This is a genomic window from Pseudomonas sp. BJP69 (assembly GCF_007633355.1).
Classification (GTDB): Bacteria; Pseudomonadota; Gammaproteobacteria; order Pseudomonadales; family Pseudomonadaceae; genus Aquipseudomonas; species Aquipseudomonas juntendi.
Genome location: NZ_CP041933.1, coordinates 171,371 through 283,438, shown reverse-complemented (window position 1 = coordinate 283,438; position 112,068 = coordinate 171,371). Strand labels below are relative to the sequence as shown.

At 62.3% G+C, this 112,068-nt stretch carries 111 protein-coding genes, 2 tRNA genes and 1 pseudogene (1 of these 114 running past the window's edge); 46 read left to right on the top strand and 68 right to left on the bottom strand.

What is annotated here, in order from left to right; genetic code table 11:
- Positions 1-92: 92 nt before the first annotated feature.
- Positions 93-368, bottom strand: a complete 276-nt coding sequence (locus FPB55_RS01300) for a DUF3077 domain-containing protein (RefSeq protein WP_029885296.1) — start codon at positions 366-368, stop codon at positions 93-95.
- Between the two features lie 500 nt (positions 369-868).
- On the opposite strand from FPB55_RS01300, the gene FPB55_RS01295 reads away from it, so the two are divergent.
- Both FPB55_RS01295 and FPB55_RS01290 read left to right on the top strand, forming a co-directional pair.
- Positions 869-1,117, top strand: coding sequence for a hypothetical protein (locus FPB55_RS01295; RefSeq protein ID WP_009682865.1), 249 nt, complete (start codon positions 869-871; stop codon positions 1,115-1,117).
- 98 nt (positions 1,118-1,215) lie between these two features.
- A tRNA-Thr gene (locus FPB55_RS01290) sits at positions 1,216-1,291 on the top strand.
- Positions 1,292-1,687: 396 nt separating this feature from the next.
- On the opposite strand, the gene FPB55_RS01285 is transcribed toward FPB55_RS01290, so the two are convergent.
- Positions 1,688-1,891, bottom strand: coding sequence for a hypothetical protein (locus FPB55_RS01285; protein ID WP_144187394.1), 204 nt, complete (start codon positions 1,889-1,891; stop codon positions 1,688-1,690).
- 1,983 nt (positions 1,892-3,874) lie between these two features.
- On the opposite strand from FPB55_RS01285, the gene FPB55_RS26155 reads away from it, so the two are divergent.
- On the top strand, positions 3,875-4,267 hold the full coding sequence (locus FPB55_RS26155; protein ID WP_178097495.1) for a hypothetical protein: 393 nt from the start codon (positions 3,875-3,877) through the stop codon (positions 4,265-4,267).
- A 143-nt stretch (positions 4,268-4,410) separates the two neighbouring features.
- Here the strand turns inward: FPB55_RS26155 and FPB55_RS01275 are convergent, their stop codons facing one another.
- From FPB55_RS01275 to FPB55_RS01190, 20 genes are all read right to left on the bottom strand, one after another.
- The gene (locus FPB55_RS01275; protein WP_144187390.1) at positions 4,411-4,839 is read right to left on the bottom strand and encodes a hypothetical protein; all 429 of its coding nucleotides are present in this window, start codon (positions 4,837-4,839) and stop codon (positions 4,411-4,413) included.
- Positions 4,840-4,978: 139 nt separating this feature from the next.
- A complete protein-coding gene (locus FPB55_RS26150; protein ID WP_178097494.1) occupies positions 4,979-5,155 on the bottom strand; it encodes a hypothetical protein in 177 nt (58 codons plus the stop codon).
- A gap of 237 nt (positions 5,156-5,392) precedes the next feature.
- Positions 5,393-5,848 carry a hypothetical protein gene (locus tag FPB55_RS01270; protein ID WP_144187388.1) on the bottom strand — a complete coding sequence of 152 codons (456 nt, stop codon included), beginning with the start codon at positions 5,846-5,848 and terminating at the stop codon, positions 5,393-5,395.
- Complete coding sequence (locus FPB55_RS01265) at positions 5,845-6,444, bottom strand: tail assembly protein (RefSeq protein ID WP_144187386.1); 600 nt, start codon at positions 6,442-6,444, stop codon at positions 5,845-5,847. The genes FPB55_RS01270 and FPB55_RS01265 overlap by 4 nt, the downstream gene beginning before the upstream one ends.
- Before the next feature lie 71 nt (positions 6,445-6,515).
- Positions 6,516-7,460 (bottom strand): hypothetical protein, encoded by a 945-nt coding sequence (locus FPB55_RS01260; RefSeq protein ID WP_238706613.1) that lies wholly within the window; start codon positions 7,458-7,460, stop codon positions 6,516-6,518.
- 3 nt (positions 7,461-7,463) lie between these two features.
- Positions 7,464-8,063 (bottom strand): hypothetical protein, encoded by a 600-nt coding sequence (locus FPB55_RS01255; RefSeq protein WP_144187384.1) that lies wholly within the window; start codon positions 8,061-8,063, stop codon positions 7,464-7,466.
- A complete protein-coding gene (locus FPB55_RS01250) occupies positions 8,060-8,362 on the bottom strand; it encodes a hypothetical protein (RefSeq protein ID WP_144187382.1) in 303 nt (100 codons plus the stop codon). Before FPB55_RS01250 ends, FPB55_RS01255 begins: the two co-directional genes overlap by 4 nt.
- 336 nt (positions 8,363-8,698) lie before the next feature.
- Positions 8,699-10,498, bottom strand: coding sequence for a DUF927 domain-containing protein (locus tag FPB55_RS01245; protein ID WP_144187380.1), 1,800 nt, complete (start codon positions 10,496-10,498; stop codon positions 8,699-8,701).
- A complete protein-coding gene (locus FPB55_RS01240) occupies positions 10,485-11,375 on the bottom strand; it encodes a toprim domain-containing protein (protein ID WP_144187378.1) in 891 nt (296 codons plus the stop codon). Before FPB55_RS01240 ends, FPB55_RS01245 begins: the two co-directional genes overlap by 14 nt.
- On the bottom strand, positions 11,372-11,599 hold the full coding sequence (locus tag FPB55_RS01235; RefSeq protein WP_144187376.1) for a hypothetical protein: 228 nt from the start codon (positions 11,597-11,599) through the stop codon (positions 11,372-11,374). The genes FPB55_RS01240 and FPB55_RS01235 overlap by 4 nt, the downstream gene beginning before the upstream one ends.
- Entirely contained in the window at positions 11,592-11,876 is a 285-nt protein-coding gene (locus tag FPB55_RS01230; RefSeq protein WP_144187374.1) for a hypothetical protein, read from the bottom strand. Before FPB55_RS01230 ends, FPB55_RS01235 begins: the two co-directional genes overlap by 8 nt.
- A gap of 2 nt (positions 11,877-11,878) precedes the next feature.
- Complete coding sequence (locus tag FPB55_RS01225; protein ID WP_144187372.1) at positions 11,879-12,595, bottom strand: hypothetical protein; 717 nt, start codon at positions 12,593-12,595, stop codon at positions 11,879-11,881.
- On the bottom strand, positions 12,592-12,807 hold the full coding sequence (locus FPB55_RS01220) for a hypothetical protein (RefSeq protein ID WP_144187370.1): 216 nt from the start codon (positions 12,805-12,807) through the stop codon (positions 12,592-12,594). Before FPB55_RS01220 ends, FPB55_RS01225 begins: the two co-directional genes overlap by 4 nt.
- Positions 12,804-13,103 (bottom strand): hypothetical protein, encoded by a 300-nt coding sequence (locus FPB55_RS01215; protein WP_144187368.1) that lies wholly within the window; start codon positions 13,101-13,103, stop codon positions 12,804-12,806. The genes FPB55_RS01220 and FPB55_RS01215 overlap by 4 nt, the downstream gene beginning before the upstream one ends.
- The gene (locus FPB55_RS26145; protein WP_178097493.1) at positions 13,100-13,432 is read right to left on the bottom strand and encodes a hypothetical protein; all 333 of its coding nucleotides are present in this window, start codon (positions 13,430-13,432) and stop codon (positions 13,100-13,102) included. The genes FPB55_RS01215 and FPB55_RS26145 overlap by 4 nt, the downstream gene beginning before the upstream one ends.
- The gene (locus tag FPB55_RS26140) at positions 13,429-13,587 is read right to left on the bottom strand and encodes a hypothetical protein (RefSeq protein ID WP_178097492.1); all 159 of its coding nucleotides are present in this window, start codon (positions 13,585-13,587) and stop codon (positions 13,429-13,431) included. Before FPB55_RS26140 ends, FPB55_RS26145 begins: the two co-directional genes overlap by 4 nt.
- 317 nt (positions 13,588-13,904) lie before the next feature.
- Positions 13,905-14,420, bottom strand: coding sequence for a Rha family transcriptional regulator (locus tag FPB55_RS01205; protein WP_238706612.1), 516 nt, complete (start codon positions 14,418-14,420; stop codon positions 13,905-13,907).
- The gene (locus FPB55_RS01200) at positions 14,417-14,770 is read right to left on the bottom strand and encodes a hypothetical protein (RefSeq protein WP_144187366.1); all 354 of its coding nucleotides are present in this window, start codon (positions 14,768-14,770) and stop codon (positions 14,417-14,419) included. Before FPB55_RS01200 ends, FPB55_RS01205 begins: the two co-directional genes overlap by 4 nt.
- Positions 14,771-14,938, bottom strand: coding sequence for a hypothetical protein (locus FPB55_RS26135; RefSeq protein WP_178097491.1), 168 nt, complete (start codon positions 14,936-14,938; stop codon positions 14,771-14,773).
- A gap of 1,309 nt (positions 14,939-16,247) precedes the next feature.
- Entirely contained in the window at positions 16,248-17,696 is a 1,449-nt protein-coding gene (locus tag FPB55_RS01190) for a tyrosine-type recombinase/integrase (RefSeq protein ID WP_178097490.1), read from the bottom strand.
- Between the two features lie 648 nt (positions 17,697-18,344).
- Here FPB55_RS01190 and FPB55_RS01185 point away from each other — a divergent pair.
- Positions 18,345-18,668 (top strand): helix-turn-helix transcriptional regulator, encoded by a 324-nt coding sequence (locus tag FPB55_RS01185; protein ID WP_009682074.1) that lies wholly within the window; start codon positions 18,345-18,347, stop codon positions 18,666-18,668.
- On the opposite strand, the gene FPB55_RS01180 is transcribed toward FPB55_RS01185, so the two are convergent.
- A complete protein-coding gene (locus FPB55_RS01180) occupies positions 18,665-19,015 on the bottom strand; it encodes a type II toxin-antitoxin system RelE/ParE family toxin (RefSeq protein ID WP_115293252.1) in 351 nt (116 codons plus the stop codon). The genes FPB55_RS01185 and FPB55_RS01180 overlap by 4 nt on opposite strands.
- A gap of 203 nt (positions 19,016-19,218) precedes the next feature.
- Here FPB55_RS01180 and FPB55_RS01175 point away from each other — a divergent pair.
- Positions 19,219-19,547: pseudogene (locus tag FPB55_RS01175) on the top strand (integrase); the annotation flags it as partial.
- Positions 19,548-20,380: 833 nt separating this feature from the next.
- Here FPB55_RS01175 and FPB55_RS01160 read toward each other — a convergent pair.
- Positions 20,381-22,678, bottom strand: coding sequence for a TonB-dependent siderophore receptor (locus FPB55_RS01160; protein WP_009684777.1), 2,298 nt, complete (start codon positions 22,676-22,678; stop codon positions 20,381-20,383).
- 139 nt (positions 22,679-22,817) lie between these two features.
- Between FPB55_RS01160 and FPB55_RS01155 the strand changes: the two genes are divergently transcribed.
- Positions 22,818-23,540: a response regulator transcription factor gene (locus FPB55_RS01155; RefSeq protein WP_054905024.1), complete on the top strand. Its 723-nt coding sequence runs from the start codon at positions 22,818-22,820 to the stop codon at positions 23,538-23,540.
- Entirely contained in the window at positions 23,533-24,909 is a 1,377-nt protein-coding gene (locus FPB55_RS01150) for an ATP-binding protein (RefSeq protein WP_125854938.1), read from the top strand. Before FPB55_RS01155 ends, FPB55_RS01150 begins: the two co-directional genes overlap by 8 nt.
- Positions 24,910-25,094: 185 nt before the next feature.
- On the opposite strand, the gene FPB55_RS01145 is transcribed toward FPB55_RS01150, so the two are convergent.
- From FPB55_RS01145 to aguA, 3 genes are all read right to left on the bottom strand, one after another.
- Positions 25,095-26,414, bottom strand: a complete 1,320-nt coding sequence (locus FPB55_RS01145) for an OprD family porin (RefSeq protein WP_029885603.1) — start codon at positions 26,412-26,414, stop codon at positions 25,095-25,097.
- Positions 26,415-26,834: 420 nt separating this feature from the next.
- Positions 26,835-27,032 carry a hypothetical protein gene (locus tag FPB55_RS26450; RefSeq protein ID WP_080709188.1) on the bottom strand — a complete coding sequence of 66 codons (198 nt, stop codon included), beginning with the start codon at positions 27,030-27,032 and terminating at the stop codon, positions 26,835-26,837.
- A 185-nt stretch (positions 27,033-27,217) separates the two neighbouring features.
- On the bottom strand, positions 27,218-28,324 hold the full coding sequence (gene aguA / locus FPB55_RS01135) for an agmatine deiminase (protein WP_009684781.1): 1,107 nt from the start codon (positions 28,322-28,324) through the stop codon (positions 27,218-27,220).
- A gap of 277 nt (positions 28,325-28,601) precedes the next feature.
- Here aguA and rfbC point away from each other — a divergent pair, with 277 nt between their 5' ends.
- The 4 genes from rfbC to FPB55_RS01115 are packed head-to-tail and all read left to right on the top strand — an operon-like array spanning position 28,602 to position 32,862.
- Positions 28,602-29,147, top strand: coding sequence for a dTDP-4-dehydrorhamnose 3,5-epimerase (rfbC, locus tag FPB55_RS01130; protein WP_009684782.1), 546 nt, complete (start codon positions 28,602-28,604; stop codon positions 29,145-29,147).
- A gap of 42 nt (positions 29,148-29,189) precedes the next feature.
- Complete coding sequence (locus FPB55_RS01125; protein ID WP_125854939.1) at positions 29,190-31,004, top strand: ATP-binding protein; 1,815 nt, start codon at positions 29,190-29,192, stop codon at positions 31,002-31,004.
- The gene (locus FPB55_RS01120) at positions 31,001-32,407 is read left to right on the top strand and encodes a sigma-54 dependent transcriptional regulator (protein WP_115293248.1); all 1,407 of its coding nucleotides are present in this window, start codon (positions 31,001-31,003) and stop codon (positions 32,405-32,407) included. Before FPB55_RS01125 ends, FPB55_RS01120 begins: the two co-directional genes overlap by 4 nt.
- Positions 32,407-32,862, top strand: coding sequence for a YiiD C-terminal domain-containing protein (locus FPB55_RS01115; protein ID WP_029885606.1), 456 nt, complete (start codon positions 32,407-32,409; stop codon positions 32,860-32,862). Before FPB55_RS01120 ends, FPB55_RS01115 begins: the two co-directional genes overlap by 1 nt.
- Positions 32,863-33,010: 148 nt before the next feature.
- Here FPB55_RS01115 and cysQ read toward each other — a convergent pair whose 3' ends face one another.
- Both cysQ and nudE read right to left on the bottom strand, forming a co-directional pair.
- The gene (cysQ, locus tag FPB55_RS01110) at positions 33,011-33,829 is read right to left on the bottom strand and encodes a 3'(2'),5'-bisphosphate nucleotidase CysQ (protein WP_125854940.1); all 819 of its coding nucleotides are present in this window, start codon (positions 33,827-33,829) and stop codon (positions 33,011-33,013) included.
- On the bottom strand, positions 33,826-34,392 hold the full coding sequence (gene nudE / locus FPB55_RS01105) for an ADP compounds hydrolase NudE (RefSeq protein WP_009683783.1): 567 nt from the start codon (positions 34,390-34,392) through the stop codon (positions 33,826-33,828). Before nudE ends, cysQ begins: the two co-directional genes overlap by 4 nt.
- 64 nt (positions 34,393-34,456) lie before the next feature.
- On the opposite strand from nudE, the gene yrfG reads away from it, so the two are divergent.
- Positions 34,457-35,119: a GMP/IMP nucleotidase gene (gene yrfG, locus FPB55_RS01100; protein ID WP_009683782.1), complete on the top strand. Its 663-nt coding sequence runs from the start codon at positions 34,457-34,459 to the stop codon at positions 35,117-35,119.
- A gap of 129 nt (positions 35,120-35,248) precedes the next feature.
- On the opposite strand, the gene lysM is transcribed toward yrfG, so the two are convergent.
- Positions 35,249-35,689 carry a peptidoglycan-binding protein LysM gene (lysM, locus tag FPB55_RS01095; protein WP_009683781.1) on the bottom strand — a complete coding sequence of 147 codons (441 nt, stop codon included), beginning with the start codon at positions 35,687-35,689 and terminating at the stop codon, positions 35,249-35,251.
- A gap of 178 nt (positions 35,690-35,867) precedes the next feature.
- Between lysM and fdhD the strand changes: the two genes are divergently transcribed.
- The 3 genes from fdhD to FPB55_RS01080 all read left to right on the top strand — a co-directional run bounded on the left by fdhD (position 35,868) and on the right by FPB55_RS01080 (position 39,762).
- Positions 35,868-36,698, top strand: coding sequence for a formate dehydrogenase accessory sulfurtransferase FdhD (fdhD, locus tag FPB55_RS01090; RefSeq protein ID WP_047150096.1), 831 nt, complete (start codon positions 35,868-35,870; stop codon positions 36,696-36,698).
- A 5-nt stretch (positions 36,699-36,703) separates the two neighbouring features.
- Complete coding sequence (locus FPB55_RS01085; RefSeq protein WP_125854942.1) at positions 36,704-39,049, top strand: FdhF/YdeP family oxidoreductase; 2,346 nt, start codon at positions 36,704-36,706, stop codon at positions 39,047-39,049.
- A gap of 233 nt (positions 39,050-39,282) precedes the next feature.
- Positions 39,283-39,762, top strand: coding sequence for a glycine zipper domain-containing protein (locus FPB55_RS01080; RefSeq protein WP_054890280.1), 480 nt, complete (start codon positions 39,283-39,285; stop codon positions 39,760-39,762).
- 54 nt (positions 39,763-39,816) lie between these two features.
- Here the strand turns inward: FPB55_RS01080 and FPB55_RS01075 are convergent, their stop codons facing one another.
- From FPB55_RS01075 to hslO, 3 genes are all read right to left on the bottom strand, one after another.
- A complete protein-coding gene (locus FPB55_RS01075; RefSeq protein WP_054890281.1) occupies positions 39,817-40,257 on the bottom strand; it encodes a thioesterase family protein in 441 nt (146 codons plus the stop codon).
- Between the two features lie 263 nt (positions 40,258-40,520).
- Positions 40,521-42,062 carry a phosphoenolpyruvate carboxykinase gene (locus tag FPB55_RS01070; RefSeq protein WP_009681239.1) on the bottom strand — a complete coding sequence of 514 codons (1,542 nt, stop codon included), beginning with the start codon at positions 42,060-42,062 and terminating at the stop codon, positions 40,521-40,523.
- A 179-nt stretch (positions 42,063-42,241) separates the two neighbouring features.
- Entirely contained in the window at positions 42,242-43,141 is a 900-nt protein-coding gene (gene hslO, locus FPB55_RS01065) for an Hsp33 family molecular chaperone HslO (RefSeq protein ID WP_054905720.1), read from the bottom strand.
- Positions 43,142-43,250: 109 nt separating this feature from the next.
- On the opposite strand from hslO, the gene FPB55_RS01060 reads away from it, so the two are divergent.
- A complete protein-coding gene (locus FPB55_RS01060) occupies positions 43,251-44,045 on the top strand; it encodes a phosphatase PAP2 family protein (RefSeq protein WP_009681237.1) in 795 nt (264 codons plus the stop codon).
- A gap of 83 nt (positions 44,046-44,128) precedes the next feature.
- Here the strand turns inward: FPB55_RS01060 and FPB55_RS01055 are convergent, their stop codons facing one another.
- On the bottom strand, positions 44,129-44,530 hold the full coding sequence (locus FPB55_RS01055) for a S4 domain-containing protein (RefSeq protein WP_144187360.1): 402 nt from the start codon (positions 44,528-44,530) through the stop codon (positions 44,129-44,131).
- Between the two features lie 109 nt (positions 44,531-44,639).
- Between FPB55_RS01055 and FPB55_RS01050 the strand changes: the two genes are divergently transcribed.
- Both FPB55_RS01050 and rimK read left to right on the top strand, forming a co-directional pair.
- Positions 44,640-45,122 (top strand): ATP-dependent zinc protease, encoded by a 483-nt coding sequence (locus FPB55_RS01050; RefSeq protein WP_009681235.1) that lies wholly within the window; start codon positions 44,640-44,642, stop codon positions 45,120-45,122.
- Entirely contained in the window at positions 45,119-46,024 is a 906-nt protein-coding gene (gene rimK, locus FPB55_RS01045; RefSeq protein WP_009681234.1) for a 30S ribosomal protein S6--L-glutamate ligase, read from the top strand. Before FPB55_RS01050 ends, rimK begins: the two co-directional genes overlap by 4 nt.
- A gap of 112 nt (positions 46,025-46,136) precedes the next feature.
- Here rimK and FPB55_RS01040 read toward each other — a convergent pair whose 3' ends face one another.
- Both FPB55_RS01040 and ompR read right to left on the bottom strand, forming a co-directional pair.
- The gene (locus FPB55_RS01040; protein WP_115293245.1) at positions 46,137-47,450 is read right to left on the bottom strand and encodes an ATP-binding protein; all 1,314 of its coding nucleotides are present in this window, start codon (positions 47,448-47,450) and stop codon (positions 46,137-46,139) included.
- 13 nt (positions 47,451-47,463) lie between these two features.
- On the bottom strand, positions 47,464-48,204 hold the full coding sequence (gene ompR, locus FPB55_RS01035; RefSeq protein ID WP_009682249.1) for a two-component system response regulator OmpR: 741 nt from the start codon (positions 48,202-48,204) through the stop codon (positions 47,464-47,466).
- A 216-nt stretch (positions 48,205-48,420) separates the two neighbouring features.
- Between ompR and FPB55_RS01030 the strand changes: the two genes are divergently transcribed.
- From FPB55_RS01030 to FPB55_RS01015, 4 genes are all read left to right on the top strand, one after another.
- Entirely contained in the window at positions 48,421-50,745 is a 2,325-nt protein-coding gene (locus FPB55_RS01030) for a Tex family protein (RefSeq protein ID WP_009682248.1), read from the top strand.
- A complete protein-coding gene (locus FPB55_RS01025; protein WP_009682247.1) occupies positions 50,745-51,128 on the top strand; it encodes a PaaI family thioesterase in 384 nt (127 codons plus the stop codon). The genes FPB55_RS01030 and FPB55_RS01025 overlap by 1 nt, the downstream gene beginning before the upstream one ends.
- Before the next feature lie 153 nt (positions 51,129-51,281).
- Positions 51,282-52,859, top strand: coding sequence for a glutamate--cysteine ligase (gene gshA / locus FPB55_RS01020; protein ID WP_009682246.1), 1,578 nt, complete (start codon positions 51,282-51,284; stop codon positions 52,857-52,859).
- Positions 52,859-53,485: a TetR/AcrR family transcriptional regulator gene (locus FPB55_RS01015; protein ID WP_009682245.1), complete on the top strand. Its 627-nt coding sequence runs from the start codon at positions 52,859-52,861 to the stop codon at positions 53,483-53,485. Before gshA ends, FPB55_RS01015 begins: the two co-directional genes overlap by 1 nt.
- A gap of 251 nt (positions 53,486-53,736) precedes the next feature.
- On the opposite strand, the gene FPB55_RS01010 is transcribed toward FPB55_RS01015, so the two are convergent.
- The 8 genes from FPB55_RS01010 to FPB55_RS00975 form a co-directional block, all read right to left on the bottom strand.
- Positions 53,737-53,952 carry a molybdopterin-binding protein gene (locus tag FPB55_RS01010; protein ID WP_003255829.1) on the bottom strand — a complete coding sequence of 72 codons (216 nt, stop codon included), beginning with the start codon at positions 53,950-53,952 and terminating at the stop codon, positions 53,737-53,739.
- Between the two features lie 28 nt (positions 53,953-53,980).
- Entirely contained in the window at positions 53,981-54,793 is an 813-nt protein-coding gene (ssuB, locus tag FPB55_RS01005) for an aliphatic sulfonates ABC transporter ATP-binding protein (protein ID WP_125855711.1), read from the bottom strand.
- Complete coding sequence (gene ssuC, locus FPB55_RS01000) at positions 54,790-55,587, bottom strand: aliphatic sulfonate ABC transporter permease SsuC (protein ID WP_115293243.1); 798 nt, start codon at positions 55,585-55,587, stop codon at positions 54,790-54,792. Before ssuC ends, ssuB begins: the two co-directional genes overlap by 4 nt.
- 10 nt (positions 55,588-55,597) lie before the next feature.
- Positions 55,598-56,746 carry an FMNH2-dependent alkanesulfonate monooxygenase gene (gene ssuD / locus FPB55_RS00995; protein WP_029884765.1) on the bottom strand — a complete coding sequence of 383 codons (1,149 nt, stop codon included), beginning with the start codon at positions 56,744-56,746 and terminating at the stop codon, positions 55,598-55,600.
- Between the two features lie 60 nt (positions 56,747-56,806).
- Complete coding sequence (locus tag FPB55_RS00990) at positions 56,807-57,772, bottom strand: sulfonate ABC transporter substrate-binding protein (RefSeq protein ID WP_047150041.1); 966 nt, start codon at positions 57,770-57,772, stop codon at positions 56,807-56,809.
- Between the two features lie 84 nt (positions 57,773-57,856).
- Entirely contained in the window at positions 57,857-58,450 is a 594-nt protein-coding gene (gene ssuE / locus FPB55_RS00985) for an NADPH-dependent FMN reductase (RefSeq protein ID WP_029884767.1), read from the bottom strand.
- Positions 58,451-58,700: 250 nt separating this feature from the next.
- Positions 58,701-59,339, bottom strand: a complete 639-nt coding sequence (locus tag FPB55_RS00980) for a peroxiredoxin (protein ID WP_115293242.1) — start codon at positions 59,337-59,339, stop codon at positions 58,701-58,703.
- Positions 59,340-59,507: 168 nt separating this feature from the next.
- On the bottom strand, positions 59,508-60,860 hold the full coding sequence (locus FPB55_RS00975) for an OprD family porin (protein ID WP_125855710.1): 1,353 nt from the start codon (positions 60,858-60,860) through the stop codon (positions 59,508-59,510).
- A gap of 608 nt (positions 60,861-61,468) precedes the next feature.
- Between FPB55_RS00975 and tauA the strand changes: the two genes are divergently transcribed.
- The 4 genes from tauA to tauD are packed head-to-tail and all read left to right on the top strand — an operon-like array spanning position 61,469 to position 64,960.
- Positions 61,469-62,440, top strand: a complete 972-nt coding sequence (gene tauA / locus FPB55_RS00970) for a taurine ABC transporter substrate-binding protein (protein WP_144187358.1) — start codon at positions 61,469-61,471, stop codon at positions 62,438-62,440.
- A gap of 13 nt (positions 62,441-62,453) precedes the next feature.
- Positions 62,454-63,242: a taurine ABC transporter ATP-binding subunit gene (tauB, locus tag FPB55_RS00965; protein ID WP_029884770.1), complete on the top strand. Its 789-nt coding sequence runs from the start codon at positions 62,454-62,456 to the stop codon at positions 63,240-63,242.
- On the top strand, positions 63,239-64,078 hold the full coding sequence (gene tauC, locus FPB55_RS00960) for a taurine ABC transporter permease TauC (protein WP_029884771.1): 840 nt from the start codon (positions 63,239-63,241) through the stop codon (positions 64,076-64,078). Before tauB ends, tauC begins: the two co-directional genes overlap by 4 nt.
- Positions 64,079-64,126: 48 nt before the next feature.
- Complete coding sequence (gene tauD, locus FPB55_RS00955) at positions 64,127-64,960, top strand: taurine dioxygenase (RefSeq protein ID WP_125855083.1); 834 nt, start codon at positions 64,127-64,129, stop codon at positions 64,958-64,960.
- A 75-nt stretch (positions 64,961-65,035) separates the two neighbouring features.
- On the opposite strand, the gene FPB55_RS00950 is transcribed toward tauD, so the two are convergent.
- The 3 genes from FPB55_RS00950 to epsC all read right to left on the bottom strand — a co-directional run bounded on the left by FPB55_RS00950 (position 65,036) and on the right by epsC (position 69,752).
- Positions 65,036-66,396, bottom strand: a protein-coding gene (locus tag FPB55_RS00950; RefSeq protein WP_238706607.1) for an IS3 family transposase whose coding sequence is annotated in 2 segments (ribosomal slippage) — positions 65,036-65,928 and positions 65,928-66,396 — 1,362 coding nt in all. Because the reading frame shifts where the segments join, the coding sequence is not laid out codon by codon here.
- A 132-nt stretch (positions 66,397-66,528) separates the two neighbouring features.
- Positions 66,529-68,532, bottom strand: a complete 2,004-nt coding sequence (gene betT, locus FPB55_RS00945) for a choline transporter BetT (RefSeq protein ID WP_009682232.1) — start codon at positions 68,530-68,532, stop codon at positions 66,529-66,531.
- 287 nt (positions 68,533-68,819) lie between these two features.
- A complete protein-coding gene (gene epsC, locus FPB55_RS00935; protein WP_009682231.1) occupies positions 68,820-69,752 on the bottom strand; it encodes a serine O-acetyltransferase EpsC in 933 nt (310 codons plus the stop codon).
- Positions 69,753-70,059: 307 nt separating this feature from the next.
- Here epsC and tcyJ point away from each other — a divergent pair, with 307 nt between their 5' ends.
- The 9 genes from tcyJ (at position 70,060) to FPB55_RS00890 (ending at position 79,051) form a co-directional block, all read left to right on the top strand.
- Positions 70,060-70,854: a cystine ABC transporter substrate-binding protein gene (gene tcyJ / locus FPB55_RS00930; RefSeq protein WP_115293239.1), complete on the top strand. Its 795-nt coding sequence runs from the start codon at positions 70,060-70,062 to the stop codon at positions 70,852-70,854.
- Positions 70,851-71,519, top strand: a complete 669-nt coding sequence (gene tcyL, locus FPB55_RS00925; protein WP_009682229.1) for a cystine ABC transporter permease — start codon at positions 70,851-70,853, stop codon at positions 71,517-71,519. The genes tcyJ and tcyL overlap by 4 nt, the downstream gene beginning before the upstream one ends.
- Positions 71,520-71,521: 2 nt before the next feature.
- Positions 71,522-72,280 carry an L-cystine ABC transporter ATP-binding protein TcyN gene (gene tcyN / locus FPB55_RS00920; protein ID WP_009682228.1) on the top strand — a complete coding sequence of 253 codons (759 nt, stop codon included), beginning with the start codon at positions 71,522-71,524 and terminating at the stop codon, positions 72,278-72,280.
- A 262-nt stretch (positions 72,281-72,542) separates the two neighbouring features.
- Positions 72,543-73,784 carry an SfnB family sulfur acquisition oxidoreductase gene (locus FPB55_RS00915; RefSeq protein ID WP_115293238.1) on the top strand — a complete coding sequence of 414 codons (1,242 nt, stop codon included), beginning with the start codon at positions 72,543-72,545 and terminating at the stop codon, positions 73,782-73,784.
- Between the two features lie 150 nt (positions 73,785-73,934).
- On the top strand, positions 73,935-75,116 hold the full coding sequence (locus tag FPB55_RS00910; protein WP_009682226.1) for an SfnB family sulfur acquisition oxidoreductase: 1,182 nt from the start codon (positions 73,935-73,937) through the stop codon (positions 75,114-75,116).
- Positions 75,116-76,513: an LLM class flavin-dependent oxidoreductase gene (locus FPB55_RS00905; RefSeq protein ID WP_115293236.1), complete on the top strand. Its 1,398-nt coding sequence runs from the start codon at positions 75,116-75,118 to the stop codon at positions 76,511-76,513. The genes FPB55_RS00910 and FPB55_RS00905 overlap by 1 nt, the downstream gene beginning before the upstream one ends.
- A complete protein-coding gene (locus FPB55_RS00900; RefSeq protein WP_009682224.1) occupies positions 76,506-77,306 on the top strand; it encodes a MetQ/NlpA family ABC transporter substrate-binding protein in 801 nt (266 codons plus the stop codon). Before FPB55_RS00905 ends, FPB55_RS00900 begins: the two co-directional genes overlap by 8 nt.
- Position 77,307: 1 nt before the next feature.
- Positions 77,308-78,417 (top strand): ATP-binding cassette domain-containing protein, encoded by a 1,110-nt coding sequence (locus FPB55_RS00895; protein ID WP_009682223.1) that lies wholly within the window; start codon positions 77,308-77,310, stop codon positions 78,415-78,417.
- Entirely contained in the window at positions 78,407-79,051 is a 645-nt protein-coding gene (locus FPB55_RS00890; protein WP_144187356.1) for a methionine ABC transporter permease, read from the top strand. The genes FPB55_RS00895 and FPB55_RS00890 overlap by 11 nt, the downstream gene beginning before the upstream one ends.
- A 31-nt stretch (positions 79,052-79,082) precedes the next feature.
- On the opposite strand, the gene dibA is transcribed toward FPB55_RS00890, so the two are convergent.
- The gene (gene dibA / locus FPB55_RS00885; protein ID WP_033690290.1) at positions 79,083-80,978 is read right to left on the bottom strand and encodes a phosphodiesterase DibA; all 1,896 of its coding nucleotides are present in this window, start codon (positions 80,976-80,978) and stop codon (positions 79,083-79,085) included.
- Positions 80,979-81,124: 146 nt separating this feature from the next.
- On the opposite strand from dibA, the gene desA reads away from it, so the two are divergent.
- Together desA and FPB55_RS00875 are read left to right on the top strand one after the other, a co-directional pair.
- Complete coding sequence (gene desA / locus FPB55_RS00880) at positions 81,125-82,309, top strand: delta-9 fatty acid desaturase DesA (RefSeq protein WP_125855087.1); 1,185 nt, start codon at positions 81,125-81,127, stop codon at positions 82,307-82,309.
- 99 nt (positions 82,310-82,408) lie between these two features.
- The gene (locus tag FPB55_RS00875; RefSeq protein ID WP_029884782.1) at positions 82,409-83,437 is read left to right on the top strand and encodes a sensor domain-containing diguanylate cyclase; all 1,029 of its coding nucleotides are present in this window, start codon (positions 82,409-82,411) and stop codon (positions 83,435-83,437) included.
- 21 nt (positions 83,438-83,458) lie between these two features.
- Here FPB55_RS00875 and FPB55_RS00870 read toward each other — a convergent pair whose 3' ends face one another.
- The 3 genes from FPB55_RS00870 to gabD all read right to left on the bottom strand — a co-directional run bounded on the left by FPB55_RS00870 (position 83,459) and on the right by gabD (position 87,759).
- Positions 83,459-84,721, bottom strand: a complete 1,263-nt coding sequence (locus FPB55_RS00870) for a response regulator (RefSeq protein ID WP_009682218.1) — start codon at positions 84,719-84,721, stop codon at positions 83,459-83,461.
- Between the two features lie 135 nt (positions 84,722-84,856).
- Positions 84,857-86,134, bottom strand: a complete 1,278-nt coding sequence (gene gabT / locus FPB55_RS00865; protein ID WP_029884784.1) for a 4-aminobutyrate--2-oxoglutarate transaminase — start codon at positions 86,132-86,134, stop codon at positions 84,857-84,859.
- Between the two features lie 182 nt (positions 86,135-86,316).
- On the bottom strand, positions 86,317-87,759 hold the full coding sequence (gabD, locus tag FPB55_RS00860; protein WP_144187354.1) for an NADP-dependent succinate-semialdehyde dehydrogenase: 1,443 nt from the start codon (positions 87,757-87,759) through the stop codon (positions 86,317-86,319).
- 315 nt (positions 87,760-88,074) lie between these two features.
- On the opposite strand from gabD, the gene FPB55_RS00855 reads away from it, so the two are divergent.
- From FPB55_RS00855 to FPB55_RS00845, 3 genes are all read left to right on the top strand, one after another.
- Positions 88,075-88,151 (top strand) — tRNA-Arg (locus tag FPB55_RS00855).
- Between the two features lie 161 nt (positions 88,152-88,312).
- Positions 88,313-90,043 carry a dipeptidase gene (locus FPB55_RS00850; protein ID WP_009682214.1) on the top strand — a complete coding sequence of 577 codons (1,731 nt, stop codon included), beginning with the start codon at positions 88,313-88,315 and terminating at the stop codon, positions 90,041-90,043.
- Positions 90,044-90,263: 220 nt separating this feature from the next.
- A complete protein-coding gene (locus tag FPB55_RS00845; RefSeq protein WP_009682213.1) occupies positions 90,264-90,701 on the top strand; it encodes a CBS domain-containing protein in 438 nt (145 codons plus the stop codon).
- A gap of 6 nt (positions 90,702-90,707) precedes the next feature.
- Here the strand turns inward: FPB55_RS00845 and FPB55_RS00840 are convergent, their stop codons facing one another.
- The 5 genes from FPB55_RS00840 to FPB55_RS00820 all read right to left on the bottom strand — a co-directional run bounded on the left by FPB55_RS00840 (position 90,708) and on the right by FPB55_RS00820 (position 95,071).
- The gene (locus tag FPB55_RS00840; protein ID WP_009682212.1) at positions 90,708-91,346 is read right to left on the bottom strand and encodes a hypothetical protein; all 639 of its coding nucleotides are present in this window, start codon (positions 91,344-91,346) and stop codon (positions 90,708-90,710) included.
- A gap of 68 nt (positions 91,347-91,414) precedes the next feature.
- Positions 91,415-91,657 (bottom strand): DUF2789 domain-containing protein, encoded by a 243-nt coding sequence (locus FPB55_RS00835; protein ID WP_009682211.1) that lies wholly within the window; start codon positions 91,655-91,657, stop codon positions 91,415-91,417.
- Positions 91,658-91,837: 180 nt separating this feature from the next.
- The gene (locus FPB55_RS00830; protein ID WP_009682210.1) at positions 91,838-92,470 is read right to left on the bottom strand and encodes a LysE family transporter; all 633 of its coding nucleotides are present in this window, start codon (positions 92,468-92,470) and stop codon (positions 91,838-91,840) included.
- A gap of 103 nt (positions 92,471-92,573) precedes the next feature.
- Positions 92,574-93,161: a mechanosensitive ion channel family protein gene (locus tag FPB55_RS00825; protein WP_009682209.1), complete on the bottom strand. Its 588-nt coding sequence runs from the start codon at positions 93,159-93,161 to the stop codon at positions 92,574-92,576.
- The gene (locus FPB55_RS00820) at positions 93,161-95,071 is read right to left on the bottom strand and encodes an ATP-binding cassette domain-containing protein (protein ID WP_009682208.1); all 1,911 of its coding nucleotides are present in this window, start codon (positions 95,069-95,071) and stop codon (positions 93,161-93,163) included. Before FPB55_RS00820 ends, FPB55_RS00825 begins: the two co-directional genes overlap by 1 nt.
- Before the next feature lie 50 nt (positions 95,072-95,121).
- Here FPB55_RS00820 and FPB55_RS00815 point away from each other — a divergent pair, with 50 nt between their 5' ends.
- A complete protein-coding gene (locus FPB55_RS00815) occupies positions 95,122-95,604 on the top strand; it encodes a TIGR02444 family protein (protein ID WP_009682207.1) in 483 nt (160 codons plus the stop codon).
- Here the strand turns inward: FPB55_RS00815 and FPB55_RS00810 are convergent.
- Complete coding sequence (locus FPB55_RS00810) at positions 95,580-96,581, bottom strand: AlgP family protein (protein ID WP_125855089.1); 1,002 nt, start codon at positions 96,579-96,581, stop codon at positions 95,580-95,582. The genes FPB55_RS00815 and FPB55_RS00810 overlap by 25 nt on opposite strands.
- A 270-nt stretch (positions 96,582-96,851) precedes the next feature.
- Here FPB55_RS00810 and FPB55_RS00805 point away from each other — a divergent pair, with 270 nt between their 5' ends.
- Entirely contained in the window at positions 96,852-97,490 is a 639-nt protein-coding gene (locus FPB55_RS00805; RefSeq protein ID WP_054881269.1) for an FKBP-type peptidyl-prolyl cis-trans isomerase, read from the top strand.
- 9 nt (positions 97,491-97,499) lie between these two features.
- Here FPB55_RS00805 and FPB55_RS00800 read toward each other — a convergent pair whose 3' ends face one another.
- The 7 genes from FPB55_RS00800 to FPB55_RS00770 form a co-directional block, all read right to left on the bottom strand.
- Positions 97,500-97,970, bottom strand: coding sequence for an Rsd/AlgQ family anti-sigma factor (locus FPB55_RS00800; protein ID WP_009682203.1), 471 nt, complete (start codon positions 97,968-97,970; stop codon positions 97,500-97,502).
- Positions 97,971-98,200: 230 nt separating this feature from the next.
- Positions 98,201-98,707 carry a disulfide bond formation protein B gene (locus FPB55_RS00795; RefSeq protein ID WP_009682202.1) on the bottom strand — a complete coding sequence of 169 codons (507 nt, stop codon included), beginning with the start codon at positions 98,705-98,707 and terminating at the stop codon, positions 98,201-98,203.
- Between the two features lie 221 nt (positions 98,708-98,928).
- Entirely contained in the window at positions 98,929-100,167 is a 1,239-nt protein-coding gene (locus FPB55_RS00790) for a heme biosynthesis HemY N-terminal domain-containing protein (RefSeq protein WP_125855090.1), read from the bottom strand.
- Positions 100,164-101,264, bottom strand: coding sequence for a uroporphyrinogen-III C-methyltransferase (locus FPB55_RS00785; RefSeq protein WP_047150044.1), 1,101 nt, complete (start codon positions 101,262-101,264; stop codon positions 100,164-100,166). Before FPB55_RS00785 ends, FPB55_RS00790 begins: the two co-directional genes overlap by 4 nt.
- Before the next feature lie 45 nt (positions 101,265-101,309).
- Positions 101,310-102,077 carry a uroporphyrinogen-III synthase gene (locus FPB55_RS00780; RefSeq protein WP_009682197.1) on the bottom strand — a complete coding sequence of 256 codons (768 nt, stop codon included), beginning with the start codon at positions 102,075-102,077 and terminating at the stop codon, positions 101,310-101,312.
- The gene (gene hemC / locus FPB55_RS00775) at positions 102,074-103,015 is read right to left on the bottom strand and encodes a hydroxymethylbilane synthase (protein WP_009682196.1); all 942 of its coding nucleotides are present in this window, start codon (positions 103,013-103,015) and stop codon (positions 102,074-102,076) included. The genes FPB55_RS00780 and hemC overlap by 4 nt, the downstream gene beginning before the upstream one ends.
- Before the next feature lie 163 nt (positions 103,016-103,178).
- Positions 103,179-103,922: a LytTR family DNA-binding domain-containing protein gene (locus FPB55_RS00770; protein ID WP_115293226.1), complete on the bottom strand. Its 744-nt coding sequence runs from the start codon at positions 103,920-103,922 to the stop codon at positions 103,179-103,181.
- A gap of 296 nt (positions 103,923-104,218) precedes the next feature.
- Between FPB55_RS00770 and argH the strand changes: the two genes are divergently transcribed.
- Complete coding sequence (gene argH / locus FPB55_RS00765; RefSeq protein ID WP_029887272.1) at positions 104,219-105,613, top strand: argininosuccinate lyase; 1,395 nt, start codon at positions 104,219-104,221, stop codon at positions 105,611-105,613.
- A gap of 89 nt (positions 105,614-105,702) precedes the next feature.
- Here the strand turns inward: argH and FPB55_RS00760 are convergent, their stop codons facing one another.
- A complete protein-coding gene (locus FPB55_RS00760; protein WP_144187352.1) occupies positions 105,703-106,365 on the bottom strand; it encodes a glutathione S-transferase in 663 nt (220 codons plus the stop codon).
- 149 nt (positions 106,366-106,514) lie between these two features.
- Between FPB55_RS00760 and FPB55_RS00755 the strand changes: the two genes are divergently transcribed.
- On the top strand, positions 106,515-106,814 hold the full coding sequence (locus tag FPB55_RS00755) for a hypothetical protein (protein ID WP_029887274.1): 300 nt from the start codon (positions 106,515-106,517) through the stop codon (positions 106,812-106,814).
- 69 nt (positions 106,815-106,883) lie between these two features.
- Complete coding sequence (locus FPB55_RS00750) at positions 106,884-107,129, top strand: TIGR02647 family protein (RefSeq protein WP_009682190.1); 246 nt, start codon at positions 106,884-106,886, stop codon at positions 107,127-107,129.
- 155 nt (positions 107,130-107,284) lie between these two features.
- On the opposite strand, the gene FPB55_RS00745 is transcribed toward FPB55_RS00750, so the two are convergent.
- Entirely contained in the window at positions 107,285-109,228 is a 1,944-nt protein-coding gene (locus FPB55_RS00745; RefSeq protein ID WP_144187350.1) for a cytochrome c/FTR1 family iron permease, read from the bottom strand.
- 218 nt (positions 109,229-109,446) lie between these two features.
- Here FPB55_RS00745 and FPB55_RS00740 point away from each other — a divergent pair, with 218 nt between their 5' ends.
- Positions 109,447-109,902, top strand: coding sequence for a transposase (locus FPB55_RS00740; protein ID WP_144187348.1), 456 nt, complete (start codon positions 109,447-109,449; stop codon positions 109,900-109,902).
- A gap of 443 nt (positions 109,903-110,345) precedes the next feature.
- Here the strand turns inward: FPB55_RS00740 and FPB55_RS00730 are convergent, their stop codons facing one another.
- Together FPB55_RS00730 and FPB55_RS00725 are read right to left on the bottom strand one after the other, a co-directional pair.
- Positions 110,346-111,764, bottom strand: coding sequence for a TolC family protein (locus FPB55_RS00730; RefSeq protein ID WP_047149957.1), 1,419 nt, complete (start codon positions 111,762-111,764; stop codon positions 110,346-110,348).
- On the bottom strand, positions 111,761-112,068 hold the 3' portion of the coding sequence (locus FPB55_RS00725; protein WP_009682395.1) for an HlyD family secretion protein. 568 nt of this gene lie beyond the right edge of the window; the window shows 308 of its 876 coding nt (coding positions 569-876); its start codon lies beyond the right edge, outside the window — the gene reads right to left on this strand; its stop codon occupies positions 111,761-111,763. The genes FPB55_RS00730 and FPB55_RS00725 overlap by 4 nt, the downstream gene beginning before the upstream one ends.

Below are 112,068 nucleotides of genomic sequence, written 5' to 3'. Positions count from 1 at the left end.
TGTAGCGATGCGGCATGGCTTTCGCTAAAGCTGCGAATGCCACTTGTGCATAAACATTTCTTGTGGTTAGCGCAGGGAGCGTTTGCGGGGCCCTAGTGCGCCTTGTTCTTGGCGATCTCGATATCGTTCATCAGCGCCTTGGCCATGTCGCACAGGTAATCGGCAGCACCCAGGAATTTATGGTCGTCTTCCATATCGCCCTCACGGACCAAGTGCTTGATGTAGCCCATCAGGATGGAGACATGCTCGTAGGCGGCATCGACCGGGATACCGGGCTCGACGCGGAGCAGATTGAGGGAGGGGTTGCCGGCGGGGAGGAAGGTTTCTACGCCTGCGGTGGTGATGGGGTCAGTAATTTCTTTCTTCATGGCAAAACCTTATTCGGGGAAAAGGGACTGCCAAAAATCTTTCTCACGGATTTCAGGTGGCAGCCGTACGCGGGGTGAGAAACCGGTCGAATAAGGAAGCCCGGCCAGACCGAAGTCTGCCCACGTACGGCCGCCATAAAGGGGTAGCGCATTATTCGAAGCAGGGTTCTCACACCCGGTCGCCTGAGCGACCCGGAAACGTTATCCGTGAGCCATTTCCCCGACAACAGCGATACTTCGGCGGCGCGCGTAGGATACGTCTGAAGCCTACAGATCCTGAAGCCTTCAGGTCCCAGGTTCAGAATTTTCGTACCTGCAGGCTAATCGATAAGTGTAGGAGCGGGTTCACCCGCGAAGAGGCCCTCCCAGGCAATCCCATGCTAAATCCACCTACATCGGTGTATCATCCGCGCCCCAAATCATTAAAAAGTGAATCGCGCGCTGCCCAGCGGCCCTGCGATCTTCTGGCATTGCGCCAGATTCGACATTGGACCCACCCCATGCCACTAACCAAGCCCCTCGCCCTGCTCAGCTTCGCCCTGGCCCTGACGGCCTGCTCCCAACACCCAGCGTCGCACCCCAGCGACAACCTGGGCTGGAACCACCCCGGCATGCAGCTGGGCGGTGACAACGGTCTGCCCATGCGCACCGAAAGCCCCTGCCGCAAGCGCGGCTGCGACAACGACAAGCTGTTTTTCAACCCAGGTAAAAGCGAGCCAAGCGTCACCACCCTGCACCGCGGCTGGTAAGAAATTTCTTCTTTTAGGTCGGTGACTTAGCTCTTTTACGAACAATCGCAACGAAGTGGTTTACAGGCGCCAACCGATCGCTATAATGACGCCCCATTGCCGGTATAGCTCAGATGGTAGAGCAACTGACTTGTAATCAGTAGGTCCCGGGTTCGATTCCTGGTGCCGGCACCATATAAATCAACGACTTAGGCTCACCGTGCGGTGGGCCTTTTTCGTTTTTGGGCCATTGCCTTCTGAATTTTCCCCGTTCGTTCCCCGTTTCCTCCCCTACCCCCTCCAGGAGCTACCCTCCCGAATGAGACTGCTCAGTGCTCAGTGCTCAGTGCTCAGTGCTCAGTGCTCAGTGCTCAGTGAAAGATGGTGGGCGCAGCTCAGCAGAAATATGGCGATGCGAGGGGGGTTGTGTATAGCCATTGTTTAAGCGATGCCCAGGGGGTTGTGTATAGCCGGCACCACCCCGCCGAAACAGTGGGGTGGCGCTTCACCGCCCAATGACCGTGAGTGCTCGCCGGCGGGTGTTGCGACGACAGCAACACCTTGTCCAGGCCATTACGGGGAATCCCGTAATTACAGCCCCATCTGCCTGATGATCCTGCGCGGCTCCACGCCGTCGCGTAGCGCCCTGCTGGCGTCCGTGGTCATCTGGTCGAGCGCCTTGCTCTCGAATGCCTCGGCCATGGCAGCGGCCTTCCTGACGATCAGTAGCGCCAGCTCTGGCGGAAATTGGATCGGCTCAGGCTCGGGAAGGTAGTCGCAGTCAATAACGGACATGGTGCGGCCCTCGATGTGATGGCGCTCAACGTGGCGAGCTGGGCACCGGATTATCTGATAACTACCCAGCATCCGGGTAGTTTGCACCAGGGCGGCCGGCCACCTGTTCCGGCCTGCTGTCAGGGTGATTCCCCACCACCAAACCGGCCAACTCTGGCCAGCAGCAGAGTTAAAGGGGGTCGCAGTTTGAATACCTCCATGTTCTCCGATCTGAAATCGGGAAACCTGCGAGCCTGGGTTCACGCCAGCCGTATGCCAGGTAACGATGCTGGCGTTACCGCCATCGCGGCGCGAGGCTGCCAATATCAGTCGAGACTGCTGGAATTGGTAGTTTCGCCAAGGCTGGCCAGCCCCAGGCGATGTCCCGAGCTTTCGGGGCATCTCCGTCTCGGAGATACCTTTGCCGCAAGGGCGTGGTGATCTCCACCATCCCTTAGCAGTGGTGGTGACCATGGCCCGCTGCGCAGGGGGTGGATTACTTTGGCCACCCCCTTTGCAGGCCCGGCATGTCAGGTTTTGTCAGGTTCTGAACCGCCCGATTTCTCTTGACGAGCACACTTGGAAATTCTTGACGGTCTCCGCTCCCACAGGTCAATCGGATACGGCGCCAGCCCTTGCACAGCAAGGCTTACAGCCAATTCTGCTCAAGCGCCAGCGGCTGAATCCGTAAAGGCCCTGTCAAGAATTCCGTCAAGGCCTGTCAAGAATTTCGCCGCCTCTGGCCATTCTGGACGAGTAGACGCCGGTCGATGGTGGCCAGCCTCCCGCGCATCAGGAAATTCACCGCTCCTACGGCATTACACCTGCTGGTGCTGGCGCTGATCCGTCCAGAGCCTGTCCAGAATTCGGGCTTCGGCATTAGACGGGACTGTCCGCGGCAGCCCATCACGCATTGGCCCAGGCCAGGCCCGGCAGGTGAGCCAGCGAATGGGGCCACAGACCACCGTCTATCGCCGTCTAGTGCCGGTCTAGTTCCCTCCAGCGATTCTGGACGAGCTTACGGCCGGAGCAGCCCGCCACCAGACTGGCAGTCCAGCCATCACGCGCCATAGCGCCAGCACTACCACGCAAAGCCTGCGCCGATCCGTCCAAAGCGGTCCAAAATCCGTCAGGGGTCTGTCAGGGGTACGACCCTCTACTTTGACGGCCTCCAGCACCGGGAAGACCTCAGACGCCCGGCCACAGGGGCCACTGCCATCTGCCCGGTCCGTGCTCCGTCAAAGCGTGGTCAAAGAGGCGCCCAGCACCACCGACAATGTGAGACGGCGCCGGCCACCAGCTTTACCTGCACGGCCTGGCGCAGGGCGTTAAACGCCCATGCCATGCTGGTTCCGTCTCATGCCTGTCTCATATGCGATTAAGGCTAGGCACAGAGCTCAGGCGGCGCATACACGCAAAAACAATATTCTTTGCACGAAATGCATGTTTTATGCGAAAAACTACAATATCATGAGAGCTCATCCATTTTCTTGCAGGTAGCTACATGGCTTTCAGAGCAGACGAAGCGGCACGCCTCCGGTATGAAGAGGCGTCGAGGTATCTGGTATCCAGGGAGATTTGCGTCAATCCGTATGAGGCGGCGCGTAGCCGGGAGAGGCTGGCGGAAATCGTTGATGAGTTAGGGCCTGTCATTGACGAATACCCCTCGTGGCACCCATTGGTATCCAACCACGAGTCATCCGATCGCCTATGGGCCAGGCGGCCAAGCGATCGGTGCGGTTATGCAGGGCTTGATCATAATGTCTATTTGGCTAATGGCTTCATCACTTGCCCGTACCGGGAGCCTCAGAAAGTCATTGATGCCGTGAACAAGCTGCCGCGACACCAAGCGGCTCTCATAAGAGCTGAACACCTTGACGTTCAGTTCTACCAGCCTAACGCCCACCCAGTATTGGTTAGGTGTGACTGGGGCATAGACCTTGAGAACGGCATGATTCCCCTGTCGGTTGCCATGCCACTGTTTCTGGAGAAAGAAGTCCCTACGTGGAGATCTTCGCAGGTGGCAGAAAACTGGGAGACCATGCGCCCGTACATCTTAGGCTCACCATATGGGCGCAGATCATCGCTTTTCGTAGGTCAGGAAACCGGCCAAGCGATGAAAAAGGTGTGGGAAGCTCTCGTCAGCTCAGGGATGTTCGGGCCAATCTACCAATGACCCACAATCAGGTTCGCTCCATGGGGCGAACCCGGTATGCGAACCATCCGCCCACGCTGGCCACACCTGCACACGGGAACCTGAGAAACCTGAGAAACCTGAGATCGGATCGGATGGTGCTGGACAGCGAGCATTGTGGTTTTCATGTGGCCATTCACTGCGGCATGGTGGTCACCGGAAACCGCAATACCCTGGAAACCAGAGTGGAAACCACCGCCTGACAACCTCAACATTTCTCAACAGGCAGGCCGCCAAGGTTCGCACGGAAGGTTCGCGCATAGGGGTTGCGAACTTGTAGTGCGAACCACCGGTGCGAACTGGTCCGCTAAACATTGTGGAATGCTTACGTGGCCGCAGACCAAACTCAAGCGGGATAGCTCGCATACACCTTCGTACCGACATAGCAGAAAAACGAAATCAGCATCGTGATGTTACGCATCCGGTACATCGTTTTCGTGCGAGCGGCCCAACGATCAGCAGGTTCTCTCGCAAGCATCCTTGAGGTGAGATCGTTTAGCATCCCCATCTCGATCCGGTGCAAATAGGTCGAGTTTGCATTTGTTGTGGTGATCGTAGCCTCGATGCGGAGAAACCCGAAAACGGCGCTCAGTGCCATTACGAGTAGCGTGACCAGGTACATCGTGGACACGTTGAGACCTAGAGGCCCAAAAGGCATCGTCTGAGCGAGGTACGCGCAAGCCGCCATCGAAGCGCCCAGAACAAACCGATCGAAGTTTGCAGTTTCGGTGCTCGCGCTTTGGTGAAGCTGAACACTCCTTTCATCCGAACTCATTTTTCAGCGTCCTTGACTGGTTACTGACGGTGATTACTTACGTGGCGATCATGCAGATCGTCGATCTAGTCTCGCTGAGACGGTTTGGTCTGTCTCGCGCCACGATTTCATGAGGTCGCATTTCGTGGCGCGGAATCAGTCACAGGCAGCTCTTCGTCGACTCCAGCGCCGTTGCTCTACCAGCACCAAAATCCATGTACCAGCGCTGGTAGAACTTCACATCGCTGCCGCTGGCGGACTTGGTGATCTGCAAAATCTCGTTGGTGCCCATATCGTCACCACTGAGCAGGCGGTAACCGCTTTCGGTTTCAGCCAACGTAGCCCCTGGGCGACTCTCCTGCCACTGAGGGAAGACGCACAGAGCGTATGCCTTGGGCTGCTTGGCTGTCTGAGCAGAATAGGTCGGGCCCTTCTGAACCAGTTCGCCGGGGGAATAACAGCCCGCGACACTGAGGGCAAGAGTTGCGATTATGGATAGGCCGGTAGAGCGCATGGTTCAGTCATCCGTTACTCAAGAAACGGAAAAGCTAACATGCGCCCGACCAAAGCCCAATCAGTGACGACGCTCTCCGAGCATCTCAGCGCCAGCGGCAACAGCGAACGAATGCCGCCAGCTCTCCACAACGTCGCCCTTGGCACTTGGAGACAGCCCCGTCAGGTAGACGACCGCAGGATGATGACCACCAACGGTGCTAATCAGATCTCGCGTACTCACGCCATGGTCGCTGCAGAAATCTGCAAAAGCTTGGTTCGCTGCGGCGATCTGATCAAGACATTCCAGCTTAGCGGGGCCATCCATAGCTGAGCTCGCGAAGTTCAATGCCAGGCCGCGCATCTCGCACTCGAAAAGCTGGGCCACACGACATAGCATTCTCGTCGTGTTGAGAAACTCCAGGCTTGCGACTTCCACATGCTCTGTGGGGCAGTTATCTATCAACTGGCGGACCTGGGCGTGATCTTTTTGAGCGATGGCCTTAATCGTGTGGGCGATCCTTTCACGTACGTTCATACCTTGTCCTCCGCAACAATTGAGGCCGAAATGATCGCTCCTCCCCAGCGACGTTCGCCGATGCAGATTGGTACGGGGTTACCGCTGGCGGTGGTGTTTTTAGCTGAGCCGAATGCATATGACGGCAGGTTTTCGGGGGCCCCACTCTGGGACAGCCCACCGGCTTGAGGACTTAGCATCTGGATTACGCCGCCGGCCGTAGACCCAATGCCCGCAGCAAGAAATGCCGCCTGAGATCCTGGTGCGACAAAAAAAGATGCGATGATGAGCACTACCCCAATGACGGTTTGCAGAACCCCTGCCCGTTTGCTGCCTTGAATCACGGGTAAGAACCACAGCTCCCGAGCGCCGCCCAGGTCTAGTTCATCCTGTCCGATATTTTTGCCGTTCTTGAATAACGCGAACCTAAGTCCTCGACTTTCAGCATCGGCCACGTCCTGTGCAAAGCCCGGATAGTTCACGTCAATAGCCTTGACCGCCTCCTTGGGGTCGCCCCGGTCCAGCAGGAAACTCTGTTCCTTGAAGTATTTTTTCCGGAGAAAGCCCCCGAGACGCACTTTCGTCCGGGGTGTGTAATGAGCTGCTGTAGCTGCCATGAGTAAACTCCTGGGTGCGCCGCTGGCGCTTGTTGTGGGCAGATGCCCGGTGGTGTGATCGATCGAGCTGGTCACCCGATCAAGTTGCAAAGAATTGCCTCTGACTCGGCCATGTCATCGCGCTGGCTGGCGACCAGGTAGCGGAACACAGCCAGACCCTCTGCCTTGTCTCGGGGCCGGATCTGCGCCAGCAGGCCGAACACAAACCAGTCCCGCGCCGTCGCCTCTGGAGGCCCGTCGCTGGCGTCCCGGTCCACGGCGTTGCGCAGCCGGTAGAGCTGGTCCCAGTAGCCCAGCTCGTACAGGCAATCCGCCAAGGTGTGGGGTAGCAGCTCAGGGTGGGCGTTGAACCGGGCGGCTACCTGGCCCTTGTCGAAGTCACCGAGGTGGCCGGTAGCCTCCAGCCCGCGTAACGCTGCGATACAGAACGATTCCGCCTCGGTGTCGGCCAGCAGGGCATCACCGAAGCGGGCGGCGCCTTCCAGACGTAGCCGGTGCTGCTCGATGGCCCGCGTGGCCAGCGCATCCAGGTCAGCGAATCCGAACGACGACATGGCGGCGAATGGGTGGCCAGGGTTTGTGGCCACCAGGTAATCCCGGTACCGCTTCTCCAGCACATCAAGCGACGTCATGATCTTCTTGGCGCCCTCCATGGCACGGTCGATCAGCGCAGCCTGGCCGGTGCCGATGATCGAGCGCAGCCAGAGCACCGCATCCACTTCCTTGTCGCCGGTGACGATCTCCTGCGGCGGCAGCTCGGGCACGCTCGGCAGGGTCTCGGTGCTGGCGCTGATCGGTGGCAGAGTGAACAGGGCGTGATGTTGCTCGTTGTCGCGGAAAGCCCCGGAGCGTGAAACCAAGGTCTTCACCGTTCCCAGCGGCAGGCCGGTGATCTCGGCCACCTCACGCAGCGAGTGACGGCGGCGCAGGTCCAGCACCTGCCGACGCTGCTCGTTTGAAACCCGCTGTTTCGTCTTCGCGGCTGAATCCGCCTGTTTCATTGCTGGCGCGGTCATGGCTCACACCACCCTCAGTTTCGGCGGCAGCTTCGGCCCGAACGGCGCCCCAGGTGCGAATGGGTCAGGCAGCACGCCATCGGGGCAGTCCCTGATGAAGTCCGCCATAGCCGCGTGGCAGGCGTTGAACAGCGGCGCGTCATTCCACTTCTGCGCCCGGCGTTCTGCGCTGTCCTCCAGCGCATGGGTGAACACCAGGCATTCCAAGCTGGTGGAGCCATCCCGCCTGGCTTGCTCGCGCTCCACGGTGTTCACGCTCAGCAGGTCGCACAGGCGCTCGAACCCCAGGGCCTGGGCCAGCCCGTCATGGTCGAACAAGAGCGATTGGCCGAAGCCCGCAAGCGCCACCAGCGCTTTGGCGCGCTCAACCGATCGGTGCGTCTGCGCCTGCTCCTCCAGATCGGCAATGGCCTGGCGGGTGAACGGCAGGAACGCTTTCAGCTTGCCCGCCTGGCGGCGCATGGCACGTCGCTCAGCGTGGATCGCATCGAGGTTGCGGCTGATGTTGCGGCAGATGCGCCGGGTGGTGATGAGTTGCGTGCTGGCGCTAATACCCGGCTTCGAGGCGATATCGCACAGGCGCATGGTCGGTGTGAGCGTCATGGGTGAGCCTCCATGGGCGTGGTGTCGTAGGCGGTGCGCAGCTCGGCGCCGACCAGGCAATGGCGACCACCAGGCGCATAGCAGCCCCGGCAGGTCATCACATGGCTGATGTACCGGTCGCGGGCCTGGCGCCATTCAGGCGTGGCATTGGCGGCGTTGGCGTATGGGCTGGGTGGCAATTGGGCAGGCTCGACCAGCACCAGGCGCGGACGATCCGGGGGGCGTTTCGCCATGGGTGGTTTGCCAGCACCAGCAACGTTCGGCGGCGTGTGATTGAGCAGGTCGGAAAGGAGGCTCATGGCGACACCTCACACGGATTCCCGTAACGCCCAAATGTGTCTGTGAAAAAAAATCGGGGGAACGGGGGAACGCGGGGAACACCCAGTGTTTCCGGGGCCTCCAGCGGGGGTACGTGTTCCCCACCCGAAAAACGGGGGAACAGTGATAACCAAACAGAAGGGTCAGAAATGGCGCTTATATTCAAAAACATGTTTGTGTTCCCCCTGTTCCCCAACACTTCAATAAGGGGGAACGGCTACAGGCCGCGTATTTGCTGGCTGTTCCCCCGTTCCCCCTGTTCCCCACGTTTTTAGGTTCCTGTGAATTCGGGCAATGGCGTTGGGTGGTAATGACGGTCATAGGCCACCGCCTTCGCTATCCATGGCGTCGGGGTCGATCACATACAGCCGGGCAGACCCACCAGCAGGCAGGCGGTACTTCTTGGTCCTACGGCTGTCCCGGTCGGTATCGTGCTTGGCGAGAGCGCCAGCGCCCTCCAGCGCCTTCACGACACGCGCCAGCCCGTGCCCATGGGCGGCCTCTGTCAGTGCGGACTTGTTGAACAGGTACAGGCGCTTGGTGCCCACCACCTCCCAGTACCCGGCGCGGTTGAACACCTTGGTGTCCGGCGTCTGGTCTTCCACGTCCGAGAACCGGCTGCTGCCGTGCTTGTCGATGAAGTCGAGGATGCCGGCCAGGATCTGGCGGTCTTCGGCATTGCCACCGCCCACCCGACTCAGCCACTCGCCGTACAGCAGTTGGCAGTCGGCAAGAGCGGTGCCCGGCGTCCAGGGCAACAGGTCGTAGGCAATGGCCATTTCGCCCGCCAGCGCGATCACCGCGAAGCGATCGGCGACCCGCCCGGCCTGGGCGTTGTCCTCGACGAATTGGGCGCGGGTACCGGCGAAGTCCTCAAGCAGACCGGGGCGGTCATCGCTGGCCAGCAGCTTCTCCACGAATGCCGGCCCGATGTGCCCGTGGTTCGCTCCCACGGCCACAGTGAGCTGGCGGTGGAAGTCGGCGCCTTCCAGGCCGTGCAATTCATCGAAGGCGCGGTGCGTGCGGGTACCGGCGTTCACGTCGACCATGCGCAGCTCAGCGCCAGCATGGGCGGCGTTACCGCTGATGGCCGCGTGCTCGGATAGGGAGCGCTCGCCGCTGGAAAGCGCCAGCAGGCGCCAGCTTAGTTTGCCGCGGGCCTCCCGGTCACGGGTCATGGTGCCCTTGCCCTGGCCGTTGGCGAGCGAGTAGGCCATCTCCTGTACGCGCTTGGGGTCGGCCCGCTTGATCTCGTCCAGGGGCAGCATGGTGTCGTTACGGCTGGACGCCTCGATCTCCAAACCGCCCTTGGTCATGTCCCACGATGCGGCGAAGATGCCGGGATCGCCCCATACGGACGAGCCGATCAGTTGCGCCAACGACTTGCCGCTGGAGCTGTCGCCCACCAGGTGAACACCGCCACCCAGCACACCCACCAGGCTCAGCAGCGGGCCAGCGAGGGCGCAGCCGATGGCCAAGGTCAGTACCGGGTTACCCTCGCACTTGGCCGCCACCTCGGCCTTCCAGCCGTCGAGGCTGCCGCGCACGCTGAATAGGTTCTGCCCCTTGGCGCTGGCCTGATAGCGCACCTTGTCGCTGCCGATGGTGCGCCCAGGCAGCACGAACGCGCCCGACTCATGCCAGCCGGGGCGGCAGGTGGTGGCGAACACTTCTGCAGGGCGCTGGTCCAGCAGGTACTCCATGAACTGGCCGCGCTTCTTCAAGGCGATGATGACGCCCATGCCGAACAGCGTCCGCCTGGCGTCCTCGCCGCTCCCGCCGAACACCTCCATGGGAATGATCCATTCCTTGGGGCCGCTGTCGGTGAGCAGGCGCAGAAACCGGCCTTCGCTGCCGTCATCGCTGTTGGTGGTGCGAGCGGCGACGGTCACGGGCGTGGCGATCCACTCGTCAGTGATCGGGCGGTCGGCCTTATCGTCGTCGCTGTCATCGTCGCCGGCGCTGCGCTTGAACCCGTGCCAGTACACGCCGGGCTTGAGCCTGCGGCCCTTCTCATTGGTTACCCAGTGCTCGTATACGCCCCAGCACGGACGATCAGGCTCGACCTTGGGCGCTTCGGGGCGCAGGTTGATGACGTTGGTATCAGGCGGGCGCATGGCGGCACCTCCAGGCGGCGAGGTCGTTGAAGTCGGAAAGGGTCAGCGGTGCGTCGGCTGGCCACTCGGGGAAGGTCACCAGGCCGCCACATGCGGCTGCGGCGTCATGAGCGGCTGTGCGCCCCGGGTTGCCCTTGCCTTCGGCCTCGGTTTCGCGGTCGTCGTCGCCGGCGATGATGATTTCGGTGCCAAGGTGGTCGGCCCGTAGCGCCAGCGCCACCGCTTTCAGGTTCCCGGCGTTCATCGCGCAGGCGACCGTGTAGCCGCTCTGGTGGAGCGTGGCACCCGTCGCCCAGCCTTCGCAGATGCATAGAGGCTTGCCCGGCGTGATGCGCCCCAGCGGTGAATAGGCGCCCTTGATCCGCCCGCCATACAGAAAGCGCTTGGCGCCGTCCGGGGCGATCCGTTGCAGGTTCACCAGCACACCACCGGCGTATAGAGGGATCAGCAGGTCGTCACCACGCTGGCGCAAGCCGTGGGCACGAATGCACTTGGCGACCAGGTAGGGGTGGGCCGGGTCAGCCCGGCGAGCGTCACGCCACCAACGCTGCGCCAGACCGGCCGCTCTGAGCTGGCGCCGCTGACGTTCGGCCTCCCGCTGGCGCCGAGCCTGCTCGATGCGCTGGCGCACCTGCTCGGCTTCGCGGGCGTCGACCGGCTCACGGCTACACCAGGTGCTGGTGCCGCCTGTCTTCCAGCTCCCGAACGCGCCCGAGGCAATGCCATCAGCAAACAGGCAGTACCAGCCATTGAGCGTGCCGGGCTTGTCGCCGGGGACGTGGAAACGGTGAATTTCGCCATCGTCCAAGGGCAGCCAATCGAGCGGACCATAGGCAGACTGGAGCACATCACGGAAAAGGATCGTCGCGTCGGTCATGCGGCCCCCTGTGGCGGCGTGAATCGCTTGGCCAGCCTTTCCAGTTGGTTGGTCAGCCGCTCCAACTCGGGGCAGTGACGGCCTGCGTCACCCTCGGCAATGCGCAGTTCCAGAAAGCCCACCAGGGTTTCCACCAGCAGCGCATAGCTGGCGCTGTCGATGTAGGAGCCAGCAGTCGGCGGACCGCCGGCACCCTTGCGGCGAATCGGCGTGACCTTACTCATGGCTCACCCCCATGGCGCCAGCGAAAGTCCGGCAGACCTGGCCGTTGTTCACCGCGTGCCAGTAGGTCAGCTCGTCCAACGACTCAACGAGGCAGGCCGTCACCGCCGCATCAGCGCTACGCAAAACTACGCGCCCGCACTCGGCGTCGGCCTGGCTCAGGAAAGGCCCAAGCAAGGCCCGTTCGACCTTCGGATGGCTCACGTAAAACAGCTCGATGGCTTTCTTCTGGCAAGCCGATCCCCTCAGCGCAGCGAGGCGCTGTTGAAAACTGGTCATTTTTAACCCCTCAGTCTGGAGTCGCGGCGATAAACGCGGCGGTGGTTTCGGGTGTGTTCAATCAGCGCTGGGGAGACGTGCGGCCCGACGAATGCGGCCAGTTCCTCAGTTTTCAGCATCGAGGCAGGCACATAGGCGTACTGGCCGACCGGCAATGCCCTGGGCTTTCTGCGCTTACGGGGTAGGTGCCTTTGCAACAGATCCAAGTCATCGGCCATTGCCTCCTGCATGCGCTTACCCGTCTCGCTCAGCGGCAGCGGCTCGCCGGGCCGCACCTGCTCCCACGCATAACGGTCTGCCAGCATCTCGTTCACGCGGTACATCACCTTGTGGCACTGGTCACCTACCACCTGATCGGGCGCGAGGATCAAGTCCCAGAGCGAGAAGTTGTCGAGGTGGTGGCCAATCTCGTGGTGCAAGACGAATGGATAAATCTCGCTGTCATCCAGCGCCGACCAGTCGATTTCCGGACGAGTAGCGCTGCGGAAACGGCCCGCATTGATGCTGGTAGCCAGTTTGATAGCAACCCGCTCGTCACGCTGGGCTTGATCGCTCAATGCGTCACGAACGATTGGCTGCGCCCAGCAGCTGTATTCGCCCCAGATGCCACCAAGCTCAGTGAAGGTGGCGATCGTCAAAGCCAGGCCGCTCTCCTTGGCCAGCTCCGCGAAACAACGATATTGAGTGCGGGTGATGCGCAGAGTGGTATCAGTCTTCACAGATCACCCCCTTGCTCATCAATCATGCCGTCCAGCATTTCGGCCCAGGCCATGGCGGTGTGCTGCGCCATCACAGCGGTGACGCGAGCGACAATGACAGGCGTGGCCGGGGAGGCGATCAACGCCAATGCCATGCTCAGCAGCACCAGCACGCCCTGTACGTCGCGCAGATCGTCTTGAGTGTCGTCGGGCACGTGAATAACGGAGGTCATACAAGGCCTCCATCAGCAGCGGGCTGGCCAACGACACCATGCGAGGCGCCGAGATGGCGGTGGCGCCAGCAGTAGTTGCCGCTGAACGATTGGATCTGCTCAAGATGCCTAGCAATGTCACTGGCCATTTTATTTTCATAGCCGCCCATAGCCGGAATCACGAACGTCAGCAGTATTTCTTCCAGCTTGCGATGTTCCTCCCTGGCGTAATTCATTTGGGACATTTCGAGGGCATCTAACACCGCCTCGGGCAGCACCTCGCCTTCAAGGATCGCAACACTTGGGAGACGGTTCATTGGGCGCCTCCTACTTGGGCTACGGCCTTGAAATGCTCCACCAGCGCAGTGCCTGGGCGCGGCTGGCGCTGGCATTTCTCCAGCGCGGCGGAGACTTCATCCGAGACGCGCAAAGCATGATCCAGGCCCGCCAAAGAACCGCGGCAACGTCCTTGGATGCTGATCGATGCGGACGGGAAATCAGCGCCCACGATGGCCGCGATATCCGTAGCAATGCCGCACCCGATCACCGGGGGAATGCGGAACACTTCTTGGCCTGGCATGGTGATCACGACCTGAGATTGGATGAAGCCCTGTACAGCCTCGGCGGGCTGCTGAACGCAAGTCACTGGGCACCGCCTTGCCCTTCCAGGGCGCGGGCGATTTCGGCGTGATGGTTGTAGCGGGCGAGACGGACAGACAGGGAAGAGTTTGCGCGAAGTGCGGCCAGGGCCAGGCGCCGGTGGGCGTATGCGCGGATTTTGGACGGACTGAGGGCGTGCATGGGTCGAGCTCCTTGATTTGAGGAGCTGCCACTGATCGTCGCCAAACGATTTAGGGTGGCAGCTGTACGCAGGTTGGCGAACCGGGAATCAAGGAACCCGGCAGACCCGAAGGTCTCCCGCGCACAGCCGCCATAACACGGGACTGCGGGCACAAAAAAAGCGCCTGCAATCGTGATAGGGGCGCTTATGCGCCTTGATTTCGTCGGGTCGCCAAACCCGGTCACTGAATTTGCAGCGACCGGCGAACCATACCGAGCATCACGATTGCCTGCAACCAGAAATATCGACCGAACGTCGCTGTTCTTGAGCGCCAGCGTCATTGGCCACCCCCTTCCAGATCGAGCGGGAGCTTCAGTTGCTCCCGCAAGTGAGCGACGTGCTGATACGCGCCTGGCTTGTCGTAGCGCCAGTGGGCCAAGCGACGGCCGCAATCGCTGGCCTGCTGTTGGCGAGCCTCCAGTGCCTGGCGGGCATACCCATACCGGGCTTCGCGGAATGCCATGATGAGGTCGGCTTTCAGACCAACCACGCGGTCACTGTTGCGCGACAGCGCCAGCAGGAAGAACGCTTGATCCTCATTCAGCAGGGCGAAGCGTTCCGGCCTACCCCCAGTAGTCCCAGCCAAGGGTTTCTCCGTTTGAAACGGAACAACCCCGAACTCCTCGAACTTGGCCAGGTAGCGCTCGATCAGCGCCATGGAGTTTTTGTGCTTGTTCTCCAACTGTTCAGCCAGCAGGCGGCTATCTACGCGTGGCTCACCGTTGTACTGGGTCAGAGTAATGGGTGGCTTCTCGTTGGCAGGCTCTGCCGGTGGCATGGTCGTCTTTTTCATGCCGCCACCCGCTGGCGCTGCTTCAATGGCGAACACAGCATCTCCAGCACCGCGCTGGCGCGGCGGCGTTCGCCGGCAGGAAGGGTGTACCGGGTCACGGTGCAAGGCTCGCCCCAGTGATTCGGCACGCGCTCAAGCTGGCGCTGGAACTTCAGGCCGTAGCCGTTGGCCAAGCTGCTGATGGTCGAGTGCAAGCAGTGGTCGCCCAGGCGCTCGGCCTCGAAGCGGATCAGGCTACCGCTATTCAACATGTGCTCCAGCACCCGGGCGATCTTGCTCGGTGGCTTGATGGTGGCCATATCGCCTTGCGACTGGCTGCGTTTCTCTTCGGAGATCGTGGCCTTCTTCATTTAGGCCACCTCGCTTTCGGAGCTGGCGCCTGGGTTGACCACTACAACACCCCAGGCAATCCAGGCACTGAGCACCAAAACTTTTAAGGGTACAGGAAGGGATAGAACCGCTTTTTCCAGGCCAGCCGATCCCCGCCCCGCAGTCACGCAGAGTTGATTGTTCATCATGGGTTAGGCCTCCTGGCTACGCAGGAAAGACTCCACAGACTCGGGCTCCCAACGAACAGAGCGACCGAAACGGATAGGGGTAGGGAAACCGGGAGTTTTGGACCAGCGCCACCAGGTGGAGCGGCTGACTTGGTATTTGGCGCAGAGCTGGGCTGCGGTAGCGCGAGTGCCGGGGATCGGCAGGCGAGGTGTGTCGGCGTTGCTGGTGGCAATTTGAGCCATGATCGATTTCTCCTGATGGGGAAAAACCGAGAGGATCGACCTGCGAGTCATCGGAAAACATGCACCTGTATAGAGCCCCAGTGTTGCGCAATATTCCCGTTGGTACTACAGTCCGCCCGTGACTCAGTTAGGCGCAATGCGCCTAACTGAGTCACATAGAAGCCCTGGAAACGCTTCTCCCCTCGGGGTTGTGTACTAGCCAAGCTGGTATGCAAAGGACGGTGGAACGTCCTTACCCGTATAGACCCCCGGTAGTGGAATACCGGGGGTTTTTCTTTGGCTGCAATTCCAGCATTCGACGGCCAGCATCCGTGATCGATTATTTATCAGTCGAGAGCTGAACGTCTCAGGCGTGATCGCATAGTAGCGTCAAGATTTAGGGGTAGCAACCGGGAAAATGCGAGATGCCTGTGGATAATTTTCCTGTTCCTAAAATTTGCGTCTCACGCAACTAAAGCCCCATATGTCTCACCATGTCCCACCAAATACCACTGAATCCCTCCTGAGCACTCTGGAGCACCCTGGAGCACTCAGATCCCACGAACGTTCAGGGGGACCATCGTCAGCGGCAACCATTCGTCAGAAAGCCTGAAACCCCCAGTTTTACTGGGCCCTGAGCAGGACCTTTTGAGGGCCTCATGCGGGACTGCGTAGAAAATCCCGCCAGCTAGGCCAGATCCCATTGACGGTACGAAAACCGATTTCCTTGTTCCACTGGAAGAATGAAATAGACTCCGCGCCACAAAAACGTGAATTACGATTTCGTGGCGCGCACGCTCTTTTCCCACATACAGAACTGCCCAGCCGGCAAGTAACAACGCTGCGTATTACTCTACGCTGCTTATTTACCGTTATTCGCTGTTATTCCCTGTTATGCACTGTTTCTAGCTAGTTTCGGCAGGGTTTGCGGAAGTGAAAATGGCGGCAGGCCTCGCCCATCGGGGAATCGTAGGCGGACTGGGATCGAAGGGACTCATGGGCCAGGTGACTGCCAGGCCGAGCAGTGCCGATGCGCTCGGTAGATAGAAGATGGCGGAGTGAGGGTGCTCGGTTTTAGCGGCTAAATTTGACCCGCTGGCCTTGGGCCTTAGGGCGTCGATCCCGCTGCCTTCTTTTTCCGGCGCGAAATTGAAAGCACATTGCCATCACTCTCCTTAACTTCTCCTAGGGCAACTGCCAATCCATGTTCAAACAGCTCCATAGCCCGGCGCTTCTCTGGCAATGCGGCCTCTGGGTTGTTCCGGTAGTGCTTCGATACCACTCCCGTCTGGCCATGCGCCTGCAAAAGGTCCGACAGCCGATCATCGATGCCCCGCCTCTGCATTAGCTGGGTGCAAGTACGGCGCAGGTCCCTTGGCGAAAAGGACGGTATCCGCACTCCGTCAACCGCGGCGTGCTTGGAATCCATCCAGTCAGCTATTGCATGAGTCGGGCTACTGATAACGAATGGCTGCTTACCATGGGTTGTCCAAGGCCACTGATGGTCGCCGCTGATCTCACGCACGCGCAGCATGAGGGAAATGGCCCGATCTGAGAGGGGGACAAGATGCGGTCGACTCATGGTCTGCCCACCCCTGCCTTTCCGATGAACCAGCAGGACTGTACCTGCCTCTAGGTCGTAGTCAGCCCAGGTGGTGTCGATGATGTTCTTGATACGTTGGCCGCCAGTGGCGATCACGAACTTGAACAGCAGCGCCATCACGGGACCGACGCCCTCTGTACTCTCAATCGTCTGCCAAAAGTGCCTCAGCTCCGCATCCGACAGCGCTCGCTCGACAGGGGCCGAAACCTTCTCGACCCTCACCATCGCGGCCGGATTGATTTCCAGGCTGTACACCTTCGCATTGGCGCGCCCTACGACGCTCTCCACTGTTAAGCCATGATTGAAGGCAGCGACCAGAAACGAACGCATTCGGTCGGCCTGAACCTTGGAGCCACGCTCCCAGATCGGATTGAGGATGCTCAAAATATGCTCTGACCGAATGTCCCGGGCCTTCATTTGCATGATCTCGGGATGAGGCGTCTCCAAGTTGGCCTTGAATAAGCGCTCAAGCTCTTTTACAACGCCTGGAGTCGCTTTGGCGCGACGTGACTCGACGTAATCCAGGAACAGATCATGGAAGCTGCCGCGGGCTGCGTCTATTTCGGCCAGGCGTATGCGCTCCCGCCTCTCCGCCTCCGCCAATGCCTCCGCGTTCTCACGCTCGATTTCAGCCGCAGCCTTCTGAGCGGCAACGCAATCCAGATACTTGGCTAGGCCGCCCACAGCTGATGCCTCAACCGAAATACGCATTGCCTCGGTACGGATGCTATCCAGGGTCTGCTCACCTGTGCCAACACGCGGCTTCTTGGAAAGTATCCCCAGAGCCAGCCGCTTGTCGCTGTCGGGTGTGCGCTCTCGGTAATAGGCCTGGATTGCGCCTGACGCTTTGCGCTCAAGCAGCAGGGTGCCCTTTCCACGCGAGCCCACCGGTTCCGACTGTCTCGTTTTGACCGCGTAGGCCTCCATTTCAGTCATGCGCGTGCGCTTAGCCATTTTTCCCCGTTTCCTCCACGTTTTCCCCGTTCGCTCCCCGTTTCTCATGCAAAGGTACGCTATCGGGTGAAACATAGAAAGACAACGATCAGGCTGAAAGCCTCATAAAACCTAGATGCGGCGATATTTCCTACAACTCAGTGACCACTCAAAAAGCCTCAGAGCAAACGGCTTGTAATCAGTAGGTCCCGGGTTCGATTCCTGGTGCCGGCACCATACGCAGTACTCAAAAGGCTCACCGCAAGGTGGGCCTTTTTTGTTTCCAGCCCACGCCCCAGAGCGCCGCTCAACTCGCTTGATGCAGGAGCAACTGTCTTTCTCAAAATTTGAAAAGCCTGTGCGATTCATTGTGGGAGCGGGCTTGCCCGCGAAGCAGGCGACGCGGCGTCTGGCACCCTCTCCGCCGGTGCTAGCGGGCCGCTCCTTCGGGCGGTGTGTATCGGGCGGTGCCGAGCCGCAGATATGTGCCCACCACCCACCAATGTAGGACCCTTGCCTCGCGATGGGCTGCGCAGCATCCCCAGCAATCTCAAGTGGCGCATTCTCTGACCATCAAGAAAAGTCCCCACACACAAACGCTTTGACTTGCCCATCGAGCCCACCTAAGATTTTATCGTAAATTTTAGATATTTCTGCTGAGGCAAGCCCATGCCGCTTCAATTCCACGAAAGCCCCTTCCACGCCACCCACGATGCAGAAACGGCCAGCAAAATGGCCTTAAAAATGGACCTTTCCATCTTCATTACCGACTGCATCAAAAAAATGGGCCTCAAACAACACGAGGCGGCCGCCAGGCTGAACGTAACCCAGTCCCGGGTATCCGAGTTGGCTAATGGCAAAATCGAGAAATTCACTTTGGACGCCATGATGGACATGCTGGACAAGCTTGGCTTTCGCACAAGCCTGAACCTTCCCACAGACGATGGCAGTTCACCTCCCCAGATCGTGATCACTCAAGCGCCGGGCGGCTAAATCCTGTACCCCATCTTGCGCAACTCGTGCTTGAGCTCCTTCATACGCTCTTGGGCGACCTGCATCGCGTGCCGGTCGGACCTGTTGGTCGTTTTTACGAACGAATGCAGCACGACGACCATGTCCGCGAACTTGGCCACATACACGCATCGGAATGCCGGGCTGCCGTTTATGATGAGCTCGATCGCCCCCGCCCCTACTGATTCCGTCAATGACTTGAACGGCCGAACAGGGTCCTGGCCATACTGAATGCGCCGCAGGTCCTTGCCGAAATCGTCCTGAACGTCCTTGGGCAGTTCTTTGTACTCACGCTCCGCGGCTGCACTTACAAAGGCAAATTTTTTCAATGGTCTACCCACGGCGAGATAGTGAGTTTGGGGGGCGGCATCGTTGCCAGAGGGAGGGGAATTTAGCGCAGTCGCTTGCAGTTGGTGGGAATAGAAATGTTGCGCGGTTTAAGCTTGAAATATCGTGTTGCGTCCCACCTGCTGAAACGAGTTCGATCTGTAACTCGGCAACTTGAGGTGGCCTGAATGTGGCGTTCGTACAGGATGCCAAACTGTGAAAACGATTTCCGCGAACCGGGTGAATGCGGCATACGGGGCGATGGACTACGACACCTAAGTGGATATCTGCGGCCACGGGTTCCGAGCCATGGCGTGCAGTGCGCTGGTCGAGTCCGGGCTGTGGGAGAAGGCTATCGAACGGCAGATGAGCCACAAGGAACGCAACAACGTGCGCGCCGCCTATACCCACAAGGTCGAGTTCCTCGAAAAGCGCCGGATGATCATGACCTGGTGGAGCCGGTTTCTGGGGGCGAACCGCGAGGACCATGTGACGCCGCATGAGTTTGCCAAGCAGACAGGCGAGAACGTCACGAGTAAAACTCAAAATCCCCAACCTTCACGCACCATAATGAGAGACGCAAAGATCTCTCGTTACCTTAAACGGACGGCTATATATCAAACGATAGCTTTAGAGATATTTCGATTAACCACTACAAATAAATCATAGATTTTCAATGGCATATATTAATATTCGACTCCTGGTGCCGCACCATACGCAGTACTCAAAAGGCTCACCGCAAGGTGGGCCTTTTTTGTTTCCAGCCCACGCCCCAGAGCCCCGCTCAACTCGCTTGATGCAGGAGCAACTGTCTTTCTCAAAATTTGAAAAGCCTGTGCGATTTATTGTGGGAGCGGGCTTGCCCGCGAAGCAGGCGACGCGGTGTCTGGCACCGGCTGCGCCGGTGTTCGCGGGCACGCCCGCTCCCACAGGAACCGTGTAATCGTCGAGTCCTGCATTTTGGCTGTTGATCTACGCCCTCTTCGGCTGAGGCAACACCAGATCCAGCCAAGGCTCGCCATTCCTGAGCATGGCATTTAGTCGCACCAGGAAGATCCGCATGCAGGCCACGATAGCGACCTTGGCAAGCCGGGCTTCAAGCCGCCCCCCCTGAAATAGAGCGTTTGCCTACGGATTTTCCTCTGTCGTGGTTGAAGCTCTCATAGAACGATACATAACTGCTTGATTTAGCAGGGCCCTTGTGGGAGCGGGCGCGCCCGCGAACACCGGCGTAGCCGGTGCCAGCCACAGCGTTGGATTCTTCGCGGGCACGCCCGCTCCCACACCGGCCGCGTCGCGCTTACGAATTGAGTTCTCTGCGCGACAGCGCAACTCGTAGGGCTGCGACGCAAGGCCGCCCCTGCATGTCAGAAGGCAGTGCTTACCGTCAGCGACAGGTTGCGCGGGTCACCGTAGATGCCGCCGGCATAGAACCCGTACTGGGTGTAGTAGTGCTTGTCGAACAGGTTGTTGGCGTTGAGGGTAACGCTGGTGGCATCGGTCACCTGATACTTGGCCATGGCGTTCCAGATGGCATAACCCGACCAGTTCACATCGGTTGCACCGCTGCTCACGCCGTTGACCGGCTGGCCTGCAGGGCTGGAAATAGCGCGGATGTTGCTCTGCGCTGTTACACCGGCACCTACGGTCAAGCGGTCGAGCGGGCCGCTCAGGCGGTAGGTGGTGGAGGCTTTGAACAGGTGCGACGGGTCGCTGCGGCCGTCGCTGTCGACACGGCGGAAGTGCAGGTAGGTGTAGCCGGCGTACACGTTCCATTCAGGCGTCAACGCGCCTGCCACTTCCAGGTCGATACCGTCGGTTTCCACACCCGAGCCGGCCTTATAGGCGCTGGCACCGGTCGGGGTGGTCAGGTCGCCATCGAGCACGGCTTTGTTTTCCTGCTTGGTGCGGAAGTACGCTGCCGAGGCGTTCAGGCGGCCGTCGAACCATTCACCCTTGATACCCGTTTCATAGCTTTGCCCACGAATCGGCTCGACTTTGCTGCCGCTCACGGTTTCCGATGTTTGCGGGGTGAAGATGTCGGTGTAGCTGGCGTACAGCGAGTAGGTGTCGTTGAGGTCGTACACCGCGCCCAGGTATGGGGTGACGATGCCGTTCTCTTCCTGGCTGCTGCGCTCGCCGGCCACGCTACGGGTCACCGACGCGTAGTTGCTGGTGCGCACGCCGACAATCACCGACAGCGGGTCGGTAATGCTCAGGCGGGTAGCGGCGTACATGCCCTGCAAGCGCGTGGTGGTCTTGCTGTGCAGGCCGGTGCGCGAGGCGATGAGGCCGTAGTCGTCATCCACGCCGTTGTGCCAGTCGGTGACCGGGAAACCGTTGTTGGCGCGGAACTGGCACCCCAACGCCGGTGCACTGGCCATGCCGTCGCCCACCATGGTGCAGGTGTACTGCGGCGACCAACCCACGGTGCGGCTGTCGTTATAGCCCACCATGGCCTGGTGGGTGCGGCCGAACAGCTGGAATGGGCCAGACAGGTCGATCTGCGCCGATTGCTGGGTGGTGTCGGTGGAGCTGTGCAGGCCGTTCAGTACGGCGCCGCTGCCATCCTGGTCCCAGTAGCCGCCATAGGTGCCGCGCCCTGCCGAGTTGACCTTGGCCAAACCGCGGTGGTTGAGGGCTTCGGTGGTGGCCTGGGAGGCCTTCAGGTCCAGCGTCCAGTCGTTGTCGAAGCGGTGCTGCAACGAGCCGAAAGCGGTGCGGGTGGTGTACTCGCCAAAGCTCCAGCTAGGCACCACGTTGGTGCTGCGTGGCAGGTCGGTCTTGCTGCCGTCGCGGTACCACAGCGGAATGTTCGCGCCCCAGCCGCCACCCACCACCTTGTTGTATTCGTACTGGTAGCCGGCACCGAGGGTGGTGGCGTCGTCCAGGTCAAATTCGAAATTGGCCAGCGCCGCGCGGGAGCGGTCGGACTGGTTGTCGCGGAACGAGTTGGCGTCCTGCTGGGTCATCACGAAACGCGAGCGCAGGCGCCCGTCCTCGGACAGCGGCAGGTTGAGGTCGGCACCCAGGCGGCGTTTGTCCCAGCTGCCGTAGGTGGCGTAGGCGCTACCGCCAAAGGTCTTGGTCGGCGCCTTGCGGATCAGGTTGACGGTGGCCGAAGGGTCACCGGTGCCGCCAAGCAGGCCGTTGGCCCCGCGCACGATGTCGATGCGCTCGTACAGGTCCATGTTCAGGGCATTGCCGCTGCCGCTGAAGTCAGAACCGCCTTGGGTCTGCAGGCCATCGACCTTCCAGTTGCTGATCGAATAGCCACGGGCGCGGTAATCGGTACGCCCGCCCACTTCGGACTTGTTGGCCGTTACCCCTGGGGTGGTTTCCAGGGCCTGTTCGATGGTGTGGATGCCACGGTCTTCCATCTGCTGGCGGGTGATGGTGGTGACTGACTGCGGGGTCTGCCGTGGCGTCAGGTTCAGGCCGGTGGAGCTGCGGGTGCTCTCGACGGTGTAACCCAGCTGGCCTGCAGCGTCGGCGGGCAGCAGCGCGCTGTCTTCGATTTGCGTGGCGTCCAGCTCCAGGGGTTGGCTGTCGGCGGCCATGGCACCACCACTGATGGCCACGGCAATGCAGAAGGCCAGCGGCTTGAGGCGGTTGCCGTTTGCAAGGGTGGGGGTGAGCGCGTTCGGAATGCTGTAGGGATTCATTTGGGAAGGCTTCGTATTTGCAGATGATTTTTTGTTAGGATTCTAGGGATCGGCCCTCCCGGCGCCAGACCCGACATGTACGGGGATGTAATTGAATGTAATGAGCGCCCCTGGGCCTCACCCGACAGGTGTTTTCCGCATGAGCACGACCCTGCTGGTCGTCGACGATGACGACGAGATCCGCGAACTTCTTTGTGATTACCTGGCCGACGCCGGTTACAACGTGCTGGAGGCGGCCGACGGCGAGCAGATGCGCGCGCAAATGGCCAGGCACACGGTGGATCTGGTGGTACTCGACTTGATGCTGCCGGGCGAAGACGGGCTCAGCCTTTGTCGCCAATTGCAGGCCACGCCCGGGCTGGCGGTGATCATGCTGTCGGCCAAAGGCAGCACGCTGGACCGCATCATCGGCCTGGAGGTGGGTGCCGACGATTACCTGGCCAAACCCTTCGAGCCACGCGAGCTGATTGCCCGGATCAAGGCGGTGCTGCGTCGCCCGCAACGCCTGGAAACCCAGGCGCAGGGCACTGCAGGGGCCGACGCACAACTGTTCGCCGGCTTCCGCCTGGAGCACGTCAAGCGCCTGCTCACGCGCCCCGATGGCCAGACCCTGCCCCTGCCACGCTCCGACTACCGGGTGCTGCGCGAGTTGCTGGAGGCCAACAACCGCGTGGTCTCCCGCGACCAGCTGACGCGCAGCGCATTTGGCCGCGACCACATGCCTGATGACCGCTCGGTGGACATGTGCGTCAGCCGCCTGCGCCAGCACCTGCGGCGCGCACCGGACGGGGCCGCGCAAATCCTCACCATCCGCAACGAAGGCTACTTGCTGACCATGGGCCAGCACCAGGCCGATGCCTGAGGTGCGCTGGCTTCGCCGGCTGTGGCCGCGCACCCTGTTCGGCCAGCTATTGCTGATCATGGTCAGCGGCACGCTGGTGGTGCAGCTGATGTCGAGCAGCATCTGGTTCGATGTGCGCTTCGCCCAGGTGTTCGAAGCCCCCGTGCGGCTGATCGCCGCGCGCAGTGCGCCCCTGATCGCCCGGGCCGACTGCCACGATGCCGCCCTGCCAGTGCCGGCTCATTACCAGGTGCGCTGTGCCGAGCACCTGCCCGAGCCAACGCATGATCAGCGCCGTGAGCGCCGGCGGGTCGAATTGCTGCTGCGCCAGGCCCTCAAGTACGAGCTGGGGCATGCTCAGGCGGTACGCCTGATGAATGTGCAACTGACCGACGCGTCGGGCCAACCGATAGTCTGGCGCAGCCTGTTCGGTTTGCGCACGGCCCAAGCCCATATGCAGTTTGCGGTGCCATTGGCCGATGGGCACTGGCTTATCATCGAGGGCCAGGAGCTGCAGGGCTGGAGCGGCGAGTCGGCCTGGGTGCTGATCAGCGATTACCTGTTGCGGGTGTATGCCCTGCGCATTGTCGCGGTGCTGCTGGTCTGCCTGATTGCCGTGCGCCTGTGCCTGCGCCCGTTGCAGCGCCTGGCCGATGCTGCCCGTGGCCTGGGCACCAATCTTGAGCAGCCGCCCTTGGTACTGGATGGCCCGCAGGAAGTACGCCAGGCTGCCCAGGCGTTCAACGCCATGCAGCAGCGCCTGATTGCCATGGTCAACGACAAGGCATACTTCCTCGCCGCTGTGTCCCATGACCTGCGCACCCCGTTGACCCGCATGCGCCTGCGCCTGGAGCGCTTGCCGGACGATGAACACCACCAGCGCCTGCGGCAGAACATCAGGCAGATGGACGACATGATCGGCCAGGTGCTCGACTACCTGCGCGCCGGGGAACAGCAGAACTTGCAGCAGGTGGACCTGGACCGACTGGTGGCACGCCTGTGCGCCGACCTGGCGACCGAAAAAGAGCCATTGCCAGTGCATGGCCAGGCAGGCGGCGTGCGTGTGGATGCGTTGCTGTTGCAGCGTTGCCTGCAGAACCTGCTGGTCAATGCACTGCGTTATGCCAAGGAGGTTTCGGTCACACTGGAACGGGCGAACAGCGGGGTGCTGATCCATATCGACGACCGTGGCCCGGGGATTGCGCCGGGGCTGCTGGCGACCATTACCGACCCGTTCGTACGCGGCGAAGGGTCGCGCAACCAGTCCTCCGGGGGATACGGGTTGGGGTTGAGCATTGCGCAACGCATCGCTGGCAGCCATGGCGGTGAGCTGCTGCTGATGAACCGCGAAGGGGGTGGATTGCGGGTTAGCGTGTTGCTACCGGGTTGAGCCGAATCCCGAGGGGGCGTGGCAGCTCGTTTTTTGGGGTTGGGGCGCAGATCGCCGGGGCCGCGATACGGCCCTTTTGCGACACAAGGCCGTTCCCACAAGGGGCCCGGTTCGGGGCATGCCTGTAGGAGCGGCCTTGCGTCGCGATGGGCTGCAAAGCAGCCCCCAGCACCCTCAGCTCAGCATCAGAAGATGCTGATCGGGTACTCGACGAATACGCGTACTTCGTTGCCATCGTCGTTGTAGCCGTTCTGCTGTACGGCGTTGTTGGTACGCACGAACGAGCTACGCAACTTGATGGACAGGTCTTTGGCCGGGCCGTCCTGCACCACGTAACGGACCTGGTTGAAGATCTCGCGTTCCTTGCCTTCGCCGAAGCCCTGCGGGTTGGCGTTGTTGCGGGTGTTGATGTTGTCACCCACTACGTAGGCCAGCTTGTAGGTCAGGCCAGGGATGCCGTAGGCACCGAAGTCCAGACCGTAGCCCAGCTGCCAGGAACGCTCGTCCTCGGCGTTGAAGTCGGACCAGTACGAGTTGGCCAGGTAGATGGTCGAACCACCGTCACCCACGCCGCCCTGGTTTTGGTACCAGCCGTAGTTGTAGCCGGTGCTGCCAGTGCTGCGCTGGTGGGCGAGAGTGAACGAGTGCGCACCATACGCGTAGGTGGCCGCCAGGCTCCAGATGGTGTTGGAGTCGCCGTTCAGGCCGGCGGCCTTGACGTACTTGTTGTTGATGTCCGACTTGTAGCCGTTGAAGTCCAGGGTCAGGGACTGGTCGCTGGCGATCGGGAAGACGTAGTTCAAGCCCAGGTAGTGCTTGCGCATCACGTCTTCGTTGTCTGCGGTGTACAGCGAGCCGGTGAAGTTGTCGCTGAACTTGTAGCTACCACCCAGCACGTTGATCGACTTCAGGCCACCACCATCACGACGCTCGGCGCTTTTGCGCGCTTCCTGGGTGAAGCGGCCGGCGTTCAGCTCCAGGCCCTTGATTTCCTTGGAGGTGATCAGGGTGCCGGTGAAGCTTTCTGGCAGCAGACGTGCGTCGTCGTACTGCAGCACTGGCAGTGCTGGCATCTGGTCACCGTACTTGAGCACGGTATTGGAAATGCGGAACTTCACGGCTGCGCCACCACGCGCCAGGTTGTGCGGCGAGCTGGCGTTGCCGTCGGCGTTGGTGGTTTCGTGCGGCTTGAAGAAGTCGACACCCGCGCCACCGTTATGGCCTTTGCCGCCATCGAGGCGCAGGGCATACAGACCGAATGCGTCGACGCCGACACCGACAGTGCCTTGGGTGAAACCGGAGGAGAAGTTGCCGATAACTGCCTGGCCCCATTCGATCTGGTCGTCGGTGCCGTGCTTCTTGTCACGGTTGATATAAGCGTTGCGCAGAAGGACGTTGGCGTGGCTGTCCTCGATGAAGCCCTTGCTCTCGGCCTGATCATTGGCCTGTGCCTGGGTCGCGGCGATCATCGCCAGGGCGACCAGGCTGATCCTGGTTTTCAACATGTTATTTTCCTTATCGCTTAATCAAAAACGCGCTGCAATACAACGCCAGGAACCAACGCCCCTTACGTAGGTTCGACGCTATGCGGATCCAGACTTGAAGGCCGGCCGGCAATTGCACGGGCGGCCTCTGGCAGCAGCATGGCCAACGGAAGTGGCCAGCAGGCGTTGGGCCGAATCCTAGCCGTGTGCGATTACAAATGTCAAAAAGTCGTGAAATGCAGGTTGATATAACCAAGATCATCCCGTGATACGAGGCATTTCAATGCATGTCGGCGCTGTAGGCGGGGATTTTATCTTTTTGTCAGAAACGGCATCTTGACTGCTCCGACAATTTACCGGGTGCGTGCGGGGAGGGGCGTGTGGCAGGTACCGGCCTCTTCGCGGCTATCGCCGCCAAGAGGTCGGCACAGCTGTAGTCGATTAGTGCCACACCGCCATCAGCGCCTGCATTTCAGCATCGCTGAGCAAACCTTGCGGGTAGCGTCCGGCAAGCAGACGTCGTGGGTCGGTCGTCCTGACCCTGATGCTTCCATGGTGTTTCAACCACGCCGCGACCCGCTTGAGCGATGGGTGACCAACTGCCGATGGGCGCAAAGCCGACTCACTTGCTGCGTTCATGTCTACACGTACTCCCTAACCCGTGAGCGGCTAATCTACGTAGGTAATGTTACAGCTCGGATAACCTGGCAGACCCAAGCTATCTCCTTGAAAAACAATACAAAACCTATGCCAAACCAGCCGCCGGGCGTCGTGCGAAAAAAAGGCCCGTCTACTGACGGGCCTCTTTGTCACCGGGCTGGCACTCAGCGCGTCACCGGTGCCGGCTGCTGCTGGGTCAGGCAGTGGATGTTGCCACCGCCCAACAGCAGCTCGCGCCCGGGAATCATCACCACTTCGTGGTCGGGGAATATCCGCGCAAGGATCGCTCTGGCTTCGGCATCTGCCGGGTCATCGAAGCTTGGCGCAATAATGCCGCCGTTGACGATCAGGAAGTTCACGTAGGAGCCGGCCAGGCGCACCGATGGGTCACGCTCCTGGCTGCCGGCAACGTGGTCGACACCGGCACATTCTTCAGCCGTGGCGTACAGCGGCCCGGGGATGGGCATTTTGTGCACGATTAGTGCTCGGCCCTTGGCGTCACGGGTGTTCTGCAACACCTCCATGGCGGCATGGCAACGGGCGTAATTGGGGTCGTTGGAATCATCGGTCCAGGCCAGTAACACTTCGCCCGGGCGCACGTAACAGCAGAAGTTGTCGACGTGGCCGTCGGTTTCATCGTTGTACAGGCCATCGGGCAACCACACCACGGTATCCACCGCCAGGTGGTCGCGCAGCACCGCTTCGATCTGCTCGCGGGTCAGGTGCGGGTTGCGGTTGCGGTTGAGCAGGCATTCCTCGGTGGTGATCAGCGTGCCTTCACCGTCCACGTGGATCGAGCCGCCCTCGAGCACGAAGCCTTCGGTGTGGTAGCGCTGGCAGCGCTCCATTTCCAGCACCTTGGCCGCCAGCTCCTCGTCGCGGTTCCATGGAGCATACAGGCCACCATCGAAGCCGCCCCAGGCGTTGAAGCCCCAGTCCACACCGCGCACCTCGCCTTGGTCGTTGATGACGAAGGTCGGGCCGGTGTCACGCACCCAGGCGTCGTCGTTGCTGATTTCGACCACCCGAATGTTCGGCTGGTCGAGCTGGCGACGCGCGTTCTCGTACTGGCCAGCGGAAACCGCCACGGTAACCGGCTCAAAACGGGCAATGGCCTTGGCCAGGGCTACATGGGCTGCCTGCGCCGGTTTGCCGCCCAGGCGCCAGTTGTCCGAACGCTCCGGCCAAACCATCCATACCTGGGTTTGCGGGGCCCACTCGGCGGGCATGTGGAAACCATCGGCACGTGGCGTGGAGTTGAGGGTTTTCATGGTTGACCTCTGTGATGGCCCTGGGCCGGATTGCGGTGAGACGTTGATCTATTTATAACCGATACATATCGATATTTAAAGCCTTATACGTCGGATTTTAAGGAGAACCTTCATCCTAATATCGATAGAAATCGAATTTAATGCGTGTTCGCCCGCTAGCACCCGTCGCTTGGCCGCCTACCCTGGCCATATCGTACGCATCCTGTCACTGCTGCATGCGGAAATTTCCAGGAAGGGCGACTAGGGTCAATAGTTAACGAACGGCAAGCGAACCGCCATGAACATCATCCCGACTGAAATCCCCGATGTACTGATCATCGAGCCCACGGTTTACGGTGACAGCCGTGGCTTTTTCTTCGAAGCGTTCAACGCCCGCGAGTTCGCAAGGCAGACCGGGGTGAATGTCGAATTCGTCCAGGATAACCACTCGAGCTCGGTCAAGGGCGTGCTCCGCGGGCTGCATTTTCAGGTGGAGAACACCCAGGGCAAGTTGGTGCGCGTGGTTCAGGGCGAAATCCGCGATGTCGCCTTGGATGTGCGCAAAAGCTCGCCAACCTTCGGCCAGTGGGTCGCGGTGGATCTGTCCGCAGCCAACCATCGCCAGTTGTGGATACCGGCAGGCTTCGCCCACGGCTTTGCGGTGCTGAGCGAGTCGGCCGAGTTCCTCTACAAGACCACCGATTACTACAACCCCGGCGCCGACCGCTGCATCCGCTGGGACGATCCGCACTTGGCCATCGACTGGGGGCTGCAGCAACCACCGCTGCTGTCAGACAAGGACAAGCTTGGCCGGGCATGGGCAGAGGCGGAACTGCTGCCGTAACTAGCGCATAATTGCGCCAGACCTTTCTGGCGCATTTACGTGATGATTGCTAACCCCACGCCTCCACGCCGTCCCCGCTGGCGCAGCCTGGCCTTGCTGGCCCTGTGCCTGGCGCCGTTACTGTGGCCCTTGCACCACCTGGCCGAACGTTACTACCAGCAGGAATTGGCCTCGCAGAACCGCCAGACCCTGGACCTGTACGTGGCCAACCTGCTCGGCACCCTGCACCGCTACGAAACCTTGCCGCAGATCCTCGGCGACCTGCCGGCACTGCGCAGCGTACTGGCCGACCCCTTCCGCCTGGAGGCGGTGACCAACGCCAACCGCCTGCTCAAGGGCATCGTGCAGCAGACCGGCGCCGAGGTGATGTACCTGATGGACGTCAGCGGCAACACCCTGGCGGCCTCCAACTGGGACAAGCACGACAGCTTCGTGGGCCGCAACTTCGCCTTCCGCCCGTACTTCAACGAAGCCATGGCGGGCCACCTGGGCCGCTTCTTCGGCCAGGGCACAACGTCGGCCAAACGCGGCTACTTCTTTGCCGCCGCCGTGCGTGATCGCGAGCGCATCGTGGGCGTGCTGGTGGTCAAGGTCGACCTCGACCACACCGAAACCCTGTGGGGCCGCACGCCGGAGCAGCTGTTGCTGACCGATCACAATGGCGTGGTCATCCTCACTTCGCGGCCCGATTGGCGCTTCCGTGCCACCCGCGCACTGAGCGATGCCGAGCGCCAGGCCATCATCGCCATCCAGCCCTACCCTACCCAGGCACCGCAACCGCTGGTGCTCGCCCCGGACGCCTGGATCACCCAGACCCGCGACATCAAGGAGACCGGCTGGCAAGTCAGCATCCTCGCCCCGCGCATGCTGGTAGACCGTTCGGTGCAAACCGTAATGGCCATTGGCGCCGGCACCCTGCTAGTAGCAATGCTGCTGGCCGGGCTGGTGATGCAACGGCGCCGCCACTACATCGACCGCATCGACTTCGAAGCCCGCGCCCGTCAGGAGCTGGAAAAGCGCGTAGCCGAACGCACCGCCGACCTCGAGGGCCTCAACACCCGCCTCAAGCGCGCCGTACTGGAGCGCGAAAATGCCCAGCAAGAGGCGGTGCGCGCCCAGGACGAGCTGGTGCAGGCCGGCAAGCTGTCGGTGCTTGGCACCATGTCGGCCAGTATCAGCCACGAACTCAACCAGCCGCTGGCGGCGATTCGCAGCTACGCAGAAAATGCCGAGATCCTGCTCGACCACCAACGCACCGAGGACGCCCGCGGCAACCTCAAGCTGATTGGCGAGCTGACCGGGCGCATGGCGTCGATCATCGCCCACTTGCGGGCTTTCGCCCGCCGTGATCGGCACGCCCCGGAAAGCGTGGCCCTGCAGCCAGCCCTGGACGATGCCCTGGCGCTGCTGGCCAAGCGCCGCCGGGCAATGGCCGTGGAGCTGATCCGCGACCTGCCGGAAGCCACCTTGTGGGTACAGGCCGGTGAAACCCGCCTGCGCCAGGTGCTGGGCAACCTGCTGGCCAATGCCCTGGACGCCCTGACCGAAAAAGCCAACCCGCGCCGCCTGTGGCTAAGTGCCGAACAGCGTGATGACTGCGTCTACCTGTACATCCGCGACAATGGCCCCGGCTTCAGCCGCCAGGCCCTGGAGCATGCCAAGGAGCCGTTCTTCACCACCAAGACCCGCACCCAGGGCCTGGGCCTGGGGTTGGCCATCTGCGAAAGCCTGATGCGCGCCCTGGGGGGTGAACTGCTGCTGGCCAACCACCCGGAAGGTGGTGCTCTGCTGACCCTGCAGCTACGCAAGGCTGCGCCTGGCGCGACCTTGCCCAATTCGGAGGACCCCTCGGCATGACCCCCGAGACACAGATCGACAGCCAAGCCCAGGTCATCCTGGTCGACGATGACCCACACCTGCGCCAGGCCCTGAGCCAGACCTTGGACCTGGCCGGGCTGAAAGTGGTCGCGCTGGGCGATGCCCAAGGCCTGGCTGAGCGTATCGAGAGCGACTGGCCCGGCGTGGTGGTCAGCGACATCCGCATGCCCGGCATCGATGGCCTGCAGCTGCTGGAGCAACTGCACGGCCGCGACAGCGAACTGCCCGTGCTGTTGATTACCGGCCATGGGGATGTGCCCCTGGCGGTACAGGCAATGCGCGCCGGTGCCTATGACTTTCTGGAAAAGCCTTTCGCCAGCGACGCCCTGCTCGACAGCGTGCGCCGTGCCTTGGCCCTGCGCCGCCTGGTGCTGGACAACCGCAGCCTGCGCCTGGCGCTGAGCGACCGCCAGCAACTGGCCACGCGCCTGGTCGGCCATTCGCCGGCCATGCAGCGCCTGCGCGAGCAGATCGGCGCCTTGGCCGCAACCCGCGCCGATGTGCTGATCCTGGGTGAAACCGGTGCCGGCAAGGAGGTGGTCGCCCGTGCGCTGCATGACCTGTCCAGCCGCCGTGATGGGCCGTTCGTGGCGATCAACGCCGGGGCACTGGCCGAATCGGTGGTCGAAAGCGAACTGTTCGGCCATGAGCCCGGGGCGTTCACCGGGGCGCAAAAACGGCGCATCGGCAAATTCGAGTTCGCCAACGGCGGCACGCTGTTCCTCGACGAAATCGAGAGTATGAGCCTGGACGTGCAGGTCAAGCTGCTGCGCATGTTGCAGGAGCGGGTGGTGGAACGCCTGGGCGGCAACCAGTTGATCCCGCTGGATATCCGCATTATCGCCGCCACCAAGGAAGACCTGCGCCAGGCCGCCGACCAAGGCCGCTTCCGTGCCGACCTGTACTACCGGCTGAACGTAGCGCCACTGCGTATCCCGCCGCTGCGGGACCGCGGCGACGACATCCTGGTGCTGTTCCAGCATTTTGCCGACGCTGCCAGCCAGCGCCACAGCCTGGCGCCACACGCCTTGCTGCCGGCGCAGCGGGCGATGCTGCTGCGCCACACCTGGCCAGGTAACGTGCGTGAATTGCAGAACGCCGCCGAGCGTTTCGCCCTGGGCCTTGAACTGGCGCTGGATGGCCAGCTGCCAGCGGCTGCGGCTGCGGCGCCTTCGGTGTTGAGTGGCAACCTGAGCGAACAGGTAGAGCAATTCGAGCGCTCGCTGATCGCCGCCGAGCTGGCCCAGCCCCACAGCTCCATGCGCAGCCTGGCAGAGGCGCTGGGCATCCCCCGCAAAACCTTGCACGACAAGCTGCGCAAGCATGGCTTGAGCTTCGAGGGCGGTAGCGGCGGGCACGACGACCATGAGGACAACCGTTGATGAGCACCGATAGCCAGTACCTGCAGTCCGTACTGCATGGCGACATCCCGCTGACCCGCGAAATGGGCCTGGAGGTCATTGATTGGCAACACCACACCCTGCGCCTGCAATTGCCGCTGGCGGCCAACGTCAACCACAAGAGCACCATGTTCGGCGGCAGCCTGTACTGTGCAGCGGTGCTGGTGGGCTGGGGCTGGTTGCACATGCGGCTGCGCGAACTGGGGATAGATGACGGGCATATCGTCATCCAGGAAGGGCAAATCAGTTACCCGCTGCCGGTTACCGGGGCGGCAATAGCCCGTTGCCCGGCGCCGGAAGAGAAAGCCTGGGAACGCTTCCTCAACATGTACCAGCGTCGTGGCCGGGCGCGGTTGACGCTGCAGACCACGGTAAGCAATACCGGGACTGATGAGCCGGCCGTCACCTTCAGCGGCCAGTACGTGCTGCACCGCTAAGAACGAAGGCTGTCGCGCCCCCTGTAGGAGCGGCCTTGTGTCGCGATGGGCTGCAAAGCAGCCCCAGGGTTTGGGCATGGTGCACAAATTGCCGGGGCTGCTTTGCAGCCCATCGCGACACAAGGCCGCTCCTACAAGGCCAGGCCCGCTAGATCAGCTCAAGAAAGGCCTGGCGCCACGCTGCCTTGGCCGGCAACGCCAGGAAGTACGGGTTGAGCAAAGACTCGCGCGCCGGGTAACGGAACGGCAAACCGTCCAGCCCGATCACTTCACCACCCGCCCCTTCCACCACACCCTGGGCCGCCGCCGTATCCCACTGCGAAGTCGGCGCCAGGCGTGGATAACAATCGGCGCTGCCCTCAGCCAACAGGCAGAACTTCAACGAGCTACCAATGTTGGCCAGCTCCAGTTCACCCACTGCCGCACCCAGGCCCGCCAACAATGCTTCCTGTTCGGGGCTGGAGTGCCGGCGGCTGGCAACCACGGTAAACCGCTCACCCACTGGCGGAGCGTTGCGCACCTGGATCGGCCGGGCCGCCTCACCCCCGTCTGCCCGCCAAGCCCCCAATTCGCGGCCCCCAAAGTAGCAGCGGCCATTCGTGGGCATCGATACCACGCCAAACACCACCTCGCCTTTTTCGATCAAGGCGATATTGACTGTGAATTCCTCGCTGCCGGCAATGAATTCCTTGGTGCCATCCAGCGGGTCCACCAGCCACCAGCGGCTCCAGCCCTGGCGCTCGGCCAGCGCAATGTTGCAGTCCTCTTCGGACAACACCGGAATCTGCGGCGCCAGCGCCAGCAGGCCATCGGCAATCACCCGGTGCGCTGCCAGGTCGGCGGCAGTCACCGGCGAATCATCGGCCTTGTTGGTCACTGCCACATCGGCACGCCAGAACGGCAGGATCGCCTCGCCCGCAGTCAACGCCAACTTGACCACTTCACGCATCAGTTGATTGTCGTTCATGGCGCCAGCAGCCCCCGCTGAATCATCAGGTCACGCGCCAGGTACAGGGCCGCCAGGGCGCGGCCTTCGGTGAACTGCGGGTGCATGGCCAAGGCCGACAGCTCGCGCAGGTTGACCTTGTCGACCCGCATCGGCTCCGGCTCATCGCCCTCAAGGCGCTCTTCGTACAGGTCGGTGGCGAGCACCACCTGGATTTTCTGGCTCATGTAGCCCGGCGAAAGCGACAGCTCGGTCAGGTGCTCAAGCTGGCGCGCGCCAAGCCCGGCCTCTTCCTTGAGCTCGCGGTTGGCGGCTGCCAGCACATCTTCGCCGGGCTCGATCAGGCCCTTGGGCAGCGACAGCTCGTACTCGTCGGTACCACCGCAATACTCTTCCACCAGCACGGCGTGCTCGGCGTCGAGCATGGCCACGATCATCACCGCGCCATAGCCGTTACCCCGGCCTACCAGGCGCTCATAGGTGCGCTCGGCACCATTGCTGAAGCGCAATTGCACAGCCTCTACGCGGAACAGGCGGCTGCTGGCGACGATTTCGCGGCTGAGGACGGTGGGTTTCTGGCGCATGGGGCGGCTCCTTGGCGTGAACGGGTTACTATACCGTGGCTTGCCGACTGATCGAGAGTTTCCCATGCCTGTTCTTCCCTGGTCTGCCATCGATACCGTCCTGCTGGATATGGACGGCACCCTGCTCGACCTGCATTACGACAACCGCTTCTGGCTCGACCACCTGCCCCAGCGCTATGCAGAGCTGCATGGCGTGAGCCGGGCCATGGCGGAGATGGAGCTGCAGCCGCTGTTCGAGCGCAATGCCGGCACGCTGAACTGGTACTGCCTGGACTTCTGGAGCCGGGAGCTGCGCCTGCCGATCCGGGAGCTGAAACGGGAAATTGCCGACCTGATCGCGTTGCGCCCGGATGCCGACACGTTCCTGGCGGCGATTCGAAATGCCGGCAAGCGCGTGGTGATGATCACCAATGCCCACCGTGATTCGCTGTCGCTGAAGCTGGAACGGGTGGAACTGGCACCGTATTTCGAGCGGCTGATCAGCTCGCATGATTATGGTTACCCGAAGGAAAGCCCACAGTTCTGGGACGCCTTGCAGGCGGACATCGGTTTTGAGCCGGGGCGTAGCCTGTTCATCGATGACACCCTGGCGATACTGCGCAGCGCACGGCGCTTTGGTGTGGCGCACCTGCTGGCTGTACGCCAGCCCGATAGCCAGGCGCAGCCGCGCGATACTGAAGAGTTTGCTGCGGTCGAGGATTACCGGGAGCTATTGATTGGCCTGTAAGCGCCCTGGCACCGGCTACGCCGGTGTTCGCGGGCACGCCCGCTCCCACAGGCGACCACCGGCCTCAGCTTTGCAGCAACCTTGTGGGAGCCGGCTTGCCGGCGATAGGGCCGATAAAGCCTGCAAAAATCAGTCAGGAATACGCAGTACCTGCCCCGGATAGATCTTGTCCGGGTGCTTGAGCATTGGCTTGTTGGCCTCGAATATCTTGTTGAACTGATTGGCATTGCCATACACCACCAGGGCAATCGCCGACAGCGTGTCACCCTTCTTGACCGTGACCAGGCGTGCGGCTGTCACGACCGGGCCGGTCACAGTGATCTGGTCATCGACGCTGGCCACACCCTCGATGTTGCCCGCCGCCAGCACAATCTTCTCCTTCTCTTCCTGGCTGGCGACTTCACCCTTGAGGATCACTTTGTCGCCCTCCACGGTCGCCGTGATGTTCGGGTTGCCGAGGCCGACATTCTCCACGTGTTTCTTCAACTGCTCTTCGGCTTTGGCATTGCCCGGAGTCAGCAGGTCGATCAACTTCTCGCCTGCTTCCTTCACGAAACTGATCAAGCTCATAGCACTCTCCTTGTTCACGAAACCTCGAAACCAGCAGTCTAGGCCAGCTTTGCTAATGCCGCCCGCCTGCGACCAATCGACGCGCTCTATCAAGGGATAGAGGCTAGCGATTAGACGCCACAGGCCCACGCGCCTAGGCTTGTGCTACACCAAGCCGCCGAATGAACAGCCTGCCCCGATGAACAGCAAACCTCCGGTCTGCACGGCCTCATCGCCCTTGTCCCTGCCGGCCGCCAGCAACACCTACGCATACGTCCAGCTCAGCGACGGTAAAGGTGACAGCACGCCGCTGGCCGAAGAGGTTGCGTTGGCCATCGTCTACAACGGCCTCAACCAGGCAGTGATGCTGGTCAGCCCGACCGACCTGGAAGATTTCGCCGTCGGTTTCAGCGTGGGCAGCGGCATCGTCGAAGGCACTTCGGAAATCTACGACCTGAAGCTCTCGGGCAGTGGCTCTGCCCTGTATGCAGACCTGGAAATATCCAGCCGAGCCTTCTGGAACCTGAAAAACCAGCGCCGGCAGCTGGCCGGCACCAGCGGCTGCGGCCTGTGCGGGGTCGAGGCGCTGGAGCAGGCGTTGCCAGAACTGGCCGTGCTGCCCGGTGCGCCGCTGCCACCGGCAGCGTGGCTGGTGGGCCTGCGCGAGCGCATCGATGCATTTCAGCCGCTGGGCCAGCACTGCGGGGCGGTGCATGCCGCGCTGTTCATGGACCGCCACGGCGAACTGCTGCTGGGCCGTGAAGACATTGGCCGGCACAACGCCCTCGACAAGCTGATCGGCGCGCTGCTGCGCCAGGGCATCGACAGCCAGGGCGGCCTTGCGATCGTCACCAGCCGCTGCAGCCTGGAACTGATCCAGAAGGTGCTGCGCGCCGGCATCCAGACCTTGGTCAGCCTGTCCGCCCCCACCGGGCTTGCCCTGCAGTGGGCGCGCAAGCACAACCTCAACCTCATTCATCTACCCAAGCACAGCGCACCGCGGGTCTACAGCCCGGCGGCGGAGTCGTAACAGTCGTGACCTCGTACCAGCACCTACCGGACAATGCCCCAGCCTCAACCCCTCGCTACAAGCCCTACCACGGCCCTGCCGGTGGCTGGGGTGCGCTGCGCAGCGTGGCCAAGGCCTGGGTCGGCAGCGATAACGCGCTGAAGAACATTCGCGCCCTGCTCAAGACCAACCAGAACGGCGGTTTCGACTGCCCAGGCTGCGCCTGGGGCGATTCGCCAGAAAGCGGCATGGTCAAGTTCTGCGAGAACGGCGCCAAGGCCGTGAACTGGGAGGCCACCAAGCGCCGTGTCGACGCTGCCTTCTTCGCCCGTTACAGCGTCACCGCCCTGCTGCAGCAAAGCGACTACTGGCTGGAGTACCAGGGCCGCCTCACCGAGCCGATGGTCTACGACGCGACCAGCGACCGCTATCAGCCGATCAGCTGGGACGCCGCTTTTGCCCTGGTCGCTCGCGAGCTGAACAAGTTGGCCACACCTGACCAGGCCGAGTTCTATACCTCGGGGCGGGCCAGCAACGAAGCAGCCTACCTGTACCAGCTGTTCGTGCGCGCCTTCGGTACCAACAACTTTCCCGACTGCTCGAACATGTGCCACGAAGCCAGCGGCGTGGCGTTGGGGCAAAGCATCGGGGTGGGCAAAGGCACGGTCACGTTCGACGACTTCGAACATGCCGACGCGATTTTTGTCTGGGGCCAGAACCCCGGCACCAACCACCCGCGCATGCTCGACCCGCTGCGCGACGCGGTGAAACGTGGCGCTCAGGTAGTTTGCATCAACCCGCTCAAGGAGCGGGGCCTGGAGCGCTTCCAGCACCCGCAGAACCCGCTGGAAATGCTGACCAACAGCGACCGCCCAACCAACACGGCATTCTTCCGCCCGGCGCTGGGTGGCGACATGGCGCTGCTGCGTGGCATGGCCAAGTTCGCCCTGCAGTGGGAGCGTGAAGCCCAGGCCAAGGGTGAACCGGCGGTGTTCGACCATGCCTTCATCGCCGAGCACGGCCATGGCGTGGACGATTACCTGGCCGTGGTAGATGCCACGCCATGGGACCACATCCAGGCGCAATCCGGCCTGCCCATGGCCGACATCGAACTGGCGGCGCGCATGTACTGCCGCGCCGAGCGGGTCATCATGTGCTGGGCGATGGGTATCACCCAACACCGACACTCGGTGCCGACCATTCAGGAAATCGTCAACCTGCAGATGCTGCGCGGCAATATCGGCGCACCAGGCGCAGGCCTGTGCCCGGTACGTGGCCACAGCAACGTGCAGGGCGACCGCACCATGGGCATCAACGAGCGCCCACCCATGGCGCTGCTCGAGGCCATGGAAAAGCGCTTCGGCTTCCCCGTGCCACGGCACAACGGCCACAACACGGTCGAAGCGATTCACGCCATGCTCGACGGCCGGGCCAAGGTGTTCATCGGCCTGGGCGGCAATTTCGCCCAGGCCACGCCGGACACCGAGCGCACGGCGCAGGCGCTGCGCAACTGCGAGCTGACCGTGCACATCAGCACCAAGCTCAACCGCAGCCACCTGGTTCATGGCAAGCAAGCGCTGATTTTGCCGTGCCTGGGCCGTACCGACATCGACCTGCAGGCCGACGGGCCGCAAGCGGTAACGGTCGAAGACTCGTTCAGCATGGTGCACGCATCCAACGGCCAGCTCAAACCGCTGTCTTCGCAGATGCGCTCGGAGCCGGCGGTCATTGCTGGCATCGCCGCCGCTACGCTGGGCAAGAAACCCGTGGACTGGCACTGGCTGGTCGCCGACTATGCGCGCATTCGCGACCTGATCGCCGACACCATCACGGGCTTCAGCGGCTTCAACCACCGCCTGCAACACCCAGGCGGCTTCTACCTGGGCAATAACGCCGCCAGCCGCACATGGAAGACCAACACCGGCCGCGCCAACTTCAAGGCCAACCTGCTGCCCGATACGCTGCTTGACGACCGTGTGCGTGCCAGCGGCCAGTTACCGGACCTGATCATGCAGTCGATGCGTTCGCACGATCAGTACAACACCACCATCTACGGCCTGGACGACCGCTACCGTGGCGTGCGCGGCCAACGCGAGGTGCTGTTCGCCAACGAAGCCGACATCATCCGCCTGGGCTTCCAGCCGGGGCAGAAGGTCGACATCGTATCGTTGTGGGGGGATGAACACGTCCGCCGGGTGCACGGCTTTACCCTGCTGGCGTTCGATATTCCGGCCGGGCAGGCGGCGGCTTATTACCCGGAGGTGAACCCGCTGGTGCCGCTGGAGAGCATTGGCGATGGCAGCCATACGCCAACCTCGAAGTTCATCGCCATCAAGCTGGAGCGGGCGCGGGACGACGGGCGTATTCTGTAATAAAGTTGCCGCGAAGAGGCCAGAAGCCCCAACGCCAAAAACCAAAAAGCCCTGTTCCGCAAGGTTCAGGGCTTTTGCCATAAAGACCTCAGACAGCCGAAAACGGTTTAAGTTTCACAACAAATACAGTCACTTAGAGAATTGTGTACAACTCGTGTTACTCGTCGGATTTCCGTTGCCAGCCACCTCGCTTAGCCTCAAATTCGCCTCGTCATCCTTATGAGGCTCTCTTGATGAAGAAGTACTCCTCGATTTTGTTGTTGTCTTTCAGCTTGCTCAGCGGCGTTGCCATGGCAGGCGGCACCACCGAGGCCGGCATTGGCGGCGCATTGGGTGGGGTACTGGGCTCCGTTGTCGGTAACTCCATCGGCGGTAGCACCGGCGGCGCCATTGGTGCCGGCCTGGGCGGTGCGGCCGGCGGTGCGCTGGGTGCCGACAAGCGCCAGCGCGGTGAAGCCGCTATTGGCGGTGCCCTGGGCGCGGCAGGCGGTAACGTGGTGGGTCGCTCGGTAGGCGGTACTACCGGTAGCTACATCGGCGCGGCTGCCGGCGGCGGTGCTGGTGGTGCGCTGGGTAACTACCTGGGCAACAAGGCCGACGCCGATGAGCGCCATGACGACCGTCGCTACCGCCGTGGCTACGATGACCGTCGCCACTACGACCGTGGCCATCACTACGGCCACCGCAAGCACAAGCGCCACTGGCGCGACTAACGCCTGAGGGCCCTGCCCCGGCAACAAGAACCCCGCCCCTTCCGGCGGGGTTTTTTATGCGTGTTGTTCCAGCACCAAGCCGGAAAGAATCACCTGAAGCGCCTCTGGCAACGCCACAGGCCGGCCACTGACACGCTCGATGAAGACTTGCACCACCGTGCCGGCCGCGCAGGCCTCGGGCTCACCTGGGCGATACAACGCCAGGCGGTACTCCACCGTACTGCCCGCCAGGCGCGTTACGCCCAGCCCAACTTCCAGCACGTCCGGGAAGCCCGGCAATGCATAGAAATCTGCTGCCGAACTGACCACGAAAGCCGCCAGCTCGCCGTCACGCAGGTCCAGCTCGGCCTGCTCGACGAGAAACGCCTGGATCGCCGTTTCGAAGAAGCCGTGCACCGTGGCCCCGGCGATATGGCCATTGAGGTCGTTGTCCTGCGGGCGGGTGAGAATCGGGTGAAAGTGGGAGAAGGCAGTGCGCTGAGGGGATTCGGTCATCTGGCTGACTCTTGTCTTCGCAGTGGATGCTGACAGTGAAACAGAAAAACCAGGTTCCCGCTGCCTGCACCTCACCTTGTAGGAGCGGCCTTGTGTCGCGATGGGCCGCAAAGCGGCCCCGACAATTTATGCAGTGACGCCAAAACCCCGGGGCCGCTATGCGGCCCATCGCGACACAAGGCCGCTCCTACAAGGCATTGCATCAGCCGGATAACAAAAAAGCCGCCAATGCTGGCGGCTTTCTCATTGCGGCTGGTTGCAGCTTACAGCTGCGGACCAGCGGCCTTGATGGCGTCGGAAACTTCAAACTTCTTGAAGTTCTCGATGAACAGCTTGGCCAGGCCTTTGGCGGCCTCGTCGTAGGCAGCTTTGTCAGCCCAGTTGGTACGCGGGTTGAGCAGTTCGGTATCAACGCCTGGGACGGCCTTCGGTACGTCCAGGTTGATGATGTCCAGGTGCTCGGTTTCGGCACCGACCAGCGCGCCGCTCTGGATGGCAGCGATCACCGCGCGGGTGGTCGGAATGCTGAAGCGCTTGCCAACGCCGTAGCCACCACCGGTCCAGCCGGTGTTGACCAGGTAGACCTTGGAGTTGAAGCCGTTGATACGCTTGATCAGCAGCTCGGCGTACTCGCCAGCCGGGCGTGGGAAGAACGGTGCACCGAAGCAGGTCGAGAAGGTCGACTTGATGCCGCCGCCCGAGCCCATTTCGGTGGAACCGACCAGCGCGGTGTAACCGGACAGGAAGTGGTAGGCAGCCTGTTCGTTGTTCAGGATCGACACCGGAGGCAGAACACCGGTCAGGTCGCAGGTCAGGAAGATCACTGCGTTTGGCTCACCGCCCAGGTTCTTTTCCGAACGCTTGGCAACGTGCTCCAGCGGGTAGGCCGCACGGCTGTTCTGGGTCAAGCTGACATCGGTGTAGTCAGCGTGCTTGTTGGCGTCGAGAACGACGTTTTCCAGCACAGCACCGTGCTTGATGGCTTTCCAGATGACCGGCTCGTTCTTCTCGGACAGGTCGATGCACTTGGCATAGCAGCCGCCTTCGATGTTGAAGACAACGCCTTCGCCCCAACCGTGCTCGTCGTCACCGATCAGGTAACGGCTTTCGTCGGCCGACAGGGTGGTTTTGCCGGTGCCGGACAGGCCGAAGAACAGGGTCACATCGCCTGCTTCGCCGATGTTGGCCGCGCAGTGCATTGGCAGCACATCGGCAGCCGGCAGCAGGAAGTTCTGCACCGAGAACATGGCTTTCTTCATTTCACCGGCGTAGCGCATGCCGGCGATCAGCACTTTCTTCTGCGCGAAGTTGATGATCACGCAACCGTCGGAGTTGGTACCGTCACGCTCAGGTACGCACTCGAAGTTGGCCACGTTGAGCACCTGCCACTCGCCGCGACCCGCCGGGTTGTACTGCTCAGGGTTGATGAACAGGCAACGGCCGAACAGGTTCTGCCAGGCAGTCTGGGTGGTCATTTTCACCGGCAGGTAGTGCTCGGCGGCAGCCCCTACGTGAACGTAGGAAACGAAGTGATCCTGGGCGTTGTTGAACGCCTCGACGCGGTCCCACAGGGCATCGAACTTGTCGGCCGGGAACTTGCGGTTGATCGGGCCCCAGGCGATGGCGTCCTGGGTGGAAGGCTCTTCGACGATGAAACGGTCAGCCGGCGAACGGCCAGTACGGTGACCGGTCTCCACGACCAGCGCGCCGGTATCGGCTAGTACACCTTCACCGCGTTGCAGCGCTTCTTTTACCAGCTCATCGACGCTCAGGTCGGTGTACACGGTGTTATTGGCTTGCGTCATGAGATACCCCATCCGGCCCGAGGCCGAGTGCTCCAAACGTTTTGTAGTTGTTCCGAAAAAACTACTACAGCGAAAAAAGTGGCCGGATTATGCCAGAAAAGCCCAAAAAAAGTAGGCCCCTCCTGTCAGAACTGCGTTTTTGCGCAATTCGACAGGAGATTTTCCTGAGCTTAAACGTTTCAGTGGCGAGTTTCTGAGGCTACGTCCGTGCCGCCGCCGGCAAACAGTTGCGCCACATCGCTGGCGTCGAAGAAATAGCGCTGGTTGCAGAACTGGCAATCGATCTCTACCTGCCCACCGCACTCTTGCACCAGTGCCTTGGCGTCATGCTCACCCAGGCTGACCAGGGCATTGCCGGAACGTTCGCGTGAGCAGCTGCATTTGAAGCGCAGCGGCTGTTCATCGAACAGGCGCACGGCATCTTCGTGGTACAGGCGGTGCAGCAGGGTTTCATTGGCTTCTGCCCACTCTTGCGGCTTGAGGGTCTGGGCCAGGGCAACCACGTGCTGCCAGCTGTCTTCGCGCTCTTCATCGTCCGGCTGGCGATCGCGTGGCAGTTGCTGCAGCAGCAGGCCGCGCGCCTTGCCAGCTTCGGCATTCAGCCAGAACCGCGTGTTCAACTGCTGGGACTGAACGAAGTAGTTGGTGAAGCACTCCGAGAGGTTGGCACCATCGAGGTCGACGGTCCCCTGATAACGCTGGCCCTTGACCGGGTCGATGGTCAGGGTCAGGTGGCCGTCGGGCATCAGCTGCGCCAGGCTGGCGTCGGCCGGGATCTGATCCGCCTCGTATCGGGCCATGCCGCGGATATCACGGTCACCGGAGCACTCGACCATCAGCAGCGGGATCGGCCCGGCGGAGCGCGCCTGCAGTATCAGCAGGCCGTCGAACTTCAAGGCACCGACCAGCAAAGCGGTGGCGGCCATCAGCTCGCCAAGCAGGGTTTGCACCGGCTGTGGGTATTCATGACGCGCCAGCACTGCAGCGTAGCTGTCATCGAGAGACACCCACTCGCCGCGCACATCGCGCTCGTCGAAGATGAAACGTTGGGTGAAATCTTTTTCTGGCAAGTCGCTCATGGTTGTCTGGCTATCTGAAAATGATGACAAAATAATGGAAGGGAATCAGTAATCCCATCGCAGAGCGCCTTCAGGCGCTCGTTTCCCTTATAGGAGATAGAGGTATCTTATGGATAATCGACCACTGTTCCAAGCAAGGTGGTCCTGGGGACCGCTGGCAGCCTGCACGCTGCTGCCGATCGCTCTACTGTGTTTCTGGTTATGGCCTTTTGGCCAGATCCTGTGCCTGACTTTCGACGAGTGGCTGTTCCACAGCCTCAATGCACCGTTGGCTGACAACACCACCTGGCGCTATATCTGGACCGTGGGCAGCATGCGCCCGTTCGACATCGTGGTCGGCCTGATCCTGCTGGCACTGCTGATCCGCGGTGATTGGGTGTTCAAAGCAGCGCAGGTTCGCCAGGCGTTTTTCGGCTTTCTGGTCACGCTGCTTCTCTTAGTGGTGATTCGCGCGCTGTTTTCCAAGTGGGTGGATGCCGCGGGCTGGCAACACAAGAGCCCCTCGATGATGTTCGACGACGTGGTGCACCTGAGCGACTACTACCCCCACCTGGAAGCCAAGTGGGAGCTGAAGGACCGCTCCAGCAAGAGTTTCCCCGGCGACCACGCCTCGGTGTTGTTGATCTGGGCATTGTTCATGAGCGTGTTCAGCCGCCGCCTGATGCAGTTCGTGGTGATCTGGGCGCTGGCGGTGCTGTTCATGCTGCCGCGCCTGGTGGCCGGCGCGCACTGGGGGCAGGATGACTACATCGGCGGGTTGCTGATGGCAGTGCTGGCGTTGGGCTGGAGCTATTACACGCCGTTGGCGGCCAAGGGTAGCGCGGCACTGATGCGCTGGACGGCGCCGTTGTTCTCGATTGCTGCGAAATTGCCGTTGGTCGGGCGGTTGGCGGTAGTCCGCTAGACCCCTGGGGGCTGCTGCGCAGCCCATCGCGACACGAGGCCGCTCCTACAGCACTGCCTGCACCCTTGTAGAAGCGGCCTCGGCTATTCGAAGTTCCCATGCAGCTGGTGAATCTGCCGCCGCTGCTTCTTGTTCGGCCGGCCATCGGTAGTTACCCCCATCGCCCCTGCCTTGCGCATTTCGGCTGCCTGCTCCCTGCGTCGCACACTCTCTTCGGTCTCTTCGTACAGCGTCTGCGCCTCGGGCGCCCCACGCCGCACCACCGACAACGCCTTCACCACCACGGTGCGCTCATCGAAGCCGGTACGCAGCACGAATTCGTCGCCCACGCGCGGCTCCTTGCCCGGCTTGCAACGCTCGCCCCGGCAATGCACCTTGCCGCTCTCGATCGCGGCCTTGGCCAACGCCCGCGTCCTGTAGAAACGAGCCGCCCACAGCCATTTGTCCAGGCGCACCTTATCGTCGTCTTCGGCTTTTTGTGCCATTGCGTTACCTCGGATTCTGTCTTTCATTGAACTGTACTACCTTCACTTACGGATGCAAAAAGTCCCCGCCGTGCTTACAGTTCACCACCTCATTCGCAGGGTGTGCTTAGTGAAGACATTTGACCATTTGACTGTAATCGGCCTGCGTGAGTGGGTCGCCTTGCCCGACCTCGGTGTGGCCGGGCTGCGCGCCAAGATCGACACCGGCGCCAGCACCTCCAGCCTGCACGCCACCGATATCGAACCCTTCGAGCGTAATGGCCAACCCTGGGTGCGCTTCACCGCGCACCTGGGCACAGTAGTGCAGTTGCGCCATCGCCGCTGCGAAGCACCTTTGGTGAACAGAAAGATCATCCGCAGCTCTAACGGGCATGCCCAGACCCGTTATGTCATTCGCACGCCACTGGCGTTGGGTGACCGTGTGTGGGAGGTCGAATTCACCCTGGCCTGCCGCAAGAGCATGCGCTACCGCCTGCTGCTCGGCTCGAAGGCCCTGGTGCAGGGCCAGCTGGTGGTCAACCCAGGCGTAAAGTACGTGCAAGACAAACCGGCCTTCCCGGCCACCCTTTCCCCTGTCACAGGTGCTGCATGAAGATCGCTGTGCTGTCGCGCAATCCGCGTCTGTATTCCACCCGCCGCCTGGTCGAAGCCGGTACTCAGCGTGGCCACGAAATGGTGGTGATCGATACCTTGCGGGCCTACATGAACATTGCCAGCCACAAGCCGCAGATCCACTACCGCGGCAAGCCGCTGGAAGGTTTCGATGCCGTGATCCCGCGTATTGGCGCCTCGGTAACCTTCTACGGCTGTGCGGTGCTGCGCCAGTTCGAAATGATGGGCGTGTACCCGCTCAACGAGTCGGTGGCTATCGCCCGCTCGCGCGACAAGTTGCGCTCGCTGCAGCTGTTGTCACGGCGCGGTATTGGCCTGCCGATCACCGGTTTCGCCCACTCGCCCGACGATATTCCCGACCTGATCCGCATGGTCAACGGTGCCCCCCTGGTGATCAAGGTGCTGGAAGGCACGCAGGGTATCGGCGTGGTGCTGTGCGAAACCCCGCAGGCAGCCGAGTCGGTGATCGAGGCGTTCATGGGCCTGAAGCAGAACATCATGGTGCAGGAGTACATCAAGGAGGCCGGCGGTGCGGACATCCGCTGCTTCGTGGTGGGGGACAAGGTGATTGCCTCGATGAAGCGCCAGGCCAAGCCCGGTGAGTTTCGTTCCAATCTGCACCGTGGCGGGGTCGCCAGCCTGATCAAGATCACCCCCGAAGAGCGCATCACCGCGATTCGCGCAGCCAAGGTGATGGGTTTGAGTGTCGCGGGCGTGGATATCCTGCGCTCCAACCATGGGCCGTTGGTGATGGAGGTGAACTCATCGCCAGGCCTGGAAGGCATTGAAGTGACCACTGGCAAGAACGTGGCCGGGATGATCATCGAGCACCTGGAGAAGAATGGCGGGCCGAATCAGACCCGGACCAAAGGGAAAGGCTGATTCACCCGGCCCTAGCGCCGACAAGCCCACAGGTACTGCACAGTTTTCAGACCTTGTGCATGACCTGTGGGGGCTGGCTTGCCGGCGACAGGGCCGGCACAGCCAACCAAACTCAAACGGCGTTACGCGGCAACAACAGCCCCAACGGCAACCGCACCCGCGCCTCGATACCGCCCCCGGACCGGTTGCGTAGCTCGACATTGCCGCCATGCTGCGCCGCAATACGCTTGACGATGGCCAACCCCAACCCGGTCCCCTTGCCACCCCGCGCCCGGTCACCCCGGATGAACGGGTTGAAGATGGTTTCCAGCTCCGACTCGTCAATACCGGTACCGCGGTCCAGCACGCTCAGCACCACGTACGGCGCACTTTCGTCACCCGAGACATAGGCTGCCACCTCGACCCCTTTGCCTGCGTGGTGCAAGGCGTTGCCGATCAGGTTGCCCAACATGCGCTTGAGCGACACGCGGCGCAGCGGGAACGGCGGGATCGGCTCCAGGCACAGGCGCACACGTTCTTCCGGCTGGTTGTAGGGGGCGACCACCTCACGCACCAGGTCCGCCAGGTCGACCTCTTCGACCGGCTCGTCCCGGCCATCACGGATAAACGCCAGGAACTGGTCGAGAATCGCGTCCATGTCTTCGATATCACGGACCATATCGTCGCTCAGGTCGTTGTCGCTGTTGAGCAACGACAACGACAAACGCAGGCGCGTGAGCGGTGTACGCAAGTCATGCGAAACCCCGGCCAGCATCAGCTCGCGTTCACGCCCGGCCTGCTCGACGTCTTCGGCCATCTGGTTGAAGGCCCTGTACACCTCGGTCATCTCGCTGGGGGTGTCGCTGATCGGCAACCGCACGCTGCGCCCCTGGCCCAGCTGGCGGGCGGCGAACACCAGACGCTTGAGCGGCTGGTTCAACTGCCGCACGAAGATCCACGCCGAAGCGGTGGACAACAGGCCAATGGCCAGGAACCAGCCCAGCACGTTCCAGATTTTCTGCCCGCGTAGCGGGTGCGGGTACAACGGCACCTTCAACCAGCCCGGGCCCAGGCTCGGCGCATTTACCCACAGCGCCGGCGGCGCATGAATGCGCAGGCGTACTTCGGTGTCATCGCCCAGCTCGGCCTGCATCTGGCGTTGGTAGATTTCGCTGTAGGGCCAGTGCTGCTCGCCTTCGGGCACGCCCGAGCCGGTCACACGAATGAGGCCTGCCGCCTCGGCGATCTTGTCGCGGTTTTCTTCGTCGGCAGCCCAATACGCGCGCAAAGTCAGCGCCACACCGTGGCTGTACTGCCGGTCGACCAGTACGTCCTCGTTCATCAGCAGGTAGACCAGGGTCAGGGCCTTGGAGAACAGGACAACGATCAACACCAGCCACAGGGTGCGGGCGAAGAAGCTTTGCGGAAACCAGAGCGGTGTTTTCATCGACGGTCAGGCATCACTTTCCGGCGTTTCCGTCCGGCACGAACACGTAGCCCACGCCCCACACGGTCTGAATGTAGCGGGGCTTGGACGGGTCGGGCTCGATCATGCGCCGCAGGCGCGAAATCTGAACGTCGATGGAGCGCTCCAGGGCATCCCATTCACGGCCACGGGCCAGGTTCATCAGCTTGTCGCGGGTCAGCGGCTCACGGGCATGCATGACCAGCGCCTTGAGCACGGCGAACTCACCGGTGGTGAGCATGTGCACTTCGTCGCCACGCTTGAGTTCGCGGGTGGCCAGCGACAACTCGTAGTCGCCGAAGGTGACCGACTCGTCTTCGCTACCCGGTGCCCCTGGCACGGTGGGTGCCTGGCGGCGCAGCACGGCCTTGACCCGGGCCATCAGCTCGTCCGGGTTGAACGGCTTGCCCAGGTAGTCATCGGCACCCAGCTCCAGGCCCTTGATGCGGCTGAGCTCGTCACCCTTGGCAGTGAGCATGATGATCGGGATCTGGTTGTTGTGCTGGCGCAGGCGCTTGCACGCCGACAGGCCGTCTTCGCCTGGCAGCATCAGGTCCAGCACCACCAGGTTGAAGACCTCGCGGGACAGCAGGCGGTCCATCTGTTCGGTGTTGGGCACCGCGCGGGCTCGGTAGCCTTTGCTGGTGAAGAAACGTTCCAGCAGGCTACTCAGCCCTGGATCGTCGTCGACGATGAGAATCTTTTCACCTTCTGCGGTGTTCGGCGTGCCGGTCATGAATAACTCCTCTGAGATCGCCGGGCATTATGGCGTAGCCATTGCAACGCGTGCCGTGAGCATTGTTAGCAGATTTTTCCCCGGGCGCCAGTTCCGACTGGCCGGGCGCCATCACCGCAAGCGGTTTGCGATGGGTATAATGCGCCGCTTTCATCCTGCGCCGCCGGGCGAAAGCCCATAGGCGACCCCCGTATTCACAAATGTCAGGTGGTTTACATGGACAGCATCAACAGCCGTATCGCCGAGGAACTGGGCGTACGCCCCCAGCAGGTCGAGGCGGCCGTGGGCCTGTTGGACGAAGGCTCGACCGTGCCTTTCATCGCCCGTTACCGCAAGGAAGTGACCGGTAGCCTGGACGACACCCAGCTGCGCCATCTGGAAGAGCGCCTGCGCTACCTGCGCGAACTCGACGAACGCCGCGCCAGCATCCTCTCCAGCATCGAGGAACAGGGCAAGCTGACCCCGGAACTGGCCCGCGAAATCAAGCTGGCCGACACCAAGACCCGCCTCGAAGACCTGTACCTGCCGTACAAGCAGAAGCGCCGCACCAAGGGCCAGATCGCCCTCGAAGCCGGCCTCGGCGAGCTGGCCGACGGCCTGTTCAACGACCCGTCACTGACCCCGGAAAGCGAAGCGGCACGCTTCGTCGATGCCGACAAGGGCGTGGCCGACGTGAAGGCCGCCCTGGAAGGCGCCAAATACATCCTCATGGAGCGCTTTGCCGAAGACGCCGCGTTGCTCGACAAACTGCGCAGCTTCCTCAAGCAGGAAGCCGTGCTCAGTGCCCGCGTGGTGGCCGGCAAGGAAGAGGAAGGCGCCAAGTTCCGCGACTACTTCGCCCATGACGAGCTGTTGCGCACCGCCCCTTCGCACCGCGCCCTGGCAATTTTCCGCGGGCGCAACGAGGGCGTGCTGAGCGCTTCGCTGAAAGTCGGCGAAGAACTGCCGGGTACCCTGCACCCGTGCGAGCTGATGATCAGCAACCACGTCGGCATCGAGAACCGCAGCCGCCCGGCCGACAAATGGCTGGCAGAAGTGGTGCGCTGGACCTGGAAGGTCAAGCTCTACACCCACCTGGAAACCGACCTGTTCGGCGAACTGCGCGACAACGCCGAAGGCGAGGCGATCAACGTGTTCGCCCACAACCTGCACGACCTGCTGCTGGCGGCCCCGGCCGGCCCGCGCGCCACCCTGGGCTTCGACCCTGGCCTGCGCACTGGCTGCAAGATCGCCGTGGTCGACGCCACCGGCAAGCTGCTGGACCACACCACGGTCTACCCGCACGCCCCGAAAAACGACTGGGACCGGACCATCGCCATCATGGCCGCGCTGTGCGCCAAGCACTCGGTGGAGCTGATTGCCATCGGCAACGGTACCGCCAGCCGCGAAAGCGACAAGCTGGTCGCCGAACTGGTCAAGAAATATCCAGCCCTGAAAATCACCAAGGTCATGGTCTCCGAAGCCGGCGCGTCGGTGTACTCGGCCTCGGAACTGGCCGCCCGCGAATTCCCGGACCTGGACGTATCGATCCGTGGCGCCGTATCGATTGCCCGCCGCCTGCAGGACCCGTTGGCCGAACTGGTGAAGATCGACCCGAAATCCATCGGCGTTGGCCAGTACCAGCACGACGTCTCGCAGTTGAAACTGGCCCGTGGCCTGGACGCCGTGGTCGAGGACTGCGTGAACGCCGTGGGCGTGGATGTGAATACCGCCTCGGTGGCGCTGCTGACGCGCATCTCCGGGCTTAACGCCACGCTGGCACAGAACATCGTCGCGCACCGCGACGCCAACGGCCCGTTCGCCACCCGCGCGGCGCTGAAAAAGGTCAGCCGCCTGGGCGAGAAAACCTTCGAGCAGGCTGCCGGCTTCCTGCGGGTGATGAACGGCGACAACCCGCTGGACGCCTCGGCGGTTCACCCCGAAGCCTACCCCCTGGTCCAGCGCATCGCCGCCGATACCGACCGCGATATTCGCTCGCTGATCGGCGACAGCAGCTTCCTCAAGCGCCTGGACCCCAAGCGTTTCACCGACGAAACCTTCGGCCTGCCGACCGTGACCGACATCCTGCAGGAACTGGACAAACCCGGCCGCGACCCCCGCCCGGAGTTCAAGACCGCCACCTTCCAGGATGGCGTCGAAGACCTCAAGGACCTGGAGCCAGGCATGATCCTCGAAGGCGTGGTGACCAACGTCACCAACTTCGGTGCCTTCGTCGATATCGGCGTGCACCAGGACGGCCTGGTGCATATCTCGGCGCTGTCGGAGAAGTTCGTCAAGGACCCGCGTGAGGCGGTCAAGGCCGGCGACGTGGTCAAGGTCAAGGTCATGGAGGTGGACATCCCGCGCAAGCGTGTGGGCTTGTCGATGCGCATGAGCGACACCCCGGGCGAAAAGGTCGAAGGCAACCGCGGCGGTAACCGTGGCCCGGCAGGCAACCGCCAGCAACAGGCGCCGCGCCAACGTGAAACCGCTACCGCGGCCCCGGCCAACAACGCCATGGCCGCGCTGTTCGCCAACGCCAAGCAGCTGAAGAAGAAGTGATGGACATACCACGCGAATATGTCGAAAGCGCCTTCAGCCAGCTCCTTGGCTGCCGCCTGCAACGCCTGGAGCCCGGCGTTGCCGAGGTCGCCCTGGCGCTGCAGCCGCAGTTGCGCAACCGTGGCCAGAAGCTGCACGGCGGGGCTATTTTCAGCCTGGTGGATATCGCCATGGGCCTGGCCTGTTCGGCCAACCATGGCTTTGACCAGCAAAGCGTCACCATCGAATGCAAGATCAACTACATGCGCGCCGTCAGTGACGGCGAGGTCCTGTGCACCGCCCGCGTGCTGCATGCCGGGCGGCGTACCCTGGTGGTCGACGCCGACGTAGTCCAGGGCGACAAACTGGTGGCCAAGGCGCAAGGAACCTTTGCGGTTCTCTAGCTCACCAAGCAGTATCTGCGGTATTTTCAGCAGTGCGCTGGCACTGCTGGATCCGCGTAAACCAGGCGACAACGCCAGTTCCTTTCTCCCTACCCTTGTAGACCGTTATCTCTACCCCCATATTGGGGCGACTGACGCGTGAAGGAATACATCTTGAGCGAACTCCTCAACCGCCGCCTGAGCCTGCTCGGCGCCAATCTTCCCCTGCTCAAGCAGTGCCTGCACGGTATTGAGCGCGAATGCCTGCGCGTGACCGACGAAGGTCGCCTGGCCCAGACTCCGCACCCGGATGCACTGGGATCGGCGCTGACCAACGAGCAGATCACCACTGACTATTCCGAGTCGCTGCTGGAGTTCATCACCCCCGCGCTGGCCGACCCGGCTAAAGTGCTCGAAAGCCTCGAACAGACCCACCGTTTCGTCTACAGCAAGCTGGGCGACGAGTACCTGTGGAGCCCATCGATGCCATGCACGTTGCCGGCCGAAGAGGACATCCCGATCGCCGAGTACGGCAGCTCGAACATCGGCAAGCTCAAGCACGTCTACCGCAAAGGCCTGGCCTTGCGCTATGGCCGCACCATGCAGTGCATCGCCGGCATTCATTACAACTTCTCGCTGCCAGAGGCTCTGTGGCCTTTGCTGCGTGCTGCCGAAGGCAGCAGCGAGCCCGACCGCGACTATCAGTCATCGGCCTACATTGCGCTGATCCGCAACTTCCGCCGCTACAGCTGGTTGTTGATGTACCTGTTTGGCGCCTCGCCGGCCTTGGACAAAGGCTTCATGCGTGGCCGCCCGCACCAGCTCGAAGAGCTGGACGCCGAAACCCTGTACCTGCCCTACGCCACCAGCCTGCGCATGAGCGACCTGGGCTACCAGAGCAACGCCCAGGCGGGCCTCACGCCTTGCTACAACAACCTGGCCAGCTACACCGACAGCCTGCGCAAGGCGGTGGGCACGCCCTACCCGCCCTATGTCGAGGTCGGCACGCACGTCGACGGTGAGTGGGTACAACTGAATACCAACATCCTGCAGATCGAAAACGAGTACTACTCGAACATACGCCCCAAGCGCGTCACCTATACCGGCGAGCGGCCGATCCAGGCCCTGACTTCGCGCGGCGTGCAGTATGTGGAAGTGCGCTGCCTGGACATCAACCCGTTCCTGCCAGTGGGCATCGACCTGACCGAGGCGCGCTTCCTCGATGCATTCCTGCTGTTCTGTGCCCTGGAAGAAAGCCCGCAACTGGGCAATGCCGAGTGTGGCCAGTGCACCAGCAACTTCCTGGCCGTGGTCAAGGAAGGTCGCCGCCCGGGCCTGGAATTGCAGCGCAACGGCCAGCCGGTCAGCCTGAAGGTGTGGGCCGGCGAGCTGATCGAGCGTATTCGACAGTTGGCCGAGCTACTGGACCAGGCCGAAGATACCGACGCCCACAGCAAGGCGCTGGATGCGCAACAGGCCAAGGTCGATGACGCCTCGCTGACGCCTTCGGCCCAGGTGCTGGCGCGCATGACCGAGCATGACGAAAGCTTCGTGCAGTTTTCGCTGCGCCAGAGCCGTATTCACGCCGAGACCTTCCGTGAACAGCCGCTGAGCCAGGAGCAGCAACAAACCTACGAGACGCTGGCCCGCGAGTCGCTGGCCAGGCAGGCCGAGCTGGAGCAGGAAGAAGTCGGTGATTTCGACCTGTTCGTGGGTGCCTATCAAGCCAGCATCCTGGCGATCAGCAACTGATGACGCGTACCGCTACCCCGCGCAAACCGCGCGCCAGCAGCCAGGCCAGGATCGAAGCGATCCTGGCGGCTGCCCGCGAACTACTGGCCGAGGTGGGGGTGGCGGCAATGTCGATCTACAGCGTGGCCGAGCGTGCGCAGATTCCGCCGTCATCGGTCTATCACTTCTTCGCCAGCGTGCCGGCGTTGCTCGAGGCGTTGACCGCCGACGTGCACCGGGCTTTCCGTGAGGCTCTGAGGGCACCGATCGACAGCCAGGCGTTCAGTACCTGGCATGAGCTGTCACGGCTGATCGAGCAGCGCATGCTGGATATCTACAACCAGGATGCAGCAGCGCGGCAACTGATTCTGGCCCAGCACGGGCTGAGTGAAGTGGTGCAAGCCGATCGGCAGCACGACATGGAACTGGGCGACCTGATGTACAAGTTGTTCGACCAGCATTTTCACCTGCCGGTGATGCCGCTGGATGTGGATGTGTTTGCCCTGGCCATGGAGCTCAGCGACCGGGTGTATGCGCGCTCGGTGCAGCTGCATGAGGCGATCACCCCGCGTATGGCCGAGGAAGGCAAGCGGGTATTCGAGGCGTATCTGGGGTTGTATCTGCCGCCGTTTCTAATCAAGCGTTGAAGTTGGTGGCCTCACCGCCGGCAAGCCGGCGCCCACAGGGAAAGGCACAAGGCCGAAAACCTGTGCAGTACCTGTAGGAGCGGCCTTGTGTCGCGATCGGGCTGCAAAGCAGCCCCGCGAGTTAAGCGGTATTGGGGCTGCTTTGCAGCCCTTCGCGGGCTCGCCCGCTCCCACACTCAAGAAATGCGCGATCCCCTGTGGGAGCGGGCGTGCCCGCGAAGGGTCGCAAAGCGGCCCGCGGGCCACTTTCATCACAGCTTGGCGATAGACACTTCCGTCGACTTCACAAAGGCAATCACTTCACTGCCCACCTGCAGCTCCAGCTCACGCACGGAGCGGGTAGTGATCACCGAAGTGACGATGCCCGAAGCCGTCTGCACGTCGATTTCCGACAGTACCGGCCCTTCGAGGATTTCTTTCACAGTGCCTTTGAATTGGTTGCGAACGTTGATGGCTTTGATAGTCATGATTGGCTTCCTTTTGGCTTCTGGGGGTTCAGTGCGCCCAACGCAGTTGCGTGGGCAGAGGGGCTACAGGATCCGGCTCGGGCGCAGCGCCCGGGGCCGACAGCACACGGTTGAGCACTTCGCTTTCCAGCGCAGCCAGGCGGTGCGAACCACGCGCCCGAGGCCGTGCCAGGTCGACAGTGAGGTCGAGCCCGACCTCGCCGTCTTCGATCAGGATCACCCGGTCAGCCACGGCAACGGCCTCGCTGACATCGTGGGTAACCAGCAGCACGGTAAAGCCGTGCTGACGCCACAGGCGTTCGATCAGTTGCTGCATCTCGATACGGGTCAGGGCATCCAGCGCGCCCAACGGCTCGTCCAGCAACAGCAGGCGCGGCTGATGGATCAGTGCCCGGGCCAGCGCCACGCGCTGCTTCTGGCCACCTGAAAGCGCCGCCGGCCACTCATTGGCGCGGTCGGCCAGGCCAACCGCCTCCAGGGCATCCAGCGCTCGCGAGCGCCAGTCGCCAGACAGACCCAGGCCCACGTTGTCGATCACCTTCTTCCAAGGCAGCAGGCGTGCGTCCTGGAACATCAGGCGGGTTTCTTCGCGCGCTTCGTCCAGCGGCGCGGCCCCGGCCAGCAACTGCCCGGCAGTGGGCTGGTCGAGCCCGGCCAGCAAACGCAGCAAGGTGCTCTTGCCGCAGCCGCTGCGGCCAACAATGGCCACGAACTGGCCGGCCGGAATGTGCAGGTCGATACCTTTCAAAACTTCGCGCTGGCCAAAGGCCTTGCGCACGCCGTTGGCGGCCAGCGGGATGCCACGCAGCAGGCGTGGCGGCTGTTCCTTGAGCACGGTCATGCGCCCCCCTTCTTCGCCACTTGATAGGCTGGGTGCCAGCGCAACCACACACGCTCCAGGCCACGGGCGGCGAGGTCGGCGAGCTTGCCGAGCACGGCGTACAAAACGATGGCCAGCACCACCACGTCGGTCTGCAGGAATTCACGGGCGTTCATGGCCAGGTAGCCGATGCCCGCGTTGGCCGAGATGGTTTCGGCAACGATCAGGGTCAGCCACATGAAGCCCAGGGCAAAGCGCACGCCCACCAGGATCGACGGCAGCGCCCCCGGCAGGATCACCTGGCGGAACAGGCTGAAGCCGGACAACCCATAACTGCGGGCCATTTCCACCAGCGCCGGGTCCACATTGCGAATGCCGTGGTAGGTGTTCAGGTAGATCGGGAACAACGTGCCCAGCGCGACCAGGAAGATCTTCGCCGACTCATCGATACCAAACCACAGGATCACCAGCGGGATCAGCGCCAGGTGCGGCACGTTGCGTATCATCTGCACCGAGCTGTCGAGCAGTCGCTCGCCCCAGTTCGAAAGGCCCGTGATGAAGCCCAGCACCAGGCCGATGCTGCCGCCGATGACGAAGCCCAGCCCGGCACGCCAGCCACTGATGGCCAGGTGGGTCCAGATATCACCGCTACGCACCAGCTCGACGCCAGCACTGACCACGGCGCTAGGCGCCGGCAAGATGCGCGTCGACAGCCAGCCAGCACTGACCGCCAGCTGCCAGGCGGCCAGCAGCAGCACCGGCAGCGCCCATGGCGCCAGCCGCTGGGCAAGGTTGTTGGAAGTTGCACGACTCATGGCCTGGCCCTCAGCTCTGCGCGACGGACTTGGGCAGGATGTCGTTGGCTACCATCTCGCCGAACGGGCTCACGTAGCCACCCGCCTTGGGTTGTTCCGGGCGGTTCACGTCAATGTGCGGGAACAGCAGCTCGGCCACTCGGTACGACTCTTCCAGGTGCGGGTAGCCGGAGAAGATGAAGGTATCGATGCCCAGCTCGGCGTACTCTTTGACCCGCGCGGCCACGGTCGGGCCATCACCGACCAGCGCGGTACCCGCACCGCCACGCACCAGGCCAACACCCGCCCACAGGTTGGGGCTGACTTCCAGGTTGTCGCGGTTACCGCCGTGCAGGGCGGCCATGCGCTGCTGGCCCACCGAGTCGAAGCGCGCCAGCGAGGCCTGCGCACGGGCAATGGTGTCATCGTCCAGGTGCGAAATCAGGCGGTCGGCGGCGGCCCAGGCTTCTTCGTTGGTTTCGCGCACGATCACGTGCAGGCGGATACCGAAACGTACTTCGCGGCCTTGAGCAGCGGCCTTTTTGCGCACTTGGGCGATCTTCTCGGCCACGGCTGCCGGTGGCTCACCCCACGTCAGGTACAACTCGACCTGTTCAGCCGCCAGGTCTTGGGCAGCTTCTGAAGAACCGCCGAAATACAGCGGTGGGCGGGGCTGCTGAATCGGCGGATAGAGCAGCTTGGCGCCCTTCACCTGAATGTGCTTGCCGTCATAATCGACGTTTTCGCCTTCCAGCACCTTGCGCCAGATACGGGTGAACTCGACCGACGCCTCGTAGCGCTGCTGGTGGTTCAGGTGCAGGCCGTCACCGGCCAGCTCGTCAGGGTCGCCGCCGGTGACCAGGTTGAACAGCGCCCGGCCGTTGGACAGGCGATCGAGGGTGGCTGCCTGCCGAGCCGCCACGGTTGGCGAGATGATGCCGGGGCGCAGGGCCACCAGAAACTTCAAGCGCTGGGTCACGGGGATCAGCGAGGCCGCGACCAGCCAGGAGTCCTCGCAGGAGCGCCCGGTCGGGATCAATACCCCACCAAAACCAAGCCGGTCGGCAGCTTGCGCGATCTGTTGCAGGTAACCGTGGTCGACCGCGCGGGCGCCATCGGCAGTGCCCAGGTACTTGCCGTCACCGTGGGTGGGCAGGAACCAGAAAATGTTCAGACTCATTGGAGTTGTCTCCTCAAGGGGGGCACGAGCCGGGGCGGTGCCCCGGCATGGGCGCATCATTCAAGGCGCGCTAGCGACCTTGGCCGGGGGTGTCCAGATCACATCCTTGATGCTCAACGGCTTGGGTATCAGCTTGAGCGCCTGGAAGGTGTCGGCGATCTTCTGCTGCGCCGCCACTACCTCCGGGTTGAGGGGCGCGGCGCCGTAGCCTTGGCGTTTGACCGAGGTAAGTGTGATGTCGGCAGGCAAGCCGAGTAGCGGCGCCACCTGGTCGGTGACTTCCTGCGGGTTGGCCTGCGACCACTCGCCCACGGCGCGCACTTGCTCGATAACGGTGTTGATCACCGCTGGGTGCTCGGTCGCGTAGTTGCGGGTAGCGAGATAGAACTGATGGTTGTCGACCAGGCCCTTGCCGTCACGCAGGGTGCGCGCCTGCAACTGTTGCTCGGCGGCGGCCTGGTACGGGTCCCAGATCACCCAGGCGTCGACACTGCCGCGCTCGAAGGCTGCTCGGGCGTCGGCCGGCGGCAGGTAAACCGGCTGGATGTCGCTGTACTGCAGGCCCGCGTCTTGCAGTGCACGCACCAGCAGGTAGTGCACATTGGAGCCTTTGTTGAGGGCAACTTTCTTGCCTTTGAGATCCTTCACCGACTGTACCGGCGAACCCTTGGGCACGAGAATCGCTTCGCTGTGCGGCGCGGGCGGTTCGTAGGCCACATAGAGCAGGTCGGCGCCGGCGGCCTGGGCGAATACCGGTGGTGTTTCACCGGTGACGCCAAAATCGATCGAGCCGACGTTCAGCCCTTCAAGCAGCTGCGGGCCGCCGGGAAACTCGGTCCACTGCACCTGTACGCCCTGCTCGGCCAGGCGCTTCTCCAGCGTGCCCTTGGCCTTGAGCAGCACCAGGGTGCCGTATTTCTGATAACCGATCCGCAGGCTCTCGGCCTGGGCTTGGGTGATGGCGCCGAAGGACACAGCCGCCGCGAACAGGGCGACCAGACCGCGACGCAAGAAGACTGTGCGCATGGCGCTCTCCTGTGCGATAGGGTTCGGGTTGCACCTGCTTGCCTCGTTGGCGGGCGAGTAAGGTGGTAAAGCGGATAAAACCGGTCAGATGCTCCAGCGAGCACTGAGCAGGCGTTCGTTCAGTACACCGGGGGCCACGGGGCGCGGCCGACGGGCCAGGGCAACGTGGAAGGTTTCCAGCGAGTCCTGCAGGCGTTCTTCCAGCGCGGGGAGCAGTTGCGCGGGCTTGCTGCCCTCTGCGTAAGCGACTTGGCTGTCGTCAGCGAAGATCCCTTGCAGGGTCTCTTGCGCCTTGAGTGCAGACAGCACGGGCTTGAGTGCGTAATCCACCGCCAGCATGTGGGCGATGCTGCCGCCGGTGGCGATCGGCAACACGATCTTGTGTGCCAAAGCGCGTTCGGGCAGCAGGTCGAGCAAGGTTTTCAGAGCACCGGCGAACGATGCCTTGTACACCGGTGTGGCGACGATCAGGCCATCGGCCTGGGCCACCAGTTGCTGGAAGTGCTGTACCTGCGGGCTGTCGAAACGGGCATGCAGCAGGTCTTCGGCAGGGAAGTCACGTACCTGGAACGTCACCACTTCGACGCCGCGATGCTGCAGCCACTGGCGCGAACGCTCCAGCAGCACGCCGGAGCGTGAACGTGGACTTGGGCTACCACCGATTGAGACGACCAACATTGCAGCGCTTCCTTGTGTTCTGTTGGGGGTGACATTAGCAGTCAGTTTATATATCTATAAATCATATTTTTTTATTTGTTTATTCCTTATTGTTATTTTGTGGCGTCGCGATCTTGGGGCCGCTTTGCGGCCCATCGCGACACAAGGCCGCTCCTACAGGGGGCGGGTAACGGTGAAAGTGCAAAAAAAAGGGCCGTCGAAACGGCCCGAAAATCCCTGTGTGGCTAAGAGCGATGCAACGAGGAATGCGTTAACGATTGGGCTGGGGGGTCAGGCGCAGATAGGGTTTGACGGCACGATACCCTTTGGGGAAGCGCTGCTTGATCTCTTCTTCGTCCTTGAGCGAAGGCACGATCACCACGTCGTCGCCGTCTTGCCAGTTACCTGGCGTGGCCACCTTGTGGTTGTCGGTCAGCTGCAGCGAGTCGATCACCCGCAGGATTTCATTGAAATTGCGCCCGGTACTGGCCGGGTAGGTGATGGTCAGCCGCACCCTCTTGTTCGGGTCGATCACGAACAGCGAGCGTACGGTCAGGGTGTCGCTGGCGTTCGGATGGATCAGGTCATAAAGGTCTGAAACCTTGCGGTCGGCGTCGGCGATGATCGGGAAATTGACCACGGTGTTCTGGGTTTCGTTGATGTCGGCGATCCATTTGTGGTGCGAATCGACCGGGTCGACCGACAAGGCAATGGCCTTGACTCCGCGTTTGGCGAATTCGTCCTTGAGCTTGGCAGTCAGGCCCAGCTCAGTGGTGCATACTGGGGTGAAGTCAGCCGGGTGGGAGAACAGCACACCCCAACTGTTACCCAGCCACTCATGGAAACGGATCTTGCCTTCGCTGGAATCCTGTTCGAAATCGGGGGCGATATCGCCGAGTTTTAGGCTCATAGGCTGCGGCTCCTGGGCTGGGTTGTGGTCAGCGTGTGAATAGACTGTGCCTGCAATTGATTAAAAACAAAAAGAATAAATAATGATTTATTTATAACTTTTTTACATACAAATCCGCAGACATGAAAAAGCCTCGCACTAGGCGAGGCTCTTGGGTGTCGCTACGACTTACAGGAAGCTGTAAGTGTAGTTCACGATGAAGCGAGTCTGGTCTTGGTCGGCGCTGGCTTCGCTGCTGCCACCACGGTACACACCCTGGCGCAAGCTGAAGCCCAGACCTTTGAGGGTACCTTGCTGAATGGTGTAGTCGACGCGAGCGTCACGTTCCCATTCGTTGTAGGTGCCGTGGCCGCTCTTGTAGCGAATGTCGTCACCACGCAGGTAGGAAACCGAAGCCTTCAGGCCCGGAACGCCCAGCGAAGCGAAGTCATACGAGTACTGGCCGAAGTTGGTGTTCTCACCGGCACGGGCGAACTGGTTGATCATGCTGTCGGTGAACAGGTAGAAACTGGCACCGCCAGCACCTTCAGGGCGACCGTTACCGTCAACCACGTTGCCCTGGTTCAGCCAGACGAAACCGCCGTCATCGCTGACTTGCTGACGACCGAGCATCAGCGCGTGGCCACCCAGGGTGTAGGTGAACATGGCCGACCAGGTCTTGTTGTCGACCTTGCCAGTGTTCTTGGCGTAACCACCGTTGTTGCTGAAGTTGTAGCCGCCGCCGTGACCGTTGTTGCCGTCGCTGCTGCTGTCGAAGTAGCGCAGGTCGGTCTTGAACGACTGGTCGTCGGCGATCTTGAAGACGTGGGTGGCACCCAGGAAGTGCTGCTTGTAGAAGTCGTCCAGGTTCGAGTAGTAGTACTGCAGGGTCAGGTCTGGAGTGAGCTTGTAGTCCAGGCCGCCGTAGCGGAACTTGTTGCTGTCGGCAGTGGCGCCAGCGACCGACAGGCCAGTACGGTTGCTCGACGCACGGCCCATGGCGTGAGTCAGCTGACCGGCGTTGATGGTCAGGTTGTCGATTTCCTTCGACTGGATAGTGCCACCCTCGAAGGTTTGCGGCAGCACACGGCCATCGTTCGCGACTAAGATCGGCAGGTTCGGCGCCAGAGCGCTACCAAAATGGGCTTCGGTCTTAGAAAAACGCGCCTTGGCGTTAGCGCCAACGCGGGCCCACTGATTAACCGACGAGCCATTGCTGGCGTCTGGCATGAAGCCGCTTTTGTGATAGCCGCGGCCGCCATCCAGGTGGATACCCCATAGGGCCTGGGCGTCAACACCAAAGCCAACGGTACCCTCGGTGAAGCCTGAGATATAGTCGAGCTTGAAACCCTGGCCAGTTTCACGCTGATCTGGACGCTTGAAGTTAGTGGAGCTGCTTGCATGGGCATCACGGTTATCGTTGTCGTAATACATGGTGCGCGAGCTGAGGGACAGTTTGCTGTCTTCCACGAAACCGGCAGCGCCTGCTGTTTGGGCAAAAACCCCCAGTGCCACGGCCACGGCCAGGCTGGACTTGTACATGTTGTGCTCCTCTACGTTCTAATTTTTGTGTATCTCTGGCGGCAGGGTCTTGTGCCCCGCTCACCGTGGATTGGCGATTTAGTCCCAAAGTGTGACTGGTAAGTCAAACGTTTCTAAACGTTTCTCGACTTTGGTCTAAGGCGCCACCTGCGCTACAGGATAATGACAATCCTATAAATCCAAAATGACCGTTTTGTGAATTTCTAAGATTTTTAGGGAATATGTAACGAACCTTTGCAACCAATCGTTGTAGCTATACGGGTTCTAATAGCATTCAGCTATTTGCAAACGTTTGCTAATAACCTAATTCCTTAATGTTCTATAGGGACGGAGAAGCCTAGCAGGCTGATCTGATTTCGCCATTGACCCAGGTTATGGCCCTTCGCAGGCTTTGTAGGAGCGGCCTTGTGTCGCGATGGGGCGCGAAGCGGCTCTAAACGCTCAGCGTCGCAGCAACCATCGTCAGGGCCGCTTCGCGCCCCATCGCGACACAAGGCCGCTCCTACAGCTTTACCTCCTAAGCTAATGCAAAAAAGTTATTTATTTTAAATTTCTTAGATCATTTAGCCTTCTCGCCATACCCCAGTTTGCCTGACGAGAGGTCCACCATGATCCCGCATGCCCCGCTGCGCCTGTTCGCCGCCCTGACCCTCGCCAGCGCCAGCTGGCTGGCCCAGGCGGCCGACCTGACCGTCGCCTACCAGACCACCGTCGACCCCGCCAAGGTGGCGCAGGTAGATGGCGACTACGAAAAAGCCAGCAAGGCCAGCATTGACTGGCGCAAGTTCGATAACGGCGCCGATGTGATCACCGCAGTAGCCAGCGGTGACGTGCAGATCGGCTACCTGGGCTCCAGCCCACTGGCCGCCGCCGCCACCCGCAAGCTGCCGGTCGAGACGTTTCTGATCGCAACGCAGATTGGCGCAGGCGAGGCACTGGTCGCCCGCGACAGCATCAAGACGCCACAAGACCTGGTCGGCAAGAAAGTCGCCGTGCCCTTCGTTTCAACTGGCCACTACAGCTTGCTGGCAGCCCTGAAGACCTGGAACATCGACCCCTCCAAGGTGCAGATACTCAACCTCGCGCCCCCTGCGATCATTGCCGCCTGGAAACGCGGCGACATCGACGCCACCTACGTCTGGGACCCGGCCTTGGGCGTGGCCAAGGAAAACGGCAAGGTGCTGATCACCTCGGGCGAGCTGGCCGCAAAAGGCGCACCCACCTTCGATGCCTGGATCGTGCGCAAGGACTTCGCCGAGAAGCACCCCGACGTGGTCAAGGCTTTTGCCAAGGTCACCCTCGATGCCTACGCCGAACACCGCAAAGACCCGCAAGCCTGGCTGGCTGACAAGGGCAACGTAGACAAACTGGTGAAGCTGTCCGGCGCCAAGGCCAGCGACATTCCGGTGCTGCTGCAGGGCAACGTCTACCCACTGGCCGCCGACCAGGCCAGCGCACTGGGCGCACCGACCACCCAGGCACTGACCGACACGGCCAACTTCCTCAAGCAGCAAGGCAAGGTTGACGCCGTACTGCCGGACTACTCGCCGTACGTCAGCGCCAAGTTCCTTCCAAACTGAACCGGAGCCCGCCATGGCCTTGCTCGAACTGGAGCGCATCAGCGCACAGTACCCCGGTGCCGCCACCCCGGTGCTGGCCGACATCAACCTGAGCCTGGGGCCGCGCCAACTGCTGGTGGCCCTGGGGCCATCCGGCAGCGGCAAAACCTCGCTGCTCAACCTGATCGCCGGCTTCGTTACCCCCAGTGGCGGCCGCATCACCCTCGACGGTGTACCGGTGCAAGGGCCTGGAGCCGAGCGCGGTGTGGTGTTCCAGGACGACGCGCTGCTGCCATGGCAGAACGTGCTGGGCAACGTCGCATTCGGCCTGGAGCTGGCCGGCGTACCACGCGCCGAGCGTGAAGCCAAAGCCCGCGAGATGCTGGCCCTGGTCGACCTCGCCGGCTTCGGCGAGCGGCGCATCTGGCAGTTGTCCGGCGGCCAGAAGCAACGCGTGGGCCTGGCCCGGGCGCTGGCAGCCGACCCACGGGTGCTATTGATGGACGAACCGTTCGGCGCCCTCGATGCCTTCACCCGCGAGCAGATGCAGGCGTTGCTGCTGCAGGTATGGCAGCGCACCGCCAAGCCGGTGTTCCTGATTACCCACGACATCGAAGAAGCGGTATTCCTGGCCAGCGAACTGGTTCTGCTGGCACCCAACCCGGGGCGCGTGGTGGAACGCCTGCAACTGGACTTCGGCCAGCGTTATGCCGCTGGCGAATCGGCCCGGGCGATCAAGTCCGACCCGGCCTTCATCGAAACCCGCGAGCACGTACTGGCGCGGGTGTTTTCCCAACGCCAAAGCCTGCAGGAGCGCGCATGAGCAGCCTGGACCTGCCGGTAACCGGCAAACACAACGCCCAACACAGGCCAGCCATCAAGCTGCGCCAGCCACGTTCCACCCGCTGGATCAGCACCCTGACCCTCGCCAGCCTTTTGCTGGCGTGGTGGCTGGTGACCGCCGCCGGCTGGGTCGAGCCGCTGTTCCTGCCCTCGCCCGGCGACATCCTGGCCAAGGGCTGGACCTTGCTGACCCAGGGTTACATGGATGCGAGCCTGTGGCAGCACCTGGGCGCCAGCCTGGGGCGCATCGGCGTGGCCCTGCTGGCCGCCACGCTGACGGCCATCCCAGTGGGCATCGCCATCGGCTACAACCGCGTGGCACGCGGCATCCTCGACCCGCTGATCGAGTTTTACCGGCCGATACCGCCGCTGGCCTACCTGCCCTTGATTGTCATCTGGTGCGGCATCGGCGAGCTGTCGAAGGTGTTGCTGATCTTCCTGGCGATCTTTGCGCCGATCGCCATTGCCACCGCCACCGGCGTACGTACCGTCGACCCGGCCAAGTTGCGTGCAGCGCAGTCGCTGGGCGCAAGCAAGGCTCAGCTGATCCGGCACGTGATCCTGCCGAGCGCGCTACCCGACATCCTCACCGGGATCCGCATCGGCCTGGGGGTTGGCTGGTCGACGCTGGTCGCCGCCGAGCTGATTGCCGCCACCAGTGGCCTGGGCTTCATGGTGCAGTCGGCGGCGCAGTTTCTGGTTACCGACGTAGTAGTGCTGGGCATCCTGCTGATCGCCTTGATCGCCTTCGCACTGGAAATGAGCCTGCGCGCCCTGCAACGCAAGCTGGTGCCCTGGCACGGGCAAAGCCACTGAACCCTATTGTCCACGCCAGCACACTGGCGCCTGATTGAAGAGACTGACATGAGCCTGACCATCACTCCCCTCAGCCCCGCGCTCGGCGCCCAGATCAGCGGCGTGGACATCAGCCGCGACATCACCGCAGCACAACGCGACGCCATTGAACAGGCGCTGCTGCAGCACCAGGTGCTGTTCTTCCGCGACCAGCCGATCAACCCGGAACAACAGGCGCGCTTTGCCGCCCGCTTCGGCGACCTTCACATTCACCCGATCTACCCCAACGTGCCGGACACCCCGCAGGTGCTGGTGCTCGACACGGCGGTCACTGATGTGCGCGACAACGCCGTGTGGCACACCGACGTGACCTTCCTGCCAACCCCGGCACTGGGTGCGGTGCTCAGTGCCAAGCAGTTGCCGGCCTACGGTGGCGATACCTTGTGGGCCAGCGGCATAGCGGCCTTCGAGGCCTTGTCGTCGCCGCTGCGGGGTATGCTCGACGGGCTGACCGCCACTCACGACTTCACCAAGTCGTTCCCGCTGGAACGCTTTGGCACCACCGCTGAAGACCTGGCGCGCTGGGAAGCCACGCGGCGCAACAACCCACCCTTGTCGCACCCGGTGGTGCGTACGCATCCGGTGAGCGGGCGCAAGGCGTTGTTCGTCAATGAGGGGTTTACCACGCGCATCAATGAGCTGAGCGAGCTGGAGAGCGAGGCGTTGCTGAAGCTGCTGTTCGCCCATGCCACACGGCCGGAGTTCAGCATTCGCTGGCGCTGGCAGGAGAATGACGTGGCGTTCTGGGACAACCGCGTGACCCAGCATTTTGCCGTGGATGACTACCGGCCCAATCGGCGGGTGATGCACCGGGCGACGATCCTCGGGGATGTGCCCTTTTAGTTGTTGCCTGTTCTGGCCTCTTCGCGGGCACGCCCGCTCCCACAGGTTGGACTGCCCCCAATAAGTTGGACAGTTTCAGCTAGCAGCCCCTGCAGCATGAGCCCTGTATTTCACAGGGCTCATGCCATTGAGCTTTAGCTTGATGCGGTCATGGTTGTAGTAGTGGATGTACTCATCCAGACCGGATTTCAGTTCTTCAACGCTCTTGAAGCGCTGCGGGTAGAAAAATTCGGACTTAAGCGTACCAAAAAAGCTCTCCATAGCCGCATTATCCAAGCAGTTTCCTTTGCGTGACATGCTCTGCTTCACCCCTTGCTCGGCCAGCTTGTGGCGGTACTGCGAGTGTTGGTAGTGCCAGCCTTGATCCGAGTGGAGTACCAGTTTCGGCTTGTTTCCCAGGCGCTTGAAGGCCTTGCCCAGCATGTTGGTAACCAGCCCAAGGCATGGCCTGCTGGCCACTTCGTAGGCCACAATTTCGGCGTTGTACAAGTCCATCACGGGGGAGAGGTAGACTTTTTCCTGAGCCACTTTGAACTCGGTCACATCGGTCACCCACTTCTGATTCGGGCGCTGGGCGATAAAGTTTCGCTCCAGCAGGTTGGGCGCGATGGTGCCGACGACTCCCTTGTACGACCGATATTTTTTCGGCCGCACGAGTGAGCGAAGATCAAGCTCGATCATCAAACGCTCCACCACTTTTTTGTTAACCAAGGTCCCGCCATTGCGGATCACGATCGCAACGCGCCGGTAACCGTAAAGCCCTTTTTCCTCGTGATAGACACGCTGAATCATCTGCTTCAGAGCAGCATGCTTATCAGGTTTGGCCTGCGCTTGAAGCTGGTAATAGAACGTACTGCGCGGCAGATCCGCCAACTCCAGAACAGCGGCCAAAGGAAACCTGTCCTTGAGCGCAGACACGATCAGGGTTTTTTGGGCTGCCTTCGCTCCTGCTTCTTCAACTCTTCCAGCTTTTTTAGGTAAGCGTTCTCCATGCGCAGCCATTCAAGCTCAGCCAGCAACTGGTCGCGGCTTTTATCGGTGTCATCAGAGGTTGTGGGTTTGATGGGGTAAGGCTTTTTCGACATGGCAGCAGGTTTTCTTCTCTTGGGAGCAGGCGAAGCCGGACTTCCACTGTAGTACTGCCGCGCCCAAATGCCTATCTGCGAAGACTGACCAAGACCAAAATGGGCGGCGGTCTGGCGCAAGGAAAGCTGATGCTTGTGCATGTACTCAAGGACTGAGCGCTTGTAGGTCGCACTGTACCGCTGGCCTGGTTTACGCAGACTGAACTGGCCATGTTTCTGGAAGCTGGAGACCCAGCGCCGCAGCAGGCTGAAGTCCACTGCAAGTCGCTGGGCTACTTTTCGGAAACCTTCACCACCCTCCAGGTAGGCATGAACGGCTGTAAGCTTGAATTGGTCTGAGTACTTGCTCATATGGACACCCCAAGAAATTGGATTGGTGTCCAACTTCTTGGGGGCAGTCCAGGTCCGGCACCGGCTTCGAAACCTGTGATGTACCTGTGGGAGCGGGCCTACCCGCGAAGAGGCCAGAGCAGGAACGCCTGGTCAGCGGACCAGATGCAGGAACTGCATGTGCCGCTCGTACTGGTCGAGGATGTCGTTGATGATCTGCTCCTTGCTGTAGCCAACCAGGTCGTAGTTCTGGCTGCCTTCGCTCAGGTACACCTCCGCCCGGTAGTAGCGGCGGTTCTTCAACTCCTGCGTGCCCAGCCCACCCAGGGCGAACGATGGCGTGAAGTAGCCACGCATCTGCACCTGGTAAATGAACGGCTGTTCTTCACCATGCCCCACTTTCAGGCTGACGTTGTCGTGGCTTGGGTCATCCTGGGTAATCAGCACCAGGCCTTTTTGCTCGAACACCTCACGCACATCGGCAATCGCCGGGCGCACCACATCGTCCATGAAGCGGTACACCTCGTCACGCGACGGGAAGTGCACCGCCTGGCTCAAGCGCTGGCGCCAGCCGCCGCGGCCGCGGCGTGACTGGGCGAACGGTGCCAGCGAGTGCATTTGCGCGATCTGCCGTTGCGACTCCAGGTAGAACGCCTTGTGCAACCCCCACATCATGCACAGCAAGATCAACGAGAACGGCAGCGAGGTCAGTACCACCGCCGACTTCAGCGAATCGATGCTGCCCGCGAACAACAGCGCACTGGTGACCAGCGCGGTCATCGCGCCCCAGAAAATGCGCAGCCAGTTCGGCCCGTCCTCATCGGCATCCCCACCGGTGGCCGACAAGGTCGACAGCACCACGGTGCCAGAGTCGGCCGAGGTGACGAAGAACACGAAACTGATGAACACCGTGGTGGCGATCACCACCTTGCTCCAGGGGTAGGTTTCCAGCAGCAGGTACAGGCTCATGGACGGGTTGTCCAAGGCCGACTGGCCCAGCGCGGTCATGCCGTGGTTGATGACCTGGTCCAGGGCACTGTTGCCGAAGATCGACATCCACGCCAGGGTGAAGCCCAGCGGGATCAGCAGCACGCCAAAGACGAACTCGCGGATGGTACGGCCGCGGGAAATGCGCGCAATGAACAAGCCCACGAACGGCGCCCAGGCAATCCACCAGGCCCAGTAGAACACTGTCCAGCCACCCAGCCAGTCGCGGTTCTCACCGTAGGCATACACGTCGAAGCTCTTGCGCGGCAAGGCGCCCAGGTAATCGCCAAGGTTCTGGATGAGGGTGTTGAACAGGTGCTGGGTAGGCCCGGCGAACAGCACGAACAGCAGCAATGCGCAGGCCAGGAACAGGTTGATGTCGCTCATTACCCGCACGCCCTTCTCTACCCCGGCAACGGCTACGGCCACCGCCGCGCCCATCATCAGGGTGATGAGGATCACCTGCACCCACTGGCTGTGGCTGATGCCGAACAGGTAATCCAGGCCGGCATTCAGGTGCAGCACGCCAAAGCCCATGTCGGCGCCGAGGCCGAACACGGTGGCGATGATGCCGAAGCCGTCCACCGCATAACCGATCGGCCCGTTGATGCGCTTGCCGATCAGCGGGTACAGCGCCGAACGCAACGCCAGCGGCAGGTTATGGCGGTAGGCGAAGTAGGCCAGCGCCATGCCGACGAAGGCGAACACGCCCCAGCCATGCAACCCCCAGTGCAGGAACAGGATCTGCATGGCTTGGCGCCCGGCCTCGGCAGTGCCCGCTTCGCCTTGGGGCGGCTGCAGCATATGGGTCAGCGGTTCGGACACACAGAAGAAGAACAACGTAATGCTGATGCCAGCCGCAAACAGCATGCCGGCCCATGACAGGTAACTGAACTCGGGCTCGTCGTGGTCGGCACCGAGCTTGATCTTGCCGTAGCCGGACAAGGCGGTGACCACCACGAAGACCAGGTACAGGGTCATTGCCAACATGTAGTACCAGCCGACCGTATTGGCCGCCCAGTTCTGCGCCGCCAGCAACCAGTCGCCTGCGGTTTGCGGGTTGGAGATGACCACCAGGCCGAAGATAAGGATGAAGCTTGCCGCAAAGTAGAACACCGGCGGGTTCATGCGGATCTTGCTGGTGGAAAGGGATGGGGTCGGTGCACTCATGGGGCAGGCACCTCGTCAAAAGACGTGAGGTTCGGAATGAACGGGTTCAGCAAAGGAATCCTCCTGTTGAACACCGGCAGCGGACCAGCGTTTTTCATTGAACAAGCGTTCAAGTTAAACATGGATCGGTGTTCAATGCGAATTGGGGCGCCGACTGGCGCGCTTCTGGCCCGGCCTTTTCGCGGGCAAACCCGCGCCTGGCGCGCACATCGGTCGCTCGCTGTGCGGTCCTTGTAAGAGCCCGTTTCACCTTGAAAAGTGCCGGTGCACGCCAGGCAAATTTCAGGTCAATGCTTGTCTTGGCAATCCAGCTGCAAGTTGGCCTGGGTGATGTTGCTCTCGGCTGGCACACTGCGGGTCAGCCACACGTTGCCGCCAATGGTCGAGCCTTTACCGATGGTGATGCGCCCCAGTACCGTGGCGCCGGCATAGATCACCACATCGTCTTCGACGATTGGGTGGCGTGGCAGGCCTTTGTGCAAGGTGCCCGACTCGTCGCTTGGGAAACGCTTGGCGCCAAGGGTCACAGCCTGGTAGATACGCACGCGCTCGCCGATGATCGCGGTTTCGCCGATGACCACCCCCGTACCGTGGTCGATGAAGAAACCCGGCCCGATCTGCGCGCCAGGGTGAATGTCGATACCGGTGGCTGAATGCGCCAGTTCCGAACTGATGCGCGCCAGCAGTGGCAGACCTGCCCGGTACAGATGGTGCGCCAGGCGGTGATGGATGATTGCCAGCACGCCGGGGTAGCACAGCAGCACCTCATCGACGCTACGGGCCGCCGGGTCGCCGTGGTAGGCAGCCAGCACATCGGTGTCGAGCAACACCCGCAGCGCTGGCAAGGCTGCCGCGAAATCCTGTACCAGCCTCAGCGCGTGAGCATCCACACCGGCCAGCTCGGCCTGGCTTTGCCGGGCGGCGTAACGCAGCTCCAGTCGGGCCTGGGCCAGCAAGGCGGTCAGGGCGGCATCGAGGGTGTGGCCCACGTAGAAATCTTCACTTTCTTCGCGCAGGTCGACCGGGCCCAGGCGCATAGGGAACAGCGCACCACAGAGTTGCTCGAGTATCTGCCGCATCGCCTCGCGCGACGGCAGCTCGCGGCCACCCTGCTCGCCGCTGCTGCGGCCATTGCGGGTGCGCCACTGCTCACGCGCGCCGCGCAGGCCGGTTACGATGCTCTGCAACTGCCAGCGCCCGGATAATGGTTGTTCGCTCACGGTTTTCTCCTGCCGTATAGGCCATCGGGTTGTTTCGCCATGCCCGCGAAAGGGCCGGGCGTGCCTGCGTGCAATCCACTCTACGGCAAATCCGCCTCTTGGAAAAAACTACGCTTTATTCCATCCTGCGCCATGTCGGGCACACCCTGCGGTGACGGCGCAGGCAACCTCGCCTACCCTCAAAGCAATCACGCTCTGATAACGAACAAAATGGAAATAACAAAATAATTTTTTATTATTTCCAGGCCTAAAAAGCCAATTCTATAGTCGCCACCCTCTCCCTACACAACACGCGCGGGGCTCTGCCATGTCGAAGTTCGCCAAACCGCTACTCAATGCCAGCCTGGCCCTTATGCTGGGTGCTGGTCTGCTCGGCCAGGCCTTCGCCGGCGAAGAGCTGAAAACCATTCAGGAAAAAGGCGTGATCAACGTCGGCCTCGAAGGCACCTACCCGCCGTTCAGCTTTCAGGATGAAAACGGCAAGCTGACCGGTTTTGAAGTCGAGCTCTCCGAACTGCTGGCCAAAGAGCTGGGGGTCAAGGCCAAGATCCAGCCAACCAAGTGGGACGGTATTCTCGCCGCGCTGGAGTCCAAACGGCTGGACATCGTGGTCAACCAGGTGACCATTTCGGAAGAACGCAAGAAGAAGTATGACTTCTCCGAGCCTTACACCATCTCCGGCATCCAGGCGCTGATTCTCAAGAAGAAGGCCGAGCAGCTGAATATCAATGGTGCACAGGATCTGGCCGGCAAAAAAGTCGGCGTGGGTCTAGGCACCAACTACGAGCAGTGGGTGAAACAAGACGTACCGAAAGCCGAGGTGCGCACTTATGAAGACGACCCGAGCAAATTCGCCGACCTGCGCAACGGCCGCATCGACGCCATCCTGATCGACCGCCTGGCGGCGCTGGAATACGCGCAAAAAGCCAAGGACACCGAACTGGCCGGCCCTGCCTTCTCGCGCCTGGAAAGCGGCGTGGCTCTGCGCAAGGGCGAGCCTGAACTGTTGGCGGCCATCAACAAGGCCATCGACAAGCTCAAGGCTGACGGCACGCTGGCCAAGCTGTCGGAAAAATATTTCGGTGCCGATGTCACTAAATGATCGCTGAAAGCCTGCAACTCGTCGCCGACTCCGCGCCCTTCCTGCTCAAGGGCGCGGGTTACACCGTACTGCTCAGCGTGGGCGGCATGTTCTTCGGCCTGGTGCTGGGCTTTGCCCTGGCGCTGATGCGGCTGTCGAAGGTACTGCCGCTCAACTGGCTGGCGCGGATCTATGTGTCGTTCTTTCGCGGCACGCCGCTGCTGGTGCAACTGTTCGTGATCTATTTCGGCATGCCGCAGATCGGGATCGAACTTGACCCCATCCCGGCCTCGCTGATTGGCCTGTCGCTGAACATGGCGGCTTACATCTGCGAAATCCTGCGCGCGGCGATTTCATCGATTGACCGTGGCCAATGGGAAGCCGCGGCCAGCATCGGCATGACCCGGGTGCAGGCCATGCGCCGGGCGATCCTGCCCCAGGCCCTGCGCACCGCCCTGCCACCGCTGGGCAACAGCTTCATTTCGCTGGTCAAGGACACCGCCCTGGCAGCCACCATCCAGGTACCCGAGCTGTTCCGCCAGGCCCAGCTGATTACTGCACGCACCTTCGAAGTGTTCACCATGTACGTGGCGGTGGCGGTTATCTACTGGGTGCTGTGCAGCATCCTCGCGCACTTCCAGAACCGTATGGAAGCGCGGGTCAACCAGCATGACCAGGAGCATTGAGCATGATTGAAGTCAAAGGCCTGACCAAGCGGTTCAAGGGCCAGACCGTGCTCAACGGCATTGACCTGACCGTACAGCCCGGCGAGGTGGTGGCCATCATCGGCCCCAGCGGCTCGGGCAAGACCACCTTCCTGCGCTGCCTGAACCTGCTGGAAACGCCCGACGCCGGGCAGATAAAGATCGGCGCCATCAGCATCGATGCCAACCACCCACTGGGGGGGCAGCAAAGTGCGATCCGCCGGTTGCGCCAGCAGGCCGGGTTCGTGTTCCAGAACTTCAACCTGTTCCCGCACCGCACAGCCTTGGAAAACGTGATCGAGGGGCCGGTGATCGTCAAGAAGACCCCGCGCGAACAGGCTGTCGAACTGGGCCGCCGCTTGCTGGCCAAGGTTGGCCTGGCGGGCAAGGAAGATGCCTACCCGCGTCGCCTGTCCGGTGGCCAGCAGCAGCGGGTGGCCATCGCCCGCGCCTTGGCCATGGAGCCCGAGGTGATTCTGTTCGACGAGCCGACCTCGGCGCTGGACCCGGAACTGGTGGGTGAAGTGCTGGCGACCATTCGCGGCCTGGCGGAAGAAAGGCGTACCATGGTCATCGTCACCCACGAAATGAGCTTTGCCCGTGACGTGGCTAACCGGGTGATCTTCTTCGACAAAGGCGTGATCGTGGAGCAAGGCGAGGCCAAAGCGCTGTTTGCTGCGCCGAAGGAAGAGCGTACCCGGCAGTTCTTGCGCAAGTTCCTTGGGACTGCTGCTTCCGAGTAGGCCTGCTCTGGGCCCTTCGCGGGTTCATCCGCGAAGAGGTCGGCGTAGCCGCGGAAATCTCTCCTTCTATATATATTCCAAAGAGTTAGTTCATTAAATTTTTATAAAGCATTAGGGTATATCAACCGGACCACCGGACCAGCACACGTTCGCCGCGACCAGCTGTAGCGGCTTTACTTTTCGCGAGGTCAGGAATGGTCAGCATCACAATTTCCCCAGTGCGTAACGCCAGGGCATTGAGTACAGCCAAGGAGCGGTACTGATGTCCAGCCAACCCAACAGCCTATTACACAGCGATCTCGACAGCGCTCCCCCGTTGCTGCCAGCCAAGGTGTTGCGCAACGACGCCGAAGCCTTGCAAGTGGCACGCGAACTGGCCGAGGTCGCCCGCGAGCATGCCGCCCGCCGCGACCAGCAACGCAAGCTGCCATGGGCCGAGGTCGAGCTGTTCACCCGCAGCGGGCTGGGTAGCATCAGCGTACCCAAGGCCCACGGTGGTCCCGATGTTTCGTTCGCCACCATCGCCGAAGTGTTCCGCCTGATCAGCGCCGCCGACCCGGCCCTGGGGCAGATCCCGCAGAACCAGTTCGGCATCCTGCAATTGCTGCGCCTGACGGCAAGCGAAGCGCAACAGGCGTTTGTTTTCCGCAGCGTGCTCGAAGGCTGGCGCATCGGCAATGCCGGGCCCGAACGCGGCACCAAGGACACCCTCACGCTCACCGCGCGTATCACCCGCAACGGCGACGGTTATCGCATCAGTGGCGAGAAGTTCTATTCCACCGGCGCCCTGTTCGCCCATTGGGTGGCGGTCAAAGCCCTGGACGACGACGGCCGTCAGCGCCTGGCGTTCGTACGTAGAGGCAGCCCGGGGTTGCGCATCGTCGATGACTGGTCCGGGTTTGGCCAGCGCACCACCGCCAGCGGCACGGTACTGCTGGACCAGGTGCCGGTGGAGGCGGCGCTGGTGATCGATAACTGGCGCCAGCGCGATATACCCAATACCCAGGGCGCGGTCTCGCAGTTGATCCAGGCAGCAATCGATGCAGGTATCGCTGAAGCGGCCATCGAAGATGCGATCAAGTTCGTTCGCGAGAAGTCGCGGCCTTGGGTCGACGCCAATGTCGAGCGCGCCAGCGACGATCCTTACGTGATCGCTGACGTCGGGCGCCTGAAGCTTGAACTGCATGCGGCGCAAGCGTTGCTGCGCAAGGCCGCGCAGGTGCTTGACGAGGTCAGCGCCGCGCCCGTGGATGCCGCGAGCGCTGCGCGCGCGTCCATTGCGGTGGCCGAAGCCAAGGTGCTGACCACTGAAATTGCCCTGCAGGCCAGCGAAAAGCTGTTCGAGCTGGCTGGCAGCCGCGCCACCCTTGCCGAATTCAACCTCGACCGCCACTGGCGCAACGCCCGGGTGCACACGCTGCATGACCCGGTGCGCTGGAAGTACCACGCGGTTGGGGCTTACCACCTTAACGGGACCTTGCCCGCGCGGCATTCCTGGATCTGAATTCAATGGCCTTGGGGGCTGCTTTGCAGCCCATCGCGACACAAGGCCGCTCCTACCCGTGGCGCGGACCGGCATGGAACCGCGTATCCCTGCAGGAGCGGCCTTGTGTCGCGATGGGCCGCATAGCGCTCCCAAGGCCCGGAGAAACCCATGACCATCAGAATCATCACCAGCGACACCCAAGCCCTGCATGTCGCCGACGAAATCGCCCAACAACTGCGCCGCGACAGCGCCCTGCGCGACCGCGAACGCCGGCTGCCGCACAGCGAACTGGACCTGTTCACCCGCTCCGGCCTGTGGGCCATCAGTGTGCCGAAGGCCTTCGGCGGCGCTGGCGTGTCCAACGTCACCCTGGCCAAGGTCATCGCCCGCATCGCCCAGGCCGACGGCTCGCTGGGGCAGATCCCACAGAATCATTTCTACAGCCTGGAAGTACTGCGGGTAAACGGCAGCCCCGAACAACAGAAGCGGCTGTATGGCGAAGTACTGGCCGGCCGCCGTTTCGGCAATGCCCTGGCCGAACTGGGTACCAAGACCGCCAACGAACGCACCACCCGCCTGAGCCGTGACGGTGACGGCTTTCGCATCAATGGCCGCAAGTTCTACGCGACTGGCGCCATCTACGCCCAGCGTATTCCCACGTCGGTGGTCGATGAACAGGGCGTGCAGCACCTGGTGTTCGTGCCGGCCGATAGCCAGGGCGTGCAGGTGATCGACGACTGGAGCGGCTTCGGTCAGCGCACCACCGGCAGTGGCTCGGTTCTGCTGGACAACGTTTACGTCAGCGCAGCGGACGTGGTGCCTTTCCAGAGTGCCTTCGAGCGCCCCACCCCGGTCGGCCCGCTGGCGCAGCTTCTTCACGCCGCCATCGACACCGGCATCGCCCGCGCCGCCTACGAGGATGCCCTGCACTTCGTGCGCACCCGCAGCCGACCATGGGTCGACGCAGGCCTGGACAAGGCAAGCGATGACCCACTGACGCTGAAAAGCTTCGGTCACCTGGCGATCCGCCTGCACGCGGCCGAAGCCCTGCTGGAACGCGCTGGCGAATACCTCGACCGCGCCCGCAACGACAGCACCGCCAACACCGTCGCCGCGGCGTCCATCGCCGTGGCCGAAGCGCGTGCCATCAGCACGGAAATCGCGCTTGCCGCCGGCACTGCCCTGTTTGAACTGAGTGGGAGCCAAGCGACGCTGGCCGAGCACAACCTCGACCGCCATTGGCGCAACGCCCGCGTGCACACCTTGCACGACCCGGTCCGCTGGAAATACCACGCCATCGGCAATTACTACCTCAACGACGTCAATCCGCCACGCCGGGGGACGCTCTGATGGCCAAGCAAATCCTGCTCAATGCCTTCAACATGAACTGTGTCGGGCACATCAACCACGGCCTGTGGACCCACCCACGGGACACTTCGACCCAGTACACCAGCCTGGAGTACTGGACCCAGCTCGCACGCCTGCTGGAGCGCGGCCTGTTCGATGGGCTGTTCATCGCCGATATCGTCGGTACCTACGATATCTATGGGCAATCGCTGGACGTCACCCTCAAGGAGGCCATCCAGTTGCCGGTCAATGACCCCTTGCTGCTGGTTTCGGCCATGGCCGCCGTCACTCGCCACCTGGGTTTTGGCCTTACCGCCAACCTGACCTACGAGGCGCCGTACCTGTTCGCCCGACGCCTATCCACCCTGGACCACCTGAGCCAGGGCCGGGTTGGATGGAACATCGTCACCGGTTACCTCGACAGTGCCGCCCGCGCCATGGGCCTGGCACAGCAACCCGAACATGACCGCCGCTACGACCAGGCCGACGAATACCTGCAGGTGCTGTACAAGCTGCTGGAGGGCAGCTGGGCTGACGACGCGGTGGTCGCTGACCGCGAGCAGCGCATCTATGCCCGCCCCGACAAGGTGCGCAAGGTGCAGCACCATGGCGAGTTCTACAAGGTCGACGGTTACCACCTGTGCGAGCCCTCGCCGCAGCGCACCCCGGTACTGTTCCAGGCAGGCAGTTCGCAACGGGGCCTGGGCTTCGCCGGGCAACATGCCGAATGTGTCTTCATCAGCGCTCAGGACAAGACCGCGGCCCGCGCCCAGGTCGAGCAGGTACGCGCGGCTGCCTCGGCTGCCGGGCGCGCCCCGCAGGCGGTCAAGGTCTTCATGGGCATCACGGTGATCGTCGCGGCGACCGAGCAACAGGCCCAGGCCAAGCATGCCGAGTATCTGCAGCACGCCAGCGCCGAGGCCGGCGTCGCACATTTTGCGGCCTCGACCGGCATTGACTTCGCGGCCTATGCACTGGACGAGCCGATCCCCTTCAGCCAGGGCAACGCCATTCAGTCAGCCACCCGCCAGTTGCAGGGCAACGCCTGGACCCGCCGGCGCCTGTTGCAACAGCACGCGCTGGGCGGGCGCTACGTGAAGGTGGTCGGCGACCCCGAGCAGGTCGCCGAACAGTTGATCGCCTGGCTCGACGAGACCGGCCTGGACGGCTTCAACCTGACCCGCACCGTCACCCCGGAGAGCTTTGAGGACTTCATCGACCTGGTCGTTCCTCAACTGCAACAACGCGGCCGCTACAAGACCGCGTACGCCGAGGGCACCCTGCGCCAGAAACTGTTCCAGGCCGACCACCCGCACTTGCCCGCCGACCACCCTGGTTCGGCTTACCGCTTTACCCGCACCCCTACCCCTGCACCGACTGGAGCCCTGCACCATGCTTGAAAAACTGTTCCGGCCCGTCGTGGCCATCGCCCTGTCCCTCGGCCTGTGCGCCACTGCCCAGGCCGCCGAACCCCTGAAGATCGGCACTACCTCGGCCTTTGCGATCCCGCTGGAAGCCGCCGTGGAAGAAGCCCACAAGCAAGGCCTGGAGGTGAAGCTGATCGAGTTCAGCGACTGGATCGCGCCCAATGTCAGCCTCAACAGCGGCGACATCGACGTGAACTACTTCCAGCACATCCCGTTCCTGGAGAATGCCAAGGCGGCTGCGGGCTTCGACCTGGTGCCCTATGCACCGGGCATTATCAACAACGTGGGCCTGTACGCGAAAAAGTACAAAAGCTTCGCCGACCTGCCTGAAGGGGCGAGCGTGGCCATCGCCAACGACCCGATCAACAGCGGCCGCGGCCTGCAACTGCTGGCCAAGGCCGGGTTGATCACGCTCAAGCCAGGGGTTGGCTACAAAGCCACCGAGGACGACATTGTCGCCAACCCGAAAAAGCTGAAGATCCTGCAAGTCGAAGCCGTGCAGCTGGTGCGTGCCTATGACGACGCCGACCTGGTGCAGGGGTACCCGGCATACATTCGCCTGGCCAACAGCTTCGATGCCAGTTCAGCGCTGCTGTTCGACGGTCTGGAAAACAAGGAGTACGTGATTCAATTCGTGATTCGCCCGCAGAGCAAAAACGACCCACGCCTGGCACAGTTCGTCGACATCTACCAACATTCGCCTGTCGTACGCGCAGCGTTGGACAAGGCTCACGGCAAGCTGTACCAGGCCGGTTGGGAAGGCTGACATGAGCCAGGCCAGCGCATTCAAGGCGCCCACCCCCCAACCGCGAGCGTCAACGGCCAGGGAGCACGCCCTGCACCCGGAAATCAATCAAGCCCATGTACGCTTCATCGGCCTGGGCAAGACCTACCCTGGGCAGGCGCAACCCGCTTTGCACGGCATTGACCTGAACATTCGCCAGGGCGAAGTGTTCGGCATCATCGGCCGCAGCGGCGCCGGCAAATCTTCGTTGCTACGCACCATCAACCGCCTGGAACGCCCCAGCCACGGCCGGGTACTGATCGACCAGGTGGACATCGCGGCGTTCGATGACGACCAGCTGGTGGCGCTGCGCCGGCGTATCGGCATGATCTTCCAGCATTTCAACCTGCTGTCGGCGAAGACAGTGTGGCAGAACGTCGAGCTGCCCTTGAAGGTGGCGGGCGTGGCCAAGGGCGAGCGACAACGCAAGGTCCGGGAGCTGCTGGCACTGGTCGGCCTGCAGGAGAAACACCACGTGTACCCCGCGCAATTGTCAGGCGGGCAGAAACAGCGCGTGGGCATTGCCCGGGCACTGGTGCATGACCCCGAGATCCTGCTGTGCGACGAAGCCACCTCCGCGCTGGACCCGGAGACCACGGCCTCGATCCTGGAACTGCTGCGCGATATCAACCGGCGCCTGGGCCTGACCATCGTGCTGATTACCCACGAGATGGCGGTCATCCGTGATATCTGCCACCGGGTGGTGGTGCTGGACCGCGGCGAGGTGGTTGAGCAGGGCGAAGTCTGGCGTGTCTTCGGCGCCCCTCACCACGAGGTCACCCGAACCCTGCTTGCGCCGCTGCAAGCGCGGCTGCCTGCGGCGCTGCAAGCCAGCCTGCAGGCCCACCCCTCAAGCCGTGACTGCGCCGTGGTATTGCAACTGAGTGTACTTGGCGAGCCTGAACTGTCTGCCCTGTTCCACGACCTGGGCGGTCGCGTGCGCTTGCTGCAGGGCGGCGTGGCGACCATTGGCGAGCACGCCCTGGGCCAGTTGATCCTGTCGGTGCAGCACGCACCGCACGATACCCAACAATTGCTGCAACGCGCCCGCCGTTGGGCGGACAACGTAGAGGTGCTGGGCCATGTGGTTTGATCGTCTGCTGGAAGGCTTGCTCGATACCCTGCTGATGGTTGGCGTGTCGTCGCTTATCGCCTTGCTGCTGGGGATACCCCTGGCACTGCTGCTGGTCACCAGCGGCAGGGGTGGCATATTCGAGGCAGCCTTGCTGAACCGGGTACTTGGCGCCTTCGTCAACCTGTTCCGCTCGATCCCGTTCCTGATCCTGATGGTCGCGCTGATCCCGTTCACCCGGCTGGTGGTGGGTACGACCTATGGTGTGTGGGCGGCGGTTGTCCCGCTGACCATCGCCGCCACGCCGTTCTTTGCCCGGATCGCCGAGGTCAGCCTGCGCGAAGTCGACCATGGCTTGGTGGAAGCCGCGCAGGCCATGGGTTGCCGGCGCTGGCACATTGTCTGGCATGTGTTGTTGCCCGAAGCGTTGCCGGGTATTGTCGGCGGTTTCACCATCACCTTGGTGACCCTGATCAACTCCTCGGCCATGGCCGGGGCGATCGGTGCCGGAGGGCTGGGCGACATCGCCTACCGGTATGGCTACCAGCGCTTCGACAGCCAGATCATGCTGACCGTGATCGCCATGCTGGTGGCGCTGGTGGCGTTGATCCAGCTGGGTGGCGACCGATTGGCAAAAGGCTTGAACAAGCGTTGAGTTCTTCGCGGGCAAACCCGCGAAGAGGCCCTCAATCCCAGTGCAAATCCGCAGCCGGCACCGGCCGCCCGAACCAGTAGCCCTGCCCCAGCTGGCACTGCTGCTGCAGCAGGAAGGCGGCCTGCTCTGCCTGCTCGATACCCTCGGCATGGACCTGCATGCCCATGCTGCGGGCCAGGGCGATGATCACCCGCACGATCGCGATGTCATCCTCATCCAGCGGCAACCCGGCAACGAAGCCCTGGTCGATTTTCAGCTTCTGAACGGGCAAACGCTTGAGCCGCAGCAGCGAAGAGTAGCCGGTGCCGAAGTCATCAATGGCCAGGGTCACGCCAAGCTCACGTAAGCGGTGAAGTTGCTCCAGCGCCACCTCCGGGTCTTCCATCACAGCGCTTTCGGTCACTTCCAGCTCCAGCAAGGCGGGGGCCAGGCCGGTGTCGTGCAGGACGTCGGCCACTTGCCGGTACAACTCATGTTGGCCAAACAGCCGGCTGGAGATGTTCACCGCCACGAACGCCAATTGCCGGCCTTGCGCCTGCCACTGCACCATTTGCCGGCAGGCCTGGCGCAGCACCCAGGCATCGATTTCGGCAATCAGGCCGGTACGCTCGGCGATCGGGATGAACTCGCCTGGCGGCACCAGGCCGCGCTGCGGATGCTGCCAGCGCACCAACGCTTCGACCCCGACCAGGCTGCCGGTCGCCAGGTCGTGTACCGGCTGGAAAAACACCCGCAGTTCGTCATGCTCCAGTGCGCGGCGCAACTCGCCCGCTGTTTCAACCCGGTGCTGGGCGTGGGCCGTCAGTTCTTCGGTGTACAGCGCATAGCAGGCTCGCCCATTGCCCTTGGCCTTGTACAAAGCCGAATCGGCGTTGCGCAGCAACTGTTCGGCACACAAGGCATCGCTGGGGAACAGGCTGATACCGGCACTGACACTGATGAACAACCGATGGCCATCGAACAGGAACGGCTCGCGCATGCGCTCGATGATGCCCTGCGCCAGTTTGCCTGCCTGGCCGACTTGCTGGCAGCCTTCGGCCAGCACGCCGAACTCGTCACCGCCCAGCCGGGCCAAGGTCACACCATTGCCCAGTATCTTGCCCAGGCGCTCCCCCACCAGCCTCAGCAACTGGTCACCGATGGTGTGGCCAAGGCCATCGTTGATGCTCTGGAAGTGGTCCAGGTCCAGCAGCAGCAGGGCGCACCCACGCTTGTTGGCCTGCGCCGCGGCCAGGGCCTGCTCGACGCGGTCGTTGAACAGCAAGCGGTTGGGCAGGCCGGTCAGCGGGTCGTGGTGGGCCAGGTAGGCCAGTTCCTGCTCCGAATGCTTGATCGCGCTGATGTCACTGAACACGGCCACGTAATGGCTCAGCTCACCCTCGTCATCGTGAATAGCGCAGATGGTCTGCCACTGCGGGTAGATTTCGCCGCTTTTGCGCCGGTTCCAGATTTCGCCGCTCCACTCGCCCTTTTCAGCCAGGGTGGCGTAAACCTGCTGGTAGAAGGCCTGGCCATGGCGGCCCGACTTGAACTTGCTCGGGCGCTGGCCGATCACCTCGTGCTGCTGGTAACCGGTAATGCGCATGAAGGCACGGTTGACGTGCACGATCAGGCCCTGGCGGTCGGTTACCAGCACCCCTTCCAGGGTACTGTCGAACACCGCGGCGGCCATGCGCAGGCGTTCCCGGTCTTCGCAGCGCAACCGCGCGCCATGGCCGATGAAATGCAGCAGCCGCACCCGGGACAGGTAAATCAGCAAGGCACTGCACAGCACCCACACCACCACGTTGATCTGCCGCCCCACGGTCAATGCCAGGGGGTCGTCGGTCATGCTCTGAAGCATCACCTCGGCCAGCACCAGCCAGAGGATCGAGAGCACCACATAGAGCGCGGCCATGCGCAAGGCGTCGCGAACGGAAACAGACATGTCGGGTGGGATAGCCCATTGAAAAGAAAGGGGCATTATAAAGGCTGAAACATGTCGTGACCTCCTGTCTGAACAGTTGACTGGTTTTATTTCCCCACCAAGGGATAATCGACCCTTCCCCCCGCATTTCGAGGGCATTTACATCTATGTGGTACAACGGCCTGCTCGACTTGTCGGCCTGGCAACTGGTCGGCATCACCCTGTTGATGACCCACGTGACCATTGTCAGCGTCACGGTCTACCTGCATCGCTACTCTGCGCACCGGGCCCTTGAGCTCAACGGCGCGCTCAAGCATTTCTTCCGCCTCTGGCTGTGGCTGACCACGGCGCAGAACACCCGCGAGTGGACGGCGGTCCACCGTAAGCACCACGCCAAGTGCGAAACACCCGACGACCCGCACAGCCCTGTGCACAAAGGCCTGAGCACGGTGTTGCGCAAAGGCGCCGAGCTGTATCGTGAAGAGGCCCGCAACCCAGACACCCTGCGCATCTACGGCAAGAACTGCCCTGATGACTGGATCGAGCGCAACCTTTACTCGCGTTACAAACTGGGCGGCATCGCGTTGATGGCCGTGATCGACCTGCTGCTGTTCGGCACCCTCGGTATCACCATCTGGGCGGTCCAGATGATGTGGATCCCGTTCTGGGCTGCCGGTGTCGTCAACGGCCTGGGCCACGCGTTCGGCTACCGCAACTTCGAATGCCGTGACGCGGCCACCAACCTGGTGCCGTGGGGCATCGTGATCGGTGGTGAAGAGCTGCACAACAATCACCACACCTACCCCAATTCGGCCAAGCTGTCGGTCAAGCGCTGGGAGTTCGACATGGGCTGGGCGTGGATCCGCCTGTTCTGCCTGCTGCGCCTGGCCAAGGTGCAGCGTGTGGCGCCGATTGCCCATCGGGTGGAAGGCAAAGGTAGCCTGGACATGGACACCGCCATGGCGATCCTCAACAACCGCTTCCAGATCATGGCCCAGTACCGCAAATTGGTGATCGCCCCACTGGTAAAGCTGGAACTGGCGCGTGTCGACGCCTCGGTGCGCCACCACTTCCGCCGTGCCAAGCGCCTGCTATCCCGTGAAACCAGCCTGCTCGAAGACCGCCACCATGTGCGCATCGAATCGATGCTTGCGCACAGCCAGGCCTTGAAAACCATCTACGAAAAGCGCCTGGCCTTGCAGCAGATCTGGGCCCGCACCAGCGCCAACGGCCATGACATGCTGGCCGCCATCAAGGACTGGGTACACGAAGCCGAAACCAGTGGTATTCAAGCCCTGCGCGACTTCGCGGCACAGCTGAAAACCTATTCCCTGCGCCCGACCGGCGCCTGATCGCCGTTGATCGGCACGCCCCAGCATGGGGCGTGCCAGCTGGAACTTCCCCACCTCGCCCCCACTCAAACCCCGCACATCGCCCGCGTGGCGGGCAGGATGCTGGCCGCACGCTTTCACGTCGAGACTCGCTACGTGCACATGGCCAAGAATATTCCAATGACATCGCCAGGCCCGGTACCACCGGGAGCCGCCCGCACTTTACTGGCGCTCCTTCATGCGCAAGGTGAAGTCGCCCGCCTGAGCGAACGCGAACAGCTGTTCAGCTCGTTGCTCGAGAGTGTCAACGCGGTGCTCTGGGCCTTCGATTGGGAAACACGCGAAGTGCTGTACGTAAGCCCCGCCTACGAGCGCATCTTCGGCCGCCCGGCCAGCCTGGTACTGGCCGACTTCAACGAGTGGCGCGACAGCATCTACCCCGACGACCTGGAATACGCCGAGCGCAGCCTGGCCCAGGTGCTGCTCAAAGGCGCGGTCGAGGACCGCGAGTACCGTATCATCAATGCCGACGGGCAAGTGCGCTGGTTGAGCGACAAGTGCTACATCAACCAGCAGCATGACGGCGACCGCGTGATCATCGTCGGCATTGCCGAAGACATCACCGAGAAAAAGCAGCTGGAAGGCGAGTTGCAGCGCCTGGCCACCATTGACGTGCTGACCCAAAGCAGCAACCGCCGGCACTTCTTCGAATGCGCCCAAGCGGCGTTTGACAGCGCCCGGGAAAACGGCACGCCGTTGGCCTTCCTGTTACTGGACATCGACGACTTCAAACAGATAAACGACAGCTATGGCCACCAGGAAGGCGACCAGGTGCTGCAGCACATCGCCGACAGCGGCAAGGCCGTGTTGCGCCGTGGCGACCTGTTCGGGCGTATTGGCGGCGAAGAGTTCGCAGCAGTCTTCCCAGGGTGCAGTGCCGAGCTGGCCGGGCAGATAGCCGAGCGGCTACAGCGGCAGATTCAGCGTTTGAGCTTCAGCCATGGGGCGCACACTTACGGGGTAACGGTGAGCCAGGGGCTTACCGGGTTGACCGCTGAAGATGTGGCGCTGGACAGCCTGTATGCCCGCGCCGATGCGGCGATGTACCAGGCCAAGCGGCAGGGCAAGAACCAGATCGTGCGCGGTTGAACCCCCTTACGCCTGCCCGGCTCAAGGAGCATCGTCGGCTTGTATCGGGCCTTCAGCCGCGGGCTGCGAACTGGTTTCGGGGTTCTCCACCTTGCGCAACCGGGTCAGCTCCGGCAAGCCCATCTTCAGCAAACGCGCCGTCTTGCCACTGGCAATCTTCGCCAGCCCCTGCCCAGCCGGTAGCCGCGCCAACTGCCCGGCCAGGTTCATGGCCAGAATATCGCGCGAGTACACCCCGCCACCGAGTTGATAGATCGCCGCGATCAGCTCGCGTAAAGCCAACGGCAAGCGCCAGCGGGTGCGCAGCGCCGAGCCGAATGCGGCACCGAACTCGTTGAGCGACAACTGGACCTTGTCTTCGTCCAGCTCGCCGCCCGCCAGGCGCCATTCCTGCAGGCAGCGCAGCACCGCCAGGTCGCCCAGGCAATGCAGCAACCCTGCGCAATAGCAAAGCCCTTCGTCCAGCGCCAGCAGGCGCGCCAGCGTACGGCCATATTCGGCGGTGTGCAGGGACAAATCCCAGTACTGCGCCGCATGCTGCGCCAGCAAGGGGTCGCTGAGGCGGGCACTGCGCTTGAGGGTCATGCCCAGAATCAGGTTCATGCTTTGCGTGCTGCCCAGCTTGTTCAGGGCTTGCAGCAGGGTTTGCACCGGTGCTTCACGGTGCAGCGCTGCGCTGTTGGCAGCCGCTATCAGCACCGCGGTCACTTGCGGGTCACGGCAGACTTCTTCTTCCAGCACTTTCAGGTTCAGGCCCTCAGGGTTCAGGGCTCGCTTGATCGCCACCTGCAAATCGGCCAGCAGCGGCCCGCCATCGGCAGTAGCCCGGCGCTGTTCGAGGTAAGCGCGCAGGCTGGCACCGGGCTGCAAGGGCGGCACCGGGCAGGCGATTTCTTCGCCCACGCCCAGCAGCAACTGTTCCAGGCGCTTGCGCAGGTTACCCAGGTTCAGGGGCTTGCTCAGGTACGCCGTGGGGTGCAGCGGCAGGGCTTCACGCACACTCGCACTGTCGCTGCGGTTGCTCATGAGGATGAACGGCAACCCCGACCCTTTGGCGCGTACTTTGCGCAGCAGGTCGAGGCCGTCGATGCCAGCCAGCTCACGTGCTGCAATGATCAGGTCCGGCTTGGCGGCCAGGGCGCTGAGCGCTTGCGAGCCGTCGGCGCAGACCTGAAGGCGGGCATCGCAGCGAACGCTCAGCAGCATCTCGCTGAGCATGTCGCGTACCCATGGGTCGCCTTCGACGATCAGTACGCTCGGTGGGGTGGGCTCTGCAGCGTTCATCGCCAACTACTCCTGTAAATCCTTGCCTCAGCCTTTTACAACGTGCTGGGCGCATCATCCAACAACCATAGCCTCCGACGCATCACCGGGCATAAAAAAACCCGCCGAGGCGGGTTTTTTCTGAAGCGCATCACATCAGGCAAGTTCAGCGAAGCACTCTTCGATGATGGCCAGGCCTTTGTCCAGCAGCGCGTCTTCGGCGGTCAGCGGAACCAGAATCCGCAGAACGTTGCCGTAGGTGCCGCAAGACAGCAGGATCAGGCCTTTTTCGCGGGCTTTGGCCACAACCTGGCCAACAGCAGCGGCGTCAGGAGTGTGGGTGCCTTTCTGGAAGACTTCGACGGCAATCATCGAGCCCAGACCACGAACGTCGCCAATGATCGGGTGCTTCTTCTGGATTTCACGCAGGCCGGTGGTCAGGCGCTCACCCACTGCCTTGCTGCGGTCCAGCAGTTTCTCTTCTTCGAACACTTCGATCACGGCCAGGGCTGCGGCGCAAGCGATCGGCGAGCCGGCGTAGGTGCCGCCCAGGCCACCCGGAGCGATAGCGTCCATGTACTCGGCCTTGCCACATACACCGGCCAGCGGGAAGCCGCCGGCGATGGACTTGGCAAAGGTGGTCAGGTCAGGCGCAACGCCCATCTGCTCCATGGCGAAGAAGGTGCCGGTGCGGCCAGCGCCGGTCTGAACTTCGTCGGCGATCAGCAGGATGCCGTGCTGGTCGCACAGGGCGCGCAGGCGCTTCATCAGCTCTTTAGGCGCTGGCAGGAAGCCGCCTTCGCCTTGTACAGGCTCCAGGATGATTGCAGCGATGTCGCGTGGCTCTGCGTCGTTCTTGAAGATGCGCTCGACCGAGGCGATGGCGTCGTCAACGCTCACACCGTGCAGCTCGCTCGGGAACAGGGCGCGGAAGATGCCGCCTGGCATCAGGCCCATGCCTGCGGAGTACGGCACGACCTTGCCGGTCAGGCCCAGGGTCATCATGGTGCGGCCGTGGTAGCCGCCGGTGAAGGCGATAACGCCGGCACGGCCAGTGGCGGCACGGGCGATTTTCACGGCGTTTTCAACGGCTTCCGAGCCGGTGGTGACCAGCAGGGTCTTCTTGTCGAAGTCGCCTGGGACCAGCTTGTTGATCTTTTCGCACAGCTCGACGTAAGGCTCGTAGGCCAGCACCTGGAAGCAGGTGTGGCTGACCTTGGTCAGCTGCTCTTGCACGGCTGCAACCACTTTCGGGTGCAGGTGGCCGGTGTTCAGCACTGCGATGCCGCCGGCGAAGTCGATCAGTTCGCGGCCTTCAACGTCGATCACGGTCGAGTTCTTCGCGCTGTCGACGAAGATCGGGTGAATCTGGCCAACGCCACGCGGGACGGCAGCTACACGACGTTGCATCAAGGATTCGTTGGTCTTGCTCATAATGCCCTCATTGCGCCGACAGTAATGGCGCTTTTATTCGGGGGTGGCTGGGAGTGCTCGCGAACAGTATTCGTTGATCGACTGCCACAAGCGCCCTGGCCACCAGGTACTGCAATGTAAAAAAGGCCAGCGAGACGTCGCTCTCGCGCCCCGCTGGCAGAGGTAAAGCCGTTACCGTGCGATCAAACGCTGATGCACAGGTATTTGATTTCGAGGTAGTCCTCGATACCGTACTTGGAACCTTCGCGGCCCAGGCCAGAAGCCTTGATGCCACCGAATGGCGCCACTTCGTTGGAAATCAGGCCGGTGTTGATACCCACCATGCCGTACTCCAGGGCTTCGGCAACACGGAACACACGGCTCATGTCGCGGGCGTAGAAGTACGAAGCCAGGCCGAATTCGGTGTCGTTGGACATGGCGATGACTTCGGCTTCGTCCTGGAAGCGGAACAGCGGCGCCAGTGGGCCGAAGGTCTCTTCCTTGGCGACAGCAGCAGTTTTCGGTACATCAACCAGGATGGTCGGCTCGAAGAAGTTGCCTTCGATCAGCTTGCCGCCGGACAGCACCTTGGCGCCTTTGGAAACGGCGTCTTCGATATGCTCCTGAACCTTGGCGACAGCCTTGCCGTCGATCAGCGGGCCAGTGGTGGTGCCATCTTCCAGGCCGTTACCGATCTTCAGCTTGGCCACCGCAGCCGCCAGCTTCTCGGCGAACGCGTCGTAGACGCCGTCCTGCACGTAGATACGGTTGGCGCAGACACAGGTCTGGCCGTTGTTACGGTACTTGGAGATGATCGCGCCCTCGACCGCCTTGTCCAGGTCGGCGTCGTCGAACACGATGAACGGGGCGTTGCCGCCCAGCTCCAGGGAAACCTTCTTGATGTCCTTGGCGCATTCTTCCATCAGCTGGCGACCGATTTCGGTCGAGCCAGTGAAGGACAGCTTGCGTACCAGGGAGTTGCCGGTCAGTTCACCGCCCACTTCACCAGCGCTGCCGGTAACCACGCTCAGCACGCCAGCCGGGATACCGGCACGGTGGGCCAGTTCGACCAGGGCCAGGGCGGAGTACGGGGTTTGCGAAGCAGGCTTGAGCACCATGGTGCAGCCAGCGGCCAGGGCCGGGCCGGCTTTACGGGTGATCATGGCAGCCGGGAAGTTCCACGGGGTGATGGCCGCGGTTACGCCGATTGGCTGCTTGATGACGATCAGGCGCTTGTCTGGCTGGTGGCCCGGAATGGTGTCGCCATAAACACGCTTGGCTTCTTCGGCGAACCACTCGATGAACGAGGCGGCGTAGGCGATTTCGCCCTTGGCTTCGGCCAGCGGCTTGCCTTGTTCGGTGGTCATCAGGCGAGCCAGGTCGTCCTGGTTCTCGATCATCAGTTCGAACCAGCGACGCAGCTTGGTCGAGCGCTCTTTGGCGGTCAGGGAACGCCAGGCCGGCAGGGCCTTGTCGGCAGCTTCGATGGCGCGGCGGGTTTCCGCGGTGCCCATCTTAGGCACGGTACCGATGACTTCACCGGTGGCCGGGTTGGTCACCTTGATGGTCTGGCCATTGTCCGCATCCAGCCACTCACCGTTGATGTAGGCTTGCTGGCGGAACAACTGAGCGTCTTTGAGCTGCATGTCGGCTTCCCGAATTGTTGATTGTTGAAAAGCGCCCAAGGCAGGGCATCGAGCGTTTGAAATCTCAAACGAATGCTAAGCGGCTGCTGGGGTGTTGGACAATAGGCTGTTCGAAAAAAAGAACGAATGGTTGAACAGCCTGGCGGAAAAGTCATCATTTGCGTACTGGCAACCGGCCCTTTCGCGGGCACGCCCGCTCCCACTGGGTGGAAGCGGCTTCAGCCGCGAACCGGCCGGCACAGGCAACCGGGAAAAAAGGCTACAGATCAAGGCGATGGACGCGACCGGCGCAGATGGGTATCATGCGTGCGCGTTGCACTCGTAGCTCAGCTGGATAGAGTACTGCCCTCCGAAGGCAGGGGTCGTGGGTTCGAATCCCGCCGAGTGCGCCATATCAAAAAGCCCTGGGCCTGTGCCCGGGGCTTTTTCATTTGTGCGACATGTCGCGTTTCTGGCACTCCCGTGCCACTGGCCATTGATGTTAGCGTGGGCGTCCTCCCGTTGCTCCAACGGGTACCCCATAACAATCCATGGCGAAGGAATGCGCGCAACCATGCACCTGAAAAAACTCACCGCCACCACCCTGTTGCTGGCCAGCATCGGCCTGTTCACCCAACCGGCCCAGGCCAACCTCACTCAGCAACAGGCCGCGGCAATCGTCAAAACCTTCGACGGCAGCGACCCGCGTGACTTCAAGCAGTTCCTCGGCAAGCTCAAAGGCAGTGACCTGGCCAAGGCCGATAACCTTGAGGCGACACTGCAGGCCTACCTGAACGGCAAACCGCTGGCCGCCGGGCAACAGGACGAGATCAACCGCCTGCTTGGCCTGTATACCCGCATCAAATACGGCAAGGCTGCCACTGAAACCCTGCGCGAACTGGTGGCTATTCCAACCTACAACGTCGAGGGTACGCCGCAGTACGAAAACCCGGCGTTCCTGAAAATCGCCGACAAGATCAAAGCACTGGCCGACAGTTTCGGCCTGGCGTTCCGCAACATCGATAACCGGGTTTACGAAATTTCGCTCGGCAGCGGCAAGGAAGTGATCGGCATCCATGCCCACGCCGATGTGGTGCCGGTCAATCCGGACAACTGGAAGCTGGCCGACGGCACCCGCCTGGACCCGTTCAAGGTCACCCTGGTTGGCGACCGCATGTATGGCCGCGGCACCGAAGACGACAAGAATGGCATCGTTGTCGCGATGTATGCGTTGAAAGTGGCCAAGGACGAAAACCTGCCACTGGCCCGCCAATTCAAGCTGCTGATCGACACGACGGAAGAAACCAGTGGGGATGCGATCCCCTATTACTTCGAGCGCAACCCCACGCCTGATTACAACCTGGCGCTGGATGGCGGCTACCCGGTGGTCATTGCCGAGAAGGGCTACGGTACGATCATGGCCAGCTTCAGCAAACGCCCGGCCACGGGTGAAGGTGCTGAAATCATCAACCTGACTGGCGGGCTGGCCACCAACCAGATCCCCACCACCTCGGTCGCAACCCTGGCCACCGACAACCCGGCAGCACTCGCCAAACAACTGCAGCAAGCCGGCGCCGGGTATGTAAAGCAGCACGGTGGTGACTTCAGCATCGACGCCAAGGCCGACGGCAAGCAGGTGGTGCTGACAGTAACCGGGGTTTCCGCGCATTCCTCGGAGCCGGAGTCCGGGGTAAACCCGGTTGCACGCATGCTCGACTTCCTTGCTGGCGTGGGCCAGCAAGTACCGCTCAAGCACAACCAATTCACCGACGCCGCCCGCTACGCTGCCGACAACTGGGGCCTGGACTACCTGGGCAACAAGCTGGGCGTGGCCTTCAAAGACCCGTTCATGGGCCCGCTGACCGCGTCGTTGACCTATGTAGGGGTGGCCGACAAAGGGTTGAAACTGGCGGTGAACCTGCGCATTCCCAAGGGCAAGCCGCTTGCCACCATCAAGGACGAACTGGCCACCAGACTGGACAAATGGACCCGGCAGAGCCGCACCTCGGTGGCCTTCGACTATAGCCTGGACGAACCGATGTATCGCAACCCCGAGGGCGAGTGGGTGAAGGCTCTGCTGGCGGTGGCCAGCGAGAACCTGGGCATGAAGCATGAGTTCGGCACCTCGGCGGGTGCCACGTCGGTACACGACCTGCCCAATGGCGTGCAGTTCGGCCTGGCCATGCCAGACGTGAAGTACACCGGGCACAACGACAACGAGTTCAAGACGGTAGAGCAGTTCATGCTGGACCTGCAGGTCGTCAGCGAAATGGTCGCGCGGATCGGGCAAATGCCGAACCTCTGATCGGCTGCACCGGTAAAGCCGCTCCCATAGGGTGCATCACAGGCTCTGAGGCCAATGACACACCTGTGGGAGCGGCTTTAGCCGCGAAGAGGCCCGCATAGGCGCACACCGATGACGTTTTTCAATCGACTCCATGCCGTTTCCTGCATTGCCGTGCAGAGCGCCGTACCGGATGCTTTAGTTACACCGAGACAGCGCTTTTCCACCCGCAGAGGCCCGTATGAAGACCGTCGAACAAATCCTCAAGACCAAGTCCCAGCACCAGACCGTGTACACCATCGGCCCGGATGACTCGGTGCTCGACGCCCTGAAAATGCTGGCGGAGAAAAACATCGGTGCACTGCCGGTAGTCGAGGGCAAGCAGGTGGTGGGTATCGTCAGTGAGCGCGACTATGCACGCAAGCTGGTGCTCAAGGGCCGCTCTTCTGCCGCCACCCCGGTACGGGAAATCATGAGTGCACCAGTGGTCACGGTCGAGCCCAGGCAGAACCTCGAGTACTGCATGAACCTGATGACCGACCGCCACCTGCGCCACTTGCCGGTCGTGAGCAATGGCGAGCTGCTAGGGCTGTTGTCGATCGGCGACCTGGTGAAGGAAACCATTGCCGAGCAAGCCAGCCTGATCAAGCAGCTGGAGCAATACATACGCGGCGAATAAGCGCTTTCAGTGGTAGCCGCGCTCCAGTTCGTCCAGCTGGTGGTCAAAACTGCGCAGGCGCGCCGACCAGGTGTAGACCAGCACTTCGAGGTCGCGATTGAGCACAGCGGTATTGCCATGCCCGCTTTGCGTGGGTTCGCCCAGGTCCAGCTGGTAGCGCTCGCGGGCCATGGCCTGGGCCACGCTGGACAGGTCGCGGGCGTTGGCCAGCCAATGATGATGGTGGTCGTGGATTTCGCGGTCGAGCACCCGGCACTGGCGCTTCAGCGCATCAAGGCTTTGCTCCAGCGGGGTGCCCTTGAGTTCGCCCATGACCTCTTCGAAAGTGCGCCCCGAATGCCAGTAGCTCCCCCAGAAATAACGATCGAAGACCGTTTCGACGCGGCGTAGCGCAACTTTGGTGTTCCAGATGGTCAGCAACGTGCGCCCCTGGATCACTTCGCGCTTGTTCAGGTGCAACTGCTGCCAGGCGACCCAGGCCAGCGCCACCACGGCGACAGCCACGGTGACCGCGGCGGCGGCGTAGAGGAACTGCACCGCCTGGTTCAGTTGATGCGCCTGCCTGATGCCGTAGAAGTAACTGGCCGTCAGAATGCCCAGGATGGAAACGGAGCACCAGAAACCTGATACGTAGGGATCTTTCATCGCGCTATCCCCGGTTGTTTTCCTGAGCATAGCAACGGCCATTCACTCGTCAGGTGCCGCTCGGCGCTTTATTTTTTCAGGGGGTGAAGCGCCTCGTTGAGTTGGTCGATCATCGGGATCCAGTCGTCATCGGCGATGTATTTTTCTTTCAGGAACGCGCGCTGCGAGTCGCTCCAGAAAGGCGCATCTACCAGTTTCACATCGTCCTCGAGCGGTGAGTGTGTCGTGATAAAGCGGTCGATTTCGACCGGGTCGTCAGACAGCCCCAACTGTTTGAAGATTTCCGACAAAGGATGAATCGGCTTGTCCATGTTTCCTCCTCGGTGCCGGGGCGTGCATCGAAGCTGCCGGCCCGGCATGGGTTGAGAGCACCAGTTGCAAGTTCGGCTCCATGCTCATGTGAAACGGATGATCGTGATCATCCGCCCCCTGATAGACAGCACCCCGACGGACAAGACTCGATCGAACCTGCATTTATCGCAGCGCGCCTGTCAGACGGGTGCGCGGCGCAAGGTCGCCAGGAACGCCGCCGCACCGATGAACAACCCGGCAAACGTGCGGTTCAAGCGCTTCTGCTGCCTGGGAGTACGCAACAGGCGCAATACCCGTGCGGCCAAGCCGGTGTAGCCCGCCATTACCAACAGGTCGACACTGACCATGGTCAGGGTGATTGCCACATACTGCGGCAGCAGCGGTGCATGCGGGTTGATGAACTGCGGCAGCACCGCAAGCATGAACACCAGCGCCTTGGGGTTGCTGACGTTGACCAGGAAACCGCGGAACATCAGGCTCAACGGCCTGCCGATGGGGCGCACGCCCGACTCATCGGTCATGGCCATTGGCAGCGCACGCCATTGCTTGTACGCCAGGTAAACGAGGTAAGCGACGCCAAACCACTTGATGAACTGGAACGCCGTGGCCGAGGCGGCCAACACGGCGCCCACGCCGGCGGCGATGATGGCGATTTGCAAAATCAGGCCCAGTTGCAGGCCCAGGGCATTCCAGTAACCGCGCCAGAAGCCGTATTGCAGGCCACTGGACATCGAGGCAATCGCCCCGGCGCCAGGGGAAAGGCTGATCACCCAGCAGGCGGCAAAAAAGCCCAACCATACTTCCATCGACATCACACACCTCGCTCGCACTAATGTTGCAAAAGATTAAGCTAAGGTGTTGGTGAAAATATGACCAGCAAATTTTGCAGAATTTAGCGTGCTTGTGCGGGCTGTGTCAGTCCGCCTCGAGCAACACGTCCTTGTGCATGGCCTGCACTTCGGCCCCCCGCCAGCGCCGCACCGACTTCTGGAAGAACTGGCTGTTCGGCACCTGCACCAATGCCCCGCCTGCCTCGGGCACTTCCAGCAGGGTAGTGAACAGCAGGTTGATGGCGATTACCCGGCCCTTTACGCCCGGCTTGTCGAGGGTGTCGACCAGCTCGACCACATCACCAATACGAAACGGCCCGACCGTGAAGATCAGCACCGCGCACAGCAGGTTGGACAGTACGCTCCACATGGCGAAGAACGCCACCGCCGCCACCGCCACGAAACCGGACAGGGCCGTCCACAGCACCGTTGCCGAAACCCCCAGGCGCTCCAGCACGAACAGCAGCGCGCTGCCCATGATCAACCAGCGCAGGCCACCGCGCACGGGCACCAGCAACTCCGGTGGCAAGGGGTAGCGCTGGCCCAGGCGGCTGAGGCCACGGGCCACGATGCGCTGCAGGACAAAAGCCACCGCCAGGATAAGGAGGATCTGCAAGCCCAGCCATAAGGTGTCCATCCACTGCCCAGGCAGCAACCCACGCAGCTCCTCCATCAGGACAGCGCCTCAAGCTCGGCTTGCATGCTTTCGAGGGTTTCCAGCGCTTCCATCCAGCCCTCTTCCAGCTCCCCTTCACGTTGCTTGAGCTTGGTCTGGCGCGCCAGCAGGTCACGCAATTGATCCTTGCGCGCCGCATCGTAAAGGCCGGCGTCGCCCAGCGCCGTCTCGATTTCGGCCAACTGCGCGTGCACCTGATTGAGCTCGGCTTCCAACTTGTCAGCGGCCTTCTTGTGAGGGGCCAATTGCTGGCGCAAGGCCGCGGCGGCCTGGCGCTGGGCTTTCTTGTCGGTCTTGTCCGGGTTGACCGGCGCAGTACTGGCCGGCGCGCTGCGCTGGCGATACTCGACCAGCCAACGGCTGTAGTCGTCCAGGTCACCGTCGAAGGTGTCGACCTTGCCGTCAGCGACCAGCAGGAAGTCGTCGGTGGTGCTCTTGAGCAGGTGACGGTCGTGGGATACCACTACCACGGCGCCGGCGAACTCCTGCAAGGCCATGGTCAGCGCCAGGCGCATTTCCAGGTCGAGGTGGTTGGTGGGTTCGTCGAGCAGCAGCAGGTTCGGCCGTTCCCAGGCGATCAGCGCCAGCGCCAGCCGTGCCTTCTCGCCACCGGAGAAGTTCACCACCGGCTCGTCGCAACGGGCGCCATGGAAATCGAAGCCTCCCAGGAAGTCGCGCAGGGTCTGCTCGCGCTCGGCGGGGGCAATGCGCTGCAAGTGCAGCAGCGGGCTGGCCTTGTCGTCCAGCGAGTCCAGCTGGTGCTGGGCAAAATAACCCACGGCCAGGTTCTCGCCGCGGACCAGCCGGCCGGACAACGGCGCCAGCTCACCGGCAAGGTTCTTGATCAGCGTCGACTTGCCTGCGCCATTCGGGCCGAGCAGGCCAATACGCGCGCCCGGGGTGAGTTGCAGCTTGACCTTGTCGAGGATGGCTTTGTCGCCATACCCCAGGCGGCCTTCGGACATGCTCAACAGCGGGCTGGAAATTTTCTGCGACTCGCGGAAGACGAAGTCAAATGGCGAATCGACGTGCGCCGCCGACAGCTCCTCCATGCGCTCCAGGGCTTTGATCCGGCTCTGCGCCTGGCGCGCCTTGGTGGCCTGGGCCTTGAAGCGGGCGATGTACTTTTCCATGTGCGCGCGCTGCGCCTGCTGCTTCTCGTAGGCCTGTTGCTGTTGCGCCAGGCGTTCGGCACGGGTGCGCTCGAAGGCGGTATAGCCGCCCTTGTAGAGGTTCAGCTTGCGCTGCTCTACATGCAGCACATGGTCGACCACGGCATCGAGGAAGTCACGATCGTGGGAAATCAGCAGCAGCGTGCCAGGGTAGCCCTTGAGCCAGTCTTCCAGCCACAGAATGGCGTCGAGGTCCAGGTGGTTGGTGGGCTCGTCGAGCAGCAGCAGGTCGGACGGGCACATCAGCGCCTGGGCCAGGTTGAGGCGCATACGCCAGCCGCCAGAGAAGTCACCGACTCGGCGGTCCATCTGCTCGTTGGTAAAGCCCAGGCCGGCCAGCAGCTTGCGGGCGCGAGCGTCGGCGGTGTAGCCGTCAGCGCTTTCCAGCTCACTGTGCAGGCGCGCCAGGGCGGTGCCGTCGTGCGCTTGCTCGGCAGCCGCCAATTCGGCCTGGACCTTGCGCAGGCGCACGTCACCGTCGAGCACATAGTCCACGGCCAGGCGATCGAGGGTATCAACCTCCTGGCGCATGTGGGCGATGCGCCAGTCGCCGGGCAGCTGGCAGTCGCCGGCATCGGGCGACAGCTCACCGCGCAGCAAGGCGAACAGGCTGGATTTGCCGGCACCGTTGGCGCCGATAAGACCGGCCTTGTGACCGGCGTGCAGGGTCATCTCGGCGCCTTCTAGCAAGCGCTGCGGACCACGCTGTAAAGTGAGGTTGGATAGTCTGATCATGATGGTCGCGGAGTCTACCAGCTTCCTCGGCCCATAGCGCGAGTGGAACCATGCACACCGACCTGTGGAATCACGCCCTGGCCTTGTACGCCAGGCCTGGCGTAGAAGCCGCCTGCCTTGAACTGCAAACACTGGGTGGCGATGTCTGCCTGCTGCTGTGCGCCACGTGGTTGCAGGCGCGTGGGGTTGCCGTGACGGACCAGCGCGCGCAGGCATTGCACGGCATTGCCGACCCCTGGCAACGGACAGTGGTCACCCCGCTACGCGACCTGCGCCAGCAATGGCGCGCGGCAGCACAGCTGGATAGCCGGCTGGCACTTGTGCGCGAGCAAGTGAAAGGGTTGGAATTACAGGCAGAAAGAGCGTTGCTGGAACGCTTGCAAGAACGTGCCCAGCAGTGGCCCGCGGACTCTGCTGAGCCCACGGGCGACTGGCTGGCCCGGCTGGTGCCGGACCAGGGCCGACAACATGACGCGTTGCTGCAGCTACGCGCCGCGGCTGCAGCGCTTCAGGACGCCGAAGACGGTGCCTGAGCAGGCGTGCTGGCCGGCGCCGATGGCGCTACCGAAGTGGCCGAGTTGGCATCAGCGGCCGGAGTGCTGGGGGCAGGTGTAGCCGGTTTGGCAGCGGCTGGCTTGCTGGCGGCAGGCTTGGCAGCCGGTTTCGCTGCGGTACGTGCTGGCGACTTGGCTGCAGCTGGCTTGGGCGCAGGTTTAGCGGCGGCTGTTGCTTTGGCGACTGGCTTGGCTGCGGGTTTTGCGGCGGCAGTGGCCTTGGCGGCTGGCTTGGACGCAGGTTTTGCGGCGGCAGTGGCCTTGGCGGCCGGCTTGGCCGCAGATTTTGCGGCGGCAGTGGCCTTGGCGGCTGGCTTGGCCGCAGGTTTAGCGGCGGCAGTGGCCTTGGCGGCTGGCTTGGCCACAGGTTTCGCGGCAGCAGTGGCCTTGGCGGCTGGCTTGGGCGCAGGTTTTGCGGCGGCGGTGGCCTTGGCGGCTGGCTTAGACGCAGGTTTTGCGGCGGCGGTGGCTCTAGCTGCTGGCTTGGCTGCGGTAGTGGCTCGACCGGCTGGCTTGGTCGCCGGCTTGGCAACAGCTGGCTTGGCCGTTTTGGCTGCACGCTGGTCAAGGGCCTTGGTCGCGGCTTCACGCACTTTGCCTACACCTTGGGCCAACTTGATGCTGTCTTGGGCATCGCGCTTGAGTTGCTGAATGTAGGCGCGCGTCTGGGTTTGACGCTCCTTGAGGGAGTCCAGCAGTTCTTCAAGTTCAGCGCTGGCTTTTTGCGCTTTGGTCTGTGCCTTGGCTTTACCGGCCTTGGCTGCACCTTGCAGTTTCAAGCGAGCGTTGTGCAGTTTTTCCTGCGCTTTGCCACGCTGCTTTTCCAACTTTGCCAGCAGTTTTTCCGCATCAGCCAGCGCTTGCGAGCAGGCTTCTTCCAAATGTTCGAGCAAGCTACCCGAAAGTTGCTGGAGCAGGTGTAACGGCGTACTTACTGGCTTCTTTTTGGCCGACATGGTTTACCTCCTGGCTGACGAGAGTGCGGCTCATACTATGCTTCTGCTGCTACCGCCGCTAGGGCATGTTGACCGTAATAGTTACGCCGCGTTGCATGCCTGGGCAACGTTGTAAGCTTGCAGCTGCGGGTAAGTGTAGATGCTGGACAAAGCCTTGCCGCGCCGCTGCCCTGTTGCGACTCAAAGCCGCACCCACGCAAAGCCGCGAAAAAGCCAATACACCTATTCAACACTGGCATACTTCCACGCTCATTGGCGCAGGAACTGACCATGCCTCGATTTCTTGTTTTAGGTTTATGCCTGCTGGCGCCCCTCGCCCTGGCCGACAGTGATGAACGCGATCTCGCCTACAGCCTTGGGGCCAGCCTGGGCGAGCGGCTGCGCCAGGACATGCCGGGCCTGCAACTGGATGCCTTGGTCGATGGCTTGCGCCAGGCCTACCAAGGGCAGCCGCTGAAGCTCGACAAGGCACGCATGCAGGCCGTGCTGCAGCAGCATGATGCACAGGAAAGCGATGACCAGGCGCAAAAGCAGCAAGCGGCGGAAAAACGCTTCATGGCTAATGAGCGGGGGCGTTTTGGCGTGCATGAGTTGCCAGAGGGCGTGCTTTACAACGAGCTGCAGGCAGGAAGTGGCGCGCAGCCGAAAGCCGGTGGCAAAGTGCAGGTGCGCTACGTAGGCAGGTTGCCGGACGGCTCGGTATTCGACCAGAACCAGACGCCACAGTGGTTCAGCCTGGGTTCGGTGATCGAGGGGTGGCAGGTAGCGTTGCCGCAGATGCACGTCGGCGCCAAGTGGCGCCTTGTCATTCCATCCGCACAAGCCTATGGGGCCGAGGGCGCAGGCGACTTGATTCCACCCTATACCCCCTTGGTATTCGAGATCGAACTGCTGGGGGTTGGCGACTGACGCCAACCATCAGGCCTGTACCGCGCCCTCTTCCTTGTGCGCGTTGTGCAGCACTTCGATCAGGCAGTCTTCCAGTTCGAAGCGCTCATGCAGCAGGCCACCGAGCTTGCCCAGTTTTTCGCCAAAGCGCTCTGTGTCCTTGCACTCAGCTTTCGCACAATGGTCGTTGAAAGCCAACGCGATCTGCGTGATGTCATTAATGCGTGGGTTGATCTCTTCGGCCAGCTTCAGTGCCTTCTCGTCACCGAAAGCCTTGGCTTCCCTGACCAGCTGCTCGCAGACCTCGAAGTGCCACGCCGAACAGTAGTCCACAAGCAGGCCACAGAAATCCCCGTTCGTATCCTTGTCGGCGAAGGCCAGCTCTTTGGCGCGCAACGCGCGGAAAGACTGCACCAATTCCTTGCGCTCCTCCAGCCAACGATCAATAAGTTCGTGAACCCCACCCCAGCGTTCCTGAGCGTTCTGACAACTATCGAGCATGGCGATCTCTTCCCTTCTGGGTAGATGCCGCTGCACCTCGCGCTGCGAAGGCGCGCACAAAGGTGATATCAGCAGGACGGCATCGAGCAGTTGTGTTTTGAGTATCCGTGCTGCGAGATTATTCCCGCACGTGTTGCCCTTCAAGGTACGCAGTGGACAAACTTCATACAAGTGTTTAATACCGTGTTACATGGCCATTGGTCATTCTGATGACTCAACCTTGCGCCAGGTCAAGCGCCTGCCAGCGTGCGGAAACGATACGCCAGCAGGCAACTCGCGGGCAGCGCCGCCAGCAGCAGGAAAGCCAACAGGCTCCACTCGGGAAGGGTCAGGTCGAGAAAACTCCAGCTCAGCGCGCTGCACTCCGGGCCGCCGAATAGCAGTTGCCGGGCCGCCTCCACCCAACCCTGCTCGAATACACGCCCGATCGGCAGCGGGCATGCATCTACAACCCTTTCAGCACCCTGCAGCCAGACCTGCCGCGCGGCCAGCGCCGCCCCGCCCAGCGAGCAGGCCAACGTCGCCCATGCGTAACGCCGCAGGCCACGTGCACGCGGTGCCTGCAGCACGCTGGCCAGGCTCAGCAGGGCATACAGGGCTAGCAGCAACCGCTGGCTCAAGCGCAACGGGCATGGCACCAGCCCAAGCATGTTATCCAATTGGAAGGACGCAGCCAGCACTGCCAGTGCGGCCAGGCAAGCAGGAAGAAACAAGGTGCGCAAACGGGCCAGCAGCATGGGTGGTGAAGGTCCCGGGATGAGAGTGTGGCCTGGAACGGTAGAGGAAAGACGGGCTTTGTTTCAAGGCGCTACAGCAACGACAAGTCGCTGAAACGCGTAAGAAATTTCCGTCTATTCAATAGGAGGCGACTGAGGACTGGGAATGCAGATTCAGCATGCAACGGAAGATAAATCACCAGCCCCCATAGCCCGCGCCTTGCCGCGGGCTATGGGGTAGGTCAGGCGCGTACGCCTTCTGGCAGCGGCAACGCCAGCAGGCGTTCGTCGAGCAGGCCAAGGCCCTCCTGGAACAGTTGGTTGCTGCGCTCCGTCTCACCCAGGCCGGCGAGCAGGCGCGCCAGTTCGGCGCAGGCCTCGGGGTTGCGCTCCATGCGCAGGCTGCTTTCCAGGTAATCGCGCGCCTTGCCCCACAGACGGTTCTGCAGGCTGAGGCGGCCAAGGGTGAGCAACAGGCTGGCATCTTGTGGGTGGTCTTTGAGCCAGCCTTCGGCGGTTTGCAACTGGCGCACCGGGTCATCGCCACGCACCAGGCCATACAGGCGAGCCAGATGGCTTTCGTAGTTCCGCTTGAGAGCCGTGCGCAATGCCTGTTCGGCATCACTCTCGGCACCTACCTGGCGTAGCTGTTCAGCGTAGGCCAGCACGAGTTGCGGCTCCTGACGCTGGGCGGCAGTCAGTTGCTGCCAGGCGCGCTCCAGGGCCTGCCGTGCACTTTGCGCGTCCTCGCCACGGGTTGTCGCCAGGCTCAGGTTCTGGCCCCAGGCGCGCTGCTCGAGGGCAGCAAGCTCGGCGGCCGGTAGAACCTTGCCCTTGCGCAGGTCGGGCAACAGGCGAATCAAGGCGGACCAGTCACCGCGCTCCAGGTACAGGCGCTGCAACAGCCGCAGGACCTGGCTGTTGTGCGGGTGGCGCTCCTGCATGGCCAGCAAGGTCTCCAGCGCGCCATCGCATTCACCCCGGTCCATCTGCAGTTGGGCATGGGTCAGGGCAATGGCCAGTTCTGCCTGTGGCTGGCGCTCCAGGGCACGCTCCAGCAAGTTGTCGCTGTCTTGGCTGCGACCTTGCTCGTTGGCGGCACGCGCTGCACCGAGGTAGTACAGCAGGGGATGGCGCTCGGCCTCCGCGGCACGATGCAAATGGCGCTGGGCGCTGGCCCAGCGACCCTCGGCCAGGTCCAGCTGGCCCTGTTCGATTGCCAGGCGAATACGCCGGCGGCGGTTGCGCCGCGACCAAGGGTTGACCACGCCGCTGGAGGTCAGCAACAGCCCCACCAGGTAGCGCAGCAACCACAACACCAGAACGACCGCCAGCAGCCCACCCAACGCCGCCCACAGCCCCGATTGATAACGGAAACCACCGTAGGAAACCAGTACGTAACCGCTGTGCTTGGCGACGGCGACACCCAGCGCAGCAGCGACCACGATGGCCAGTACGGCCAGCAGGTAGACTCGCTTCATGGCTTGCCCCCCTCGGCCTCAGCCGGCAGATGGCGGCGCTGAATGTAGGCCTGCACGGCTGCCAGGCTCTCGCTGAGGTCAGGGGTGACCACCGACACTGGCTGCTCGGCCAAGGCATTCAGGCTGTCGAGCATGGCCTTGCTTTGCGGGTTGTCGGCATTGAAGTTGGCCAGCAGCACGCTGCGGGCATCATCCAGCGCCTGGGTATAGACCTTCGCGTCGCCATTGAGCGCCGCCCACTGGGCCTGCTCGATGGTCAGGCTCAATGCCAGGCGCAACTGGTTGAGTTGCTGCCCGGCCAGCAATGGGCGCACGTTTTCGTCGGCATTGAAGTCAACCTGGAAATACTTGGAGATTTCCGCCCACCACTGCGACAGGCGGCTGACACCGTCGCCATCGGCGGTCAAGGCGCCGAGGGCATCGGCATTGCTGTCGAACTCCGGCGACTGCGCGCTCAGTTGCTGGACCAAGTCACGCTGCGCAGCCAGCTTCAGGAACAGGCCCGTGCGGTCTGGTTGCTGGGTGCTGTTGAGCGTGGCCAGGCTGCGGTTCAGTTGCTCGCGGGCGGCAAAGGCACCTGGGTCGCTCTGCTCGCGCAGGATCTCGTCGGCACCTTCGACCAGGGCCTTGGCGCTGGTGATGTCCTGCAAGGCCGACAGGCGCAGGGTAGCCAGGCGCAGCAGGTGCTCGGCTTCTGCCAGGCGCCACTCCTTGCGGCTTTCGCCGAGCACGGTTTCCAGGCGCTGGCTGAGGCGCTGCTGGTCGCCCTGCAATTGCGCTACCAGCCGCCGGCGGTCTTCCAGTTCGCTGGCGGCTGGCAGGCTGGCCAGTTGCGCACTGATCTGCTGCTCACGCTGTTGCAAGGCCTCGGCGCGCTGGTTAAGCGCCTCGATGTGCTGGCCCTGGTCGAACTCGCTGCCTTGCAGTTGACGCACCTGCCAGGCACCCCAGCCACCTACCGCCACCCCGGCCGCGCCGAGCAGCAAGGCCAGCGCAGCAAGGCCATTGCCGGAGCGCTTGGCAGGCGGGGTGGTAACGGGATCCGCCGGCGTTTGCGCCGACGGCTGATCGTTATTGGACAAGACAGTCTCGCTCACGTATCCATCCTTTGCATGGGGGCGCATCGCGTTCAGCTTAGCGCCTTAAGAGGCAGGTGCAGTGCAAGACTGCACAGCTGCCAGCAAGGCCGCGGCACTGGCGCCACGGCAATCCACAACCTGTTGGGCCCCAGCGGCCCTGGCCTGCCCGGCTACCCGCGGGCTCGGCACGAACAACGGCAACCGGGCCAGCTGTGGCCAATCGGCGCCAGCCAGTTGCTGCAAATGTTCCAAACCCTGCCCACTGCTGACCACCAGGCCATTGAGGCGTTCCGCTTCGATGCGGCGCATCAGCGTGCCTGCGGGGTAAACCGGCAGGCAGCGACGATACAGTTCCAGATAATCGACACTAGCACCTTGCTCTGCAAGACGCTCTGCCAGCAGTTCGCGACCTCCAACGCCGCGAACGATCAATACCCGCGCTGCTGGCACGGCAACCGCCTGGCGCAGTGCCGGCAGCATCAGCAGTGCTTCGCTGTCGTCGCCACGCGGCGGGCAATTCACCCTCAGACCCGCCTGCTGCAACACTGCGGCAGTGGCCTCGCCTACGGTGAACCAGCCTTGAACGGGCGGCTGCAGGCTGGCGTTGGCCAACTGTTCCAGCAACAGCCGTGCAGCTGGCTTGCTGACCACGATGATCGCCTGGAAGCCACCAAGGCCCTGCAGCAACGCGCGCTGCCCAGCCTGGATTTGCACGGGTTCGATCTCCAGCAACGGCAGGCAGTGGCTGGCCACCCCCGCTGCCGCCAGGCTTTGCGCCAGCGCCGCACAGTCCTCGGCAGGCCGGGTCAGCAACAGGCGCCATTGGCTCACGGGTGGCCGGCCTCGCCATAGACCTCTTTGAGGATGGCCTCGGCACCCTGCCCCAGCAGATGTTCGGCGACCTCTACACCAAGGGCCTCGGCAGTTGCACGGGGGGCCCGGGCATCGGCCACCAGCAGGGTGCCGCCACTCGGTTGGCCGACCAGGCCGCGCAACCACAGTTGGTCGCCTTCCAGCACCGCGTAGCAAGCGATCGGCACCTGACAACCGCCGTTCAGGCGCTTGTTCATGGCGCGTTCGGCCACCACCCGGTCAGCCGTGTCATGGTGGTGCAGCGGCGCCAGCAAGGCATGGATCGCGTGGTCGGCGCTACGGCATTCGATGCCTACCGCCCCCTGGCCACCGGCAGGCAGGCTGTCGTCGACACTGATGGTGGCGGTGATGCGGTCTTCGAAACCGAGGCGGATAAGGCCGGCGGCCGCGAGGATGATGGCGTCGTATTCGCCGGCGTCGAGCTTGGCCAGGCGGGTGTTGACGTTGCCGCGCAGGAAGCGGATCTGCAGGTCGGGGCGACGCGCCAGCAGTTGGGCCTGGCGGCGCAGGCTGGAGGTGCCGACCACGCTGCCGGCAGGCAACGCTTCAAGGCTGGCAAAATGGTTGGAGACAAAGGCGTCACGTGGGTCTTCCCGCTCGCAGATGCAGTACAGGCCCAGCCCCTCGGGGAAGTCCATGGGCACATCCTTCATCGAATGCACGGCGATGTCGGCTTCGTTGTCCAGCAGGGCGGTTTCCAGCTCCTTGACGAACAACCCCTTGCCACCGATTTTTGCCAGCGGCGCGTCGAGCAGCTTGTCCCCGCGGCTGACCATGGGCACCAGGGTCACCCGCAGCTCAGGGTGGGCCTGCTCAAGGCGGGCTTTGACGTATTCGGCCTGCCACAGGGCCAAGGCGCTTTTACGGGTGGCAATGCGGATTTCGCGAGTGGACATGAAACGCCCCGATCCAGAGAAATGCCGTGGATCATAACAGCATCGCAAGGATCGCTAGCAGATGTGGATCAGCTAAGGGCCCCTTCAGGGCTGCCCTGCACCCTGACGGTGGGGCCGACCTGCCGGCCAGCAAGGGCCCAGCCCTTGCCATGCGGGCACCGGTTCAGAGGGCCTGCATCATCTTGCGCACACCGGCCACATGACGCCGGCTTACGGTAAGGGCATCGCCGTTCAGGCCTTTTAGGAACAGTTGGAAGTGGCCCAGGGGCGTGCGCTGAAGGCGTTCGATGCGTTCCCGGGCAACCAAGGCATTGCGGTGAATACGTACAAAGCGGTCGCCAAACTCGTCTTCCAGCGCCTTGAGCGGCTCGTCGAGCAGTACTTCCCCACCGTCGTGGCGCAAGGTTACGTACTTGTGGTCGGCAATGAAGTAGACCACCTGGTCCAACGGAATCAGCTCGATACCTTTGCGGGTGCGGGCGCTGATATGACTGCGCGGGCCACCGCCTTCATTGGCCGGCCGCGTCAGTGCCGCCAGTTGCGTTCGGTTGGGTTTATCGGCCTTGCGCAGTGCATCCCGCAGGGCCTGAGGGTGAACAGGTTTGGCGACATGGCTGAGGGTACTGTCCTTGAATGCCTCGGCACTGTATTGGTCATCCCCGGTGCAAAACACCACCGCTGGCGGCGCCTCGCGCTCGCACAGGCGGGCCGCGACCTGCAAGCCGTCCAGGCCTGGCATGGCGATGTCCAGCAGCACCACGTCGGGCTTGAGGCTGTCGATCAGGGTCAGGGCCTCTTCCCCGTTGGTAGCGCTGGGCTCCAACACGGTGTAACCCTCCAGTTCGCCGAGCAGCCGGCTAAGGCGGTCACGGCCTTGGGGTTCGTCATCAACGATCAGGACATTCATAATTGCGCTGGATTCCTGAATGAGTCTCGCACAGGTATAGCGTAGACAGGTGTGGTTCGAGCGACACTGCGGTCACGCTCTAGACCGGTGCGATGGCCAAAGATTCACTCGGACGGCAGATTCACTGCCAGTCTTCTGTCCAACTGTAGACGGTCCGTGGAACACTGCCGTTCATTCCTTCAAATGATTCACTGCCATTTTCCGGGCATTTCTGTCGACCGGCGCCCTGCGGCAGCCGTCCCAACCCTGTTATTATCGGCGCCACTTTTTCGTTCACGCCTGCAATGAGTGAATCCATGAGCACCGACAAGACCAATCAGTCCTGGGGCGGCCGCTTCAGTGAGCCCGTCGACGCCTTCGTCGCCCGCTTCACCGCCTCGGTCGATTTCGACAAGCGCCTGTACCGCCACGACATCATGGGTTCGATCGCCCATGCCACCATGCTGGCGCAAGTCGGCGTGCTCAGCGATGCCGAGCGCGACACCATCATCGATGGTTTGAAAACCATCCAGGCCGAGATCGAGGCCGGCAACTTCGACTGGCGCGTCGACCTTGAAGACGTGCACATGAACATCGAGGCACGCCTGACCGACCGCATTGGCATCACCGGCAAGAAGCTGCACACCGGCCGTAGCCGCAACGACCAGGTGGCAACCGATATCCGCTTGTGGCTGCGCGATGAAATCGACCTTATCCTGGCCGAAATCACCCGCCTGCAGCAGGGCCTGCTGGAGCAGGCCGAGCGCGAAGCCGAAACCATCATGCCGGGCTTCACCCACCTGCAGACCGCGCAGCCGGTCACCTTCGGCCACCACCTGCTGGCCTGGTTCGAAATGCTCAGCCGCGACTACGAGCGCCTGGTCGATTGCCGCAAGCGCACCAACCGCATGCCGCTGGGCAGCGCCGCACTGGCCGGTACCACCTACCCGATCGACCGCGAACTGACCTGCAAGCTGCTGGGCTTCGAGGCCGTGGGCGGCAACTCGCTGGACGGCGTTTCGGACCGTGACTTCGCCATCGAATTCTGCGCTGCAGCCAGCGTGGCGATGATGCACCTCTCGCGCTTCTCCGAAGAGCTGGTGCTGTGGACCAGCGCGCAGTTCCAGTTCATCGACCTGCCGGACCGCTTCTGCACCGGCAGCTCGATCATGCCGCAGAAAAAGAACCCCGACGTGCCAGAGCTGGTACGTGGCAAGACCGGCCGCGTGTTCGGCGCCTTGACCGGCCTGCTGACCCTGATGAAAGGCCAGCCGCTGGCCTACAACAAGGACAATCAGGAAGACAAGGAGCCGCTGTTCGACGCTGCCGATACCCTGCGCGACTCGCTGCGTGCCTTTGCCGACATGATCCCGGCGATCAAGCCCAAGCACGCCATCATGCGTGAAGCGGCGCTGCGTGGCTTCTCCACGGCAACCGACCTGGCCGACTACCTGGTACGCCGTGGCCTGCCGTTCCGCGACTGCCACGAAATCGTTGGCCATGCGGTGAAGTATGGGGTGGATACCGGCAAGGACCTGGCCGAGATGAGCCTGGACGAACTGCGCCAGTTCAGCGACCAGATCGAGCAGGATGTGTTTGCCGTACTGACCTTGGAAGGGTCGGTCAATGCGCGTGACCATATTGGTGGTACGGCGCCGGCGCAGGTGCGGGCTGCCGTTGTTCGTGGCAAAGCCCTGTTGGCGTCTCGCTAAGCCCCAAGGCGAGGGCTTCGCCCTCGTTCGCGGGCACGCCCGCTCCCACTGTGGGAGCGGGCGTGCCCACGAAGGGCTCAACACCAGGCTCAGCGCTTACCGCTGCGAATCATCTCCATGAAGGCCGGCATCGCTGCCTCCTTGTCTGCCACGATCCGCGCCATGTGCGGGCTCTCACCCATCAGCTGGAGCAACGCCTTGGCTTGCGGAAAGTCCGCCAGCAGGTCGATGTTCAGCACCTTCTTACCCACCGCATAAGCCAGATCGACCGAGAAGCAGAACATCAGGTCTGCCAGCGTCAGTTGCTCACCCGCTACATACGGCGCAAAGCGCCCGTTACGCTTGAGCGTGGCGAAGCCGGCCAGCAGGTCGGTACGTGCCTTATCCTTGACCAGTGGCTCTACCGCCATGCCAAAGAAGGACTCGGCGTAGCAGGTACGGGCTGGCAGCTCGATGTACAGTTCAATTTCCTTGAGCAACTCGCGTACCTTGGCCTGCTGGAACGGGTCGGCCGGCAGCAGCGCCTTGCCGCCCTGAGTCTGCTCGATGTAGTCAAGGATCACGCTGGTTTCGCTGAGAAAACCGTGTTCGGTTTCCAGCACCGGTACCTTGCCCCGCGGGCTCACTTCCAGCGCCTTTGGCGCCTGGCCGCCGTAAAAGGTGACCTCTTCGAAAGGCAGGCCTTTTTCCAGCAGCGCCAGCTTGACCATGTTGTAGTAGTTGCTGACCGAGAATCCATGAAGCTTGAGCATGAGGTAACAGCCTCCGGGCCGTAAGGGGTTTGGCTCGGCTTTTATAGACCGTAAGCCTGTTCCTGACCAGCGTCATGCACCTCGTCTATGACCGGGCATTGCCGCTACAGGCGTGGCACACTGTGCATCCCACCACAGGAGTACCGCCAATGAGCGAGCCCACCGACATCGACAATGACGACGAAGCCTTCGCCGAGGCAACGCTGACCCAAGCCATCGAGAACCAGATCGAAAGCGGCGAGCCGCCGGCGGCCAAGGCCACTTTCAACAAGCTGACCCTGGTTGGTTGGGAACGTGAAGACATTCTCAATGTGATGGCCCATGTGCTGGCCTACGAGATTGACAACATGCTGGCAGAAGACCGCGCGTTCAACGGCGAGTGGTACGAAAAAGCCCTGCGTGCGCTGCCCGAGCTGCCACCTGAGATGGATCAAGGCGAGGACGAATAACCCGGCTACACTCGAAGATCAGGCACCGTAGAAAGTGCCGTAATCCTCGTCTGGAAGTCAGGAGTTACCATGCCTTTTACCCCCGATCTTATCGATGAAATGGAAGTACTCGCGCTGTTCAAGCACGACAGCAGCCAGGAAGGCATCAAGATAACCAGCACTGCATCCCCCGCCCTGGTCGCCGCTGCGCAGCGCCTGCATGAAAAGGGGCTGACCGACCAACCGGATGGCGGCTACCTGACCAGCCTGGGTCATGACGCGGTTGAAAGTGTGCAGCTGTTGCAGAACATTCTCAAGGCGCCACAGCCGGCCTGAGTGCCCTTCGCGGTCAAGTGTGTAGGAGCGGCCTTGTGTCGCGATCGGGCCGCAGAGCGGCCCCGACAATTTGTGCAGCGCTGCCGAAATCCTGGGGCCGCTTTGCGGCCCGATCGCGACACAAGGCCGCTCCTACAGGGGGACGGCGCAGGGTTTTAGTTAGCAGTTGCCCTGCGCTTCTCTGCCAAGCGCGAGCGCCCGTACAGCAAGATGATCGCCAGCAACGCCACCGCCTGCGCCGACAGCGAGTAGGCGTCGGGATGAATCCCCAGCCAGTCGAACTCGAAGAACGCCACCGGCCGCGTGCCCAATACCCCAGCCTCTTGCAGCGCCTTTATGCCATGCCCGGCGAACACCACTGACAACGTGCACAGCAGTGCCGCATTGATGCTGAAGAACAGCGTCAGGGGCAGCTTGGCCGAACCGCGCAATATCACCCAAGCCAGGCCCACCAGCAGCACCAACGCCGTGGCGCCGCCTGCCAGCACCGCCTGGTGCCCGGCAGGGCCCGCCTGCAGCCACAAGGTTTCATAGAACAGGATCACTTCGAACAACTCGCGGTACACCGAGAAGAACGCCAGCACCGCGAAGCCAAAGCGCCCGCCACCACTGACCAGGCTGTTCTTGATGTAGTCCGTCCACGCAGCGGCGTGGCGTCGGTCGTGCATCCATACCCCAAGCCACAGCACCATCACGGCCGCAAACAGCGCCGTGCAGCCCTCCAGCAACTCACGCTGGGCACCACCGACATTGATCACATAGGCCGCCAGCGCCCAGGTAGCGAAGCCAGCGACCAGCGCCAGGCCCCAGCCGATGTTGACGCTGCGTACCGCTGACTGCTGGCCGGTGTTGCGCAGGAACGCCAGGATCGCCGCCAGCACCAGAATCGCCTCAAGGCCTTCACGCAACAGAATCAGCAGGCCTGAGACATAACTCAGCGACCAGCTCAGGCCGTCGCTACCCAGCAGCTTTGCCGCTTGCTCAAGCTTGACCTTGGCTTCGCCCAGGCGCTGCTCGACTTGGCCCACGGGCAGGCCATCCTGCAAGGATTGGCGGTAGGCCATCAGCGTCTTTTCAGTGGCCTTGCGCGCCTGGGTATCGATGTTGTCCAGCGAGCTTTCTACCAGCTCGAAGCCCTCAAGATAGGCCGCAACCGACAGGTCATAAGCCTGGTCGCGGTCGCCTGTACGGTAAGCGGCCAGGCTTTTGTCGAGCGTACTGGCGGTGTATTCGAGCAATTGCGCAGGGCCACGCTTGACCTGCGGCGGCTGGGCACGCTGGGCGCGGAATGCTTCCACGGCCGCGGCGCCTTCGTGGGCGGCGATTTCGGCCGGGGTCTGGCGGGCCAGGTCGGCGATGTTCCAGGTTTTGTCGCCTTTGCCGGCTTCCGGCTTGGCGGTGAAGCTGGCGATGTAGGCCGCCAAGTCCCAGCGCTGGCGGTCGTCCAGCTGGTCGGCAAAGGACGGCATCTCGGTGCCGTCGATGCCCAGGGCAAGGGTGTTGTAGAGGTCGAACAGGCTCAACTGGTCAAGGCGCGCGACGTCGCGCAGGTTGGCCGGCGCGGGCTCCAGGCCGACGCCTGCCGGGCCATCGCCCGCGCCGCTTTCACCGTGGCAGATGGCACAGTTTTGTGCGTACAGGGCAGCACCACGGGCCGGGTCCGGGGTGATTATCGGGGCTTGGCTCACCTCATAAGCCACCGCAAGGCGTGCGCCCAGTTGCCGGGCCTGCCTGGATACCGCTGGGCCGTCCAGACGCTGGTCGATGGCCTGGCGCAGCGCTTGCACGCCCTGCTCCAGTGCCGCGTGCTCGGCATTTGCAGGCAGGCCTTTGACCAGTTCGGCCAGTACCGCGCCGAACTCGCGCTGCTCGTCGTATTCGCCGCTGTCGACCACCTTGCCGTCACTCACGGTTGGCGGGTAGTCGGCACCAATGTAGTCAAGCAGGTGCAGGGCCTTGGTAGCCTCGGCGGGGGCTTCGGCCAATGCCGCAGCGCTGCACAGCGCCAGCACCGTGCCGAGCAATAAAGCCGGCAGCCAGGCAAGCGGACGGGAACGGGTTTTCATGGCCAGTCTCGAAGGGAATGCGAAAGAGAACATTGTTCACTTCCACTTTGCTTCACTCAAGGGTGCTGGGCGGATTTCATGAAAAATCTTGGTACAAATAAGATCACGCGGGATGGCACGGTATCTGGGGGCAGGCTTGCCGGCGATGAAGGAGGCACCGATGCCACAGGAAACACCGGGTACCAAATGATTCACCGCGGGTAGGTCCTTACCCACTAGCCTGTTGAGCCACTATTCAAGAGGCAGGGAACATGGATCGTCCCCATTCAAAGCAGCTACGGCTTGGCCGGTTTTCGGAAACCCGTCGGTTGTATTTGCTTACCAGCACCACCCTGGCAAGAGCCCCAATCTTCAATGACTTTCGCTCAGCCCGCTTGCTGGTGGCCGAGTTCCGCCAGGCTGAAGAGGAAGGTCGCGCCCGATCGCTTGCCTGGGTGGTGATGCCTGACCATTTCCACTGGTTGGTCGAGCTCGGGCCGGCCAGCCTGAAGCGGCTGATGCGCAGGGTGAAGTCCCGTAGCACCATGATGATCAACAGGCATCGAGGGCGAAGCGGCCAGCTCTGGCAGAAGGGGTTTCATGACCGGGCCGTGCGGCGTGAGGAGGATGTGCAGGATGTGGCGCGATATATCGTCATGAACCCCAAGCGGGCGGGTCTTGTTGCGAGGGCTGGGGATTATCCGCATTGGGATGCGATTTGGCTCTGACCAGATGTTGCCTGCGGGGGCCCTATCGCAGGCAAGCCCCGCAGGGATCGCCTTAGGGCTGACAGGTGTTTGCCACAAGGTATGGCAGCGCCTGTTAGAGCGAGCGCCGCCCGCGCGGCGCAATCGTGAGCTGCGCTCGCTCCTACGTTTGTTTCGGGCCAATTATTCCTGTGGGATTCGCGCGCGAACGCCTTGGTGCATGCCTCAATATCGCGCCGTACAAACAAGGCGGCCGCGCGCGCCTGTCACAGGCGTTACTGGCCCGAAACAAACGTAGGAGCGAGCGCAGCTCGCGATTGCGCCGCGCGGGCGGCGCTCGATCTCACAGGCGCTGAAGATGCTCCGGCTACCCTTGCCAGGAACCATAGAATCTCCCACAGGTACTGCACAACCTTCAGGGCTGGCGCTTTCCCTGTGGGAGCTGGCTTGCCGGCGATTGGGCCTCAAGGCTTTAAGGTGTCCTTCCAGCCACCACCGAGGGCGAGGAACACACCAATTTGCCCCAACGCCACTTGGCTATCGGCCGCTGCAAGTTGCGCGCGCATGTCAGTATAGGTGCGGGTCGCCTGCAAGTCCGCCAGGAACGACTCACGCCCGGCCTGGTAGTACCGGTGCGTCTGGTCAGCCGCATCCTTGGCCGACTTCTCTGCCTCGGCCAGTGCGTCACGCCGGTCCAGCAGGGCACTGTACTGCGCCAGGCGAGTCTGGGTCTCGCGGATGGCGTTCAGCACCACACCGTCGAAATTCGCCAAGGCTGCTTGCGTAGAGGCTTCGGCCATGCGGATGCGGGCGCGTGTGCCGTTGGTGGGGATGCTCCAGCTGATCTGCGGGCCGAAACCCCAGCGGTTGGTCGACGGCTCACCAAGGTTTTCCAGAATACCAATCGTGCCCACCTGGGCACCGATGCTGATGTCCGGGTACAGCGCGCCGGTAGCAACCCCGATAGAGGCAGTTGCTGCGGCCAGCTGGCGTTCGGCCTGGCGCACATCAGGCCGGCGTTTGAGCAACGCAGCACCGTCGCCCACCGGCACCAACTGGTTCAGGTGCGGCAGCTCGGCACAATCGGCGGTTCCGGCGGGCAACTGGTCTACCGGTTTGGCCAATAACGCAGCCAAGGTGTACAGGCCGGTTTCACGCTCGGCCTTGAAGCGCGGCAGTTCGGCGCGCAAGGACTTGAACTGGGTCTGCGAGCGGGTGACCTGGGTTTCATCGCCACGACCTGCATCACGCAAGCGCTGGTTAAGCTTTACGCTTTGCTCCTGCAAGTCGAGCGACTGGCGGGCGATGTGGTATTCCTCGTTGGCCGAGCACACTTGGGTATACGCCTTGACCACGTCGGCCACCAAGGTGATGCGGGCGGTATCGGCAGCAGCCTGCACCGCGTCTGCATTGGCCTTTGCAGCCTCGGTACCACGCTTGAACGTGCCCCACAGGTCGAACTGATACGAAGCGCTGATGATGGCCTCGCCAATGTTGGCCACCGGCACCTTCTCAGGTTGCAGGAAAGCTTCGCCAGACTCCTGCAAGCGCTGGGCACCCAGTTTGACGCCGCCGTTGAAGCCACCTTGCGACTCGGCCACTTCGACCTGGGCGCGGGCCTTGGCGATGTTGGCCGCGGCTACGCGCAGCTCGGTATTGGCACTCAGGGCCTGGCGCACCAGCTCGTTCAGCCGTTGATCCTGATACAGCTGCCACCAGTCCTCGGGCACCGGCGCCGAAACCACGCTGTCGGCATCCTGGCGCAGCGGGCCATTGAGGTCGCTGCGTTGCACCGCCGCGTCCTTCGGCACCTCATAGTCGGGGCCGACCATCATGCAGGCCCCCAGCGACAGGCACAGGCCAGCCAGGATGAGCTGTTTCATGGATGCTGGCCCTCGATGATCGACACCGTGGCGGTACGCCCGGCGATCATGCGGAAGTCCTCTGGCACTTCATCAAACGCAATGCGCACTGGAATACGCTGGGCCAGGCGCACCCAGCTGAACGCCGGGTTGACGTTGGGCAGCAGGTTGGCGCCGCTGCTGCGGTCGCGGTCTTCGATGCCGGCGGCAAAGCTCTGCACATGGCCGCGCAGGCGGGTGTTGTCGCCCATCACGCGGATATCCACGGCATCGCCGAGGTGGATGCCGCCAAGCTTGGTTTCTTCGAAGTAACCGTCGACGTGGT

Bases quoted from the DNA above. Each gene is read 5' to 3' on its own strand.
- rimK (WP_009681234.1), top strand. From the start codon at position 45,119: ATGAAGATCGCTGTGCTGTCGCGCAATCCGCGTCTGTATTCCACCCGC.
- dibA (WP_033690290.1), bottom strand. From the start codon at position 80,978: ATGTCTGTTTCCGTTCGCGACGCCTTGCGCATGGCCGCGCTCTATGTG.
- FPB55_RS00835 (WP_009682211.1), bottom strand. From the start codon at position 91,657: ATGGACAAGCCGATTCATCCTTTGTCGGAAATCTTCAAACAGTTGGGG.
- FPB55_RS00890 (WP_144187356.1), top strand. From the start codon at position 78,407: ATGTGGTTTGATCGTCTGCTGGAAGGCTTGCTCGATACCCTGCTGATG.
- FPB55_RS00770 (WP_115293226.1), bottom strand. From the start codon at position 103,922: ATGAATGTCCTGATCGTTGATGACGAACCCCAAGGCCGTGACCGCCTT.
- FPB55_RS00810 (WP_125855089.1), bottom strand. From the start codon at position 96,581: ATGTCGGCCAAAAAGAAGCCAGTAAGTACGCCGTTACACCTGCTCCAG.
- fdhD (WP_047150096.1), top strand. From the start codon at position 35,868: ATGAACAGCAAACCTCCGGTCTGCACGGCCTCATCGCCCTTGTCCCTG.
- cysQ (WP_125854940.1), bottom strand. From the start codon at position 33,829: ATGAACGACAATCAACTGATGCGTGAAGTGGTCAAGTTGGCGTTGACT.
- FPB55_RS01200 (WP_144187366.1), bottom strand. From the start codon at position 14,770: ATGAAGAAGGCCACGATCTCCGAAGAGAAACGCAGCCAGTCGCAAGGC.
- FPB55_RS00760 (WP_144187352.1), bottom strand. From the start codon at position 106,365: ATGCTCAAGCTTCATGGATTCTCGGTCAGCAACTACTACAACATGGTC.
- FPB55_RS01245 (WP_144187380.1), bottom strand. From the start codon at position 10,498: ATGCGCCCGCCTGATACCAACGTCATCAACCTGCGCCCCGAAGCGCCC.
- FPB55_RS00820 (WP_009682208.1), bottom strand. From the start codon at position 95,071: ATGATCAGACTATCCAACCTCACTTTACAGCGTGGTCCGCAGCGCTTG.
- FPB55_RS01055 (WP_144187360.1), bottom strand. From the start codon at position 44,530: ATGGCACAAAAAGCCGAAGACGACGATAAGGTGCGCCTGGACAAATGG.
- tauC (WP_029884771.1), top strand. From the start codon at position 63,239: ATGAGCAGCCTGGACCTGCCGGTAACCGGCAAACACAACGCCCAACAC.
- FPB55_RS01255 (WP_144187384.1), bottom strand. From the start codon at position 8,063: ATGACGCTCACACCGACCATGCGCCTGTGCGATATCGCCTCGAAGCCG.
- yrfG (WP_009683782.1), top strand. From the start codon at position 34,457: ATGCCTGTTCTTCCCTGGTCTGCCATCGATACCGTCCTGCTGGATATG.
- FPB55_RS01300 (WP_029885296.1), bottom strand. From the start codon at position 368: ATGAAGAAAGAAATTACTGACCCCATCACCACCGCAGGCGTAGAAACC.
- FPB55_RS00815 (WP_009682207.1), top strand. From the start codon at position 95,122: ATGCACACCGACCTGTGGAATCACGCCCTGGCCTTGTACGCCAGGCCT.
- FPB55_RS01295 (WP_009682865.1), top strand. From the start codon at position 869: ATGCCACTAACCAAGCCCCTCGCCCTGCTCAGCTTCGCCCTGGCCCTG.
- FPB55_RS00910 (WP_009682226.1), top strand. From the start codon at position 73,935: ATGACCATCAGAATCATCACCAGCGACACCCAAGCCCTGCATGTCGCC.
- FPB55_RS00730 (WP_047149957.1), bottom strand. From the start codon at position 111,764: ATGAAACAGCTCATCCTGGCTGGCCTGTGCCTGTCGCTGGGGGCCTGC.
- FPB55_RS01235 (WP_144187376.1), bottom strand. From the start codon at position 11,599: ATGAGTAAGGTCACGCCGATTCGCCGCAAGGGTGCCGGCGGTCCGCCG.
- FPB55_RS00975 (WP_125855710.1), bottom strand. From the start codon at position 60,860: ATGTACAAGTCCAGCCTGGCCGTGGCCGTGGCACTGGGGGTTTTTGCC.
- FPB55_RS01220 (WP_144187370.1), bottom strand. From the start codon at position 12,807: ATGACCTCCGTTATTCACGTGCCCGACGACACTCAAGACGATCTGCGC.
- tcyJ (WP_115293239.1), top strand. From the start codon at position 70,060: ATGTCGAAGTTCGCCAAACCGCTACTCAATGCCAGCCTGGCCCTTATG.
- FPB55_RS00870 (WP_009682218.1), bottom strand. From the start codon at position 84,721: ATGAACGCTGCAGAGCCCACCCCACCGAGCGTACTGATCGTCGAAGGC.
- FPB55_RS01190 (WP_178097490.1), bottom strand. From the start codon at position 17,696: ATGGCTAAGCGCACGCGCATGACTGAAATGGAGGCCTACGCGGTCAAA.
- FPB55_RS01265 (WP_144187386.1), bottom strand. From the start codon at position 6,444: ATGGCAGCTACAGCAGCTCATTACACACCCCGGACGAAAGTGCGTCTC.
- tauA (WP_144187358.1), top strand. From the start codon at position 61,469: ATGATCCCGCATGCCCCGCTGCGCCTGTTCGCCGCCCTGACCCTCGCC.
- hslO (WP_054905720.1), bottom strand. From the start codon at position 43,141: ATGAGCGACTTGCCAGAAAAAGATTTCACCCAACGTTTCATCTTCGAC.
- FPB55_RS01150 (WP_125854938.1), top strand. From the start codon at position 23,533: ATGCCTGAGGTGCGCTGGCTTCGCCGGCTGTGGCCGCGCACCCTGTTC.
- FPB55_RS01270 (WP_144187388.1), bottom strand. From the start codon at position 5,848: ATGAACGTACGTGAAAGGATCGCCCACACGATTAAGGCCATCGCTCAA.
- FPB55_RS01215 (WP_144187368.1), bottom strand. From the start codon at position 13,103: ATGAACCGTCTCCCAAGTGTTGCGATCCTTGAAGGCGAGGTGCTGCCC.
- desA (WP_125855087.1), top strand. From the start codon at position 81,125: ATGTGGTACAACGGCCTGCTCGACTTGTCGGCCTGGCAACTGGTCGGC.
- FPB55_RS00845 (WP_009682213.1), top strand. From the start codon at position 90,264: ATGAAGACCGTCGAACAAATCCTCAAGACCAAGTCCCAGCACCAGACC.
- FPB55_RS01025 (WP_009682247.1), top strand. From the start codon at position 50,745: ATGGACATACCACGCGAATATGTCGAAAGCGCCTTCAGCCAGCTCCTT.
- aguA (WP_009684781.1), bottom strand. From the start codon at position 28,324: ATGAAAACCCTCAACTCCACGCCACGTGCCGATGGTTTCCACATGCCC.
- FPB55_RS01240 (WP_144187378.1), bottom strand. From the start codon at position 11,375: ATGACCGACGCGACGATCCTTTTCCGTGATGTGCTCCAGTCTGCCTAT.
- ssuD (WP_029884765.1), bottom strand. From the start codon at position 56,746: ATGAGTCTGAACATTTTCTGGTTCCTGCCCACCCACGGTGACGGCAAG.
- FPB55_RS00740 (WP_144187348.1), top strand. From the start codon at position 109,447: ATGGATCGTCCCCATTCAAAGCAGCTACGGCTTGGCCGGTTTTCGGAA.
- FPB55_RS00900 (WP_009682224.1), top strand. From the start codon at position 76,506: ATGCTTGAAAAACTGTTCCGGCCCGTCGTGGCCATCGCCCTGTCCCTC.
- FPB55_RS01030 (WP_009682248.1), top strand. From the start codon at position 48,421: ATGGACAGCATCAACAGCCGTATCGCCGAGGAACTGGGCGTACGCCCC.
- FPB55_RS00825 (WP_009682209.1), bottom strand. From the start codon at position 93,161: ATGGAGGAGCTGCGTGGGTTGCTGCCTGGGCAGTGGATGGACACCTTA.
- FPB55_RS00915 (WP_115293238.1), top strand. From the start codon at position 72,543: ATGTCCAGCCAACCCAACAGCCTATTACACAGCGATCTCGACAGCGCT.
- ssuE (WP_029884767.1), bottom strand. From the start codon at position 58,450: ATGTTGGTCGTCTCAATCGGTGGTAGCCCAAGTCCACGTTCACGCTCC.
- tauD (WP_125855083.1), top strand. From the start codon at position 64,127: ATGAGCCTGACCATCACTCCCCTCAGCCCCGCGCTCGGCGCCCAGATC.
- FPB55_RS01070 (WP_009681239.1), bottom strand. From the start codon at position 42,062: ATGACGCAAGCCAATAACACCGTGTACACCGACCTGAGCGTCGATGAG.
- ssuC (WP_115293243.1), bottom strand. From the start codon at position 55,587: ATGAGTCGTGCAACTTCCAACAACCTTGCCCAGCGGCTGGCGCCATGG.
- ompR (WP_009682249.1), bottom strand. From the start codon at position 48,204: ATGACCGGCACGCCGAACACCGCAGAAGGTGAAAAGATTCTCATCGTC.
- tcyN (WP_009682228.1), top strand. From the start codon at position 71,522: ATGATTGAAGTCAAAGGCCTGACCAAGCGGTTCAAGGGCCAGACCGTG.
- FPB55_RS01230 (WP_144187374.1), bottom strand. From the start codon at position 11,876: ATGACCAGTTTTCAACAGCGCCTCGCTGCGCTGAGGGGATCGGCTTGC.
- FPB55_RS00980 (WP_115293242.1), bottom strand. From the start codon at position 59,339: ATGAGCCTAAAACTCGGCGATATCGCCCCCGATTTCGAACAGGATTCC.
- FPB55_RS00830 (WP_009682210.1), bottom strand. From the start codon at position 92,470: ATGTCGATGGAAGTATGGTTGGGCTTTTTTGCCGCCTGCTGGGTGATC.
- FPB55_RS00840 (WP_009682212.1), bottom strand. From the start codon at position 91,346: ATGAAAGATCCCTACGTATCAGGTTTCTGGTGCTCCGTTTCCATCCTG.
- FPB55_RS01155 (WP_054905024.1), top strand. From the start codon at position 22,818: ATGAGCACGACCCTGCTGGTCGTCGACGATGACGACGAGATCCGCGAA.
- FPB55_RS01145 (WP_029885603.1), bottom strand. From the start codon at position 26,414: ATGTTGAAAACCAGGATCAGCCTGGTCGCCCTGGCGATGATCGCCGCG.
- nudE (WP_009683783.1), bottom strand. From the start codon at position 34,392: ATGCGCCAGAAACCCACCGTCCTCAGCCGCGAAATCGTCGCCAGCAGC.
- FPB55_RS01205 (WP_238706612.1), bottom strand. From the start codon at position 14,420: ATGAAAAAGACGACCATGCCACCGGCAGAGCCTGCCAACGAGAAGCCA.
- ssuB (WP_125855711.1), bottom strand. From the start codon at position 54,793: ATGACCGTGCTCAAGGAACAGCCGCCACGCCTGCTGCGTGGCATCCCG.
- hemC (WP_009682196.1), bottom strand. From the start codon at position 103,015: ATGTCCACTCGCGAAATCCGCATTGCCACCCGTAAAAGCGCCTTGGCC.
- FPB55_RS01040 (WP_115293245.1), bottom strand. From the start codon at position 47,450: ATGAAAACACCGCTCTGGTTTCCGCAAAGCTTCTTCGCCCGCACCCTG.
- FPB55_RS00850 (WP_009682214.1), top strand. From the start codon at position 88,313: ATGCACCTGAAAAAACTCACCGCCACCACCCTGTTGCTGGCCAGCATC.
- FPB55_RS00875 (WP_029884782.1), top strand. From the start codon at position 82,409: ATGCTGGCCGCACGCTTTCACGTCGAGACTCGCTACGTGCACATGGCC.
- FPB55_RS00755 (WP_029887274.1), top strand. From the start codon at position 106,515: ATGAGCGAGCCCACCGACATCGACAATGACGACGAAGCCTTCGCCGAG.
- FPB55_RS00800 (WP_009682203.1), bottom strand. From the start codon at position 97,970: ATGCTCGATAGTTGTCAGAACGCTCAGGAACGCTGGGGTGGGGTTCAC.
- FPB55_RS01115 (WP_029885606.1), top strand. From the start codon at position 32,407: ATGAGCACCGATAGCCAGTACCTGCAGTCCGTACTGCATGGCGACATC.
- FPB55_RS26140 (WP_178097492.1), bottom strand. From the start codon at position 13,587: ATGCACGCCCTCAGTCCGTCCAAAATCCGCGCATACGCCCACCGGCGC.
- FPB55_RS01160 (WP_009684777.1), bottom strand. From the start codon at position 22,678: ATGAATCCCTACAGCATTCCGAACGCGCTCACCCCCACCCTTGCAAAC.
- FPB55_RS00805 (WP_054881269.1), top strand. From the start codon at position 96,852: ATGCCTCGATTTCTTGTTTTAGGTTTATGCCTGCTGGCGCCCCTCGCC.
- FPB55_RS01125 (WP_125854939.1), top strand. From the start codon at position 29,190: ATGATTGCTAACCCCACGCCTCCACGCCGTCCCCGCTGGCGCAGCCTG.
- FPB55_RS00905 (WP_115293236.1), top strand. From the start codon at position 75,116: ATGGCCAAGCAAATCCTGCTCAATGCCTTCAACATGAACTGTGTCGGG.
- FPB55_RS00750 (WP_009682190.1), top strand. From the start codon at position 106,884: ATGCCTTTTACCCCCGATCTTATCGATGAAATGGAAGTACTCGCGCTG.
- FPB55_RS01275 (WP_144187390.1), bottom strand. From the start codon at position 4,839: ATGAGTTCGGATGAAAGGAGTGTTCAGCTTCACCAAAGCGCGAGCACC.
- FPB55_RS01015 (WP_009682245.1), top strand. From the start codon at position 52,859: ATGACGCGTACCGCTACCCCGCGCAAACCGCGCGCCAGCAGCCAGGCC.
- FPB55_RS00895 (WP_009682223.1), top strand. From the start codon at position 77,308: ATGAGCCAGGCCAGCGCATTCAAGGCGCCCACCCCCCAACCGCGAGCG.
- FPB55_RS00790 (WP_125855090.1), bottom strand. From the start codon at position 100,167: ATGAAGCGAGTCTACCTGCTGGCCGTACTGGCCATCGTGGTCGCTGCT.
- tauB (WP_029884770.1), top strand. From the start codon at position 62,454: ATGGCCTTGCTCGAACTGGAGCGCATCAGCGCACAGTACCCCGGTGCC.
- FPB55_RS00795 (WP_009682202.1), bottom strand. From the start codon at position 98,707: ATGCTGCTGGCCCGTTTGCGCACCTTGTTTCTTCCTGCTTGCCTGGCC.
- FPB55_RS01185 (WP_009682074.1), top strand. From the start codon at position 18,345: ATGCCGCTTCAATTCCACGAAAGCCCCTTCCACGCCACCCACGATGCA.
- FPB55_RS00745 (WP_144187350.1), bottom strand. From the start codon at position 109,228: ATGTTCTCTTTCGCATTCCCTTCGAGACTGGCCATGAAAACCCGTTCC.
- FPB55_RS01120 (WP_115293248.1), top strand. From the start codon at position 31,001: ATGACCCCCGAGACACAGATCGACAGCCAAGCCCAGGTCATCCTGGTC.
- FPB55_RS01260 (WP_238706613.1), bottom strand. From the start codon at position 7,460: ATGACCGCGCCAGCAATGAAACAGGCGGATTCAGCCGCGAAGACGAAA.
- FPB55_RS01060 (WP_009681237.1), top strand. From the start codon at position 43,251: ATGGATAATCGACCACTGTTCCAAGCAAGGTGGTCCTGGGGACCGCTG.
- lysM (WP_009683781.1), bottom strand. From the start codon at position 35,689: ATGAGCTTGATCAGTTTCGTGAAGGAAGCAGGCGAGAAGTTGATCGAC.
- tcyL (WP_009682229.1), top strand. From the start codon at position 70,851: ATGATCGCTGAAAGCCTGCAACTCGTCGCCGACTCCGCGCCCTTCCTG.
- FPB55_RS01250 (WP_144187382.1), bottom strand. From the start codon at position 8,362: ATGAGCCTCCTTTCCGACCTGCTCAATCACACGCCGCCGAACGTTGCT.
- argH (WP_029887272.1), top strand. From the start codon at position 104,219: ATGAGCACCGACAAGACCAATCAGTCCTGGGGCGGCCGCTTCAGTGAG.
- FPB55_RS01075 (WP_054890281.1), bottom strand. From the start codon at position 40,257: ATGACCGAATCCCCTCAGCGCACTGCCTTCTCCCACTTTCACCCGATT.
- gabD (WP_144187354.1), bottom strand. From the start codon at position 87,759: ATGCAGCTCAAAGACGCTCAGTTGTTCCGCCAGCAAGCCTACATCAAC.
- betT (WP_009682232.1), bottom strand. From the start codon at position 68,532: ATGAGTGCACCGACCCCATCCCTTTCCACCAGCAAGATCCGCATGAAC.
- FPB55_RS01010 (WP_003255829.1), bottom strand. From the start codon at position 53,952: ATGACTATCAAAGCCATCAACGTTCGCAACCAATTCAAAGGCACTGTG.
- FPB55_RS26450 (WP_080709188.1), bottom strand. From the start codon at position 27,032: ATGAACGCAGCAAGTGAGTCGGCTTTGCGCCCATCGGCAGTTGGTCAC.
- FPB55_RS00990 (WP_047150041.1), bottom strand. From the start codon at position 57,772: ATGCGCACAGTCTTCTTGCGTCGCGGTCTGGTCGCCCTGTTCGCGGCG.
- FPB55_RS01285 (WP_144187394.1), bottom strand. From the start codon at position 1,891: ATGTCCGTTATTGACTGCGACTACCTTCCCGAGCCTGAGCCGATCCAA.
- rfbC (WP_009684782.1), top strand. From the start codon at position 28,602: ATGAACATCATCCCGACTGAAATCCCCGATGTACTGATCATCGAGCCC.
- FPB55_RS26135 (WP_178097491.1), bottom strand. From the start codon at position 14,938: ATGATGAACAATCAACTCTGCGTGACTGCGGGGCGGGGATCGGCTGGC.
- FPB55_RS01080 (WP_054890280.1), top strand. From the start codon at position 39,283: ATGAAGAAGTACTCCTCGATTTTGTTGTTGTCTTTCAGCTTGCTCAGC.
- gabT (WP_029884784.1), bottom strand. From the start codon at position 86,134: ATGAGCAAGACCAACGAATCCTTGATGCAACGTCGTGTAGCTGCCGTC.